Here is a 115,343-nt window from a genome sequence, read left to right as displayed (position 1 = left end):
CATGCAGACTCAAATTCATGGCCTGACTCTGCGGGACGAGCTGACAGGCCTCTACAACTTCCGCGGGTTCAATCTATTCGCCGAGCAGGCGTTTCGCCTGGCGCGCCGCGCCAAAATGCCTTTCGGTGTCCTGTTCATCGACATGGATAACCTTAAGATCATTAACGATGAATTGGGGCACAGCGCGGGTTCCATATCGCTGGTCGAAACCGCGAAGCTTCTGTTCGCCACATTCCGCGAAACCGATGTGATCGGCCGACTCGGCGGGGACGAATTCGTGGTAGCCGGACAATTCGACCCTGAAGAAATCTCGCTAGCCATCGAGCGCCTGCGTTCCGGCGCCGCAGCGAAGACTCAACTCGCCGGCAACCGGTTCTTCCTCAGCCTGAGCATGGGCTACGCGACCAGCGACCACAGCACCGAAGAGACTTTGAAAAGCATTGTCTCCCGCGCGGATAAAGCAATGTACAAAGAGAAACACGCCAAGAAGCGGATTGCATAGAGCGGCCTGAATCCCTGCCTGCTCTCGAACCTCTCGAGCCGAAGAACCCCACCGCTTGCTCCCCGGTTGCAGTCAGTGTCATCCTCAAATCATGGTTAGAAAAATACAGCTATGGTTATTCGCTACTCTGCTGGCGTGCGGCTCTCTTAAAAGTGCAGCGCAGGACAAGGGTTACTGGCGCGCCGCCAGTTCCAACGCCAATGACATCACCGGCGACCTGGCGATCACGAACGACAAGCTCACGATCAACTTCAGCGCCTTCACCATCGCGCAGATTCGCCCTCTCAAGCCGGCAGAATCCAGCGCCGTCTTTGACGCGGACCCCGGCGCGGGCGGCAGCGGCAATCTCTACCGGCTCAATGTGCCGGCGCAGAAACGATTCCTTCACCACAACACTCTCTGTGGGTCGGATGACACGCAATGGATCGCAACCTACGTTCAAGGTCGCGCCCTGCATGTCGCCTTCTTCTCCGGATCGGAAATGCCGGTCTTCACGCCCGAGGCCCTCGCCAACTCGACCGACGTCTGCGGCACGTTTTCTTACTCGCGCTAGGCCGTAATTGCCGCCGCGAGTCTTTTCGAGCCACCTGCCCTGCAGGCTTCCCGCAACGTTTATCCTTGAACCTGAAGATCATTTCTACCTCAAAGGAACATCATGGCGGAAATAGCCGTTGAGTCCACCGCAGTACCCGCGCAACTGCCCGATCTGCACGTCGCTGTTCTTGGTGCGGGCAAAATGGGCGGTATTCTGCTCCAGGCCTTTCTCAAGCAGAATCTCTTTGCCGCGGACCAGATCCACGCTACTGTCGCCCACGCCGAGAAGGCCGTCGCGCGCGCCGCGCAGTGGGGTGTCGATGTCGCAACGGACAACCTCGCAGCCGCGCAACAGGCTGACCTGATCCTGATCGGCGTCAAGCCCTTCCAGGTTCCTGACCTGATTGCCGAAATCAAGCCCGCGCTCACAACTGCCAAGACGATCGTCTCCTTCGCTGCTTCAGTGAAGACGCGCGCCATTGAGGATGCCGCCGGCATCGAAATCCCCGTCATCCGCGCCATGCCCAATACGCCTTCCGCCCTCGGCGCCGGCATTGCCGGCCTCTGCCGCGGCCGTTTCGTCAAGGCTGAGCAGATGAACCTGGCGCAGCGCATCTTCGAAACCGTAGGCCGCTCCGTCATCGTCGACGAGAAACATATGGACGCCGTCACCGGCCTCTCCGCCTCCGGCCCTGCCTACATCTACATCGTCATTGAGGCCCTCGCCGAAGCCGGCGTAAAGGTCGGCCTGCCCCGAGACACGGCAACGCAACTCGCTGCGCAGACCGTCTACGGCGCGGGAAAAATGGTGCTCGAAACCGGCTATCACCCGGCATTGCTCAAAGACGAAGTGACCACCCCCGCTGGCTGTACCGTCGACGGCATCCTGGAATTGGAAGAAGGCGGTCTCCGGGTCACGTTGATCAAAGCCGTGATGCGCGCGACGGAAAGAGCTAAGCAGTTGGCTGCGGGATAACAATTACTGCGGGAGCATTAAGAATGAGCATGAAGATTGATTCGCCTCTGATTATTGTTTTCGAGAATGACGGCGAGATTCAGACGCACCTTTATCCGAGCGAATTGACCTACAAGGAATACGCGGTGCACATTGCAGCTCTCGTGCGCCATGTAGCGAAAGCGTTCAAGGTTCTGGAAAATGACGTTTGGGAAGCAGTAGATGAAGAGCGTGATCACCCGACAACACCCGTTTCAGAGGTGAAACTCAACTAACGACATAGAGGCGGCGATCTAAGTCCTGACTCTGCGAATTGGAGTTCCTCTATCGACTGAACTTTTAACCTTCAACCTTGCCCACCCAACGCCCATCCTGGCTGCCGTCCTACATCCCCGAACTTCAGGGACTGCGCGGCATCGCCGTCCTCGCCGTCCTTCTCTACCACTGCCACCCGCGCTTCGCCGGCACATGGTTCTATCCCGCATCGCTTTGGGGCTGGACAGGCGTCAACCTCTTCTTCGTGCTCTCCGGCTTCCTCATCACCTCCATCCTGCTTGAATCCCGCCTCAAGCCGCACTACTTCCGCAACTTCTACGGACGGCGCGCCCTCCGCATCTGGCCTGTATACGTGCTGGTCCTGCTTGTCTGCTATCTGAATGCCCCGTGGTTCATCGGCCCTACTGTCTGGGTCGCGATCCGGACAGCACCCTGGTGGGCGTACCTGTTGTTCCTGCAGAATCTTTTTCATCTCGCGTTGCCACCGGCCATCGGCCCCACCTGGTCGCTGGCGATCGAGGAGCAGTACTACTTTCTCTGGGCGCCAGTCGTGCGCCTGCTGCGAGCACCGTGGCTGCTTGCCGGCGTCCTCTCGAGTTTTCTGATCGGCGCGCCGCTCTTCAGGATGAGTCACTTCTCCTGGATCACACCGACGCACACGCTTACGCACATCGACGGCATCGCGATGGGCAGCCTGCTTTCGCTGGGCCTCTACACGCTGCCGATCGGTCGCCGCGTCTGGCTCGCCATCGGCCTCATCGCCATGCCCGTCGGCTTCATTGCTGCCGCCACCATCGCCGGCGGCACCGCGTTTCTCGATACCGCGCTCACCACGCTTTTCGGCGGCGCCGTGCTGTCGTCGATCGCCTCCACAGGTGCCCGGAATCCCTTGAATGCAATCCTGCGCCGCGGCCCGCTCGCCTACTACGGACGCATCAGCTATGGCCTCTACATGACCCACATCATGGTCTTTGTCTACTTCGGCTGGTTCGACGCCCGCATGGATCATCTCGGTCTGCTGGGCAGCATGGCCGTCGTCGCTTTTCGCCTCGTCGCTACAACCCTGGTCGCGACGGCGCTTTGGTACGGCTTTGAATCCAGAATCCTGCGCCTCAAGCGATTTTTTGAGAACAAATCCCGCCAAAACCCGTCAGGATAGATAAGCAGCTTCCCCGCTGAGGTCCTCCGATGCACGTTGCCCAATTGGCAGGCGCTTTGTTTGTCAGCGGTTTGGCAATGGCAGTCCACGCACAATCAGCCGCTCCGACGGCAAGCTCCAGGCCGAAGTCGTCCGACAAGTTCCAGCAGGAGACCATATTCAGGACCACCAGTTTCTCGGTGCTGGTCGATGTGGTTGTCACCAACGAGGGCGTTGCGGTCCATGGGATCGATCCCAGGCAATTCCACATCTACGAGAACGGCCGCGAACAACAGATCAGCTTCTTCGACGAGCATCAGCCGCATTCGGGCGTCGAGCCAGCTGCTCCGAAACACACGCTGCCGCCGCATTACTACAACAACGTGCCGAACCATGCCCCAGGCAGCGCGATCAATGTGCTCCTGCTTGACGGCCTCAATACTCCGGTGATGGATCAGGCGTATGTACGCAAGCAGATGATTGCCTACGTCAAAATCATCGCACCGGGAACAACTCTCGCGATCTTCACGATGGCATCGCGGTTGCGCATGGTGCAGGGATTCACATCCAGCATCGACGACCTGACCAAGGCGCTTGAAAGTACCAGTACTCTTCCGAACAAATCCGTGGGAATCGACACAAGCGCCGGCAATGCCTTCGATTCCGCGATTGGAAACCTGGGTATCATGCATGCGCCGGCGGATGACGTCGCGCTCATTCAGCAATTTGAATCCGAAGTCAGTCCTGCGCAGACCGACCGGCGCATCCAGCTCACGCTCCAAGCGATGCAACTGCTTGCGCGCTATCTCAGCGCGGTTCCGGGTCGCAAGAACCTGATCTGGTTCTCCGGCTCGTTCCCCATTGCACTCGGCCCGGATCCGGGAAATCAATCCTTGCAGAACGTGCGGAGCTATGCGGAGCAAGTCAGCGCAACCAGCGATCTTCTCTCCGCAGCACGCATTGCCGTCTACCCGGTAGATGCTCGAGGCATCATGTCTCTTCCCGGCTTCGACGCCGCAAACAACGGCCTTAGTACTTCTAACGGAGGACCAGGATTCGCCAGGATGAACGCTACAGCCATGAGCGGCGACGCAAATTCGCATTTCTCCATGGAACAAATCGCACACGACACGGGCGGAAGGGCGTTCTTCAACACAAACGGCTTTCGAGCTGCGATTGCCAGTGCGATTCAAAACGGCGAGAGCTACTACACGATCGGTTATGTTCCCCGGTCGAAGAAGTTCAATGGAGACTTCCGCAAAATCAAGGTGAAGCTCGACAACAGCAAGTACGACCTTGAATACCGCACCGGGTACTATGCCGATCCTCCCGACAAGCCGGGCTCGCTTTTGTTCAACCAGGCAAGCTTGATGACCGAGGCAACCCTGAACGGTGCGCCGCTTTCGACACAGGTTCTCTTTCAGACACGCATACTGCCGGCGACAGATCCCGAATTCAAGGAAGCCCATTTCCCCGCAGGTCCAGCTGGCGATTTGTCCGCCGCGCTGAAGGGTTCCCCACACCGCTACATCGTGGATCTGGCCGTCGATCCGCACACGGTGATCTTCGATTCATCCGCGGACGCAACGCGAACGGGTTCCATCGAATTTACGCTGGTCGCATACGACTCCGACGGCAAGCGCTTGAACTTTATCGACCGCGCCATAAAACTTGCGCTCAATCCAAATCAGTATGCGCAAATTCTCAAGACCGGAATTCCCGTGAGGATGGCGCTCGACCTTCCCAACGGGGAGCAGTCGCTCCGGATCGCCGTGCACGACATGATTGGCGTCCGCGTAGGCTCCCTGGAAATTCCGCTGACGGTCGGCAGCAAGTAAGTATCCCCCGGCAAAGCCCACTGGGACCTCAAGAAGGATCAAGCCGAATCAGAGAAGCCCCCATCCGCGCACATGCTTCAGCAGGATCGCCCAAATCACAAAGCGAATGAGGGCAAATATCCCCGCTGTCGTCCAGGAGAAAGAGGAAAAAAGAACGCTGACTGTGATAAGGGCAACAATCGTGCAGTTGGGGGAGTATCGTGGACGACTCGGCACCTACCCGAATCTCGTCAAGTCTCTTTTTCTTGGATCGCCCGCAGGAGCTTGATTTCAAAGGCAAAACTCTTTGGCTGGATTTGCAGGTAATTTCCGCTGAATGTTGCACAATGAGATTGTCTGACTTCGATGCGCGGAGCCGGAAGGATGAGTCCAAACTTCATCAGCAACCCAGTTGTTTTCCAACTCGCCCAGTCGAGCAGACAAGCGTCGCTATAAGTCTTTTCACAAGAAATATTTGCGGCTAAACCTTTTGAAAAGAAATATATCGTGCAATGTTCCGGCCGTAACCCTCTGAAAACATCGAACTTCTTCCCAGAGATGGGGTGGGGGAGGGGGTACCTGCACACACAACGATGGGTGCGGAACCCCAGGTCTCGACGAGGAGACCTGGGAAAGCCGTCCCGATTGCCCAACCGAAAGCCGCTTCGTGAGAGTAGCTCTAGAAACGCATCGACGGAATGCCCTTCAGCAGGAACAGATATCGGTCGCGCGTCGTGTCGGGTCCGGACGTAATCGGACTGTTCAGATGGATGAGCGAATTGTCCGTCGTATCGTACTTCGGCCAAACCGGCACGCCTGTTCCATTGGGATCGCCCGTTTTGGCAAAGTTCGTCCAGTAGGTCATCATCGCCTCGCTCAGTTGCCGATCCTCCGGCCGCACCGTCTCGCCCGGACGCGTATCCAGCGTCCCGAACACATACTCGATATCGTCGGAGTGGAAAGCGAACGTTCCCGGATGATACTTGCTCGGCAACGCAGCCAGTTCGAAGTGATACCGGTACACCGGCGCGTCGCCTGTCTTGCGCTGCGCCTCCACCCACTTCCAGGTCCCGAATGCGATGAACTGATCGCTGCCGAAATCGACCGCCGACCGCAGCGCCTGCGCATCCGTGTCACCGGGATACAGTTTCAAAAACTCCTCTGCCCGATCGCCGAACTGCTTGGTCGCCAACTCCTTCCACTGCGCCGTCGTCATGCCCCGCATGGCCATGAAGCTGCCCTCATCCGCATTCCAGCCCGCGAGCAGAGGAACATGCGCCTGCTTGCCCGCAGCATAAGTGTCGGGAACAGGCTCGGTCAGGAACTTTCCATCCACCACCGGAGCAAAGCCCGTCGCGCCCTTTGTCTTCGCGGCATCGAGTATCTTGTCCGTCGGCATCGCGCGCAGTTCGGCAAGATTCGTTACACCCAGTGTCGCCACCCATTTGCCGTCAATCGCAGCCCGCTCCGTAACGCTCTGTCCGCCAAGATTCAATGCACTCGGAAACGCCGCGCCGCTTTCGCCGATCGCCTTGGCGAACAGTCCCTGCGCCATCGGCGAAGCCATCAGCGTGCTCACCGCAAACGATCCCGCGCTCTCGCCGAAGATCGTCACATTACTCGGGTCGCCGCCAAATGCGCCGATGTTACTCTTCACCCACTGCAACGCGGCCACCATGTCCAACAGCCCGTAGTTGCCCGCGACGCCGTTATTCTCCTTCGCCAGTTCATCTGTGACGAGGAACCCGAAAACGCCAAGCCGATAGTTGATTGTGACCAGCACCACGCCCTTCAACGGCAGAAAGTTGCCGTTGTGCCGGGGCTCCGAACTTGCGCCGCCCGAGTAGCCGCCGCCATGAATCCAGAACATCACCGGCAGCTTCGCGCCCTTCTTCGCATCGGCAGACGTATAGACATTCAGGAAAAGGCAGTCTTCACTCTGCCCCGCGTCCTGAAACACCATGTCCTCAAATACGCGACCCTGCGCGCAGTGCGCACCGAATTTGGTCGCATCCCGCTCGCCCTTCCATTTCGCGGGCGGCTCCGGAGCCTTCCAGCGCAGATCACCCACCGGCGGCGCAGCATACGGCAGCCCCAGAAACGCGCGCACCTTGCCGTCGTTGACCGTCTTCCCGGCAACCTTGCCCAGCTCCGTCTTCACCTTCAACGGATCAGCATTCCCATTCGCTGCCAGTCCCATCAACAGCCCCGTCACCGCCAAGGCACACAACGCCTGCGTACGAAAAAACATAGCAAATTCCTCCGCGAGATACCTTATCAGGACGGGCTAAACCTTGCAGTAGTTTCAGCGCGTGCTCGGCATCACATGTTGCATCGCATGAACGAACCTTGCTTACGAAAGCACTTCCGTCGCCAGCAGATCTCTCATCTCCTCGCGCCTGCGAATGAGCCGATGCTTCTTCCCTTCTACCAGCACTTCCGCTGGCCGAAAGCGCGAATTGTAATTCGAACTCTGCGCCATGCCGTAAGCTCCCGCATCGAGCAGCGCCAACAGATCGCCCGCTTCGACAGGCTTCAACATCCGGTCGCGCGCAAAAAAATCTCCCGTCTCGCAAACAGGCCCGACAACATCCACACCCCGCGCCTTGCCGGCACGTGGCTTGACGGGAACGATCTCGTGATACGCCAGGTACAGCGCCGGCCGAATCAGATCGTTCATCGCCGCATCGGTAATCACAAACGTCTTCTTCCCATTCTTCTTCACGTTCAGCACGCGCGTCACCAGCGCCCCAGCCTGCGCCACGATAAAACGTCCCGGCTCAATCAGCAGCCTGCAGTCAAAGCCTGCCAACGCCTTCTCGATCACCGACCCGTACTCCTGCACCTTCGCCGCCGGATCGGCTCCATCCGTTCCACCGTGATACCGGGGTCCCCGGCGACGGGCGGGTGCCCCCTGGGCGGTCGCTGGGGTGGAGTGATAATCGATGCCCAATCCACCGCCCGCATCCAAAACCTTCAGCACAATTCCCTCACGTCTCAGTTGTTGCGCAAGCTTGCTCACGCGCTCGACAGCCGCGCCAAACGGCTCTGCCGACCGAATCTGCGACCCAATATGCACGCTGATCCCATGCGGCTCCAGCCACTTGTTGCGCGCCGCCGCACGATAGATTTCCGCCGCCTTGCGAATGTCGATCCCGAACTTGTGCTCCCGCAAGCCCGTCGAAATGTACGGATGCGTCTCCGCAAATACATCGGGATTCACCCGCAACGCGAATCGCGCTCTGTTCTTCAACTTCCGCGCGCGCATCGCCAGCAACTCCAGCTCTGCCTCGCTCTCCACATTGAACTCAAGAATGTCCACTTCCAGCGCGCGGTCGATTTCCGGCGCCGTCTTTCCAACCCCGGAAAACACAACGCGCCCAACCGCCTCAGGCGCTGCCACGATCACCCGTTCCAGCTCCCCGCCCGAAACAATGTCGAATCCGGCCCCGCGATCCGCCAAGAGTTTCAAGATCGCCAGCGACGAATTCGCCTTCACCGCATAGCACACAAGGTGCTCGCGTCCCACAAACGCCCGCTGAAACATCTCCAGCCGCTCCAGAATCTGCCTCGCCGAATACACGTACAGCGGAGTTCCATATTTCCTCGCAAGCGTCTTCAGCGAAACCCCGTCGCAATGCAATGCGGTGCCCGCGTCGTTACGCTGAAAAGGACGAAGAAGATTTGGCAAATTAGGATTCAAGATAGGCTTCCATGGTCCGAACGAGATGCTTTGAGCCTATCGCATCTGCATTGGCACACTCTCGCAATTCCAATCCGGCAATTGCGTCGCTTCTCTTTCGGGGCAACACCGCTAGAACTCAAACTGCTGAAGCCACGGCGCAAGCAATGCTGCCACTTTATCCGGCTGCTCGTAGGCCGCAAAATGCCCAGCGTCTGCCAGCAGGTGAAATTCGCATCCACCTTCAGCCACCTCAAACACTCGCATCTCCGCATCGGTGATTCCCGGATCTTCCCCACCGCAGATCGCCAGAATAGGCGCGTCGATTTCACGGACATCCGGCACAGAATCCGGTCGTGTCGCCAGACCGGCCTGTGTCGCGATCAGCGCCTCCGGAGTCAGTGTCATCCGCGCTCTCAGCTCCGGCACAATCTCTGGCCGCCGCTTTCGCGCACTCGCACCGATCAGCGTCTGCGGGTTCCCGTCGAATACGCCAGCAGTCCCCTCGCGCCGCACCTTCGCAATCGTCTCCACCCGCTTTGCCAGGTTCGCCTCCGCATCCGCCTGCGGCTTCGAGCAGACCATCGCCAATCCTCGCATCCGCAACGGAGCCCTGCGCCAAAGTTCCAGCATCACGTATCCGCCGATCGAGCAGCCCACAAACACCGCCTCAGACAGGGCAAGATGATCCATCAGCGCCAGCACATCCGTCGCCAGCTGTCCCATGCTCAGCACGGGAGCATCCGGCACGCGTGCGAATCCCCCAACCGGCAAATCCGCTCCCAGTTCCGAGGCGCCATGGCCTCGGAAATCCGGCACAATCGCGCGCACCTCACCCAGTTCCGCAATCATCGGGCGCCAGTAAACATGGTCCAGAGGTGTGGGATGGAGAAAGATGACCGGCAGACCGGCACCCGTTTCCCAATAGTTCAGTCTTGCCCCGTGCGAATCGTACGTCTTGCTCATACGCTGGGAGGATAACCGCCCGGCGTACTCGGCGGATAGCTTCCCGGTGGATAAGCTCCCGGCGGATAGGTCCCCGGCATCGCAATTGGCTCCTCGGGAATCCCGATCCAGCCCGCAAGGTACGCAACTCCCACCAGCCCGCTGGTAAACAGGAAGCCGACTACCGTCAGAATGCGGACCAGCATCACATCCCATCCATTAGCCTGTGCCACGCCGATGCATACTCCGGCAATCTGGCGCCCCACGATCGGCCGCACCAGCGACCTGCCTGACAGCGGAGGAGCAGCCGTCACCACATTCCCGCAATTCGAGCAGAATCTTGCACTCGGCGGTAACGAGGTTCCACAACGTTGACAGTAGAAGGGCATGACCAACCTCCGGGGAATCGCACTTCGATTCCACAATAACATTACGCAAACTTACCTTGGTCGGTTCCAAACTGGCCCTGTCAACCCTCTGACCCAGCCCGGTTAAGCCCCACCTAATTGCCATGATATGGCGACTTAAGACGCTTGCGCGCAGTATCGGCCCTCGACGTATTCGGCCCCGCCGCAATGGCTGCCTGGTAATCCTTTACTGCTGCCGCCCTGTCGCCGAGCACATCATTGCATTCCCCCGCCCCGAGCAGGGTCCGCACCTTCAGCTCCGGACCCACTCCGTTTGAGGATGCCGCCAGCTCGTAAGCATGCGACGCCTCAGCATAATGCCGCTGGCCGCGCAGAGCATCGCCCAGTCCGAAGTAAGTTAGCTCCAGCTTCGCATCGGCAAAGTAACCGGGCTTTTCGCTGTCCGCCACGATCTCCTCGTAAGCATGCACTGCCGCCATCCCTTCGCCGGCATCCTTACGCAGATTCGCTTCTTCCAGGCAGAAGAGATAGTCCCGCGGATACTGCTGCTTCAGGCTGCGCACCACTTCAATGGCTTCTTTGTATTTCCCCTCACGACGGAGAAACAGAGCGATCACCGTTCGCGCTTCGACATTATTGGTCAGACCGCGATGTGCGTCATCCCGCAACATCTCCATACCCTTCGACTTCGATCCGGTAATTCCAATGAAGCCGATCAAGAACTTGAAAGGCAGCGGCAAAGCGCCCACAACGTATTGGTACACGCCCACCACGAGTTCGGCATCCAGGTAGTCCGGATCGAGTTCGAGAACACGCGCACAGTCGTCCTTAGCCTTTGAAGCCAGCCGAAACGCGGCGCCAAAACCACGCTCCACCATCGCGACATACGTGCATCGCAAACTCCGCGCCCATCCCCGCGCGTACAACGCATCCACATCGTTGGGATTCTTGCGTACACGCAAGTCCGCTTCGCGAATGGCTTCATCGGCGAGCGCAAAAATGCGGTCCCGTGTCTTCGGATCCTCATCGGTGGCATGTTTACCAGTCAGGAATCCATCGTTGGCATAGAACGTTGTATCCAGCAGATCTTCGCGATAAAGCTCCTGAAACACCACGGCATTCAGCAAGAGAGCCGCCGCCTGAGGATCGCCGGGGTGCGCCTCGTGAAAGCGCTCAAACCGCTCAACCGCGGCCGGATAATCCAGCAAATAGAAGTAGTGGTATGCCTCTCGCACCTGCGGGTCGAGGTTCTCAGGATTGGTATGGACATTGGCATCCGCCCGGCTCGTAGCCGCCACGCTCAGGAGCACAGCAACTGCCACTAGCCTCTCCAGCCATTTCCCTGTCCTCAACCTGGCCTCTTTCAATGCATCCCCGCATATTCACGCTGGAGGCAGAACAGATCAAGTTTATCGGACGGGACTCGCCATGGATTACTCCTCGCGCAACAGCACCAGGGGATTCACGGATAATGCGCGTTGCGCCGGAATCCACGTCGCCACCAGGCCGAGGAACGCCATTGCAAGCACTACCCCCGCCAACACGACCGGATCGCGCGGGGTAGCTTGGTACACGATGAACGACAACACCTTTGTAGCGAGCAATCCAAACACCAGCCCTATCGCGGAACCTATCGTCAGTAGTCTCACTGCCCGACCGAGCGCCGCCGAAAGCAGCTCTTTGCGCTGCGCCCCCAGCGCCACACGAATTCCCAACTCCTTGAGCCGCTTGCTCACCGAATACGCGGCCATCCCGAAGATCCCGGTGATGGAAAGCATCGCGCCCATCATACCCAGAACCCCAAGCGCCATCGTCGCCACCCGAGAAGGAAATAGAACGGTCTCCAACAATCTTTGCCACGTCTGGATGTCGGCGGGCAGCCCTGCATCCAATTCACGGATCTTATTCCTCATGGCCGTTGCCAGTTGCTGCGGATCGCGGGCCGAGCGAACGACAAGATAGGCTGAACTGATTGGCGCTTTCAGAAACGGAAGAAACATCGCCGGCTGCTGATCTTCCGTGAGAACCTGGTACTTACCATCCTCGACAACCCCAACCACCTGCACCCGGGTCCCATCTTGCAACTTGTAATTTCTGCCGATTCCATTGTTGACCGATCCAAATATCCTTTCGGCAAAATTGCGATTGATGACGGCGATCGTCGGGGCGTCCTTGTCGTCAGCCCACGAGAGACTCCTCCCCGCCAGCAAACTTGTGCCGGCCGCTTCGAAGTATCCGGGCGATACATCATAGCGGTAAGGCATACATGCTGCATTCGACGGCTTCAGATCGCTGGTCTCCTGCTTGAACGCACTCACCCTGGTACCGGCGGTATATACCAGCGGAGGGTAGCCGTTTACCAGTCCCACCGCTTGCACACCGGGAATGGTCCGCATCGCATCGATCATGCGTCTTTGCATCTGGGGAACCATGTCGCCGCTGTAGCCGGCCGTCGCCAGGTTCACGCCCGCCAGCATCGTATTGCGCGGCTCAAAACCCAGATTGCTGTGCAACGAGCGCACCAGGCCACGCACCGCAACCAGTGAGGATGTGACGAGAACCGCACAAATTGCAATCTGGACCGACAGCAACACGTCCCGCACCGTGACGCGCCGCCCCATCTTCGCGCTCGATCCGGCCTTCACGATTTCATAGGGATTGGCTTGCATTACCTGGCGTACGGGAACAATGCCGAAGAGGAGTCCGCTCGCCACGGCCACAACGAGGGCGAACCAGTAGAGCTTTGCGTCTGGAGAAACGGGCAGATGAATCGGAGCCCCGGTAATCGGTTCCCACACGCTCAGCCAGCGTAACAACACCTGGGCGCCCAGCAGCCCTGCGCTGCCGCCTGCGAGTGAAATCAATATCGCTTCGGTCAAAAGCTGCCGAAGGATCCGATTCCGGCTCGAACCTAGCGCCAGGCGCAACGCCACTTCCCGGGAGCGGTCGGCAGCGCGCGCGGCAAACAGACTGCCCAGGTTCGCGCATGCAGCCAGCAGAATCAAGGCGGCCAACAGCGTCAAACCAGCCACGAATGCGTGCACTCCAGAGCTGAATGATGTCAGGCCAACCTTGGAGATTACCGTGCTTTTGTGGGCAATCTGTTTGGGATAGGTTTTCTCCAGGTACGCGCTCACAGCATCCACATCGGCCATAGCTTGCGCCGGAGTCACTCCCGGCTTCAGGTGTCCAAATGTCTCAAAAAGCCCGCCTGTATTGCTGCGCTCGTTTGGATCTCCTCCTCCTCCCAACTGCTCCTGATTGACGATCGGTATAAAGAAATCGGGAGAGATAAACATCAGAGATCCCCGGAACCCAGGCTCTGCGACACCAATGACGGTGTATGGATGCTTGTTCAGCAGCACTGCACGGCCAGCCACGTCTCGATCGTCGTGAAAACGGCTGTGCCAATACGCCCATGTGAGCACCACATACGGAGCGCTGTTCGTACCGTGCAGATCGGAGGCGTGGAAGAATCGGCCAATATACGGACGAACGCGCAGCACGTCGAAGTAATTGCCCGTCGTCGCAAAGCCGTTTGATACTGTTGCATCCTTGCCCGTGTCGAGAGCTACGCCCAGCGCAAAGTTAAATGCTGCCAGTTCCTCGAAGCTGCGGTTACGATCCCGTAGATCGAGATAGTTTGGATATGACTGCCACGTCGGATTATTTCCGTATTGGGTTCCGTACAGACTTTCCGACTGAGGCACATTCAGTGGTCGCAGAATCAATCCATCCATAACCCCAAAAACAACTGCGTTCGCGCCAATTGCGAGCGCAAGCGTCACGACGGCGGCAAACGTAAATCCTGGGGATTTGCGCAAGATGCGCAAAGCAAATCGCACGTCCGCCAGAAAGGCGCCAACAAAGTTCCCTCCCAGCGCGTGGTGAATCTCCTCCTTGTATTTCTCACGCCCGCCAAGCTCGATGCGTGCGCACCGCTCTGCCTCCGGACGATTCATGCCGGTCCGCTCCAGATCATCGGCGCGATGTGCCACGTGCGACCGGAGTTCTTCTTCGACCTCTGCATTCATTTCAGAACGCTGAAACAGATTCGCAATTTGAAAACGAAACCACTGGAGAAACCTCATACTTCCTCCGGACGTGCTCCCAACGCTGATGCCATCGCCACGGCGAGCCGATTCCAACCGTCCTGCTCCTCGCGCAGCCGTTTGCGCCCCGTCGCGGTGATCTCGTAAAACTTCGCGCGACGATTGTTTTCCGACGTTCCCCAGTTCGCCTTCAGCAATCCCTGACGCAGTAATCGGAACAGCGCAGGATACAGCGCTCCCTGCTCTACCAGCAGCGCCTGACCCGTGATCTGTCCGATCCGCAATAAAACTCCATACCCGTGCAGCGGCCCCAGCGAGACAGCCTTCAAGATGAGCAGATCCAGTGTGCCGGGTAATAGCTGTGCCTGATCGTTCACTGTCCCTCCTAATATGGTTAGGAGAGTAGCTTCGCTTCTCCTAAGCTGTCAAGGAGAAAGAAAAGCGCGGTCGATACTTCCCGGTCCGACTCTGTGCGTTATCTTTAGAGTGCAACCGCGATCTGAGCGAAATCACAACGATGGAAGTTCTTAAACAACTCTACGAACAGCATTTCCGGTCACCCGCCGACCGCATTGTGCCGCTGCAGGGACAACTCGGCGGTTCGGGCCGGACCATTGTCCGTCTCGTCGGAACGGCCGGGAGCGCCATCGGCATTGTTTATCCGGTTCGCGAAGAGAATGTAGCCTTCCTTGAGTTTTCCCGCCACTTCCACGAACATGGGCTGCCGGTGCCGGAAATCTATGCTGAGGATCTGCCTCGCAACGCCTACATCGAGGAAGATCTTGGGGACATCACGTTGTTTGATTTCCTCAGCACACATCGCACCGGCGAGGTCATTGCGACTGCCGCGTTCGACGCCTACCGAAAAGTCGTTGCTACCTTGCCGCGCTTTCAAGTGGAGGCTGGACGCGATCTGAACTACAGGGTCTGCTACCCGCGTTCCAGCTTCGATCGCCAGTCGATTGCCTGGGACCTGAACTACTTCAAGTACTACTTTCTCCGTCTAGCCGGAATCCCTTTCAACGAGCAAGCCCTCGAGAACGACTTCAACCGGCTCACCAAGCTTCTGCTCGCTGCTCCGCACGACTACTTCCTCTATCGCGATTTCCAATCGCGCAATGTAATGCTCCGCGATCAACAGCCGTACTTCCTCGACTTCCAGGGAGGCCGCAAAGGCGCACTCCAATATGACATCGCTTCTCTTCTCTACGATGGAAAGGCAGACCTGCCTCCCGCATTGCGACAGGAACTCCTTGATCATTACCTCGACAGCTTGTCGGGATTCATTCCGGTCGATCGCGGCGCGTTCATGGAGCACTACTATGCTTACGTTTACGTCCGTATCATGCAGGCCCTGGGAGCTTACGGCTTTCGTGGCTTCTACGAGCGTAAACCCCACTTCCTGCAAAGCGTTCCCTATGCCCTCAAGAACCTCCGCTGGCTCGCTCACAATGTGAAGTTGCCAATAGCGCTGCCTGCGCTTATGGACGCGTTTCAGGGCATGCTCTCGTCTGAGAAGCTTCAACAACTCGCGCCCAGCGCAACCAGCCTTACAGTCAGGATCTTCAGTTTTTCGTTCCATCACCGGATGCCGACCGATGATTCAGGAAACGGCGGTGGATTCGTTTTTGATGCGCGCAGCCTCCCGAATCCAGGGCGGGAAGAACGCTTCAAGCAACTTACCGGCAGGGATTCTGCTGTCATCGACTACCTCAACCAGCAGGAAAGCGTGCAGCAATACTTCACGCACGCGCAGACGCTCGTCGATGCGAGCGTATCCGCATATCAACACCGTGGTTTTGCAAACCTGATGGTCTCCTTCGGCTGCACGGGAGGACAGCACCGGTCGGTGTTTCTTGCGGAACAGCTCGCACGACACCTTCGTTCAACCAGCGGGGTCGAGGTGGTGGTACGCCACATCGAACTTGAGAAGAACTTCCCGGATAAGGTAACGCCGTGAAGGCAATGGTGCTCGCTGCGGGCCTTGGCACACGTCTGCGCCCGTTGACCAATGACCGTCCCAAGGCCCTCGTTGAAGTTGCCGGACGCACGCTTCTTGAACTTACACTGGCGAGACTTCGCGCCTTCGGCATTCGCGACGTCATCGTCAATGCGCATCACTTCGCGGACATGATCGCCGCTTACCTCCGAAGCCACGAAGACTTCGGCATGCATATCGAGATATCCCGCGAGGACGCGCTTCTCGATACTGGCGGCGGAATCAAAAGGGCTGCGTCCTTCTTTCGCGATTCCGACGAGCCATTTCTCGTACACAACGTCGACGTTCTCAGCACCATCGACTTCAATCAGATGCTCCAGTTCCACCAGGAGCGCAATGCCCTTGCAACTCTTGCGGTTCAGAACCGCTCGACGTCGCGTTATCTCCTTTTCGACGAGAACGACCAGCTTTGTGGCCGTCGCGCAGGCTTGTCTGGCGAACCCGAAATGGCCCGCCCAGCGAGGGCGACGCAGGCGCTTGCCTTCTGCGGGATTCACATCCTTTCTCCGCGCATTTTCTCGGTCATGCACGAAGATGGCGCCTTCTCCGTAATCCCTCTTTATCTGCGACTCGCTGAACAAAATGAAGCTGTGCTGGCCTACCGAGCAGACCAGTACTATTGGCGCGATTTGGGCCGCCTCGAGCATATCGAGAGAGCAGCGCTTGAGATTCAAGAAGGCGACTATCGTGTGAAATAACGTTGCGAATCGATAGATCGTCTCGCCGGAATCACTGCGTGCCCCGTGCAGGTTTGCGTTCATCGAGCGCTGGTTTTGCTGTGTTAGCGTAGGAAACGGGAGAAACAAAAAGCAAAATGTCAGCAATTTCGACGTTCATCAAGCATCACTATCGTCATTTCAATTCCGCGGCATTGGTTGATGCTGCGGAGGCTTACAAGGCACACCTGGCGTCGGCTGGAAAGATGTTTATGACCATCGCCGGAGCCATGAGCACCGCGGAACTGGGGTTGTCATTGGCGGAGATGATCCGGCAGGACAAGGTGCATGGCATCTGCTGCACGGGAGCGAATCTCGAAGAGGATGTGTTCAACCTGGTGGCGCATGACTTCTACGAGCGCGTTCCTCACTATCGCGATCTGACCCCCGCAGATGAAGCTGCGCTGCTGAGCCGGCACATGAACCGCGTGACCGATACCTGCATTCCAGAGATGGAGGCGATGCGGCGGATCGAGAACGAGGTGCTGAAGGAGTGGGTGCGCGCGGACAAGGCGGGCGAGCGCTACTTTCCCCACCAGTTCATGTACAAGATTCTGCTCTCCGGCGATCTGAAGGTTTCGTACCAGATTGACCCGAAGAACAGCTGGCTGCTGGCGGCCGCAGAAAAAAATCTACCCATGTTTGTGCCGGGGTGGGAGGACGCGACGCTGGGGAATATGTATGCCGGCCATTGCATCACAGGGGATGTGAAGAAGGTGCACACGGTGCGGACGGGCATCGAATACATGATGGAACTGGCGGAGTGGTACACGGAAACGACGAAGACGGCGCCGCTGGGATTCTTCCAGATTGGCGGCGGCATCGCCGGCGATTTCCCGATCTGCGTGGTGCCGATGCTGCACCAGGATCTGCAGCGCGAGCATGTGCCGCTGTGGGCGTACTTCTGCCAGATTTCGGACTCGACGACGAGCTACGGGTCATATTCAGGAGCCGTGCCGAACGAGAAGATCACCTGGGGCAAGCTGGGCGAGAAGACGCCGAAGTTCATCGTCGAAAGCGATGCTTCGATCGTGGCGCCCTTGATGTTCGCGTACGTACTGGGGTGGTAGAAAAGCAGTTTTCGGTTATCGGTTATCAGCGAGCCGCCCGAGAGGGCGGCTTTTCTGGTTTTGCATCGAGGAGAAACTGCTCCTTGCGACCGAAGACAAGGGTGATTCTGGGTGGTACCCCTCCCCCATCTCAGTTAAGAAAGTCTCTACTTCCAATGGCTAACGGAAGACCGAGTTTTGCAAAGTCCTGCAAACAAAGTGATTTAGACACAGAGTCTCCTGAGCATTGGACTTAGGGCGCCTTTTTGAACCGATGCACCGTTTCACATGCCGATTGTTGAGTGAGAAGGACGAACTGAAAGCCAAGTGCAGGAGCTTAACAGCCTGTGAAACTGTGGTGAGCACGGCGACAAGAAAAAGAGTCGAGGTCGCCTGAATAGTTTCATCGTAGGCTTACCGGCGAAATAACCTGCAAAAATGGGCAAACTTTTTGGCGATTGTTTTGAGGAATTTGGACGGCAGCGATGTAAAGCGAGACTTGACATCGATTTGCTCAAGCGCAGCGGCGCCTCAGTTGGACCTGGATGGTTCCCGAAGAGCCAGTTCCTGCTCCGCGAGTCCGGCGAGGTCTTTGAGCAACTGCCGGTCTTCGGCAGTGAATGCCCTGGGCTTTTTATCGAAGACGCAGAATGTGCCCATTTTGAAGCCGTTCACGTTCAAGGAGCAGCCGGCATAAAAGCGGATCTTCGGATCGCCGACGACTACGGGATTGTCGTGAAATCGCTCGTCCTTGAGCGCATTGTCGACATACAGAATCTCGTCGAAGAGGATGGCGTGGGCGCAAAACGAGATGTCCCGCGAGGTCTGACAAAGGCTGAGGCCCTGGATCGATTTGAACCACTGCCGCTGGTCGTCGATCATGCTGATGGTGGAATACGGGACGTTGAACACCCGCTTGGCGAGTCGCGTGAGACGGTCGTAGCGCTCTTCAGGCGCGGTATCGAGGATGTCGAGGGCGTGGAGGGCTGCGATTCTGCTGGACTCGTTGGCTGGGATGGCCGGTGTCTGCATGTCGGGGCTCCGGGGAGATGTGTTGAACCAGACTCAATGGAGCATAGCGCAGGCGGGGACGAAGTTCTACGGTAAAACCAGAGTTGGTTTGTTCTGTCGAATGTTCATTTTCGATCGCGGTTTTCGAAAGCGGACGTGTCGAACGGAACCGGACATATCTCCTCCGCGTACCATCAGTGGTTTAGCCGCTGATTTTCTGGCTGGAGAATTGCCTTCCCTTTTGTTGGATCCGCCAGATTCAGGTGCAACCGGTCATCGATTCAACTAGCAGTTCCCCATACCCCAAGTTTCCCGGAGGCAAAGGCAATGGGCATTCTCTTGCAGGACCTGCGATTCGCGGTTCGACAGATGGCAAAGAAGCCGGGCTTCGCGGCGGTGGTCGTTTTAACCATGGCGCTGGGCATCGGTGCCAACGCCGCGATCTTCAGCGTGCTTGATGCGGTGCTGCTGAGGCCGCTGCCGTACAGCAATCCAGATCGCCTCATCAAGGTCTGGACACGGTTTACCGGGATTGGCGCGCCCAATGATCAGAACTGGGTCTCGGCTCCGGAGTTTCGGGACTTTCAGCAGTTGAATAACAGTTTCAGCGATCTTGCGGCCATTGGATCCGGCTCGATCAATCTCGGGGTCAAGGGAAGTCCGCGGCGGGTGGTGGGCGCCTCGGTTACGCCCAGCCTCTTCCCCATGCTGGGTGTGCAGACGCTGCTGGGGCGCACGTTTCTGCCTGAAGAGGCGCAACCGGGACGCGATCACGAAGTGGTGCTCAGTTACGGGCTGTGGCGGCGCGTCTTTGGCGGGAATCGAAACGTGATTGGAAGCACGATCGACATCGACGGGGTTCCCATGTCGGTGGTGGGTGTGATGCCAGAGGGATTCGCCTATCCGGACGAGACTGAGATATGGGGACCGCTCGCCTTCTCGCCCGACGATTTGAGCGAGAAAAGCCGCGGGAACCACGGCTTTGAAGTGCTGGGCCGCATGAAGCCGGGACTTTCGCTGGCGCAGGTGCAATCGGATATGGACCGCGTGGGCAAGACAATCATCGAACAGCACGGTTCTTATCCCTACCAGAAATTCAATTTTGGGATCATCCTGCATCCGCTGCTGGAGGAAACGGTGGGCGATGTGAAGCCTTCGCTGATTGTGCTGATGGCGGCCGTGGGGCTGGTGCTGTTGATCGCATGCGCGAATATCGCCAATCTTCTGCTGGTGCGGTCGACGGAGCGGCAGCAGGAGATGGAGACCCGCATGGCATTGGGCGCGAGTGGCTCGCGCTTAATGAGGCAACTGCTGACGGAAAGTGTTGTGCTAGCGTTTGCCGGAGGTGTTGTGGGAGTGGCTATCACCCCATGGATATTGCATGAGCTGGTTCGAATTGCGGCGAAGTCGTTGCCGCGCGCGGTGCACACATCGATTGACGGCAGGGCGCTGCTTTTGACTGCGGCGATTTCGCTGGCGACCGGAATTCTGTTTGGACTGGCGCCCGCATTGCAGGCGGGCCGCAAGCGCGGATTCGAAGGACTGAAAGGCGGGAGAAGCACGGAAGGCAAACGGCCGAAGCGACTGCGGAGCGTGCTGGTGATTTGTGAAACAGCACTATCGCTGCTGCTGATTGCTGCGGCGGGTCTGCTGATTCGAAGCTTTGCCGAGATTCTGAAGGTGGATCCAGGCTTCCGCCCGGATGGAGTGCTGACGATGCGGGTGGCGCTGCCGGATGCCGTCTACAGCAAACCGGAACAGGTGCGCGGATTCTATGCGGATCTGCTAGGACGGGTGCAGGGACTGCCGGGCGTGCAGGCAGCGGGTGCGGTTTCCGCGCTGCCATTGAGCGGCCAGGGCGGGTCGGGCACCACAACGATTGACACGCAATCGGTTCCTCTGGAGAAAACGACTCCGGAAGCCGATCAGCGCGTGGTGACGCCCGACTATTTCAAGGCAATGGGCATTTCGGTGGTTCGAGGCCGTGCATTCGAGGCTCGCGATTCTGATACGGCGGCTCCCGTTGCCATCGTGGACGAGAGCTTGGCGCAGGAATTTTGGCCGAATCAGGATCCAGTGGGAAAGCACCTGCATCCCGGAGGTCAGCGGTCAACAGTTCCGTGGGCGACAGTGGTTGGGGTGGTAAGGCACGTGCACAACAGGACGCTTGAAGCGCGTTCGCGCGTGGAGGTTTATTGGCCGGAGAACCAGCGACCATCCGGTGCGATGACGCTGGCGGTGCTGGCGTCAGGGAATCCGATGAACCTGGTGCCGACGATCCAGAGAGAAGTCTCGGCGATCGACCCGGATCTGCCCGTTTACAAGGTGAGTTCCATGACGGAGGTGATGGGCGAGTCGCTTGAGCGGCGGCGCCTGGCGCTGATCCTGCTGGCGGGATTTGCAGGGCTGGCGCTGGTGCTTGCTGCGGTAGGAATTTATGGCGTGACTTCGTACGGAGTTGCGCAGAGGCATAAGGAAATTGGCTTGCGCATGGCCCTTGGCGCTGACCGCGGCGACGTGCTGGGCATGCTCATCCGAAGCGGCATGGCGACCATCGCCATCGGATTGGGTCTCGGCCTGGGCCTGGCGCTCTTTCTGACACGATTGATGAGCGAATTGCTGTTTTCCGTTCGGCCGTGGGATCCGGTGGCGCTCAGCGGCGCTGCGGCTCTGCTGATGATGGCGGCGCTGCTCGCGATTTTTATTCCGGCGCGGCGGGCGACGAAGGTGAATCCGATGGTGGCGCTGCGGTACGAGTGAGGAAGGCCGCGCACAAGGCTGCAGATTTGGCTGAGGGAAAGGGATCAGTTGCCGATATCGCCAATCCAAAGGCGCGGGCCTAAAGCCAGCTGAATGAGATAACTCTCTTCAGAGGCCTGAAGGCCGCTGCTCCTTCCGCGCGAGAGCTTCACCGCTCAACGCGGGTGCAGTCTTCGACGGGAATGGGGACCTGTTCGACGATTTCCAGGCCGAAGCCTTCTAACGCGGGAATGTGCATGGGGGTGTTGGAGAGCAGGCGGATGCGCTGGATGCCGAGGTCGGAGAGGATCTGGCCGCCGAGGCCGATGGCGCGGAGGATGCGGCCGCTGCGGGCCTGCGAGCCCTCGCGGGTGCGAAGCTGCTGATGAAGGACGAGATGGTTGGCGGTTGCGGCGGAACCGTCAGAAACAGCGGTGGCGGTTTGATCGAAGGGCGGTGCAGTGGCAGGGATCTTGTCGATCTCGAATCCGCGGGAGGTGTTGTGGAGGTAGAGGATTGCGCCGCAGCCTTCTTCGGCGATCATCCGCATGGAGTTGTCGAGGACTTCGCGACAGTGGCAGTCGGCGGCGAAGACGTCGCCGGCGGTGCAGCGCGTGTGTACGCGGACGAGAACGGCGTGGGAGCACGGAGGGCGGCTGGTGCGCGGATCGCCGGGGATGTTGGCCGGTCCGTCATGGCAAGCGGGACAACTGGGGCACAGATCGCCGCGCACGAGGGCGATGTGGCTTTCGCCGCCGTTGACCTCGCTCTCGTAGGCGATCATGCGGAATTCGCCGTATTTGGTCTGGATGCGAGTCTCGCCGGCGCGGACAATGTAGCGCTCGTGGCGCAGGCGGTAGCGGATGAGTTCGGCGACGGTGAGGATGCGGAGATTGTGCTCGCCGCAGAACGGGATGAGGTCTGGGATGCGAGCCATCTCGCCGTCGTCGCGCATGATTTCGCAGATGACCCCGGCAGGCTTGAGGCCGGCGAGGCGGGCGAGGTCGACGGAAGCTTCGGTCTGGCCGGCGCGAACGAGGACTCCGCCCTGGCGGGCGCGGAGAGGAAAGATGTGGCCGGGGCGGACCAGGTCGCTCGAGGTGGATCGGGGATCGATGGCGGTGCGGATGGTATGCGCGCGGTCAGCCGCGGAGATGCCGGTGGTGACACCCTCGCGGGCTTCGATGGTCTCCGTGAAGGCTGTGCCAAAGCGCGAAGAGTTCTGCTGCGTCATGGGAAAGAGGCGCAGGTGGTCGGCGCGCTCTTCAGTGAGGGTGAGGCAGACAAGGCCGCGGCCGTAGCGGGCCATGAAATTGATGGCCTCGGGCGTGACGTGTTCCGCAGCGAGGGTCAGGTCGCCTTCGTTTTCGCGGTCCTCGTCATCGACGACGACCACCATGCGACCGGCGCGAATGTCGGCAATGGCACCCGGGACATCGGTGAATGGAGCTTCGAAGGTGCGCGCGCTTTCAGGCATCGGAAACAGCTTTCATTCTCGCCGATTGGGAGGCTATAGGCAAAGAACGTTACTTAAGGGCAACAAAAACGCCACCCGAAGGCGGCGTTCTTGTTGACAGCCAGAGATGCGGAATTCTACAAAGTAGACTCAATCTCAAAGCCCCAGGCTTCAAGGAGCGCCTCAGGAATGTACTTCGAATTTTTGTTCCGACGGGCCCACTCACGAAGGCGGGTGGAACGGATGTACTGATCCGGGGTGAGCTTGAACTCCTTGACGATCTGTTCAAAGGAGGTCACGGTGGGGACAACTGGGCCGATGGGCTCAGGCTTGCCCCAATTCGGATTTCCTCTACGTTTTGCCATTTGGTTTTGTTTTCCTTAGAAAGGAGTGGAGTTCTTGGTCCCAACTTGCCTCGGGCGACGGGCTGGGGATCCTTACGGCCCTAAGGCGACTCGATGGTTCTATTTTAGGGATTTTTTCTTCAAAAATCAATAGCAAAGCTGGTCATTTTAAGCGTTTTCTTGTCGCAAAGTATTCAGAAGTTAATCACTACACCTATCTCATTCCTAAAGGCTTACAGACTGTTTTTTGGGTGCCGGCGCGGGTTTGATCTCGATTTGATATGCCAAAATGACCGCCGGACCCGTTTTGATGGCACCATAACGTTATGAACAAATGTCAGTGGGTGCTGGCCGGGGCGCTTCTGCTTCTGGTGGCCGGAGCAATGCGCTGTGGCGCCGTGGAGTTGCGGGTAAGCCGGGAAGCCCTGGAAAGAACGTTGAAACAGCAGCTATTTAGCGGGCCGGGCGGTCGGTTCTACTTGAAGGGATCGGAACGGACGGGGTGCTGGGTGTATGCAGACGATGCGAAGGTCAGCTTTGTCCAGGACCGGATCCTGGTGAAGGTAAAGACGCGGGCGCGCATGGGTAAATCGATGGGCGGCGCCTGTATCGGGATCTCGCTTGCGCCGACGGCCGAGGTCTCCGTAGCGCCATACGGGGAGGGCGAATCCATCGGGTTCCGCGACGCGCAACTGATCAAAGTGAGCGACCAGCGGGAGCTGAATTTTCTGCTCGCGCCCTTCCTGAGCCGGCAGGTGCCATCGAGCATGAAGGTAGATGCCGCAGATTTACTGCGCAAGGCGCTGGAGGGTTCAACGGCGTCGTCGGGGTACAAGGTGACGCTGGAGAAGCTGAAGGTGCACTCAATGCAGATTGTGGCCGACACGCTGGTGGTGGATGTGGATGGAGATATCAGCGTCAAGTGAAGGTGCTGCGGAGTCTCACAAAGTAGTGGCTCCGCGATTCAATTCGAGTTTTCATCGCCGGATGTTAACGTAATTTTCTATGAGCTCCCCTACAGCGGCGGTACTGGGCGAGATCGGACTGCCGGCACCGATTCGCGAACTGGCGGCGAAGACCTGGGATGTGATTGTGGTCGGTGCCGGCCATAACGGCCTGGCATGCGCTGCGTATCTGGCGAAGGCGGGTAAACGCGTTCTGGTGATTGAGAGCCGCGTGCGTGTGGGCGGGGCTTGCACGATTGAGGAGCCATTTCCCGGAGTACAGATGTCGCCGTGCGCGTACCTGGCGGGACTGCTGCATCCGCTGGTGGTGGAGGAGTTGGAGCTGCCGCGACGGGGGTTTGAGTGGACTCCGGCGGTGAATGGACTGTTTGTTCCCTTTCTCGATGGGTCGAGCATTCAGCTCTGGGACGACGATGCGCGCTGCGAAGCGGAGGTGCGGAGGCTCGCTCCGGATGATGTGAACGGTTTCAACGCGATGAGCGACGTGATCCGGCGGCTGCGTGATGCGCTGAGGCCAGCCGGCGAAGACGATTTGTGGATTGACGAGGCACCGACGCGCGAACAGATTGAATTGCTGCTGGGCGATGACGTTGAGGCGCGGGCGGTGCTGTTCGAGTGGTCGATGGCAGAGTATGTGGAGCACTATCTTCGCGACGAGCGGCTGCAGGTGGCCTATCTCGGCCAGGGCGTGATTGGGACGAATGCGAGCCCGTTCGACCCGGGGACAGCGTCGATCCGCTTTCACCACTCTTCGGGGCGCCTGGGCGGCATGCCGGGGATGTGGGGCTATGTGAAGGGCGGCATGGGAATGGTGTCGTTCTACTTTTGCGATGCGGCGCGCGAGGCTGGGGCAACGGTGGTGTCGGGTGCGCCGGTGGCAGAGATTCTGCCCGGCGAAGGCGTAATTCTTGAGGGTGGCGAACGAATTCAGGCACGCGTGGTGGTCTCGAATGCGGACCCGCGGCGGACGCTTGGGCTGCTGGGTGGGGCGGCGGATGCGGGCTGGAGAAAGCGCGTGGAGGACGTGCCGATCGAGGGCTGCACGGTGAAGTTGAATGTGCACTTGAATGAGCTGCCGAACTTCAAGGCGCGGCCAGGAACAAACGAAGCGCACCATTACGGACAGATCAACGCCCCGCTGACGAAGGAAGAGTGGAAAGCGGGATTCTCGGCGGCGAGGCGCGGGGAGTTGCCGGAGCATTTGTGGTGCGAACTGTATTTTCAGAGCGTGCACGATTCGTCGGTGGTTCCTCATGGCACACACACGATGAGCGTGTTTGCGCAGTATGTGCCGTATACCTTTGCGCAGGGAATCTGGGACGAGCGGCGCGACGAAGTGCGACGGCTCGCGATGAAGTCGCTGGCAAGATTCTGCAGCAATATCGGCGATGGCGGGATAGATTCAGCGGTGATCGATGCGCAGGTGCTGGGTCCGCCGGATATTGAGAAGAAGGTGGGACTGACGGGCGGACATATCTTCCAGGGGGAGTGCCTGCCGCAATACATGTGGGCGAACCGGCTGAGCGCGCGAACGCCGATGAAGGGGATTTATTTGTGCGGGGCGTGCACGCATCCGGGGGGCAGCGTGATCGGGATCAACGGGCGGAATGCGGCGATGGCAGTGCTGAAGGATCTGGGTGGGAAGTAGGTTCTGGGTCTCTGCCGAAGGTCGTTGCGCGTGACGAAGAAAGATAACCGCGGATCCTCCGACTTTGCTGCGCTTCGCTCAAAATGCCAGGGGTCCGGTAAGGATCGGCAGCAGCTGAAATTGGAGTGATTGAAGACTGTGGATGACCTACGCGCTGACGCACCGTTCAACGCGGTAGCGGATTTAGATTTCTTGACGCGCGCGGCTCTGCTATGCTGCGACGCACATGGCTTCGGCTACAGCACTGAAACGCGGCATCCGGTTTCGCGACCTGGCGCTGTTCTACGTCGTGGTGGCGCTGAATGTGCGCTGGACTTCGACAGCTGCGGCTGCAGGGCCCAGCATTCTCCTCATCTGGGTGGCGGCACTGACGTGCTTTTTTATTCCGCTGGCGGCGAGCGTGATGGAGCTTTCGTCGCGGCATCCTGAAGAAGGCGGCATCTACGTTTGGACGCGCACAGCGTTCGGTGACTTCACTGGGTTCGTGGCGGCGTGGATGTACTGGATGAGCAACCTGCCGTTCTTCGCGGGGGTGCTCTACTTTGGCGCTGCGTCGGTGCTGATCGCGTTCGGGCCGCGCGCCGCACACTTGAACAGCAGCCCGCTGTATTTCATGGGATTCGCGACATTCTGGCTGACGATCATCATCGTGCTGAATATTCGCGGCGTGGATGCAGGCAAGTGGCTGAATAATGTTTGCTCGATCGGAAGCCTGGTGCCGCTCGCCCTGCTGATGATGATGGCGGCGGTGTCGTGGATGCGGTTTGGGCCGGCGACGCAATTCACAGTGGCGAGCATGACGCCGCACTGGTCGCTGGATAATGCGGTGTTCTGGTCGGGAGTATTTTTCGCGTTTGGCGGCGTGGAGGCGGCGAGCGCGATGGGGGACGAGATTCAGAATCCGCGGAAGACGATGCCGTGGGCGATCCTGGTGGGTGGCACGATTGTGACGCTGGGGTATATCGGCGGAACGATGGCGCTGCTGGTGGCGCTGCCGAGCGATGCGGTGAGCGGTCTGCAGGGATTTGTGAGCGGCGTGCAGATGCTGAGCGCAAAGCTGGGACTGGGATGGATGCTGGTGCCTATTGCGCTGCTGGTGGGCGTGAACAGCGTAGGCTCGACAGCGGCGAATTTGTCGTCTACTTCGAGGCTGCCGTTTGTGGCAGGGATCGATCATTATCTGCCGCCGGTGTTCGGATCGATCCATCGCCGCTATCGAACGCCGTGGGTGGCGATCGGCGTGTATGGGCTCGCGAGTGTACTGGTGGCGATCCTGGGGCAGACGGGAACGACCGTACGCGGGGCTTACGACGTGCTGGTGAGCATGGCGGTGATCTCGTATTTCATTCCGTACCTGCTGCTGTTTGCGACGATGATCCGGCTGCAATGGGAGCCGGCGGGACCGAATGTTCGGCGGGTGCCGGGGGGAAAGCCGGTGGCGATTGCGCTTGGAGTGGTGGGGTTTGTCGCGACGGGAACGACGATCGTGCTGTCACTGTTTCCGGGGGCGGATCAACCGGACAAGGTGATGGCGGTGGTGAAGGTGGTGGGAGCTACGCTGGTGCAGCTGGGGTTGGGTGTGGGGATTTTTGTGGCGGAGAGGAAAAGGGCGCGGGAGCACCTGGTTGTGTGAGGGGTGCTGGGCAGCGCGCCGTCGCGGCGCATTTACCCGAAGAACAAATGCAAGTTCCCTGCGGTCGGTCGGAATGACACGGCTGTATTAAACGGCTACTTCGCGGCCAGCGATGAAAACTCTTGGGCGAAGAGGGGCGGCGATGAAGTAGGCGAGTTCGCGGTAGTCGGCAAATTCGTGGATGACGAAGTCGGCTTGCTTGCCTGTTTCGAGTGAGCCGATTTCCGCGCCGAGGCCGAGCGAGTGGGCGGCGTTGATGGTGGCGGCCGTAAGGGCTTCGGCGGGTGACAAGCCCATCTGCAGGCAGGCCAGCGAGAGCATGAAGGGCATGGAGGGGACTGGCGAGGAGCCTGGATTGAAGTCCGTGGCGAGGACGATGGCGAGGCCAGCTTCGATCATCTTGCGCGCGGGCGGATATTGCGTGCGGCTGAGGGCGAAGACCGAGCCGGGCAGAAGGACGGGCTGGGTGCCTGCCGCCCACAAATGGAAGAGGTCTTCATCCTCGATGGCTTCGAGGTGGTCGGCAGTAGCGGCGCCGAGGATCGATGCCATTACGGCGCTCGTGCCTGATCTGAATTGTTCCGCGTGAACACGAAGTCCAAGGCCATTTCGTGCTGCGGCAGTCAGTACGACATGTGCCTCTTCTGCGGAGAAGGCATGGTCATCGCAGAACACGTCGCAATATTTCGCGAGTCCGAGTTTGGCGACTTCGGGGATGAGTTCTTCCGAGACGAAACGGACGTAGTCGGCGCGGTGGTCTTTGCATTCGGGCGGGACGGTGTGAGCGGCTAGCAGCGTAGGGACGATTCGCACCGGGCCTTCTTCGTTGAGGCGGCGAATCACGCGGAGCATTTTGAGTTCGGTGTCGCGATCGAGGCCGTAACCGGACTTCGCTTCTAACGTCGTGGTGCCGGAGCGGAGCATCCAGTCGCGGTGGCGGCGGGCGGCGGCGAGTAACTCATCTTCAGTAGCGGCGCGGGTGAGGGCTACGGTGCGCAGGATGCCTCCGCCGGCGGCGGCGATCTGCTGGTAGGTGGCGCCGGCGATGCGCTGTTCGAATTCGGCGGCGCGGTTTCCGGCGAAGACGAGGTGGGTGTGGGCATCGACGAAGCCGGGGGTGACGCAGCCGTGATTGCCGTCGATGATGGTTGCGTTGGACGGAATTTGGGATTTGAGGGCTGAGTATGGGCCGGTTGCAATGATGCGGTCGTCTTCGATGAGGAGAGCCGCATCGTTGATGATGGCGAGGTCGCCGAGTTCCCTGCCGGTGCGTGGGCGTTGGGAGCCGGAGAGGGTGATGAGTTGGCCGATGTTGACGATGGCGATCATGGTGAGCTTGCCGGTGTTTGTGAATTAGCGAGTCAGCGGCGCTTCGCGCCTGTTAGCGGAGTTAACTAGTTAAGCGATTTGTGCCTGACTGAGTATTGAGGTTTCCCACCCATCCCGCAAACGGCGCAGAATGGTTGTGGCATGTGGCGGAGAAGCTAATAGTAAGTATCAACTCGATCAACTTTCCATGCTCCTCCCTGACGCTGCATCCGCACCCAGAGAGGGTCGCCGAGGCGGGTTTTGGGGCGAAGCACCCAGAACCTCACTAGAGCAGTATTGCCCGTCACACTTCTGCCTGTAAGCTTCCATGAAGTGACCGTCGCTTCCGATACCTCGGGGCAGTATTCCGCACCGGTTGAGAGAACTATGCACTTCCCCGATTGCTCTGCGCCGACTACCTCGATGGCGATTTTTTCTGAAGACCTATCGCGGAAGGGATTCCAGAGAGCAACACGTTCCGCGTCGACCGGATCTTCGCAATCGCACGCCACTGAATGCGATTCAATGTAGCGCAGTCCTATCCAGCCACTGCAAATCAAGACAACAAGCGTCAAGCCTATGAATCCTGATGCTGCTTTGTGCCTTGCGATCCAACTCACGCCTGGATTATAGGACCAGACGCCACCCGGTCCTCTTGTCAGCACCTATTCTGCCATGGGGATGTGAATTCCCTTTTCTCTGGCGGTTTGCTGGGCTGACTCGTAGCCGGCGTCGGTGTGGCGGGCAACGCCTATGCCGGGGTCGTTGTTGAGCACGCGGGCAATTTTGCGGGAGGCCATATCAGTCCCGTCGGCTACGGTGACCTGGCCGGCGTGGAGGGAGTAGCCCATGCCTACGCCGCCGCCGTGATGGAAGCTGACCCATGTTGCGCCGGAGGCGGTGTTGAGAGCGAAGTTCAGCAGAGGCCAGTCTGCTACGGCGTCGCTGCCGTCGAGCATCTTTTCAGTTTCGCGATAAGGGCTGGCGACGGAACCGGTGTCGAGATGATCGCGACCGATGGCGATGGGCGCGGAGATCTTTCCCTTCTTGACCAGGTCGTTCATGGCTTCGCCCATCTTGGCGCGATCGCCATAGCCGAGCCAGCAGATGCGCGCTGGCAGTCCCTGGAAAGCGAAGCGGCCGCGGGCCAGGCGCATCCAGCGGGTGAGGATTTCGTTGTCTGGGAAAAGTTCGAGAGCGAGATCGTCGGTGACGTCGATATCTTTGGGATCGCCGGAGAGCGCGACCCATCGGAATGGGCCCTGCCCGGTGCAGAAGAGCGGACGGATGTATTCAGGGACGAAGCCTGGGATGAGGAAGGCGTCGGCGCAGCCGGCGTCGAAGGCGAAGCGGCGGATGTTGTTGCCGTAGTCGAAGGTGACGGCGCCGGCGCGCTGGAGGGCGAGCATGGCGTTGACGTGGACAACCATGCTGGCGGTGGAGCGGCGGACGTATTCCTCGGGATCGCGATGGCGCAAGTCCGCGGCTGCGGCGACATAAAGTCCTTGCGGCACGTAGCCGTTGAGCGGGTCGTGGGCGCTGGTCTGGTCGGTTACGACGTCGACCTGGACGCCGCGGCGCACGATTTCGGGAAGGATGTCGGCACAGTTACCGACGAGGCCGACGGATAGCGCGCGGCCTTCGCGGCGCGCCAACTCGCAAAGCCTGAGCGCCTCATCGAGATTTTCTGTGAGAGTGTCGCAATAGCGTGTTTCCACGCGCCGTAGAATGCGGCTGCGATCGACATCGATGGCCAGGACGACGCCGTCGTTCATGGTGACGGAGAGCGGCTGCGCGCCACCCATGCCGCCCATGCCGCCGGTGACGACGAGCTTGTGTTTCAGGGTTCCGCCGAAGTGGCGCTCGGCGAGGGCGGCGAAGGTCTGGAATGTGCCCTGCAATATCCCTTGCGTCCCGATGTAGATCCACGAGCCGGCGGTCATCTGTCCGTACATCATGAGGCCTTTGCGATCGAGTTCGTTGAAGTGATCCCAGGTCGCCCACTTCCCTACCAGGTTGGAGTTGGCGATGATGACGCGCGGCGCCATTTCGTGGGTGGGAAAGACGGCGACGGGCTTGCCGGATTGGACGAGGAGCGTGTCTTCAGGACCGAGGCGCTCGAGTTCGCGAACGATAGCGTGAAAGCACTCCCAGTTGCGCGCGGCTCGACCAATGCCGCCGTAGACGACGAGGTCCTGGGGACGCTCGGCGACTTCGGGGTCGAGATTGTTCATGAGGCAGCGGAGTGCGGCTTCCTGCTGCCAGCCTTTGCAGCGGAGAGTATTGCCGCGAGGGGCGCGAATGATGGGGGACGCGGTGCTGGTGGTCATGAAGGACTCCTGCGAGCTTGCCAGATTGAGAATATACCGGCGCCGAGGGAGTTGCAGCGTCCGACTATGATGGTGTGGCCGTAAGCTGGCGACGATAATCGGCCGCATCAAAGTGGCCTTCGGATTCGCGGATGAGCCCGTCCGGATCAAATAGCCAAGATTCAAAGCCGCTGATGCGAACAGGATTTCCGGTGCCACCGGGGCCGGTATTGGTGCCGGTCAAAGTCCAGTGATATTCGGTGCGATCGACGCGCTCTGTGATGCGGTCCATGAGGATCCGGAGATCGGGAAAGGCGCTCATAAAGGATTGCGCAGCCGCGGTAATAGCAGCCTGGCCAATGGAGGGAGTGCCCTTGTTGATGGTGAGGGAGCCGTCGGGTGAAAAGAATGACGCAACACTGGCGGCGTTCTGACTGCACCATGCGGCGGTGTATTCGAGCGCAAATTGTTGTTTAGATGTTGATATCTCGGGCATGGATGAACATCGTTTCACGGATGGGTATGAAAAGGAAATGCTTTTCAGGTGCAAATGAGATATGTATTCTGGCGAGGCCTGTAATCAAAACGAATGGGACGATTTGATTTGGGGCGAACCAGGATGCTCGACCGCATTCGTCTTTTCCAACACAGCCGAGGGTCAGAAACGCTAGAGGAGCTTTAGGAATGGAACGCGCATACCGCAATCTCGCATACGTTTTGCTTGCGCTTCTCCCTATCTTCGTCGCGGGCTTCTGGATCCCATATTTATCTGAATTCCCCCACTTCGAAGCATCGATCACCTGGGCAGTTCATGTGCATGCGCTGCTGCTCTTCTGTTTTCTCGCGTTGTTGATCATTCAGCCATTTGCGATCCGGTACAAGGCGTTTTCGCTCCATAGAAAGTTAGGAAACCTCTCGAATATCCTGATGCCGTTCATTCTGATCTTTTCCGTTGCGATGGTCTGGAAGGAATATCACGAACATCTGGCGGATGGAGTTTCAACCGCAGCGGCTCGCAACGATGAATTTCTGTCGACCATCCAACTCTTGCTGCAGGCCGTCTTGTACGGTCTTGCGATCGCGACTATTCGAAAACGAGATGTGGCGGCACACATGCGGTACATGATTTGCATCGTGTTGGTGGTGATGCCCGCCGGGCTTGCGAGGACGCTGGGATATTGGTTTGACTTTCGACAGTCCTCGTCACAGACCGTGTGCCTCGCGCTTACCGACATTATTCTCGCGGCATTGATCGTGTACGACAACCGCGGTCATCGGAAAGTGCGACCTTACGTAGAGACACTCTGTGCTTTCGTTTTCATCGAAGCCGTCTGGATCGCCCTTGGGCGACCAATCTAGCAACCACGCGGTTCGAGCGAAAGATAGGGTGCTGAAGCCCTGCTGATTTATCCTTTCCCTCGTGCCAAACACATTAGTGGAGTGCGTACCGAATTTCTCTGAGGGGCGCGACAAGGCGAAGGTAGATGCCATTGTCGAGGCCATGAAGGTGCCTGGAGTTTACCTGCTCGATCGCGAGATGGATGCGGATCACAACCGGTGCGTGATCACGCTGGTGGGCGAGCGGGAGGCTATCCAGGAAGCTGCGATTCGCGGAGTGGGCAGAGCTGCGGAGCTGATCGATCTGACGCAGCATCAGGGCGCGCATCCGCGTATGGGCGCGGCGGACGTGGTGCCGTTTATTCCCATCGACGGCGTGACACTGGAAGACTGCGTGGCGATGGCGAAGCATGTGGGCGCGGAGATCGCGAAGCGGTTCGCGATTCCGGTGTATCTGTACGAGGCCGCCGCGGCGACTCCGGTGCGGCAGAATCTCGAAAATATACGGCGCGGGCAGTTCGAAGGCATACGCGCGGAGATTGAGACGAATCCGGCACGCAAGCCGGATTTTGGCGAGGCGAAGGTGCATCCCACCGCGGGTGCGACCGTAGTGGGAGCGCGGAAGTTTCTGATCGCCTACAACGTGTTTTTGAATACCGCGGATGTCGATGTCGCGAAGAAGATTGCGAAGGCGGTGCGCGCATCTTCTGGGGGATTTCGGTTCGTGAAGGGTGCGGGGTTCCTGGTGCGCGGGATGGCGCAGGTTTCGATGAACCTGACGGACTTTGAACAGACGCCGATTGCGCGCGTGTTCGAGACGGTGAAGCGCGAGGCGGCCCGATATGGCGTGATGCCGGTATCGAGCGAGATTGTGGGACTGATACCAAAATCGGCAATCGAGCAGGCGGCGGAGTGGTTCTTGCAGGTGGAGAACTTTGATTCCTCGCTGATTCTGGAGAACCGGCTGGCGGCGGTGATGGGCGGCAAGACCGCAGTGGGAGGATTGCGCGCAGGTGTTGAGCCGTTTATCGAGCAGTTGGCTGCGCCGACCGCGACTCCGGGGGGCGGCAGCGCGGCAGCAGCGAGCGGCGCGATGGCTGCGGGGCTGGCGCACATGGTGGCGGCGATGTCTCGGGGAAAGAAAGCCTACCTGCAATATGAGGCGCAATTGAGCGAGGCGATCGGACGGCTGGCGACGCTGCGGGAGGAGTTGAAGGCGGCGATCGATGCGGATGCCGAGTCGTACAACGTGGTGATGAAGGCGTATCGCGCTGCGCGAGAGACTGATGACGGCGGCGTCGGTGTGAACGCGGCGCTCAAGCAGGCAACGAGTGTGCCGCTGGGAGTGGCCGAGCGTGCGGCAGAGGTTGCGCGGATTGCGGAAACGCTGAAGCCGATCACGAATCCGAATATGGCTTCGGATCTGACGACGGGGATTGCGCTGGCACAGGCCGCGCTGACGGGTGCGCTGTCGAACGTGGAAATCAACGTGGGATCGATGAAGGCGGGGTTTGCTGAGGATGATGCGTTTGCGAGTCAGGCGCGAGCGCGGGCAGCAAGGCTCAAGGCGTAGGTTGGTTGCAGTTTTAGCGAGTTGGCTGCGCTTCGCGCCATAGCAGGTCAGCAGTTTAGCTAACTTGGGTTTGTCGAGTTTCGTGGTTTCCCACCCTTGCGACAAAGACAAAGGCGTCGCAAGGATGGGGCACCCGGCCTGGCTGAAAGCTTTTGAAGCGCAGGGTAGCAGGGGCTAAAGACCGTCTCAATTCTCGCGAATTATGGCACGACTGAAGTCATGCCCTGCTACAAGTGATTGAGGCAGCAGTTTGTTCTTCGTTCTGCAGAGGTGAAGAGTGCATCGAGCAGGAGGTTTCTATTTTGGTGTTTTTGTTGTTCTGTTCTTAGCCGCAATGTCACAACTGAGTATGGTCGCCGGGGCGCAGCAGAAGACTGCGTTTGTGCGGTTGGAACGTATGACGGGCTCGCGGGCGCTGGCGAACGGGATCGAGATTCGCTCCGGTGTGGCGGTCATGCAGATTACAGCACTGCGCGATGACGTGATTCGGGTGCGCGTAGGTCCGGCGGGACAACTTCCGGAGGACGCTTCGTGGGCGGTACTTCCCTCTTCGCGTACGGCGAGCGCGAATGTGTCGCCGGAGTCGAATGGATCGGCGGTCGGGTTCAAGACGGCGAAGCTGCATGTGGCTGTGCACAGAGATCCGTTTGGCCTTTCGGTCACTGACAATGCGGGCCACGTGATTGCACAGGATCTCCCCGGAAGGCCGATTGAGTATCACGGCGCTTCGTTCCGCGTGTACATGAAGTCACCGGCGGAGGAGCACTACTTCGGCCTGGGCGACAAGCCGGGACCGCTGGATCGACGCAACGAGGCTTTCACTGACTGGAACACGGATGCGTTCGGCTGGCAGCAGTCGACCGATCCGATTTACAAGTCGATTCCGTGGTTCATCACCTTCAACAAGGGCGTGTGCGCGGGAATTTATCTCGATAACACCTGGCGAGCGAGCTTCGACTTCAACAAGGAATATCGCGACGCGTACTCATTCGGATCAGAGGGCGGGCCACTGGATTTTTATATTCTCTACGGGCCTGACCCGAAGGACGTGGTGGAGCGGTGGGCATGGCTTGTGGGGACGACGCCGATGCCGCCCATGTGGGCGCTGGGCTATCAGCAGTCGCGTTATAGCTACTATCCCGAGAGCGAAGTGAAGCGAATTGCGGAGCGGCTGAGGAGCGAGCGCATTCCCGCCGATGTGATCTGGCTGGACATTGATTACCAGTACAAGAACTGGCCGTTCACTGTGGACCCGGTTCGCTTCCCCACATTCAAGCAGATGATCAAGGATCTGCGCGCGGAACATCTGCGGACGGTGGTGATTACGGATCTGCATATCGCCGATCAGCCGCTGGCGAAGTACAAGCCGTTTGAAGAAGGGATCGCCGGCGATCATTTTGTCAAGAATCCGGACGGGACGATTTATGAGGGCGTTGTGTGGCCGGGCAAGGCCGTGTTTCCTGATTTTACGCGGAAGGTTTCTCGCGACTGGTGGGGGACGCTGTACGCGGATTTTGTGAAGCAGGGAGTCGCGGGCTTTTGGAACGACATGAATGAGCCGGCGATTTTTCTGGTGCCATCGAAGACGATGCCGGACGATGTGCAGCACCGGATCGAAGAGCCGGGATTTGCAAAGCGCGTAACCAATCACCTTGAAGTGCACAACATTTACGGGATGCAGAACTCGCGCGGGACTTTTGAAGGGCTGCTGAAGCTGGAGCCTAATCTGCGGCCATTTGTGATGACGCGGGCGAGCTTTGCGGGCGGGAACCGGTATGCGGCGACATGGACCGGAGACAATTCAGCGACGTGGGACCATCTGCGGCAGACGACGCCGCAACTGCTGAACCTGGGGCTGAGCGGTTTTGCGATGGCGGGCGCGGATGTGGGTGGTTTTGCGGGTTCTCCGCAGCCGGAGTTGCTGACACGTTGGCTGGAGGTGGCGGCGTTCCATCCCATCGATCGCGACCACACGGCGATGGGCGCACTTCCGCAGGAGCCGTGGGAGAACGGCACGGCAGAGGACGTGAGCCTGCGACGGCGCTACATCGAGGAGCGCTATCGGCTGATGCCGTATCTCTACACCACGGCCGAGGAGATGAGCCGGACGGGGCTGCCGATCATGCGACCGCTGTTTCTGGAGTTTCCGCATGGCGAGGCCGACGGTGGGCCCCTGGACCTGAGCACAGGCAATGCCTTCATGGTGGGGCCGGATCTGCTGGTAGCGCAGAGTCCGTATCCGGATGAGCAGGACGACTTCCAGGTGGCGTTGCCGCCTTCGAGTTGGTACGACTACTGGACGGGTTCAAGAATCGATCCAACTTCGGGGCGTAAAGGTATTGATAATGCGGCAATTGCACAACCGGAAGTTCACATCCATCGAACCCTGGAGACGCTGCCGGTATTTGTGCGGGCGGGATCGATTCTACCGGAACAGCCGCTCGTGCAAAGTACGGATGAGAAGCCGGAGGGACCTTTGACGCTGCGGGTATATCCGCCGACGACGCTGGGGGCCGACTGTGAAGGATCGCTGTATCTGGATGATGGAGTGAGCTACGACTTCAAGCAGGGCGACTACTTGCGGGAGCAGTTTGCGTGCCGGCTGAGCGCGCAGGGATTGATTGTGACGGTGGCTCCGCGCACGGGCAATTTCCAACCCTGGTGGAAGCTGCTGTCAATTGAGGTGTATGGCGTGACGAAGCCGTACTCGGGAGCGTCGGTGACGGCGCTGGACCGTCCGGGAGCGGCGCCGATCTCGACCAGCTTTGATGCGGAGCATCACCGGGTAACTGCGCTGGCGCCGGATAATCCGAACGGACTGCAACTGCAACTGACATACTGAATGCGTGTTCAGGTTGACGAAGCCGACGACCGAGGAGATGGGGCGTCTGGTTGAAACGGCGTCTCGCGTCCTGTTGAAGCCTGACTATCTGAACGTTGAGGGTCGATTGCTGACGGGGCAGGCGCTTTCCGGGTTTGAGATCGACCAGATGCGAACACAGATCGGCACGGGCAAGCAGGCGTTTGAGAATGCGATTCGCGGCTTTGAGAGCTGGATGCAGTTTGACCTGGGCTGGGTGCGGATTGCGAATCCTACAACGCGCATTGAAGTTGGAGCAATCGCGGCAGTGGGGGTTCGCAGCCTGGGGCTCTGGTCGTTGAACCTCAGCCAGCTTGTCGAAACGGTTCGGACGGGCACTCATTTCGGATTCGTGTACAAAACGACCCCGAATCACGTTGAAGACGGCGAAGAACGGTTTGTACTCACCTATGAATCATCTACAGGCGGGGTCTGGTATGAGACAGAAGCAGTGTCGCGGCCGCGGGACGTGCTTGCACTCTTCGGATACCCGGTGACACGAGCATTTCAACACCGGTTTGCACGAGATTCGCACCGACGGATGCGGGAAGTCTCCTCAATGAGTTCTTGACTCCTATTAAGACGCGTATCCGAGGATCTGGCATGTTGCACCGCTGAAACTGGTACCCTAGAGGCATGAAATTCGGCGTTCTGGTCTTTCCCGGCTCCAATTGCGATCACGACACTTACAACGTGATTGCGGAGATTGCGCACCAACCCGTAACGATGCTCTGGCATGATTCGGAGGATCTGAAGGGCGTGGATGCGGTGCTGGTTCCGGGCGGGTTTGCGTATGGGGACTATCTGCGCACTGGGGCGATTGCGCGCTTCTCGCCGGTGATGCAGTCGGTGCAGAAGTTTGCGGCCGGCGGCGGGCTGGTTCTGGGCATCTGCAATGGATTTCAGATCCTGACTGAATCGGGGCTGCTGCCTGGGGCGCTGATGCGCAATGCAGGGCTGAAATACATCTGCAAACAGGTACATCTTCGCGTGGAGACAGCAAACAGCCCATTTACAAATCAGCTCACCAAGGGCGAGGTGCTCGAGATTCCCATCGGCCATATGGAGGGCAATTACTTTTGCACTCCGGAAGAACTGAACCGTCTGGAAGGAGAGGACCGAATTGCGTTTCGGTATGCGACACCGCAAGGCGAGATCACCGCGGAAGCGAACCCAAATGGATCGTTGAGCAATATTGCGGGAATCCTGAATGAGGGCCGGAACGTGCTGGGAATGATGCCGCATCCGGACCGTTCGAGCGACAAACTGCTAGGCTCTGCAGACGGCTGGAAGATCTTCGCATCCATGGTGGAAGCACTGGCAACCCGCTGAGCGGTGCGAAGGACGTAGAAAGCCGGGACCCATGATCGACATTCACACCCATTTGATTTACGGCGTCGACGACGGTTCACCTGATCTGGAGACTTCGGTCGAGTTGATCGGCACGGCGATCAGCGAAGGTGTGACGCATCTGGTATGCACTCCGCATGCAAGCGAGCGCTATCCCTACCAGCCGGAGGTGAACCAGCAGCGACTCGCGGAGCTCAGAGCACGGGTTGGCAACACCGTCAAACTCAGCCTTGGCTGCGACTTTCATATGAACGCGCAGAACATTGCCGATGCCCTCGAGAATCCCTTCCGGTACTCCATCGACGGGAAAGGTTATCTGCTGGTTGAATTCCCAGATATGCTGATTCCGCATCAGCTGACCACCGCGTTGAACCGGCTGCGGAACGCGGGGTACACGCTCATCATTACGCACCCTGAGCGGAACCCGGTATTGCAGCATGACCCGGAGGTGCTGGCAGAGTGGATGCGGGACGGGTGCCTCGTACAGGTAACATCGGCGTCGCTGTACGGCCGATTTGGCCGCAATGCGAAGGCGTTTGCGGATGCACTGCTGGAGCGCAACTGGATTCATTTCCTGGCCAGCGATGCGCATCATCCGAAGTGGCGGCCGACGCACCTGAAGAAGGGCTACGACTACGTGGCAGCGAGGGCGGGAGAGGATACAGCGCACCGGCTGTACGTCGCGAATCCGCGCGCGGCGGTTGAGGGTGGGAAGTGGCCGGTGCAGCCGGAACCCATTGGGCTATGGGAGGGTAAGCCGCTGAATTTTGAGCTGCAGTCGGAACCGAGAGGCCGGCAGCGAGACGGGGATGGGTCTCAACCAGCAAAGAACAGTGGCAAAGGATTCTGGAAGCGATTGTTTTCGCGGTGAGAATCTCTCTTCTCTAGCGCAGGTTAGAGGCCGAGGCCGCCGTCGACGGTGAGTACCTGCCCGGTGATGAAGTTGCTGGTGGCCGCGAAGAAGGCCACGGCTTCAGCTACATCCTTCGCGGCGCCGTTACGCTGCATGGGTGTTTTGGCGGCGAATCTTTCGGTGACCGGCTGCCCCTTGTCTTCGTCGAATTCGATCCACCCCGGAGCGACACAATTGACAGCAACTTCAGGCGCGAAGGATTTAGCCATGGCCTCGGTGAGCATGTGCAGCGCAGCCTTCGAGGCGCAGTAATGCGCGTGGCCGGGCCAAGCGCGCAGGCCGCCCAGTGAGCCGATGTTGATGATGCGGCCATGAGAGGCGCGCAGATATGGCAGGGCCTCGCGGGCGACGAGAAACGGGCCTCGCGCGTTTGTTTCAAATACGGCGTCCCATTGATCGAGGCTCATCGTGTCGAGGGGGACAGATTCGTAGATGGCCGCGTTGTTCACCAGAATATTGAGATGCCCCTGGAAGTTGATGCAGTTGGCGACAGCATAGCGCACCGACGATTCAGAACGCACGTCGCATTCAAGAGCGATGGCTTGCCTGCCTAGCTGGTGAATGAGTTGGAGAGTGTCTTCGGCTTCTGTTTTGGAATTGCGGTAGGTAATGGTCATGTCGGCGCCCGCGGATGCCAGCTCAAGCGCGATGGCGCGACCGATGCGCCGTGCGCCACCGGTGACCAGCGCCGCTTTTCCGAGGAGGGGTTGGCTGATCATGGCGGCGCTCGCACTGGTTTGGTTGCGGTTCAGGGTTGGTGGATTACTGCGGTTTCGATGGCGGATTGCTCGACGGGCTACCAGAATCTTCGGGCTTGTCCTTCGACGCGTCCTTCGGGGAATCCGAATTATCTTTCTTGTCGTTCTTCTCGGCGTCCTGTTCGTGGTTCTTGTAGATGGAGTACTGCTCTCCGGGGCGCTTGAGGCGAATGCCGAACGTGAGGTCCGCCTTGTCAATCATGTAGTCCTGGCCGTAGGTCTTGTAGCCCTTGGCGATGATCTGGAGACGCATTTTTGAGCCTGTTGGAAGGACGTCAATGACCGATTTTCCATCCTCATTGGTCTTGAGTTCCATGTTACCTTTTTCGCCAAGGAGCTGAAAGATGACCGCGGCGTTCTCGATTGGCTTGGAGTCGGTATCGCGAACGACGGTGACCTCGATGTGGGAGGTTGGCGGCGGGGGTTTGTACTTGCGGCCGCGGTGGGCTGAATCCTGCGCGGAGAGGCTGATACCGGAGACTGCCACGAGGGCGACGGCGAGGGTGAGAGAGCGAAAGGAAGAACAAGACAACATGCGAGTATTGTATCCGCTGGCGTGCGTTCAGAGCGAGAGATGAGCCGGGCCCGGGAATTGGGGATTTGAGCGAGCTTGGCGGGAAGATTCTGATTTGAAGTTGTTTGCGGGCGTGCCGAGAGTGAAGGGATCTCTGGGTTGGTCCCACCAGGGATTGAACGAGTTTAGGAGAGTCCGCGAGCAGGTAAACTGGAAAGGAAGAGGTCGCTATGCCAGAGATTCAGCGCAGGAAGACACCCACGGTCAAGATCGGCAACGTTCGCGTTGGCTGGGAGGTGCCGGTGGTGGTGCAGTCGATGACCAATACCGACACCGCCGACGCTGCCGGAACCATCGAGCAGGTAGCTGCGCTGGCGATGGCCGGATCAGAGATCGTGCGCGTTACGGTGAACAATGAAGAGGCCGCAGCTGCGGTTCCGGCGATCATGGAGGGACTGGACAAGCGCGGGATTCGGGTGCCGATCGTGGGCGACTTCCACTACAACGGTCATCTGCTGCTGAAGAAGTTTCCGGAGACGGCAAGGGCGCTGGCAAAGTATAGGATCAATCCGGGCAACGCTTCGATCGGAAAGAAGGACAACGACAATTTTCAGGTGATGGTGGAGTGCGCAGTTGAGAACCAGAAGCCGGTGCGTATCGGCGTGAACTGGGGGTCACTGGACCAGGCGCTGCTGACGCGCATGATGGACGAGAACAGCAAGAAAACCGATCCCCTTCCCGCGCGCGACGTGATGATGGAAGCGATGGTGGTGAGCGCGCTGGAGTCGGCCAAGGCCGCCGAGCGCTTCGGACTGCGGCCGGATCAGATCATTTTGTCGGCGAAGGTGAGCGGGGTTCGCGATCTGATCGATGTGTATACGAATCTGGCGTCGCGCTGCAATTATGCGCTGCACCTTGGGCTGACCGAGGCCGGCATGGGAGCGAAGGGGTTGATCGCGTCGACAGCCGGGCTGGCTCCGCTGCTGCTGGCTGGAATTGGCGATACGATTCGCGTGAGCCTGACGCCGAAGCCGGGAGGAGATCGCACCGAAGAGGTGCAGGCGGCGCAGCAGATTCTGCAGTCGCTCTCGATTCGCAGCTTTATGCCGCAGGTGACCAGTTGCCCAGGATGCGGGCGCACCACGAGCACATACTTCCAGGAACTGGCCGAGCAGATCCAGAGCTACTTGCGCACGTCGATGCCGGAGTGGCGGAAGAAGTATCCGGGCGTGGAAGAGCTGAAGCTGGCGGTGATGGGATGCGTGGTGAACGGGCCGGGCGAATCGAAGCATGCCAATCTTGGCATCAGCCTGCCGGGCACGTTTGAAGAGCCGAAAGCGCCGGTGTACGTGGATGGGAAGCTCTACACGACGCTGCGCGGCGACACGATTGTAGCGGAATTCAAGACCATTCTCGATACCTACGTGCAGAGCCACTATGGGCAGAAGCGCGAGGACCTGGTGGGGACGCGGTAAAGACAGAGAATAGGATTCGGCGCCCGCAACTCTTAGGATGCCGAAGGCGCGCGGAAGGGATTCTCGATTCGCAAGCCTTCAACAACCTGTCCGTGCTGCAAGTCTTCAGTCAAGAGCTTCGAGCACCGCGCCTCAACTGCGGCGGCTACGATCAGGCCATCCCAAATGGAAAACCCGTATCTATTGCACAAAGCCAGAGCATGCAGGTGCGTTTCGATGCTTTGAGGTCTGGGGTTCCCACAGAGAATCACGATGTTCTCGATCACTCGTTGAACTTCCACCCAGTTCATTGCAAGCTTGACCCGTGCCACCGACGCGAACTCATTTAAAACCTGAACACCTACCACTCCGCCGTCAAGCAGCAACTGCCTCGCGGTTGCGGTTCGATGGTCCCCTTCGCTGCTGGCATAGACAAGAACATTTGTGTCCAGGAATACGTCTCCGCTCATCGCGCCCTCTGGCCCTTGCCTTGGCTCTTGTTCTGGTTCTCGCGTCGCATCATGCCACGATCATGGATCTCGTCGCGATTGAACTTATAGTCAGGTGGAAGCGGCCGGGCCAGTTTCCGGATCGCTTCAATCGCATCCTGGCGCCGAAGGTCCCGGGTGACTTCGAAAGAGTGGTCCCCGGTCACTCTGATTTGCGCATCCTCGTCAGGAGAGATCCCCAGCTTTGCGACCACCTCGGCAGGAATTCGTACGGCTATGCTATTGCCCCATTTTGCGAATTTCAGAGCGCACCTCCGGATATACATTTAAATTGTATATCATTAATATGTCATTTGTATATCCGGCAGGTAACGCTAATATTTATCTGAGATCGATGCGATTTCCATTACAAACTCCGCCCGTTGTGCGCTAGGATTCTCGCATTCCCCGGAATGTGAGTTGCAATGGGGCGCCTGGCGCTGATTCTCTTGTTGTGTCCGCTGGCGGTCTCCGCCGCGCATCCGAAACCTTGCATAAATCAGGATGACGCCGCAAAGCTGGTCAACAAGGATGTGTGCATTAATGCGCATGTCTACGACGTGGTGGAGTTGGCGGATGGGACGCGTTTTCTGGATGTGTGCCCGCCAGATACTCCGGATGAGAAGTGCCGGTTCACGATTGAGAGCCTGCGGGAGGATCGCTATGAGGTAGGCGAGCTGCGCAAATTCCGCAATAGCGATGTACATATTCGCGGCATGGTGCAGCCAATGCATGGGCGCAACGGGATGCTGCTGAGCCATGCGCGGCAATTCTATGGAGGGCCTCCGAAGTTCAAGCCGAATCCGAAGCTGCTGCGCGGATTCTCGGGCGATCAAGCGAAGCCGCCGGTTGGCGATCCGAATCTGCGGCCGCATGGCGGGCATCGGGCGTTCATGAATTCGCGGGATCAGGAAACTCTACCCGGCAAGTAGCCCTGCGGGCGCTATCGAATGCGCCACGGGATCATGGCCCGCTTGAGTTCAGCCAGCGGATAGAGGGTGCCGCGCCATGCCACGCCTCCGCGTTTGATGGTGAGAAACATCGAGCGCATGAAGGACCACGCCAGGATCAATACCGTTGGCGCGTAGAGAATCGCGAGCCTCGGAGAAATGCCATTCAGTTTCCGGTTTGCATAGAAACTCATTGCGACGCTGCCATAGAGCGTGAGGCACGCGCCCACGCCCCACGGTCCTGCTGTGAGCGCCAAAAGCGGCACCACGGCCTGCAACACAAGCATGACGGAAGATGCGACTGTTATCCCAATACTGTAGCGATTTCCGGCGAACGCGTTCTTCTCAAGCAAACGGACGATTCCCAGCGGGCCTTGAATCCACGCAATCTTTACGAGCCCGGGCCCCAGCACCATCATCGATTTCCGATGCAATTCGTTTTTCACAAGCCAGCCTAGCGATATGTCTTCCACAATCTCCATGCGCAAGCGCTTCATGCCGCTGAAAGCTTCGACAGCATCAGCGCGCAGCAGGTTGAAACCGCCGACGCCGAAGAAGTCTTTTGCGTTAGGGTCCTGAACTTTCCACATGCGTGCAGCCCATTGACCAAGAGCCTGGATCGACCCTTGCACGCCTGCCGCCAGCACGCCTTCATGCGTCAAGGTGGGAACGAGGACGAAATGATCCGCACCTGTTTTCGTGGCCGCGCGCAGCGCCAGTTCCAGCGCATCCGGCGCGAAGTTGACGTCTCCATCGGTGAAAAGGAGCCATGGGGCCTGAGCGCGCGCGACGCCGAGGGCCAGAGCGTGTGGTTTTCCAAGCCAGCCCTGAGGCAGTTCTCGATTGTGGATGACCTCGAGGGTGTTCTGGCTATTGTGCGAACTCGATGCCACCTCATCCATAAGCCGGCCGGTGCGATCTTCCGAACGGTCGTCGATGGCGACGATCTGCGCACGAACCCCGTTGGAGTGAAGGAGCGATTTGAGAGTCGTCTGAATTGAATCCTGCTCGTCGCGTGCAGGAACGATAACGGTGACATCGGGGCCAGGGCTTGCGGGCAATGCCGGGAATTGATCTTTGTCAATTTCGGTCAGATCCAGGACCGACGCCATTCCGCGCAGGGCCGTCACGGAGCGATACAGCCAGCTCATTGCCATCAGCCACGCCAGAACGATCAGCGTGAACCGAAGCACCTCAATGGAAGCCATGCTGCAAGTATTACGCACGGCGGGAGGCAAGCTAGAGAGGGATATCTTCCAGTTGCGGCGCAAAGCGCGAGCCGACGAGCAGGATTGCGCAAGAGAGGACGAGGGAGACGAGCGTGGCTCCGAGGCCGATGCGCAGGGTTGAGTGGTCGGCAATCTTGCCGATGATCTGGGGCGAGAAGGTATCGCCGAAGAAGTGGATGCAGAAGAGGTTTAGCGAAACCGCCGTGGCGCGGACGGGTGCGGAAACGGAGTTGACGATAGCGGTGTTGAGCGGGCCGGTGTTGAGGAAAAGGAAAAACTCCGCCGCGAAGAGCGCGGGGATGGCCCAGCGGCTGGGGCCGAAGAAGAGCAAGATGCCGCAGGGGAGCGTGAGGGCAACGCTCCAAAAGCTAAGCAGGTAGAGGGCGCGGTGGTTGGTCCGGAGCCAGCGCTGGGCGATCCAACCGCCGATGGCTGTGCCGAGGATGCCGTCGATGACGGTGCTGGCGCCGGCGACCTGGCTGGCTTTGGCAACAGAGAGGCCGATGGGATTGTGAAGAAATTCGGGGACCCAGTTTGAGATGCCGCCCATGGCAAAGGTCAGCATGGCGAGGCCGAAGGTTGCAGTGAGGAAGGCGAGATTGCCGAAGAGACCGGCGAATGTCGCGCGATCGGTTGTCGGCTTGATATGGTCCTGCGCGCCGCGTGCGGGCTCCCGGCCAAGGAACCCGTAGAGGGCCGCAACGATTAATCCGGGAATGGCGCAGATGAAGAAAGGCTGTCGCCAGCCCCACATCGATCCCATCTGACCGCCCGCCATGTAGCCAAGAGCTGCGCCTACAGGAATCGCAGTGTAAAAAACGGAGAGGATGCGATTGCGATCGCGCTCGGGATAGAAGTCGGCGATGACAGCGGGCGCAAAGATGCCGAAGGACGCTTCGCCTATGCCGACGATGGCATGGCGGAAATAGAGAGTCCAGTAGCTGTGAACCCAAGCGGTGCTGAGCGTGGCGAGGCTCCAGAGCACGGCCCCGGCAATGATGAGTGGCTTGCGGCGATAGCGGTCGCCCAGCCAGCCCGTGAGAGGCGCGGCCAGCATGTAGACGATAAACATGGCCGTGGTGAGCGCACCCATCTGCTCGCGGGTGGCGTGAAATTCACTTTGAACGAGGGAGAGTTCGCCGGGGAGGATGTAGCGGTCGATGTAGTTGAGGAGGTTGAGGGCGATGAGCAGGATGAGCGTGGGGAGGGCGGGACTGATGCGCGCGGGTGCGGATGAAGTCGCTGTCGCCAAGCTGGATGGTCCTCGGTTTTGAGTATCCCATGGCGGATTGCGAGGGGATACTTCCCTAAGAACCAACTCCAACTTGACATCCAAGGATTCATGGAAGACTGGCGGGTGACAATGATCTGCTCTATTGCCGGAATAGTAATTACTGGCACGGTCCGTACTGGCATGGTCCGCCGCCGAAGCCCAACGAGGTTGTTGAGGAGTACAGAGGAAACGTTCCAGGAAAATTCGCACAACCGGTATCGATTTAGGGAAGACGATACCGGTGAGATGGTTATTCGCCCGCAACGCCGAATGGCGGCGCAAAGGGCGTTTCCATTACTAATTCAGGCAAGAACTTCACCGGACAACTCTGACAGTGCGCAATTTTCGATGAAAGCACAAACTCAATTCGCGCGACGCAAAGTGCTCTGCAGGTTGCCCTTTTCTGTCCGATCCGTTCTACGGGTTGCGTTTGCTCTGGAGCAGTCCGCTGTCAATTGCTCTTCGCGGTGATCACGGGTTGCACATGTAGGCTGCTGGAAGCGCGCGTGACTCGAATACACCGTCGCCCGCAAAGGGAATACCCAATGCGAGGAGAGCGGAGTGAGGTAAGCTTACTTGCGCTCCAATTATCTTGCGAGCCTTCCCCATCTCTTTCCAGACCTGAATCGCCGCATCATTCATATAGAGGAGCCGCATCTGCACGTGACTCTCTCCGCGGAGACTATAGATGCTGATTATCCTCAAGAGATTTGTCTGCCCTGACTGGAGCAAGTGTGTCCCATGGTGACCGCCGACGCATTCTCGAGGTTCTGCACGTCTTCGCCGCTTTGCGAAATGATTTGAAAGTTCGGAGCTACCGCGGCGTGCTTTTCCATAAGACATCGCAGAAGATCGTTCGATGTGTGAATCCAGTCCGATATCGGAACGCTCATACGGCACCTCGCAGCGAAAGCCAGTAGAAGCGCCGCCAGCAGAACATGCAGCGTACCGGCCGAAGGGCAAACATGGCCCAAAGCCCGTCAAGCGAACGTAACTCACCGGGTTTGAATTGCACCGAGTTGCAGCATGGGCAAACTCGTCGGGGCCACAGAACCCGCGGCAGCCAATTTGGCCAAGTCGTGGTTGCAGCAGTCATCCGGAACTTCCTTTCAATGAAATGACGGCATGTATCATCGCGCAATTCCGTCTCCCGAACTGGGATTTGCTTCCAACCAGGAGAGGAGCGCGTGGATGCTGCCAGTGGCCAGTGCGACGCACGAATCGGCTGCACCGTAGTAGAGATTGATGGTGTCCCCGTCATCTCCAATCGTCTGTCCACACGGAAACACGACATCGTTCACGTCTCCGCTACGTTCATAGGGAGCTTCCGGGCCGAACATCCAGGATTCTCCCCGCTGGAGGCAAACGTCCGGCCTTTCCAGATCGAAGAGTGCGAGGCCGAGTCGATAGATACTTCCAGACGCAGTTTGGCGCACCCCGTGATAAATCATCAGCCATCCCTTTGGAGTTTCGATCGGCGGGGAACATAACCCGATCTTGTTCGCGTCCCACCACCCGCCGCGTCGCGCTTCCAGGATGACTTTATGACTGCCCCAGTGCCTCAAATCCGGCGAATATGAAATCCACATGTGGGCTCCCAATGTGGTTACCGGACGATGGATCATGGCCCAGTAGCCGTTGATCCTCCGCGGGAGCAATGCGGCATCTTTGTCTTCGGGCGGCATGATTACGCCGTATCGATCATAGGTTCGGAAGTCTTTCGTGAGGGCCAGTGAAACTCCGGGACCGCCGCGAGCAAACGAGGTGTACGCCACCGCGTATTGCTCGAGTTCCGGGACGTAGGTGATGCGGGGATCTTCGATGCCCCAGATTTCTTCAGGGTATTGATGCGGGCTTGCAACGAACGTGGGTTCCTGGTCGATGCGCCATCCATCGATACCATTGGCAGAACGTGCGGCACACAGATGTGAAATGCCACGCCTGTCCTCCACGCGGCACAACAGCAATGTGTCTCCATCGTCGAGACGCACAGCCCCGGCATTGAACACGCTATTGATCGCATAGGGCCAATTGTCCCTGCTTAGAATCGGATTGTGACTGTAGCGTGTGAGAAGAGGGATTTCGCTGGATTCGAGAGCCAGTGAATTGTGAAACGGAACTGTTGCGGTATTCGGATTCAACAAGGAACGCTCATTTCCGGGCATGTTTTTTCTGCGCTTGTTTCAGGTGATGCCTGCATGTCAAGCTGGGCCATCAGGAAGGAGAGCGTAGATTCAGCTCCCTGATTCTCATTCACACGATCTGGGTGGAGTCCGTCTTTGCATCCGCCGGTTGTGGCATCGTACAGCGCCACGCGGAGGTCGTTCTTGCCGAGGAACCAATCGAATACGCGATGAGCTTCAGCGCACCAATGCTCTTCCCCCGTCAGCCTGTATGCCTCAAGACAGGCAGAGATTGTGGCGCAAGCTTCGACCGGTTGCTGATCAAAACGAGGCCTCTCGTTGCCCTCACTGAAGGATCCGTTGGCACCAATTGGCACAAAGATTCCATCGTCGGCGCGGTGCTGTGCCGCGACGAGCCATTCCAGCGACTCGACTCCCGCAGCAAACATTTTCTTGTTTTGACTGTGCCACCCAGCCAGAATAAGCGCTTGCGGCAACCTTGCATTTGAGTAGGAGAGGCTCTTCTCAAACCAGCGCCATGTGTCATTGGAGCTTCGTTCGTAAACATCCAGCAGACAATCAGCCAGCGTGTTGCGATGGCTCTGAATCTCTCTGTCGCCTGGGAAGCGTCCAAGATATGTTTGCATTCCGAGCACACTGAATGCCCATGCGCGCGGACTCGTAAACTTCATCGCTGAAGGAACCGCAGCTTCGAAGAGTCTTCCTGCCGCACCACGCAATCCGGCATCCTGAGATTGCTCCAGGACAGTTCCCAAAGCCCAAAGAGCACGGCCATGGCTGTCTTCTGAACCAATCTGCTCTAGCCAATTACGGTCGTAGCTCAGGAAGTTTCTGAAACGCCCCGCATCGGAGTTGAACGCGAGCCACAGAAAAGCGAGGTACCGCCGAGAGAGATGCCTGGATTCGTTCACATTCTCCAGCCGAGTGGAAACAATGAGCGCGCGAGCGTTGTCGTCTGTTGTATAGCCCTCGCGTGAATTGGGCACAGAGAAGATCGCATGCTGCAACATGCCAGTGTCGTCTGTCATGGTCAAAAGATGGCTGGTGTTGAGTTCGGGTAGACGATCTCCTGACTCTGCCGGTATCACAACCAAATCGTCTGGGTGAGTGGCCTTCGGGTGTAGAGAGCGCTCGAACCGTGCACGCTGAAAACTCGCCATGTAGGCCTTCGCCGTTTTCGGCCAGGTTGTTCCGCGGGAGTGGAGATAAGCCCTCTTGCGCATCGCATGGCGCTCTGCGTCGTTCTCCAGGAGAGCGAGAACTGCCTCGGAGATGGCGTCTGGTTTATCAAAGGGAACCATGACGCCTCTCTTCTCCGCAAGCAACTCCTTGGCATGCCAATAGGGCGTAGAGATGATCGCTTTGCCTGCTCCCAGTGCAATGGCGAGCGTGCCGGAGACGACCTGAGCTTCCTGCCTATAAGGAGTGATGTAGATGTCCGCCGCTCCCACGTGCTCCACAAGCTCTTCCGCGCTCACAAAACGATTGTTGAGGATCAGGTGATCGCTGACGCCGAGCTGTTCTGCCAGCGCCTGCAGGCTTTCGCGATAGCGCTCGCCTTCGCGCCGCCGGATGTGCGGATGCGTCACGCCAGAAACGATATAGACCACGTTTGGATGGCGTTCCAGAATCGCGGGCAATGCTTGAATCACGTTCTCAATCCCCTTGTTCGGGGATAAGAGTCCAAAAGTGAGCAAGACGGATTTGCCTTCGGTGCCGAACTTGTCCTTGAAATAGTTTGGATCCATGAACGGGAGATCCGGTACGCCATGCGGGATAACGTCTATCTTCCCGCCCGGAACCGCATACACATCGCGAAGAAGCTGGGCGGCGAGTTCGCTCATTACAACCAGACGGTCAGAGAGTTGGGCGATTTCTTCGAGGACAATGCGCTGATTTGGGTCGGGCTCGCGTAGAACTGTGTGTAATGTCGTCACCAGCGGCATTTTCAATTTGCGAAGCAACGCCAGAATGTAGCGGCCGGCGACACCTCCAAAAATGCCATACTCATGTTGCAGGCAAACAAGATCGTTGCCATTGAAGTTGAGGAACTCTGCAGCTCGCTCGTATGACGCTAGATCTTCTTGCGCCAGCTCAAGACGAACCTGCTCCGGGTATTCGTAACTTGAATCGGGATCGTTGACCGGAATCGCAAAGAGGCGTCCTTGTCCATATTCGTCCGTAAGAGCATTGCATAGGTCGGTCGTGAATGTTGCGATGCCGCACTCGCGCGGCAAATAGTTTCCCACAAACGCAATGCGCGTCGGCAGAGGCAGGGAGCCCGCTTCAAATGGGACAGAGAAGGATGCCGCCGGAAGTGCTCCTTCAACAGGCTTTATAGAATTCTTCGTATCTGGAAATGGCATTCTTCCTGCTTTCAGTGTTGATCCGCGTCGTGCATGGTGCACTGCACCCACTACTCGCAGATCGGTAAATCAGCATTTGGCTCTCGTATCTCCGGCAGCTTATCGTGCAGGAATTGCCAACGTGTGTCTCTCGACAACAACGTCCAGCGATGTGTTTTGCTGAATCTGCCGGGCTTCCATTGTGACGTTCGCGATGTAGAAGCCTGGGAACCGCGAGATCCGAAGAGAATCAAACTCCGCGGCATTGAATCGCTTGTTGATGCCGCTCAGCGCACGAGCTAAGGCTCGATGAATCGCAAGTTCTTCTGTTAGCCCGTATCCTTGGCGCGAACAGGATACCTGCACCCACATGAAGTGCCAGCCAGCTCTACGGATCATCACATCGAAATTCGACGCTTCAATCTTTTCAACATGAGTCCAATTGTCACAAAAGGGTTCTCGAAGCGGGTCAACACGATCCGGTAAAGTGCACCGGCCGCGCAAAAAAATGGAATGCAACATCACGCTTTTACGCTTTTTGAAATGACAATTGGAGTGGTATCCGGCTTATTGGGAGTGGAAATATTCAGTGGGTTCTCGACCGACTCGTTTCCTTTGGGATCTTCGCTTGCCGGGTCCTCATGTGCGAAATCTGTTGCATCTGACTGGCCCACCGGTCGAGCCAGATGTATCTCGCTGCGGTGGCGGGCAGAGAGGTGATTCTTTACGTCTGCTTTCTTGATAAGGCTCATGGCAACTCCAGTCTCTCGGTTGCTTGCTTGGAAGATGCTCGTCTGAAGCGAAACCTGGAGTGCCGAAGGCGAGAAGGGGAAACGGACTCACTTCTAAGCATACTCTGACCACAGCTCGCGTGCCGGAATGCCCCAAGGGGATTCTGCTTAGGTTGTTTTGATATCGCTACGCACTCCGAAACCGTCGAATCGGTTTACGCCTGAATGTTCTGACCGTCTTACTCGAGGACTCAGGAATGACTCCTGGAAATGGGATTGGTGGTTTTTTAGCATTGTGCTCTGGCAGCTGGTCGAGCAGGACAACATTGAGCAGCGACTTATGCACCTGGATCCGGCCACTATAGCTAATAAAACCAAGCTTGCGAAAGCGATTCATAAAGAAGCTCACGCGGGATCGCGTGGTGCCGATCATATCCGCCAATGTCTGCTGCGTAATCGATGGGATAAAAGTTGCCGGTTCACCCGGCTTACCAAACTCCGCCATCAACAGGAGAATCCGCGCCAGGCGTTTTTCGCTGGAGTTGAAAAGCTGATCGACAAGATCAGCCTGTACTCGCATACTGCGGACCAGAAGAAACCTGAGGAATACGTCGGCAAAAGTCGGCTCATCATGCATTACGCGAATCATCTCTTCTCTGCCGATTCTTAGCGCTGTGCAAGAATTGACGGCAGTCGCAGTGGCCAGGTGCAAGCCCACGATCGCTGCCAGTGATTCCTCTCCAACAAAATCGGTAGCAGATAGAAGGGTAATCGTAGCCTCTTTACCGTTCTCGGATACAACGGTGAGTCGTGCTCGGCCTTTCTGCAGATAGAACACCGAGTCTGCTGCGTCTCCCTGGCAAAAGAATGTCTCCTTCGGGTTCAACTCGATAATTCGTCGGCCAAGCCCGGCACTTGCCAGAAAGGCGGCGGGGTCGAATGTTTTGTGGTTAGGGCTCGTCAAGGCATTCCCTCGTTGTAGACCATTGCTTGTGTGGACTAATGGCCGTGCCATGCTTTGCCGGCGGCAAGCCGCAATTGCCTCTTTGGGCATAGTCGCAGTATGTGGATAGACGCTCACAAATCGTCCGTACCTACCCTCTGTCCATCATCCCTCGCATCGAACGCTCGCGTCTGATCAATATTGCTCACCTCGTTATGAAGCCAACGAAAGCCTGTAATCTGGAGTGCCGAATTCAACTCATTAGCATCAACTCGATCCTGTGCAGACTTCACGACTTGGGCGCAAAATGTAGCGACCAGGCAGATTTATATCGAGCTGCGAGGAATAAAAGGCGACGTGTTGTACATCATCTTGAAAGCTCCCACCTACTGAGGACCAAATCTGTGTACTAATGCTCATCTTCCGCAGATATCGCGATCGATCAAGCGTGCGGCGTATTGTAAATGGGTGCTTTTCTGAAAGGACGTCGAAGCCCTGGAGAGGTGGCAAGGCTGTCTATCATATGCCAGGCGGCGGAGCAGGTTTGCTCCACCGCCTGATGTTGCAGTCTGAAAATTACTTGTGGTCGCCGCCGGCATGTTTGCCTTCGCCTTTGTCGTGTGGTCTGCCGTGAGCTTGGCCGCCGCCACCGTGTGATGGGCCGCCACGCGGCGCTGCGTTGTGCGAATTGCCGTGAGATGGACTAGGACGCCCTCCACCAGCATGGGAAGCGCCGCCATTCATGCGCGCTCCGTCTCCGCGCGGCGACTCCCGGTGGCCGTCTTGACGGCCACCATAGGCGGCACGCCCAACTCCCCCATGGTATCTTCCGCCGCCATCGCCGTTGAAGCGATGGCCTCCCCAGCCGTGGCTATAACCCCAGCCGGACCATGGACCCATTCCCACGAATATTCCATTGTAGAAATAGCCCGATCCGTAATACCCCATCGGCGCGCAAGAGTAGGGCGCATATCCGTAATAACCGTATGAGCAAACGGGTTGAACACCGATGTTGATGGAAATCTGCCCTTGAGCTATTGGCATCAAAGCCAGGCCCGCAAGCAACGCTGTTGTTGAAACAAGAATCTTGATTCCGCGCATATGTACCCCTCAGGGTGTCCACGGTTCCTTTTGTTGTGTGGAATGCCCTGTTGCCGTTGAGAACTATCCGGCAACATCAGCCACCATAAGGAAGTTGAAACCGTTGATGGTGCGTCCCGATAAACATCGGAGCTTTTTGTGTAATCCTTACGTTTTTTACTCTAGGTGTCTATGTCGAAAGAGTCTGAGCAAAAGAGACCTTTATGCTGCACTTAACGATGGCATCGGAGAAAGCGATCGTTCAATTTCGCTCACTTTAGCTGTGATCAATAATTCGTAATAATTCGTAATTCCCAAGTAGAGCGCTATTGCTCAGACAGATGCACACAATCTCCCTATTGTGAGAAGTACCTCGTGCGCCTTAGTGCGCGGAAAACAAACGCCGATGCGCACAGGTAGAAAATGGTGTTTCGAATGAAGAAAGCTATCACCTTAGTTGCATTACTCAGCCTGACCAGCATCGGCTGGGCGGGAACCAATCGCGAAGCGACCAACGACCGGTTGGACCATGCGGGCAGCGTTTTGCACGAGATCATGGCCGCGCCGGATAAAGGCATCCCGGAAGAAGTTCTGGAACATGCAAAATGTATTGCCGTCGTTCCCCATCTCCTCAAGGGCGGCTTTGTGTTCGGTGCAGAAAATGGCCGCGGTGTCGCCACCTGCAGGACCGGTGACGGCTGGAGCGCGCCAATGTTCTTTGCCATTACGGGCGGCAGCTGGGGCTTACAGATCGGTGTCGAAGGTGTGGACCTCGTCATGATTATCCAGAATGAGCGGGGAATGAAACAGCTGCTCTCGAACAAGTTTGAATTGGGTGCTGACGCCTCCGTGGCAGCCGGCCCGGTAGGCCGCCATGCTTCGGCCGACACCGATTGGAAAATGAATGCTGAGATCCTCACCTATTCCCGTGCGAAGGGTGCTTTTGCCGGACTCACACTGAACGGTGCGTCCATTCGCCATGATGAGGATTCCACCAGAGCCGTTTACGGCCATGACATCTCCAATGCCCGAATTTTGAAGGGCGAAGTTGCCATGCCGGGCGAGGCTCATTTGTTCCTCGATGCGGTCAGGGGCGCAAAAGCGCAGGCAGTTGCCTCGAACTAACAGCGGTTGCTTGTAGGTCTATTGCGGACGCTCCGGGCGGATTCCAAGCCGGGGTGTCCGCACTTTTTGAACGAAAGGGGAATATATGCTCTGGACAGTATTTGTAGTCATTCTGATTCTGTGGCTCCTCGGCTTTAGCTTCCATCTGGGCGGCGGGCTGATTCATTTATTGTTGGTGATTGCCTTGATTGTTCTCGTCTTCAAGCTGATTAGCGGGCGACGGTCCGTTATTTGAGGCGAAGCGGAATGAACATGGTGCTCGAATGGACCGGGAGGGCACAAAACTGAGAGGGTTACAATCCAGATATGCCAAAGATGCCGGCACTACAAACGAGATATGACGAAAACGGTATTCCTGTCTCAGCGAAGTGTTCTCTGTGTGGCGAACAGATGCCTCAAGGCAAACCGCGCATCATGACCCCGATCGACAATGTTGCGTGGTTTGCTGCCCAATTCAATCTTCATGTAGCGCAAAGTCACCCGCCCGCTGCACCGCGTAAATCCGCCGCGTGAGGGCGCCTCGAGCATCCTGGATACTCCGTAGGTTGACTCTCCTCAAGGAACCAGGTACTACCTCTCTCGGCTAGGACTCCCCTCGATTTCTACAGCTCGCCGAGGCACTCATCGAAGATCGATAGGTAATGAAAGTGGCGAGTGACCGCCGATTTGCCGGCGCCTGAGGATTCTGGGATTACACCACAGACCGGATTCACACCACGACAGGTTCGACCCTAGATCGAGGCTCCAGTCGGGCAGTGGGCAATCCGGATTTGTGATCTGCCGCCGTTTTGCAAGCGAAGAATGAGGAAGACAGAATTGGTCTGCGCGAGTGTATTCGACCTCTGAAGGCCGCCCCGTTACCGATCGCAGCGATCATGGCAGTAGCAGTGATCGGTCTGATTCCGGGGATCGCGACCAGGCGCCTGCACGGTTCAAGTTCGCCGGCGATGCACAGGATCCGCTTGTCGTGTTCCTCGATCTGTCTGTGCAGGCACTGCATCTCCAGCCGCAACTCGGTTAGCAGTACCCGCAATGCGCCTGACAGCTTGTTATCGAGATCTTCCAGGATCCCGGGCAGCGACTCTTCGATGTGGCGGCGTCCCTTCGGGAACAGCAACGCCTCTCCTGTGTTTGCCTCTCCACCCTCAGGGAGCTTAGGCGGCAGACCATGCCGGTAGTTACACTTTCTGCAAGCTCCGTTCGTGTTTCGTTAGTTCACTTTCACTCTTTGGGGCGGGGCCAGCGGGCTTCTACTGCAGTGGCGATTCCGCCGCGTGGGCGGAATTCGCCGCGCACAATTGCCCAGACCGGATCGCAGGCTTTCACAACATCTTCGAGGACCTGGTTGACGATGTTTTCCTGGAATATGCCGAGGTTGCGGTAGCTGAAAAGGTATTCCTTAAGCGATTTGAGTTCGAGGCAGCGTCCGCGGGGCATGTAGCGGATGGAGAGCGAGCCGAAGTCAGGCAGGCCGGTCTTGGGGCAGACGGATGTCAGCTCGGGGTCGTCAATGAGGATTTCGTAGCCGGGAAACTGGTTCTGCCAAGTCTCGATTTCCGGGAACTTGAAATCGAGCCCGGCCTTGGCGTGATCGTCGGTGTAACGTGGCGGCTGAGACATATTTCCATTGTACGAGGGATCAATATGAACACCTCGTCATGCAAGTTTCTACATCGTATTCATGCAAATTTCTGCTTCTTAAAGGCTTGCGATGAGTCTTATATACTGGCCTAGGTCGCCTGCATGGTAACGGAAAGAAAGCAATTGGACCGCAAATGGCTTTGGTTGGGTGCGGTCGTCGTCCTGATCCTGGTGTATTTTGGCGTGCGGTCTCTTACGCGGGACCGGCTGCCCGTGCGCGCCGCCGAGGTTTCGCAGGAGCCGCTGGCGAGCACCATCAGCACCAATGGACTGGTGGAACCGATTCACAATATTGGAATTCACGCTGCAATCGGGGCGATTGTGAAGGCGGTTTACGTCCAGCCGGGAGATACGGTTCCGGCGGGCAAACTGCTGATGCAGCTGGATGATATCGACGCCCGGGCAAAGGTGGCGAGCGCCGACAGCGCGGTGAAGGCCGCCCAGGCAACCCTCGAAGCCACAGCGCAAAGCGGCACACTGGAACAGCGGCATGCGTCGGCAGCAGAAATAACGCGCGACAAACTCGAGTTGACCCAGGCGCAACACGATGTCGACGCACTGGTGAAGCTGAGCGTAACCGGCGCGGCGGCGCCGAGCGAGGTAGCTGCTGCACGCGAGAGGCTGGCCACGGCGGAGGCCACTCTGCATGCGGCAGAACAAAGCGCGCAGAGCCGCTACTCCCCTGCCGAGATTGCGCGCGCACAGGCATCCTTGAACGATGCGGAGGCCAACCGGGCTGTGGCGCAGCAGGTGCTGGCGCAGGCTTCAGTGCATGCACCTTCCGCAGGCACAATCTACAGTGTCGACGTGAATGCGACTGAGTTTGCGGAGCAAGGCAAACTGCTGCTGCAGATGGCGGACCTCCACGAGGAACGCGTACGGGCTTACTTCGACGAGCCGGAGATTGGAAGGCTCGCTGTGGGCCAGCCGATCCTGATCAAGTGGGATGCGAAGCCGGGAATGGTGTGGCACGGCCATATCGAACGGACTCCGATCACGGTGATCACCTACGGAACGCGCAATGTGGGGGAGGTTCTGATCCACATCGACAACGCCGACGGCCAACTGCTGCCCGATACCCACGTGACGGTGACGGTGACGACTTCGAGCGATCCCCATGCGCTGAGCATTCCCAGAGAGGCGCTACGATCGGAAAATGGCAAGACGTTTGTCTACAAGGTCGATGGCGAAGAGTTGAAGAAGACATTTGTTATAACCGGCGCGATTAACCTTACGCAGGTTGCCATTCTTTCAGGATTGAAGGACGGTGACCTGGTGGCAACGGGAACCACGACAGGACAGCCACTGCAAGAGGGCGTTCCGATCAAGAGAGTCCGGTGAAGAGGGTATTTCAGATCGCCTTGCTGGCGGCTCTTGTCGCGGGCGCATCGGCTGAGGTTCCGAGGGACGGCTTGGGACAGGCCGATGCTGCACTGCAGGCAGGCGAGGCGGACCGGGCGCTTGCAGTTTTGAAGGCCCTGCCTTCTTCGGCCGAGGCACATAATCTGCGCTGCCGTGTCTACTTCACGCTGGAGCGCTGGGATGATGCGGCCAGCGAATGCGACCAGGCGGTGAGGCTGGATGGCCAGAGTGCAAAGGATCATTTGTGGCTGGGCAGGGCGCTTGGGGAGAAGGCGGACAATGCATCTTTTTTCTCGGCATACAACCTGGCGAAGCGCGCGCGGTCGGAGTTTGAGCAGGCGGTGAATCTTGATCCGCATGATGGTGAAGCGCTGACGGATCTTGGGGAGTTCTACTCCTCTGCCCCTGGAGTGGTGGGCGGCGGCAATGATAAAGCTCAAGCACTACTGCCCGCGCTGGAAAGAGTGGACAAGGCTCGTGCGCACATTCTGCTGGGGCGCATTGCCGAGAGCCACAAAGACTACGGCACGGCAGAGCGCGAGTTTAAGCAGGCCGCTGCGACTAGCGACCATCCGGCGTTTGCGTGGATGACACTGGCAAGCTTTTATCGCAAACACGAACACTGGGACGAGATGGAACAGACAGTCGAAATGGGATACCGGGCAGCGCAGCACGATCGGCGCGCAGGGGTGGCGCTGTATAACGGTGCTTCAGTTCTGTCGCGCGGTAAGCGGAACCTGGCGCTCGCGGCAAAGATGCTTGAAGAATATCTCGCCACTTATCCGAGAACAGAGGAAGCGCCGGCGTTTGTTGCGTACACTCGGCTTGCAAAGCTGAAAGCACAGTTGGGCGACAAAAACGGCGCATGGCAGGCGCGAACGGACGCACTGAATCTCGCACATGATTACAAGCCGGCACTAGGACTGACTTTTTGATGGATGCGCGACAAAGAACGAGGGACGGGAAACCGTGGGTGGGAACGGTCATTGCCGGGCTGACGGCCGGACTTGTCGCCGGGCTGGTTGGACTTCCCGCCGCGGCACATGCCCAGGTGTCGCTTGCGACAGTGGTGGACCTGGCGCAGCGCAACAGTACCGGTGTGCGCGCGGCGCAGGCCGACGTGAACAAGGCGAATGCGGTGCTTTCAGAGACAAAGGACGCTCTTATTCCGTCGATCAACGTGGGGACAGGACTGCCGGTTTTTCCTGAAATCGGCTTCACGGGCTCGCCTCCGTCAATCTGGAGCGCAACCGTGCAGGCGCTGGTTTACAGCATTCCGCAGAAGCGTTATATCGATGCAGCAGGACTCGGAGTGCGTGCAGCGAATGCCCGGCTGAAGGATGCCCGCGAGCAGGTAGCTCTGGACGCATCAACTGCCTATATCGAACTCGACGCGCTGAACCAGGAGCTCGGAGATGCGCACCAGCAGGAACAATTTGCCGGGCGATTGGAGGACATTGAGCAGCAGCGGACCGAGGCCGGCGTGGATCCACTGAGCGAATCGCTGCAAGCGCGACTTACGGCTGCTGAGATCAAGTTGAGACGGCTGCACCTTGAGGCGCGCGCCGCAGTACTAAATAAACAGCTCACGATTTTGACCGGGCTCCCGGAGGGATCCATCCGGATCGACCACGCAAGCATTCCGGAGATTCCGCAGGTGCGGGGCGTGGAGGCCTCTCATTTTACCGAGGGGATTCATGCGTCGCAGTTGATTGCACAATCGAAGATCGCTCAATCGAAGGGCGACGAAGAGAGCAGCTATTTCCCTGAGCTGCGCTTCTTCATGCAGTACAACCGCAACACCAACCTGCTGAATGACGTGAGCAGCTTCTTTGCCAAGCCGCTGCCGCCAAACAACCTGGCTTCTGGAGTTTCAGTTCAAATCCCGATATTCGATCTGGGCCACCGCGCGCGAGCAAAGGAGTCTTCCGCAGATGCGCTGCGAGCTAAGGTGGAGGCGGAACAGGCCGAGAAACAGAATGACCTGGCGATTGAGGACCTTAGCGGAAGCATCCGGGAACTCGATACCCAGGCGGAGATCGCGAGTCTAAAACAGCAGATCGCGGATGAGCAGCTAAAGACCGTAATGGCGCAGTTGCAATTGGGCAACGGAACTGGCAGTGGACCGGGTTCTCAACCGCAAACCAGCCCCAAGGCGGAGCAATTAGCGCTGATCGATGCGCGGCAAAAGACTGAAGACGCACTGGATGCGGGTTTTGAGCTGGCGAAGGCCCGCCTGAGCCTGCTGCGCGCTTTGGGTCACATGGACGACTGGCTGCACGAACTGAAGGGCAAGTAACCATCGGAATAACACCCTAAAACCGCGTAAAAACACGCTAAATGTTAGAATTGAAGGGATGCCTATGCCTCTAAAAACGCTCTTCCTGAACCCGCCTTCGTTTGAGAATTTCGACGGTGGAGCAAGCTCGCGCTGGCCGGCTACGCGCGAAATCGAGTCGTACTGGTACCCCGTGTGGCTCACCTACCCCGCAGGTCTGCTGGAAGGGTCGCGCCTCTTGGATGCGCCGCCGCACCACGTGTCGGCCGATGAGACGATCAAGATTTGCAAGGACTATGAATTCCTCGTCCTGTTCACTTCAACCGTGGGCTGGGAAGGCGACCAGCGTTTGGCCGAAGCCATCAAGGCGGCGAATCCGTCGATTCGGATTGCATTCGTCGGACCACCTGTAACCACTGACCCGGATCGTGCGTTGAACGAGTGCGCGGTGCTGGACTTTATCTGCCGGCGCGAATTCGACTACTCCGTTGTGGAGTTCGCCCAGGGGAAGCCGCTGAACGAGATTCTCGGGATCAGCTACAAGAAGGATGGCAAGATCATCCACAACCCGGACCGTCCGCAGGTGGAAGATCTGGATGCGATGCCGTGGGCAACGAAGATCTACAAGCGCGACATGGACGTGACGAAGTACAACGTACCGTTCCTGCTGCACCCGTACATTGCGCTTTATTCAACGCGTGGGTGCCCGGCGCAGTGCACGTTCTGCCTGTGGCCGCAGACACTGAGCGGACACGCGTGGCGCAAGCGATCGACCGATGATGTGGCCGCGGAGCTGAAGTGGGCGAAGGAGAACTTTCCGCATGTGAAGGAGTTCTTCTTCGACGACGACACGTTCAACATTCAGAAGGGCCGCACGATTGAACTCTGCGAAAAGCTGAAGCCGCTGAATCTGACGTGGAGCTGCACCTCGCGTGTGACCACGGATCGCGAAACACTGAAGGCGATGAAAGATTCCGGATGCCGCCTGCTGATCGTGGGATTCGAGTCGGGCGATCCGCAGATCCTGAAGAACATCAAGAAGGGCGCCACGGTAGAACGTGCGCGTACCTTTGCGAAGGACTGCAACGATCTGGGCCTCGTGATTCACGGCGACTTCATTCTCGGCCTGCCGGGCGAGACGAAGGAATCGATCCGCAACACCATCAACTTCGCCAAGACGCTGGACTGCGAAACGATCCAGGTGTCGATTGCGCACGCGTATCCGGGCACGGAATTTTACGACTATGCCAAGGCCAACGGCTTCATCACCAACGAGAAGATGGAAGACGGCGGCGGCCACCAGATGGCGCACATCGAGTATCCGGGGCTGCCGGTCGATTACGTGATGGAGATGGTGCACCGCTTCTACGACGAATACTACTTCCGTCCGAAAGCGGCGTTCCGCGTGGTGTGGAAGGCAATTGTGAATCGCGACGTGCCGCGACTTTATGTTGAGGCAAAGGCGTTCATGAAGCTCCGCGCAGAGCGCAACAAGGCGGTCAAGCAGAAACGCAGTCAGCCTGCCAAACCGACTGCGCCTGTGAACGCTGGCGCGTAACCGGCGCTTAGCGTTCAGGGCACGAAACATCGGAGGGCGGCGCGCTGCGTCTGCCCTCCATTTCTTTTGCGGGAAAGGATGCCGCAGCAGAACGCATGGCTCATCATCGGCTTTCCTTTAATCAGTACCTGATTCTTGCGTTTGTATCGGTGAGCGTGCCGCTGGGCGACGCTTCCCTTTCGCGCGGCATGACGAGCCTTCCGCCGATATCGATGGCGCATCCTCTGACGCTGATCGGTGCGGTATTTACGCCGTGGATCGCGTTGGGGATCGCGCTGCTGATCGGATATTTCGCCAGCTACCTTACGGCTCTTTCGTGGGCGGATCTTACCTTCGTGATGCCGGCGACGGCGCTGGGCAACGTGTTTGTAGCGCTGCTGGCGCACTACTGGCTACATGAGCAGATTTCATGGATGCGCTGGATGGGGATCGTGATGATCACTGTCGGCGTGGCGTTTGTGGCGCACGGACCGGTGAATACGACCCCACCGGTAAATGCTGCGACGGCGCTGGCACCCGAGGAACTGGACGCGGAAGAGGCCGGACGATGACGATGGCGAGCGTGTTGGCCCAAGCTTCGTTCTGGAAAGCCGCGGGGATGATCGCGACGATCGTGATTACGTCGTCGACGGGTGAGGTGCTGACAGCGGCGGCCATGAAGTCGATGGGCGACCTGGATGATATTCGCGCCAAGAGCGGGCTGGGCGGCGCGATCAAAGCGGTAATGACATCGCCGCTGTTTATGGGCGGGATCTTCTTCATGGCGGTAGCGTTCTTCTCGCTGCTGTTCGCGCTGAACCACATGAACCTTAGCCTGGTGGGACCGGCCGCAGCTTCACTCACGCTGGTGTTGAACACCGTGGCGGCACAACTGTTCTTGCATGAGAAGGTGGACCGGCGGCGGTGGACGGCGGCGGTACTGGTTTGCGTCGGAGTTTATTTTTTGGCGCACTGAGACGCATTACGACAGTTTTCAGTTTTCAGTCTTCCTTAACAGTCGCAATTTGAAGCCGGATGGGTCAACCTTTCAGTGCGAATAGGCGCATGAGGCCTTTTGGTTTGAGATCGGGTTCGAGGAAACGGCAGTCTACGATTGTGGTGGCGCAAAGAGCGTCGGCGGCCAAGTGGCCGGAGCGGGTGGCGCTCTCCATGGTGGAAGGCCAGCCGGTGGCGATCCAGTCGCCGGCGAGGAAACAGTTGGGCCATGGAGATGCCGAAGGTGGTCTGATGCTATCTATCCCCGGTGGCACGCCAAAGGTCGCGCGGACTTCCTTGATGAGCGCGGCTTTTTCGAGCTTCGCTTCTTTGATCGCCGGAAAGAATTCAGCGAGCTCGCTCTGTGCCTGGTCGATTGCCTGCTGACGTTCGAGGGCGGCGAATTTCCGTGAGGCAGACTGGACGAGTTCGAGATAGCTGCCTTTGGTCTCGCGCCATGGTTGCAGGACGCTCTTGTTGTACATCCAGTGGATTTCACGATCGAGCAGGACGGCGTGGGGGAGATCGGTGATCGTGCGATCGAACCACATGTGCACACTGCAGATGGGCCAGTGCTCGAATCGGTCGACCTTACGTGCCAGTTCTTCTCCGTGCGGTGCAGGAGGGAGATGCGGCAACAGTTTTTGCATCGCTTCAAATGGAAGCGCGATGACGAGAAATTCCGAAGCGAGGGTGCCGGTGCGCGTTTTGATGGTCCATTCAGAAACTTCTTCGTCCCATTCGGCGGACTCCACATTGCTGTTGAGGTGAACTGTCGAGCCGTGCTCTTCGAGGAATGTTTTCGCCGATGCGTAAAGTTCGCTCAGGGGGACGGAACTCATGCCCATGGCGCCGGCTTCGGCGGAATTCATGAAAAGTTCGCGAATGACCTTGGCGGCGTAAGGGACGGAGATGGCATCGAGGTCCGCATTGAGGGCGCTGGCAATGACGAGACGCCAGAAGCGTTCGATGGCGCCGGGGGTCTGCCTTTGGCGGCGGAGCCAGTCAGCTAGGGATTCGTTGTTGTTGACGGGAATGGAGCGAATCATGGCTCGAAAGCCGCGGGCCAAGGCGATTTTGTCGGCGCGAGTGAAAGCGTGGGCGCCGAGCAATTTTGGCAGGCCGTGCAGCGGAGCCGGCAGCGGTGATGGGCCGAGTATCGAGCGCCGACCGCCGGGCTCGATCATGGTCATCTCGCTGGTCCAGTGAATCTTCTTCTCGACGCCGATTCGCTTGTAGAAGCCGATGAGGTTGGTGCAGCAGCCAAAGAGAACGTGCTGGCAGTTGTCGATGACTTCGTTGACGCCGGGATACAGGTAGGAGGAAGCGCGGCCGCCGAGGTAGCCGCGGCGCTCGACGAGTTGTACGCGATAGCCGGCCTCGGCGAGGGCGCAGGCAGCACTCATGCCGGCGACGCCGCCGCCGATGACTGTGACGGTGCGCGCTTCGAGTTGTTCAGGTGTCGCGTGCAAGGAGTCCTCAGGGGTTCATTTCAATCGGAGAGAATCAAAAATCAGGTCCTTCGTCCGCTCAGGATGACACGCTTAGCAAGATTTTTTGAATTTCATGGAGAAAAGCGTGCGATGGCAAGCCGGGCCATGCCGACTGCGAGAATTTCAAGTTTCTGGAAGGACGGGACACTGATGCGACGCGAAAAAACGTCGTAGTCTGCGCGACGAATTCGCCTAAGCAAGCCGCGGTAAATCCTCACCAGCACCCAGAGCGCGGGACGGCTTTCGCGGTCGATAAGCGGCAACAGCTTGGCGGTGGAGGCGTAGTAGCCTTCTGCGCGTGTTCCGATTTCAGCCAGGAGGGCGCGCTCGTTCGCGGAGGGGGGTGCACCTATCTTGCGATGCAGGATCGCATCAAGCGTGACGTCGTGAGCGGCGAGATCTTCGAGCGGTAGATAGACGCGGCCGCGCTCAGCGTCTTCGGCTACGTCGCGAAGGATGTTCGTGAGCTGGAAGGCTACTCCCGTTTCCTCGGCCAGCTTTTCAGCAGCGGGGTCGGAGTAGCCAAAGATGCGAATGCAGACCAAGCCAACGACTGATGCCACGAGATAGCAGTATTGGTAAAGATCGGCGAAGGTAGCATACGTGTCGGGAGCGTCGTCGGGATTTGCTTTGAGATCGGAGGTCGTGCCCGCGATGAGTTCATCGAGAAGGCTGAGCGGAATGTTGAAGCGCTCGGTCGCATCGCGGACCGCGATGAATACTGGGTTTTGCGTAGCTCCGGCTTGCGAGGCGCTGCGCCAAGCGGCCTGCCACTGCTCAAGATTCAGGCGGCGCTGTTCACGGGGAATGCTTTCGTCATCGGACAAATCATCAGCCTTGCGCATGAAGGCGTAGATGGCGCAGATGGCATTACGGCGTGGCTCGGGGAGCGCGACGAAGGCGTAGTAGAAATTTTTGGCTTCCCGTTTAGCGATCGCCCTGCATGTAGCGTACGCCGAATCCAGTGTGATGGCTTGCGTCAAGCGGCCTTTCCCCTTGATACCCCAAGGCGCAAGAACGGCAGAAACTTGCCGCTCACCGCGCGCAGTGCAAGCTGCAGTTTAGTACGTTTGGAGATGGATGGCCGTGAGCTGAGTACGTCATAGTCTCGATGCTCGATGGCATTGAGAATTTCGAGGCCGCCGCGGCTAAAGAGATCGAGATCGACGGCGAGATCGCGGTCGACCATGTTGATGAGGGGCAGGCCCTGGAGGAAGAGATTGCGTGCAAATTCCACTTCGTACTTCAGTAGCGCGTGGAATTCCGGAGTGGCAATTCCCTTCTCAATGGTTGCGTCAGTCACACCGAAGCGCCGCATGTCATGTTGCGGGAGGTAGACGCGGTCTTTGGCGAAGTCGACTTTGACGTCCTGCCAGAAGTTGGCGAGTTGCAGCGCCGAGCAGGTTGCATCGGACAGGCGGAAGCGCCCTTCGTCGGAGTATCCGCACGTATAGAGGACGAGGCGGCCGACGGGATTTGCGGAGTAGCGGCAGTAGCCGAGTACGTCTTGCATGGTGGCGTAACGCGTGACGACCTGGTCCTGGCGGAAGGCGGTGAGCAGGTCGGCGAATGGTTCTTTCGGAATATTGCAGGCGCGGATGGTCTCAGCGAGAGCGACGAAAACGGGATGACGCGCGCTGCCTTCGTAGCAGGCGTCGAGTTCGCGCCCCCAAAGATCGAGGAGGGCTAACGACTGCTGGGTATTGCCGACTTCGTCGCCGAGATCGTCGGAGACCCGGCAGTAGGCATAGATGGCGTGGAAGTGCGGACGCAGGCGCTCTGGCAGGAACCAGGTGGCTACGTGGAAATTTTCGTAGTGAGTTTCGGCGAGATGTTTGCACCAGGCGCGGGCTTCTTCCAGCGTCGGAGCCTTGTCAGGCAAGCGATAGGAAGACGGAAGCGCAGCCCAGCCCTGGGCGATGAGCCGTTCGGTATCCGAATCTGGTGCTGTGGCTGCCGTCATCACTTTGTTCATTGTGGACTTGCGGTTTCATTTCCTCAGGGGCTAATGCCCTTCTAATTTTATTGCGCTTTGGCGGCACGCGACCAACTAGGTGGGTTCCCCGAGTCGTGCCCTTTCAAAACATCGACTGAGCGCCACGTTCATCAGCATCGGCTTGTTGCGACGTTATTCACGGGACAATCGCGGTTTTGATTTCGCTGCTGCGGTTCATCAGCTTTTCAAAAACGCGATTGAGTTCGTAGAGGTGGGCGTGGCCGGTAATGAATGCGCCAGCCTGGAAACGGCCGCTGGCAATCAGGTCAAGAGCTTTGCGGCAGATGGCCGGCGTGTGATGAAACGTTGCGCGCAGGGTGATGTCGCTATAGTGAATGCGATTGGTATCGAGCGTGACGCGGGTGCCGACCGCGCATCCGCCGAAGAAGTTGACGGTGCCGCCTTTGCGCACCATCTCGACGGCTTCTTCCCAGGCCTCGGGAACGCCGACGGCCTCGATGGCGATATCGACACCGCGATTTTTGGGCGTGAGGGCGCGGGTTTCGCGGATGGCTTTCTGAATCGACGATGACTTGATGATGTGGGCTGCGCCCAATTGTCTTGCTGCTTCCACCTGCCCGTCATGTTTGACGATGGCAATGACGTTGCAACCGGAGAGAGCGGCGACATGGACCATCATCAGGCCCAACGGGCCGCCGCCTATTACTGCGACCGTGTCTTCAGGACGCGGGTTGGAATCGAGAAAGCCGTGGACGGCGCAGGCGAGCGGTTCAGTCAGTGCGGCGTGCTCCAGCGGAACGTGATCTGGAACGATGAGCGTGTTCTTGGAGACGATGCGGGCCGGGATGCGAATGAACTCGGCATAGGCACCGTTGTTGAAGAGCAGGTCGTCGCAGAGATTTTCTTGCCCGCGTTTGCAGAAATAACACTGGCCGCAAGGAGCGGAATTCAGAGCCACCACCCGACTGCCGTTGGAAAAGCCTTCGACTCCCTCGCCTGCCTCAACCACGGTTCCGGCTAGTTCGTGGCCGAAGAGGGCGGGAGGGACGATCATGCGAGCATGGTAGCCACGACGAAACACTTTTAAATCTGTGCCGCATGTGAGCGCGGCGCCGACTCGGACGATCAGCTCGCCAGCGGCTGCGCGAGGGACCGGCACATCTTCAATGCGAATGTCCTGGCGTCCGTGAAGGACCGCGGCCTGCATCGTTCCCTGGCGAAGCTGGCGCGCGGACTCCACGGTATTGCGGCCAACCTGAATGACCTCTTCAACGGTGCTTCTGCCGACGTGGAGGACTTCTTCGACGGTGTTGCGGCCGATCTGGAGCACATCGCCGACGGTGCTTCGGCCGACCTGAAGGACATCCTCTACCGTCGGGCGACCGCGCTTTACCGGGTTTGGCATTACTTTGCTCCTGTACCGGCGACGGGCTCTATCATAATCTTCATTGAGTCGGCTTTAGGGTGTGATGCGACATCGATTGCCGCGACGGCCTGGTCGAGCGGAAAACGATGCGAGATGAGTTGAGTAAGGTCAAATCCGTTCCGGTAGTCGTTGAAGACCAGGTCGATGACTTCGTCGAGGATCGCGAACGAGGACGAGTACGAGCCCATGAGTGTCTTCTCGTCCATACAAACCACGCCCGGATCGAAAGTTGCGTCGCCGCGCTGGGTCTGGGCAAACAGCATCACTTTTCCGCCGCAACGGGCCGCATCGATCGCGGTCCGGATGAGGGCGTTGCCGCCGACGGCGAGGATGACGGCATCGGCGCCGCGGCCTTCGGTCTCGGCGAGGACGCGTTCCACGACGTTTTCGCTGCCTGCATGGATGGGATCTTTGAGGCCATATTTGGCGGCGATGGCGTGACGCTCTGGATAAAGGTCCGAAGTGAGAACGCGTGCGCCGGTCCGGCTAGCCAGAACAGCATGCATGAGCCCGATGGGTCCCTGGCCGATGGCCAGCACGGTATCGTCCGGGGCCAGGTTGAGCATCTTGACGCCTTTGAGTACGGTGTTAACGGGCTCAACAAAGGCGGCCTGTTCAAAAGGGATGCCGTCAGGAATCGGGACCACTCCGCAGCTCGAGGCTACCCAATCCATCACGCGAATATACTCCGCGAACCCGCCGCCTGACGGTTCGAAGCCAGCCGTAACGCCGACCTTTTTGTAGAGCGGGCATTGCGCCGGGGTGCCCTTGCGGCAGTAGTAGCACTCACCGCAGGGAACATGATGGTGGACGACGACGCGCTCCCCACCCTGAAAGCGAGATACGCCCTTGCCGACAGAGACTATGGTGCCCGACATTTCGTGGCCAAAGATGCGGGGAGCAGAGTGGGAGCCGGTGTGAATTTTCTTGAGATCGGTTCCGCAGATGCCGCAGGTGGCAACTTTCACCAGCAACTCGCCTGGGCCGATCAAGGGCACTGGCACTGTCTCGACACGCATGTCGTTGATACCGCGGTACACTACAGCGCGCATGGTCGTGGGGATCCGGTTGGCGACGGGGTTTGAAGCGTTAGTGGTTTGGGTAGCCATCCGTGTTGGTGTGACCTCACTCATCCAGAAGTTCGTGGAGCCGCTCCGCAATGCTTTGGGAAGCCTTTCTACTATTTTCGCCCATTTGGATGAGTGCGGGCCATATCCAAGGCCGAAGGAGAGCAAAAAGTACCAACTTCCGGGTCAGAAACTGGCCTTTTTGATCGATGAAGCGGTTGAAATCAGGCAACTTCGCGTTGAGTGAGTCGCTTATACCCTTGATCGCGTAGAAGGGAATGCCGCGCATGGCGGCGAGGCGGGCGATTGCGGCGGCTTCCATGTCGACTAAGGCGGCGTTATAGGTTGTGGCGAGGCGGCGCTTTTCGGTCTCGTCGGCGACACGGGGGCTGGTGGCGAGCCAGAGCGGGCCGGCTCCGGCATCGCAGGGGAAGCGCTCACCCGTGCGGGCATCAATCACGCCGGCACAGTTGTGCGCCCTGCCGGCGGCGATGTCGGATGTAAGGGCTCCGGCCCAGCCGATGGAGAGGACGAGATCGATGGGGCCGCCGTCTTCGATGCCGGCAAAGGCACGAGTGGCAGCGTCGAGCCCGGCTCCGGCGCAGGCGGCGATCCACTCCTCTTCTTCGGTGCGCTGGGCCCAGAAGTGGGTGGTGCCGCGGGTGGAGTGGGGCCAGTTGCGGACCAGGGGTTTAAGCTCGCCGGGCATGGCGGCGATGATGGCTACGCGGGTCATGCGCCCGCCGCGACGAGCAGGCCCTGGTCCGGGGTGAAGGGCACACCGACCTGGAAAGAGATGAGGTGGAGTTTCTTACTCATTGGCGTCCCCCGCGATACGCACATCAGCGCTCATGCCACACAAGCACACCTGGACCGTACTTGCTTTCTGCCTGCTCCTGCCAGACAATGTACGCCTTGTCGTTGGGAGCCTCGATGACGTGGAGAGTGGCAGGTTGTGGGCTGAAGTCTGCCCCCGCTGCCTTGCCCAGACCGCACGAGGTCCAGATGGCGCCATCTGCCGAGCGAGAGACGGAAGGAGCATTACAGCTGGCAGGCCCCGAGCCGCTATTGGCGCCGAACGTAGCAGTTATCGCCCCCTTTGAACTGATTGCAATACCCAGCGGCGGATTTGTAGAGCGAGGCCCGTCAATCGGAAGCTTGACCGGCTTTGACCAGGAATTTCCATCCACGGACTGGCTGTACCAGACAGTGTGGTCCGTGTCGTTGCTGTCGAGTAGTGCTGCGAATATCGTGGCAAACTTGTTGGCTCCGTGAGTCAGGGCGATGTCTGGCGAATCCGCAGTGGCCTTATCGGCGATTGACGTCGGGGCAGAAGCATCAGGCCGCCAGAAGACGTAGCGATGGCCATCGCCTTCCAGCTGATCCTCATTGTATGCAAGGCCAACTTTGCCCGCAGAATCCGCAGCAATTCCGATATTGGTTTTGTTCTGCAACTTCCACCCGCTACCGGCGGCGATCGGCTGCGACTTCCACGAGCCGCTATTGGAGATCGCCCCGTTCACGTAGGTTGCTCCCGACTCGGCATTGATCGCCGCGTAAACCTGCCCCGATTCAATCAGGATGGCGACGCTGTGCGGTGTCTCGTTGGCGCTGGGCATGGACGATGTTTTCCAGGTGGCGCCGTGATCGGTTGAGGTTGCATAAAGCAGGTTCTCGCCAACCGCGGCCAGCATTGCAAGCGTACCCGTCGCGCGATCGCATCCCAGGGCGATAGGGTTCACATTCTGGTCTTCGAGCGGGCCGGTCGTCGCAACGCGCACAGGAGCTTCCCATTTGTACGTCGAGCGATCCCATCGCGCAAAAAGAATTTCCGTGTCCGACTTTTCGCCGTCTCCGTTGGGATCGATCCACTCGAATGCGACCGCCGGATCTCCGTTTTCATCCAGCGCGACCGCCGTTGCCGGTCCATAGTTCGGTGGATCGCTTCCCTTTGGAACAGCGGCTGCATTCGAAACGCCCGTGGGCGGCGGGCCGACCTTTACGACGTTCGAGAACTTTCCGTTCGTATTGATGCGGTATTGATAGGTGCCGAAGGCATCGATGCTTGTGTCCTGATATCCTGCTGAATTTGCAGGAACGAGCTTCTGAAAGGTCTGGCCCGACGATCGCTCCAGCACCGCCGGACTGGCCGCCCCGGTCCATCCGAGGTCGACCACCTTGGCAGTTGCGGACTTGACTTTCAATTCCTGCGCATGCAGCATCACCACGTTCAAGACAGTGCAAACAATTGCCACGACCAAAAACTTGCGCACTCGACCTCCTTAGCTCCTGCTGAACCATCCCCGATTCTGCCATAACCCCGAAGGGCCGTACCAGAGTGAAGGAGACCGCGCATCGCTTTATGTGTTGCCTTCGATGGAACGGAATCTGAAAAATGTAAACGCCGTCTGCGATTCCGTGATTCTCTACGGCGCGTATCCGTTGGCGCGAAACCATTCTACGGCGGTGCGCATGGCGGGGTAGACGGGGACGATGCGGAAGCCTAGCTCCTGCTGGGCGCGGGCCGAGGAGGCGAACATCTTTTTGCGGCCCATGCGGACTTCTTCGAGCGTGGCACGGGGTTCCTTGCCGCGGATGCGGCCGGTAATCCACTCCTCGAAGAAGGCGTAGGTCGCGGCGATGGCGAATGGAATCTTTGTAGTTGGCGAAGGAATGCCGGTGATCGCCGACATCTTGTCGAGGATCTGCTTCAGCGTCAGGTTTTCCCCGCCGAGAATGTAGCGGCGGCCCGGCTTGCCGACCTTGAGCGCGGCAACGTGGGTGCGCGCGACTTCAGCGACATCGACGAGGTTGAGACCGGTATCAACGTAAGCCGGAAATTTGCGATTGAGAAAGTCGACGAAGATGCGGCCCGTGGGTGTGGGCTTGAAGTCGTTGGAGCCGATGGGCGTGGTGGGGTTGAGGATGATGACCTGCTGGCCATCCTGGGCGGCGGCAAAGGCCTGCTGCTCGGCGAGAAACTTGGAGCGTTTGTAGTGGCCGACCATGTCGCTGATGGTGACGGGTGTGTCTTCGTTGACGACGATGCCATCTGTCCGGAAGGCCATGGTGGCAACGCTTGATGTGTAGACAACGCGGCGGACGCAGGCCTCGCGGGCGAGCTTCAACAAATCTCGTGTTCCATCGACGTTGGCGCGGAACATTGTGTCGGGATCGCGGATCCAGAGGCGGTAATCGGCGGCCACATGCATGACGGCGTCGCAACCCCGCAGCGCGGGCGCATACGAGTCAGGCTTCGAGAGATCGCCGACGACGGTATCGGCGGCGATGCCTTCGATATTCGAGAGGTTGCTGGATTTGCGGATGAGGAGGCGGAGTTCTGCACCCTGCTCGGCCAACGCCTTTGCCACGTGATGGCCGACGAAACCGGTGGCGCCTGTGAGAAAGATCTTCATGGCAAGGTGCGCGAAGAATCATTCTAATGCGTGAGGCACGTGGCTCGTAGATATGCGGCTGGTAGCTTGTGGCTTGAAGTCGGTCGGTGTAGGAGTGCTCCTCATCCGGCAGGTGAGCATCGCTGACCATCAGATGACCGCTCGCCGGATCGGAGTAGCAGAACGGAACTTCCGTCGGGCTTAGTGGTCTGAGGCGATGATTTCAGTCTGGCCGAGGGCGCTCAGGTGTTTCCGAGCGGACGCTTCCCCCTGGGAGTTGCCCGTCCGGCTGAACAGGATGAGCGCGTGCTGAAAGCTGATTTCAGCCATCTCCGGCTTCGCCAGTTTCAGCCAAAGTTCGCCCATGATGTCGAGGGCGTTTGCTTCCGACTCGCGGTCGTTCAGCAACTCAAGTCTTGTGACCGCCTCCTGAAAGTAATCGAGCGATTTGTAGGGGTTGTTGAGGAGGAAACCGTAGGCAGAGCCGAGGTTGGTGAGAGTGAACGCCTCTCCCTGGCGGTCCTGTGTCGCATGGTAGGCAGCAAGTGCCTGGTCGAGATATGAAACGCATTTCTTTTTGTCGCCCGTCAGGAAAAAGCTGAGTCCGAGATTATTCAGAACGGCGGCCTCTTCAGCTTTTTTGTGGGTGGCGGGATAGACTTTGAGCGCATCGTGATAGAAGCGAATCGCTTGTGGTGCGAAGCCCCATGCACGATAGACATCACCAATGTGCGCCAGCGTGGCTGCTTCGCCATCCTTGTTGCCAAGTTCGCGCCAGATCGCGAGCGCCAATTGATAGTCCTCGACAGCCTTTTGCTGCTGGTGCAGTGCGTCGTAGGAGTTTGCGAGCGCGCAGAGCGTCTCCGCTTCGGCCTCGCGATTGCCCATCCTCCGATACTGGTCAAGGATTCCAGTGAAGGCTTCCACCGCAAATTCATTTTGGGCGGTGAGGGACACCGATTTAGCGCCAACAGCGGCAAGAGTCGCTGCATCGTCCTTCACCTTTGGCGAGGACAAGATGGGCGCGGTCCCGGTTTCGCCGGAAGACGAAGCTAGAGAGTGGTCTGAGGTTCGACTGGAAAGCGCGCCCATTTCCTGCGCGGAGAGCAGCGCGGGTGTGACAGGAAGCGACACAATGGCTAGGAACATAGCCAGAGAGGGGAGACTCTGCGTGCGCATAAGGTGACCTCCGAAGGTGGGGGCCCAAGGTTTTCGATGCAGGAAATGGGGTCTGCGTGCCAGGCGGTTGAGGGGGGTGAGAGTGAGAGGGGAAGCGAGGAACTCTCGGAGCGGTCCGCTAGTTGTTTATTCTTAAACAGGAGCGCATTAAGATCAATGAAAATTTTGACTTCTGAACCGGAAAAGCCGGCGGTTGTGTTGCTGAGCGGCGGGCTTGACTCTGCGACAGTGGCAGCGATCGCGCAGAGCGAGGGGTTCCTGGTGCATGCACTTTCATTCGCCTACGGTCAGCGGCACAGCTTTGAACTCGAGGCGGCGCGGCGCGTGGCGGCGGCGCTGGGGGTGGCGCAGCATCGGGTGGCGACCATCGATCTGCGCGTTTTCGGCGGGTCGGCTCTGACGGATGATATCGACGTGCCGAAGGGACGGGACAGCGCGGAGATGGAGCGTGGAATTCCCGTGACATATGTGCCGGCGCGGAACACGATCTTCCTTTCATTTGCGCTGGCGTGGGCCGAGGTGCTGGGAGCAAGCGATGTGTTTATCGGGGTGAATGCGCTGGATTACAGCGGCTATCCCGACTGCCGGCCGGAGTTCATCCGTGCGTTTGAGTCGATGGCGAACCTGGCGACGAAGGCGGGCGTGGAGGGGAGGCAGAAACTCGTGATCCATGCTCCGCTGATGCAGATGACGAAGGCGCAGATCATCAAGAAAGGTCTGGAACTGGGCGTGGATTACAGCCTGACCAGCAGTTGCTATGATCCCGCGCTAGACGGGAAACCGTGCGGGCAATGCGACTCGTGTTTCCTGCGAAGAAAAGGATTCAGCGAAAACGGGATTGACGATCCCCTGTTCTATCGGGATTTGAAGGCGACACGATGAGCTACGCGGTCAAAGAGATTTTTTATACGCTGCAAGGCGAGGGTGCGCAGGCGGGGCGCGCGGCAGTGTTCTGCCGGTTTGCGGGATGCAATCTGTGGTCGGGGCGCGAGAGCGATCGCGCGTCGGCGATCTGCCGATTTTGCGATACGCAGTTTGTGGGCGTGGATGGAGAGGGTGGAGGCCGGTTTGAGACCGCCGGCGATCTGGCAGAGGCGATTGATGCGACGTGGCCGGTGCGTGGAGCTGAGAGAACGCGATTCGTAGTATGTACGGGAGGCGAGCCGCTGCTGCAATTGGATCGCGTGCTGATCGATACGCTGCACGAGCGCGATTTTGAAATTGCGGTCGAAACAAATGGAACGGTAGCGGTGCCGGCCGGGATTGACTGGGTATGCGTGAGTCCCAAGGCCGGCGCCCCGCTGGTGCAGACGACCGGCGATGAATTGAAGCTGGTGTTTCCTCAGGCGGACGCGATACCCCCGGCGTTCGAGGGGCTCGGATTCAAGCATTTCTTCTTGCAGCCAATGGACGGACCCGACCGAGTCGCGAATACCGATCTGGCAGTGCGGTATTGCATGGCGCATCCACAGTGGCGGCTGAGTTTGCAAACGCATAAGATTGTTGGAATTCCGTGAGGCGCGCTTAAGCGTAAGTCGATGTTTTATTTCAAGATTGCCCTGCTCGGCGAACGCAGCGCTGAGCGTCGAGTTATGAGAAACTGGAAGTGCGGCAGTTCTTACGGGATTCATCTTTGTAGTCGCGAGTCCCGAAACTCTGAGCCAATTTGAATATGCATCGGCCCCCCGTGGCCGATACTGCGCAGCGGCTCGCGCACAGGAAAACGAAACGAATGCTGAGTGTAAGTAATGTGTCGATGCGCTACGGCGCGAAAGTGCTGTTTGAAGAAGTGTCAGTGACCTTTACGCCGGGGCGGCGCTATGGACTTACGGGACCAAACGGGTCAGGCAAAACCACCTTTATGAAGGTGCTGACCGGTGAACTGGAAGCGCAGAAAGGCACGGTGGTGCGTCCGCGAAAATTCGGCGTGTTACGCCAGGACCAGTTCGCCTTTGACGCCTACCGCGTGATCGATACCGTGATCATGGGCAATAAACCACTGTGGGCGGCACTTGAAGAGCGCGATCGCATCTACGAGAAGGCCGAACTGAGCGATGCCGACGGCATGCGACTCGGCGAACTGGAAGGCGTGATCGGCGACGAAGACGGCTACACGGCGGAGGCCGATGCGGCTGTGCTGCTGGATGGCCTGGACATCACCGAAGAACTCCACGAGCGCAAAATGGGCGAACTGCAGGGCGGGCAGAAAGTGCGTGTACTGCTGGCGCAGGCGCTCTTCGGCAAGCCGGAGGCGCTGCTGCTGGACGAGCCAACGAACTATCTCGATCTGGATTCGGTGCACTGGCTGCAGGATTTTCTGAATTCCTACGACGGAACGCTGATTGCGATTTCGCACGACCGCCATTTTCTGAACAGCGTAACAACGCACACGGCCGATATCGATTACCAGACCATCATCATCTACAGCGGCGGCTACGACGACATGGTGATGGCGAAGACCCAGATTCGTTCCACGCTGGAGTCGCAAAACGCGCAAAGGGAAAAGAAGATTGCGCAGTTGAACGAATTTATCGCGCGGTTCGCGGCGGGCACGCGGTCGTCGCAGGTAACCAGCCGGCGCAAGGAAGTGGAGCGGCTGCAAACCAACGAACTGGCGCGCTCGAATATTCAACGGCCATATATTCGCTTCGACCAAGTGCGACCCAGCGGCAAGCACGTGTTGGAGTTCAAGCACCTGACGAAACTCTACGATGACCTTAGGGTGATCGACGGATTTACTGCGAATGTGCTGCGCGGAGAAAAAATCTGCCTGATGGGACGAAACGGCGCGGGCAAAACGACGCTGCTAAAAAGCCTGCTGGCAAATTATCCGGGGCTCGCGGAGAAGGAATTCACGCTCGATTCAGGGAGCGTCTTCTGGGGGCACGAGGCACAGATTGGATACTTTCCCCAGGACGTGGGTGCGACGATTGAACATGGGCTGACGGTGGCTGAATGGCTTCACCGCTGGAATCCGGCAGCGCATGTGGAGGAGATTCGCGGCATCCTGGGGCAGATGCTGTTCAGCGGCGAAGAGGGCGAAAAGCCTACCAAGGCGCTCTCTGGCGGCGAACAGGCACGGCTGGCGTTTTGCAAGTTGATTCTGACCAAGCCGAACATCCTTATCTTTGACGAGCCTACGAATCACCTCGATCTCGAATCGATCAACGCATTGAATATCGCACTGCAGCGCTATGAAGGCACTGTGCTGCTGGTGACGCACGATCACGATCTGATCGATGAGGTGGCAACGCGGCTGTGGAACTTCAAGCCGGAAGGCATAGAGGACTTCCAGGGGCCATACTCGGAGTGGAAAGGCAAGCACAACTAGCGGTTTGCACAAGCAATGTTGCGCACTACGATGTGCTTCCGTCCCCAGGCGCAGATGTGTTCGAGCACCGGGAGCATCGTCATTCCATAGTCGGAGATGGTGTAGATAACGCGGGGGTGAGTTCCCTTCTCACGCTGGCGAATGAGAATGCCGTCGCTGACCAGGTCTTTAAGGTGGCGGATCAACATGCGCTCGGTGATACCGGGGATGCTGCGCAGCAATTCGCTCGTGCGCATGGGTTTCTCAGAGAGTCGCCAGAGGATGGTTCCCTTCCATCTGCCGTCGATGACGGACAGCATGGCGTCGATGGGGCACTCGGAAATCTCCTTTTTTGAAACCGGCATGTTGTGACCTGAACGGGGAATGCGTTACTGACATATTTGTCAGCACCGCTTACTGAATCATTCTATCGCCGTGCGGAGTCTGAGGCTCAGGAGTTGAATATGAGACCTCTATTGGATATCGTCACAACCGTTTGTATCGGCCTGCTGATCGGCACCGAGTTTGCCGTTGCAGTCTTCATCAATCCAATTTTGCGCAAGTTGGGCGCGCGCGAAGAGCTGCGGGCTATTCGGCTGTTTGGCGCAAAGCTGGGCGCGGCGATGCCGTTCTGGTATGGCGCAAGCCTTCTGCTGCTGATTGCCGAGGCGGTCTTGAGGCATGGCGAGAATGGCTGCCTGCTGCTGATTGCTGCGAGCGCGCTGTGGGCCTCGATGATTGTTCTGTCCATCTTCTTTCTGGTTCCGATCAACAATCGGCTGGTGCGCACGGATCCGGAGGCAGCGCCGGAGCCAGCGCTGAAGGAGGCAGGACAGTGGGACGCGATGCATCGCTGGCGCGTTGTATCCCTCACTACGGCCATGGTTTGCTTTCTTCTGGGTGTGATGCGGGCTGGCTGACTGTGGTGCTGGCTGCCACGATTGTCCTCACCTGCCTCGGCCATTCGATATTTTCTTGTCGACCACGACGGACAGGCAGTACGGGAATAACCAGCCGATTCATTACGCAATTCTGTCTGGGACCGGTTTGAGCGGATTCACTGAGGGGCCGCAGCAGTGGTCAATTCATTGATCTCGACGCGGTAGCAAGCGCCACGAGCTCGATTTTCTTTGGATAATTCAATGTGATCTACATCACCTGCGTACCGTTCACTGCATCCAAGCAGGTGAGGATATTGCAGGTGATGGCATCGGATCGCATGCTCGCTTACGGGGCAGGAGTTGAGGATCTCACCGTGATCCGTAACCTTGAAACCGCATTCGAGGAAGAGACCAAGACGAGCACAGCCTACAAGGCCTATGCAACCCGCGCGGACGAAGAAGGCTATCCGGGGCTCGCAAGCCTGTTTCGCGCCACCGCGCTGGCTGAACAAATCCATGCGGGCAACCACGCGCGGGTGCTGCGGCACATGGGCGGGTCACCAGGGATCGACGCGCCCAAGATGCACGTCGAAGGAACCTTCGAGAATCTGAAAGCGACCCTGGTCGACCAGAGGTTTGAAGTGGACTATCTCTACCCCGCTTTTCTCACCACGGCGGTTCCGCTGTTTGACACAACGGCCATCCGCAGCTTTCACTGGGCATTCGAGGCGGATAAGTCGCATGTGCAGCTATATGGCGACGTTATGGCTCGTGTGCACGGCGGTGGCAGGCGCGGTTGGGAGTATGAGAAACATCCGTTCTTTGTTTGCGGACTATGCGGATACGCAGCCGAGCATCCGGTTGGCAAAAACTGCCCTGGATGCAATTATTTATGGGAAAAATTTGAAGCGATAATGTAACTGCCGCACTGCGCGCTATAGCTCTCTCTTCTGCCCTGATTCAATCCATGTCATGATTCGCGGCGCTCAGGCTTCCATTGGTCATGGAGATAGGCATCGATGCGATCTTCGCGATCTTCCTGCTCTTCCTGTTTGCGTCGCTTTTCGCGTTCTTCGCGCTCTTCGCGGCCGTCGCTCATGATGCACTCCCCAAGGTCAGTTTAACGAATTGGCGGCCGAACGGTGCAGGAGTTCAGCTTGCGAGAACGGCGTGGGATTCGTAGATTTCCCTGGCGCGGTCGAGGGCGGCCTGGATGTTGGGCATGATGTTTTCGCGGCCAACGTGATCGAGGAAGCGCGGCTTTTGGAGTAGGTTCGAGGGTTGCTGCATGGCTCCACAGAGCAGCAGAGTGCGACCAGATTCGGTGAGTCGCTTGGCGAAGGTCTCGATTGCATGAATGCCTGTGGAGTCGATGGCTGTCATGTTGCGCAGCCGAAGGATGACCACCGGTTCAAAGGCTTCGATATTGGCGGTGGACTCGACCAGTTTCTCAGTAGTGCCGAACAGGAACGGGCCGTGGATGCGCAGGAGTGTGACGTAGGGCGGAATGATGCGCCCCTGCAGCGTGTGCGGTAGACCATCGCGGATGTAGTCGTCGGTGACAGCGCTGACGGTGGTGGTATCAGCGATGCGGTAGATGTAGACCAGCGCGGCCAATGCCATACCCACGCTGACGGCGACGGTGAGATCGGCAAAGACCGTGAGGGCGAAAGTGACGATCCAGACGGCGATGGCCGTGAAGCCGAGCTGGAGAATGCCGCCGATCTCGCGCCACTCGCCCATGTTCCAGGCCACTACGAACAACACCGCGGCTAAAGTTGTGAGCGGGATGTAGCTGGCAAGCGGAGCAGCAACGAGGAGAATGCCGAGCAAGGTCAACGCATGCACTATGCCGGAGACCGGGGAGCGCGCGCCGGAGCGGATGTTGGTGGCGGTGCGGGCGATCGCTCCAGTGGCGGGAATGCCGCCGAAGAGCGGCGAAGTAATGTTGGCGATTCCCTGCGCCACAAGTTCGACATTGGGATTGTGACGGTCGCCGGTCATGCCATCGGCGACAACCGCGGAGAGCATGCTCTCAAGCGCGGCGAGCAGCGCTACCGTAAACGCCGATGGAATCAGCGGCAGAATGTTCTCGGCGTGGAAGCTGGGAATGGCGAAGGGCGGAAATCCGCGTGGGATTCCGCCAAAGCGTGTGCCGATGGTTTCGACCGGAAGATGCAAAGCTACGGAAGCGATGGTGCAGGCCAGAAGTGCAACGATCGACGCAGGAATGCGCTTGGTGAAGCGGGGCAGGATCAGCATGATGGCCAGCGTGGCCGCGCCGATGGCCAGGGTAGACCAATTCAGGCTCGGCATATGCCCGATCAGAAGCTTCATGCGGGGCAGGAATTCGCTGGGAACGGCTCCGACGCGGAGGCCGAAAAAGTCCTTGATCTGCGTCGAGGCAATAAGAACGGCGATGCCGTTCGTGAATCCGATAACGACGGGACGAGGGATAAAGCGTACCGCCGAGCCAAGGCCGGTGAGTCCCATGACGAGCAGGATGACACCTGCCATCAAGGTGACCATGGCGAGGCCGCTCATGCCAAAACGGACGACGATGCCGGCAACGATCACAACAAAGGCGCCGGTGGGTCCGCCGATCTGGGTGCGCGAACCGCCGAGGGCGGAGATGAGAAAACCGGCGACGACGGCAGTGTAGAGGCCAGCCTGCGGGGTGACTCCGGAGGCGATGCCAAAAGCCATCGCAAGCGGCAACGCGACCAGGCCCACGGTGATACCGGCGAGGAGATCGTGCAGAAACATCTGTGCGCAGTATTGGCGCAGAGACACGACCAGCTTAGGCAGATTGGGATTGCTGATGGACATGAGTACTGCTTCTATTCTAATGGGATTCCAGTGCGCGGGCGGCGAATTGCGGGACGGCGGAGCCCGCGAGTAACTATCCAATCGCGCTCAAACCAATTGCTTCACGTAGATAGCGGCGGGGCGGTTGCGCGCGTAGTAGTGGTTGGCACGACTGTTTTTGCGATAGCCCATCCGCTCGTAGAGGCGGATGGCGGAGGCATTTTCCACATCGACGTGGAGCCAGATTCCGGTAGCACTTTCGGCGTTAGCCGAGCCTTCCAGACGACGGAGGAGTTCGGCGCCGACGCCATGGCCGCGCTGAATGGGCAACACTTCAATGGTGGAAATGTACGCAACAGTAGGGGCAACCTGCCGGATGAATTCGAGGATTGCAAAGCCGGCCATGCGACCGTTCTCTTCGGCGATCCAGGTCGCGGTTTCCTGTGACGCAATAAGCTGGCGCATGTAGCGGCGCGTAAATCGCTCAGGGGACTGGAAGCAGACTTCCTCAATGGCATAGAGGTCGTCGAAGTCGTCGTATTCGTAAAGGCGGTAATTCATGGGGAAACGAGAGCGGGGTTCGAGGAGCTAGCGGGTTAGTGGAGTTAGCCGCATTCTTGCTGATAGGGAGACGCGGTCTCACATCCTTGAGGCAAAGCTTCAGAATGGAAGACCAAAAACTATGCAATAACAATTGCTAAATCAGATATTTGAGGGAATTACCTAGACTTTTGCTTCAAGGTCGCGAATGACATCGAAGAAGCGCTGGTCGAGGCGGCGGTTGGTGGCGATGGCTTCCCTGATGGTGATATCCGTGACGTCGAGACCGTGTAAAACGGCAATGCGGCCCCACTTCTTTTCGTGCACCATGTCGATGGCGTGAAGGCCGTAGCGCTGGCCGAGAACGCGGTCGAAAGCTGTAGGCACTCCACCGCGCTGGGTGTGGCCGAGGTTGACGGAGCGCGTTTCAAAACCGGTCTTCTTCTCAATGAGGCTGGCAAGGGCTTCGCCGATGCCGGAGAGACGCGCGTGGCCGAAGGAATCGATTTCCTTGGAGCCGGTGACCTGGCCGACTTCCGGCAGATGGCAGCCTTCCGCGACGACGACAACGCCGTAGTGCTTGCCGTGATCGTAGTTGTACTTGAGCAGGGCGCAAACGTGGTCGATGTCGATTTCTTTTTCCGGAACGAGCACGACGTGAGCGCCGGCAGCAACACCGGAAGCGTATGCGATCCAGCCGGCGTCGCGTCCCATCACTTCGACGACGATGACGCGATTATGCGAATCAGCGGTGGTGTGAATGCGATCGATGGCCTCGGTGGCGATCATGACCGCCGTATCAAAGCCGAATGTCTGGTCGGTGCCGCTGATATCGTTGTCGATGGTTTTAGGGACGCCGACGGCATTGACGCCGTTTTCAGCGAGGAAGAGAGTGACAGACTGCGTGTCATCACCGCCGAGGGCGATGAGGGCGTCGATCTTGTTGATCTTTAGGACTTCCTGCACCTTCTCGATGCCGCCAGGGATTTTCTTCACGTTGGTGCGCGACGAATGCAGGATGGTGCCGCCCCTGAGCTGAATGCCGTCGGTGCTCTCGAGGGTAAGCGGGATGAAGTTGTTATCGAGCACGCCGCGCCAGCCGTTGAGGAAGCCGATGAACTCGTCGCCGTAGGTCTGGATTCCTTTGCGCACCGCCGCATAGATGACTGCATTCAAGCCGGGGCAGTCGCCGCCGCCGGTCAATAGTGCAACTCGCATCGTGAATTTCTCCTGATCGAATTTCGGCTAGCCGCGTGTCCCGCAGGCCGCGCCGGGAATAGCCTGAATTGCTGGTCGGGCGTGAAATGGAATCGACGCTCTCGACGCCTTACACAGTATAAGCCGCAGTTGTAAAGCAAGATCGTGACACCGCTCACGCGGCTGATAAATCGAGCCATTTCTCAGCTCACGTTGGATTCCCTGAGAAAAAGGGCGCCCGGGAATGGTTGAATAGGAGAGTATGCAAATCCCAGGAACAGGAGCCTTGGTCCTGCTTGCGTTTGCGAGCCTGGTCGTCGTCGTGCTGCTGGTGCTGCTGCAACTCACACGGCTTGGCTTCCTGGTGCGGTCGACGATTCCGGATCGACCCCGCCGCCGCATGTTCATTGCTTCGACATCGTTCCTGATCACCTTCGCGGGCGTGCGAGTTCTGGTCGGACTGATCATTCACAATCACGGGCCATTCAACTGGGTGGTGGTGCGCGGCCATCACATCCATCACCTGGTGTGGGGCATCATGATCCTGCTGCTGGTGGGCTACGGGTGGCTGCTCGACCTGGGACGGAGCCACTCGCCGCTGTCGATCTTCTTCAGCAGGCTCATGAGCGTGGGCTATGGAGTTGGCGCGGCGCTGACGTTGGACGAGTTCTCGCTTTGGCTGAACCTCGATCCCAACGACTACTGGTCGCGGGAGGGGCGTGTCAGCATCGATGCGGTGATCCTGTTTGGCGGGATTCTAGCGGTAGGAGCCTGGGGCGCACCATTCTTTCGCGGCCTGCAGTCGATGTGGACCAAGGGGAAGACTTTCCGCAAGGAGTTCGGACGGATCGAGTCCCCTATTCGGCGCGTGCGGTTGCTTCGTCCGCGTAAAGTTCGTCGATTACCGACTCATATTTTGCCGAAATGACGCGGCGTTTGAGCTTCATGGACGGAGTCAACTCGCCGGAGTTTTGCGACCACTCATCTGAAACGAGGCGGAATCGCTTGATGGTTTCGAAGTTGGCGAGGCCGGCGTTGGCTTCGCGGACGACTTCACCATAAAGCGCGACTACGCGGTGGTCGGCGACGAGTGCCGGGCGATCGAGACTTCCGAGACCGGCATGTTTGGCCCACGGTTCGAGCGCGGCAAAGTTGGGCGAGATCAGCGCGGCGATGAATTTGTGCTTGTCGCCGACCAGTGCGCACTGCGCGACCATGACGGAGTTCTTGAGCTTGTTTTCGATGGGCTGCGGGGCGACGAGTTTACCGCCCGAGGTCTTGAGCAGTTCCTTCTTGCGATCTGTGATGTAGAGGAATCCCTCGTCGTCGAGGCGGCCGATGTCGCCGGTGCGGAAAAAGCCTTCGGCATCGAAACACTCCTTGTTGGCCTCGGGCTTTTGCCAGTAACCGACGAAGATGGAAGGACCGCGAACGAGGAGTTCGCCGTCTTCCGCAAATCTGACCTCGATATTCGCGAGCGGCTTGCCAACAGCACCCATACGCTGAACCGCCGGACTGTTGAGGGCGATGACGGGCGACGTTTCCGTGAGCCCATATCCCTCCCACGCAGCGATGCCGACCGAGGCGAACCACTTTGCCGTGTCGATACCGAGTGGTGCGCCGCCGGAGACCCAGATGCGCACGCGGCCACCGAATGCTTCGCGCACCTTGCTGTAGGCGAGCTTATTGGCAATTTTCCAAAAAAACGAAGAGGGCTGAGCGCCGGCGTAGACCGTGTCGCGGTGGTGCGCACCCACGTTCAGCGCCCAGGCAAGAACCCGTTTTTTGATGGGCGAGGCATTGGACTTTTGTTCAACCGCCTGGCGGATTTTCTCGTAAACGCGCGGGACACCTACAAACACGGTGGGGCGAACTTCCTTCATCGATTGCGGGAGCTTGTCGAATTGGGAACAGTAGGCGACCTGCGCATTGTGGTTGTACATCACGTAGTCGAGCGCGCGGGCGGTGATGTGCGACAGGGGAAGAAATGAGATGCAAGCATCGGTTTCGTCAAAGCTGAATTCGCGCGCCGCGAGATTCTGGTTGGTCGCGATGTTGGCGTGCGTGAGCATGACGCCCTTGGGTTCACCCGTTGTACCCGAGGTGTAGATGAGGGTGGCTAAATCGTCGGGCTCGACAGAGCGGACGAGCGCATCGAAGACCGGGTCGCGATAGGACCCCGCGTCGTCGGCTCCGGCAAGAATCTTGGAGAAGCCGATGGCGCCATCCGGAGCATTGCCGTCCATCATGAGGATTCGGTCGAGGGATGTCCGGGAGCGGACGGCGTTGAGTTTGTCGTATTGCTGGCGGGTGGAGACGATAGCGATACGGCAACCGGCGTCGGCGAGAAGAACGGCGATCTGGTCACCGGTGAGCGTCGAGTAGATGGGAACGTTGACGGCATTGATGGCGAGGATTGCGAAGTCGGAGACAGCCCACTCCCAGCGGTTTTCGGCGATCAGGGCGATGCGATCGCCCTTTTTTGCTCCCCAGGAAAGAAAGGCCTCAGAGAGGGTGTGGACACGCTGGTAGATCTGGTCGGAGGAAATCGGTTGCCAGTTGCCGAACTCGTCCTGCCAGAGGATAGCGCGGGGACTTGCGGCTGCGGCCATGCGGCAAAACAGGTCGTTGATGGTCGAGAGAGGCGGAGGGATCATCGGGCGTTTCGTTTAACCGATCGGTTTGAATTGTGACCAAGGGAGAGTGTAACAGCGGCGGGATTGGGCGGGTGAAGCGTCCTGGAGGATGGCCTCAAGGCGAACAAATCATAAGTCCCTGTGTCCTGCAAGGTTTCGGGTCAAACTTCCGTTTCAAAGGTATGCGGTTCGTCACCCAGGAACGGCCTATTTGTGCGGTAAGATCACCCCAGCCAAACGTACCAGCCGCCGTCTAACGACATGCCAAAGCGCATTGCATCTCTGCCGCCCGGAGAGCCCGATCCAGCTCTTCTTGAGAAGCTTGCCGTCTTGCAACAGGCCTGTCTTCTGGTGGTGGCGCTGATGGCGCTCACGGTATTCGCCAACTGGCTTTTCCCCCCCATTGCAACTTACCTGCCCGCCGCGTTGACGCGCATGAGCGTCCCCATGTCGCTGATGGTGCTGTTGTGTGCGCTGAGCCTCGCCCTCTCTGAACCGGGAAACCACCTGTCATTGCCGCGCGCGAGCCGATACATCGCAGCGCAGGCGGGCCTGCTGGCGATTCTCATCCTGCTGGAGTCTGTGTTTCGACTTTTTCCGGCAGTGGACCTCCTGCTCGAAGCAGATCGGGCTCCGGGAAACACGGGAGCGCTACCAGTTCATTCTCCGGCGGCATTCGCCTTGCTGAGCCTGGCCATGATCCTGGTGAGCAGCACCGGGTCGTACTTGAAACGAGTGGCCGATGGGCTTGTGCCCTTGATCTGCCTGGTGACGCTCGTTCTGCTGAGCGAGAACCTCTTTGGGTCGATTGGGCTCCTGCGGCTTTCGGCGAACAACATGATTTCGCCGCTGCTGCTGATGTGCCTTGTGTTGCTGACGTGGGTTGTGGCGATGAGGCAGGCGGAACAGGGCGTGTGGTCGATCTTTGTGGGCGCAGGAATTGGAAGCCGCATCGCGCGCGGCTTTGCCCCGGTGCTGCTGGTGCTTCCCTTCCTGATCGAGGTGGCAAGAACCCGCGTCATCCTGAAGGATATCGTCCCGGAACAATATGGGGCAGCGATCCTGACTTCGCTGGCGGCAGGGCTCTCTATGGTGCTGCTGCTCGTGCTGGTGTGGCGCATCAACACGATGGAGAAGGAGATTCACGACCTGACGCTGCGCGACGAGCTTACAGGCCTGTACAACATGCGCGGCTTCTATCTGCTGGGCGAGCAGACACTGCGACTGGCGCAGCGCGCGGAGTTGCCCTTCTCCGTCTTGTTCATCGACCTCGACGGCTTGAAGAAGATCAACGACGACCAGGGCCACAGCGTGGGTTCCATGTACCTGGCCGAGACAGGCGAATTGGTGTTGGCGTGCTTCCGCGAAACGGATGTGAAAGGCAGATTTGGCGGAGACGAGTTTGTGGTGGCCGGTCAATTCAGCATGGTGGGGATTGAACTAGCCGCTACGCGGCTGAAGGCAGCCGCTGCGGAGCGCACCGCTGCGACCGGCAGGAAATACCCGCTGAGCCTGAGCATTGGCTGCGTGACGCTCGATCATCCTTCGAACGAGAGCCTGAAGGAACTGGTGCGGCGGGCGGATGAAGCGATGTACAGGGACAAGCGAAGCAAGAGAGTGGCGCGGGCGTAAACGGACACGCACATGAATTGGAAATAGCACCTTGATTGGATCGCGAAGAGTATTGGTACTGAACGCATGAATGAGATGGTTCCAGATTCGTTGACGGTATTGCCCGATCCGAAGCTTTTTCGTGCGGCACGATTTGCGCAGCGAGTTTGCCTGGGCGTGGCTGCCATCGGAGTCCTCTTCGGGTTGCTGCCGCTGCTTGGAATCCACTTGGGAGGCTCAACGGCGACCGCGGCGCGCGCCAGCATGCCATATCTGGTTACCGCGCTGCTGTGCGGCATAAGCCTGTTCCTATCGGAACCCCAAAGGATGGGAGTCGCAGTCAGCTACGTGGCGCACGCTGTCGATTTGCTTGTCATCTGCGGAGCTGCGGCAATCCTTTTCTCTTCGCGCTTCGGACTCGGAACGTCCCCACCCCGCGACGGCGCACTTTTGGCGGTGAGGTTTTCTCTCGGGTTTGTCGCACTGGCGCTGGTTGTATTCATGGTGGACAAGAAGAACTGGCTGATCAATCACGTCGTGGATTTCCTGCTGTGCGGACTTTGCCTCCTGAGCCTGCTGCTCATTTCAGACGCGGCGTTTAGCCGCTTCGCCCTGTTCGGAAGATCGACGGGAAGCCCCGGGGAGGCCGCTCTACTCATCTGCCTGGTCGCGCTAACAATCGCAGTCGCACTGCGACAGGCGGAACACGGTGTCTTCTCCATCTTTCTGGGAGTGGGCGTGGGAAGCAGGCTGGCCCGAATCTTTGCGCCAATTCTGGTCGTGCTGCCGTTTATTTGGGAGGCGGCGCATGAATGGATGAGTCGCGTTGGCCCCGCACGGCATCTGAACGCGGCGTTAGCCGCTTCAGCCGGAGTAGCGGTGGCAGGCGGCATCCTGTTGTTCTTTACGTGGCGGATCAGCAGAATGGAAAACCAGATTCATGACCTGGTTCTGCGGGACGAGGCGACGAGGCTCTATAACTTCAGGGGATTCCAGATGCTGGCCGAGCATGCATTGCGACTGGCACAGCGCGCGAGTGTTCCCTTCAGCGTGCTCTATGTCGATATTGAGAATCTGGCTGAGATTCACACGGAGTTGGGACCGAATGTTGCGGCGGCAACCCTGAAAGAGGCCGGAGAGTTATTGCGCGCGACCTTCCGCGAGTCGGACATCAAGGGCCGCATTGGTGCGGATGCGTTTGCCGTCGCTGGGCAGTTCGACCGCACAGGCATCTCGGTGGCAGCGCTGCGTCTTGAAGCCGCAACGGCGGCGCGCGGCGCCCGGAACGGCAGGCCAATTCCGATCAAGTTCAGCATGGGACACGTGACGACTTCCGACCTGAACGCGCCGGAGAATCTGCGAGAGCTCCTGGAGCGCGCGGGGCAGGTTCGAAACCGGCAGGAAAGCTTGCTGAAAGAGATGCTCGTCAACTGAGGCTCGGCGCATTTCCGCGGAACCATCCATTCAACTTGGACCAGGCCTGCTTCGGGGTGAGGCGGACGAATTTCCGCGCCTCCCGGTTTTCACTTTGCGGGCAGCGATTGCGCGGGACAAACGAACAAGCCGGACAACAGGCGATATGCGCTGGGCGTCGACAACTTGGCTTCGGAGTTCGCAACTTGAGTTTAGGGAAGTAACTTCGGTGATTCTGCCGGCTGACGTGGAAAATGAACTTGCATACTTATACACTTTTTCTGTATATTTATTCAAGCGCGGCCGCCACTGCGAGCCGCGTTTTTGCTTTGCTCGGAAACACGAGATATGAAGTTTCAAAGGCACAATGCGATTCGGGAACTTGTGGCGCACGCACTGGTGGCCAACCAGGACGAGCTGCGGCGCAAGCTGCGCCGCCGTGGATTTGAAGTGACGCAGGCGACGCTGTCGCGCGACATCCACGAGTTGCGCTTGACCAAAGGGCCGGGCGGCTATTCCCTTCCCAATGGAAACGGAAATGGCGCCGGAACACATGCGGCCGATGATGGGCCGCCTACTGCCGCCGAAATGATGGAGAGCTTCGGTCTGACTGTGACCCGCGCGATGAACCAGGTCGTGCTGCGGACGAGCATGGGCGGGGCGCAGCCGATGGCTGCTGCACTCGACCGCGAAGGGTGGACCGATGTGGTGGGGACCATTGCCGGCGACGATACGGTTCTGGTGATTTGCCCGGATTTGAAACGCGCGCACGAGGTGGAGACGCGGCTAAGAAAGATGCTGGAGTCATGACAAGGGCCGTACAAACCGCGGTTGTGGGCGTAACGGGTTATGCAGGTGCGGAGCTTGCCCGCTTGCTGCTGCATCATCCGCGACTGAAGGACAAACCGCCTGTCTTTGCCGGCCGCGTGGATGAGAAGGATGCGGCGCGCGGTGGGGTCCCGCTTGAAGAGATTCATCCGCAGCTCGCGGATAATAACGGCAGCGGCTCTCTGAAAGTTGAGCCATTTTCCTGGGAGCGGCTCAAGGATCGCGGAGTGGAAGTGCTGTTTTTGGCGACTCCGCACGAGCAGTCGCGCGAATGGGTGCCCGAGGCACTGAAGCATGGATTGCGCGTGGTCGACCTGAGCGGTGCGTGGCGGCTGTCGGACGCGAAGAATCGCGCAGTGTACGCGTTTGAAGATGAAGGCTCGGAGGTCGCTGCGGCGACGCAAGCGAAGGCCGCTTACGGAATGCCGGAGTTGCATCGCAAAGAGATCGCCGGCGCGAAATTGGTGGCGAATCCTGGATGCTATGCGACGTCGGTGATTCTGGCGGTGCGGCCGCTGGTGGCTGCGGGGATTGTCGACCTGTCGCACGGCATAGTCGCTGATGCGAAAAGCGGCGTCAGCGGAGCCGGCAAAGCGCCGACATCGAAGACGCATTTCATGCACGCGGCGGATAATCTGTCAGCCTATGGCGTATTCAGCCATCGCCACACCGGGGAATTGCTCGAGCAGATCGGGATTTGCGCAAGCGACATTGTCTTCACGCCGCATCTGCTGCCCATTCCACGCGGGATGATGTCGACGATTTACGTGCGATTCAATGAGGCGCAGACGCACGAAAGCGTGGCGCGAATTTATCGCGAATTTTTTGCATCCAGCTCCATGGTGCGCATCTATGAGAAAGCGCTGCCGCAGATTCGATATTCGGTGCGGACGAATTTTGCGGACATCGGATTTCAGATTTCGAGCGATGGGCGACGGGCGGTGATTGTGAGCTGCCTCGACAATCTGCTGAAAGGCGCATCTGGGCAGGCGGTGCAGAACATGAACGTGATGCTTGGCTGGGACGAAGCGGAGGGGTTGGCATGAAGTATGTGGTCAAACTGGGCGGTGCCGGCCTTGAGACTCCGGAGCTGATGCAGGGTTGCGTTCACGCCATTACCGACCTGGTTCGCGATGGCCACCAGGTGGCTGTGGTGCATGGCGGCGGAGTTCAACTGACGCGCATGATGGAACGGCTGGGCGTGAAGAGCGAGTTTGTGAACGGGCTGCGGGTGACGGACGCCGAGACGCGCAACATCGCTGTGATGGTTTTCGCAGGCAAGGTGAACAAGGGGCTCGTCGCCGCTTTGGGTGCGCTCGGACAGCCTGCCGTGGGCATGACCGGCGGCGATGGATTGCTGTTTCGCGCGCGCAAGAAGCGGACCGCACCGGACCTCGGCTTTGTAGGCGAAATTGTGGCGAGCGATCCGCGGTGGATTGAGGCGATCTGGAAGTTGGACGGCGTGCCGGTGATCGCGCCCATTGCCCTGGGTTTTGACGGCGAATACTACAACATTAACGGTGACGAGATGGCTGCAGCGTGTGCAGTTGCGTGTCACGCGGATGCGCTCGTGTTTTTGACGGATGTTCCAGGCGTAAAGGGCGCAGACGGAAATGTGCTGCGCTGGCTCAGCATCGATCAGATTGCGGAGATGGCGAAGAGCGCGATTATCTCCGGCGGCATGTTGCCCAAACTGGGCGCCTGCCGCGAAGCGCTCTTGAACGGTGTGAAACGTGTACGGATCTTACCCGCGGAGGCGGCCGGTTTCCTTCCCGACCTGTGCAGCAGCCGCGTAGCCCACGGTACCGAAGTGATGGTCGCCTGAGGAGAGAGTGAATTGACGAAGCTTGAACAAATTCGTGCAGCAGAGTCAAAGTTGCTGCTGCAAACTTACGAGCGGAACCCGATCTTGTTTGTGGGTGGAGAGGGCGTGTACCTGATTGATGAAGGCGGTGCGAAGTATCTCGACCTGCTGAGCGGCATCGGCGTGAACGCGCTGGGATATGCTCACCCGGCGATTGAGCGAGCCATTGTGAACCAGAGCCGTGCACTGATCCATACATCGAATCTCTTCTATCACGAGGGGCAGGCGGAACTGGCACTGCGGCTGACCGAGCGCACAGGCATGGATCGCGTGTTTTTTTCGAACACCGGCACTGAGGCGTGGGAAGGTGCGCTCAAACTGGCGCGCGCACATGCAGGGCTGCTGCGCAGCGAAGGCAAGCAGATCGGAACGAAGTTTCTCGCGCTGGAGCAGAGCTTCCATGGACGCACCTACGGGTCGATGTCGACGACCTACAAGGCAAAGTATCGCGAGCCCTTTGCGCCGGGAGTTCCCGGCGTCGAGTTTGTGAGATTCAACGACGTAACCGACCTGCGCGCGAAGTTCTCCAATGATGTTTGCGCCATTCTGGTTGAATCGATCCAGGGCGAGGGCGGCATCCGTCCGCTGTCGCAGGAGTTCTTCGCCGAGGCGCGGAAGCTGGCCGACTCGACGGGCGCACTGCTGATCGTAGATGAGATCCAGGCAGGCATGGGACGGACGGGAAAGTGGTGCGGGTACCAGCATTACGGTATCCAGCCGGACGTAACCACGCTGGCCAAGCCGATTGCGGGCGGCATTCCGCTAGGCGCGATTCTGTGCACGGAAGAGGCCGCACGGGCGATTCATGCGGGCATGCACGGGACGACGTTTGGCGGTGGCCCGCTGGCATGCGCAGTGGCGATTGCCGTCATCGACGCCATCGAAAGCGAAGACCTGCTCAAGCATGCGACCGAAGTAGGCGACTACTTTCAGGCGCAGTTGCGCGGTCTGGCAAAGAAGCACGATTGCATCAAGGATGTCCGCGGCAAGGGATTGATGCTGGCTGCTGAGCTCGACTCCGCGGACCTGGCGAAGCTGACCGTCGCCGATATGCTCAAGCGGCACATCCTGATCAACTGCACCAGCGACACGGTGCTGCGCTTCTTGCCGCCGTACATCATCGAGCGCAAGCATGTGGACGAAACCATCAAGGCCTTGGACGAAATCTTTACCGAGAAAGCCGCGCCTGTGAGCGCCGCACATCAGAACACAGGAGGAAACAGCCTTGGCTAGCAGAGCAACCATGGAGCGCCGCGTGCCGGCGGTTCCCGTGCAAAAAGACGAAGACATTCTTGCTGCGGCAGCGCGGCTGGCAGGCGAAGATCTGTGTTCGATTGCAGATCTCTCAAGCAGCGAAGTGCGGGCGATGGTAAAGCTGGGGCACGACGTGAAGCTGAATCCGCGCGAGTATCGGCACGCGCTCGACGCGAAGCAGATGGTGCTGATGTTTGAGAAGGCGAGCCTGCGCACGCGGCTGGCGTTTGAGACGGGCATTAACACAATGGGCGGCAATGCGATTTTTGTCGATCAAACCAGTTCGCCGCTGGGCGAGCGCGAGGCGATTGCGGATGTTGCGCGCAACGTGGAGCGCTGGGTCGACGTGATTGTGCTGCGCACCTATGCGCACGACACCATCACCGAGATGGCGGTGAATTCAAGGGTGCCGGTGATCAATGCGTTGTCGGACTTCGAGCATCCGTGCCAGGCGCTAGCGGACTTTATGACGCTGGAAGAACACTTTGACACCTCGGCCGGTTTGAACTTTACGTACGTGGGCGACGGCAACAATGTATGCCACTCGCTGATGCTTACGGGTGCGCAACTGGGCGCGAATGTAACCGTGGCAACGCCACGCGGCTACTCGCCGGATATCGAGATCGTGACCAAGGCTCGCGAGATTGCAGAGCAGAATGGCTGCGAAGTGAAGCTGACGCAGGATCCCCAGGCCGCAGCCGAAAACGCAGACGCAGTCTACACCGATGTGTGCGTGAGCATGGGCATGGAGCACGAGTCGACCAAGCGCGCGCCGATCTTCAGGCCCTTCCAGGTGAATGAGGCGCTGATGGCAAAGGCCGCGTCGAATGCCGTATTCATGCATTGCCTTCCGGCGCGCCGCAATGCCGAGGTTACCGATGTGGTTTTGGATGGGCCGCAGTCCATCGTGTTTGACCAGGCCGAGAATCGCATGCACGCGCAGAAAGCGCTCCTGCTGCTGTTGCTTGGCGGACTGCCAAACGTGGCCAAGTTTTCAGTCCTCAGTTCATAACTTTTAATCGCAAAGAGATGACTGACCACTGATCACTGACAACTGAAAACTGTTTCTGAGGTTCCGCAGGCATGTCTGTAATTCTCGAATCTTTGCCCATCGGCCAGAAGGTAGGGATCGCCTTCTCCGGCGGGCTCGACACCTCCGCTGCTCTGCACTGGATGAAGCAGAAGGGGGCGCTCCCCTATGCCTACACGGCCAACCTTGGCCAGCCTGACGAAACCGACTACGATGCCATTCCGCGCGCGGCTCTCGAATACGGCGCCGAAAAAGCTCGCCTGATCGACTGCCGAGGCCCGCTTGTCCGCGAGGGCATCGCCGCATTGCAGGCCGGCGCCTTCCACATCAGCACCGCCGGCGTCACCTACTTCAACACGACGCCCATCGGCCGCGCCGTTACTGGAACTATGCTCGTCACGGCTATGAAGGAGGACGACGTTCACATCTGGGGCGACGGGTCCACCTTCAAAGGCAACGATATCGAGCGCTTCTATCGGTACGGCCTGCTGGTCAATCCCGATCTCAAGGTCTACAAGCCCTGGCTCGACGCCGCATTCATCGACGAACTGGGCGGCCGCGCCGAAATGTCCGAGTTCATGCAACGCTCGGGCTTCGCCTACAAGATGTCTGCCGAGAAGGCCTACTCCACCGACTCCAACATCCTGGGTGCAACCCACGAAGCCAAGGACCTGGAACATCTTTCTTCGTCCATCAGGATCGTCGCTCCCATCATGGGAGTGGCCTCGTGGCGCGACGACGTCGCGGTCCCGCGCGAAGAGGTGACAGTACGCTTTGAAGAGGGCTTCCCGGTAGCTCTCAACGGCAAGCAATTCGATGATCCCGTCGCTCTCCTGCTTGAGGCCAATCAAATAGGCGGTCGCCACGGCCTCGGCATGTCCGACCAGATCGAGAACCGCATCATCGAGGCCAAGAGCCGCGGCATCTACGAGGCTCCAGGCCTCGCCCTGCTGTACATCGCCTACGAGCGCCTCATTACCGGCATCCACAACGAGGACACCATCGAGCAGTACCGCGAAAATGGCCGCAAACTCGGTCGCCTGCTCTACCAGGGCCGCTGGTTCGACCCCCAGGCCATCATGCTCCGCGAATCCGCGCAGCGTTGGGTCGCTAGACCCGTCACCGGCGAGGTTACCTTTGAACTGCGCCGCGGCAATGACTACTCGATCCTTAACACTGAGTCGCCCAACCTCACCTTCCACCCCGAACGCCTCAGCATGGAGAAGACGGATTCCGCCTTCTCTCCGCGCGACCGCATCGGCCAGCTCACCATGCGCAATCTGGACATTACCGACACCCGGGCAAAGCTCCTCACCTATGCCGAAACCGGCCTCCTCACCCTGAACAAAGGCATGGAAATGCCGCAGTTAAACAGCGGTAAGGGAAAAGACACCGTGAGGGACGCTTAACGCAATGTCGAACGAACAACAATCCGGGAAGATGTGGTCCGGCCGTTTTCGCGAGCCGCTCGACGCAGAGTTCGAGCAGTGGCAGCGCTCCATTGTGTTTGACTGGCGGCTTCTCGCGCAAGAGATAGCCGGGAGCAAGGCGCATGCGTCTGCTCTCTGCGCGGCTGGAGTTCTGTCGGAGCCAGAAACAGTGGAACTGCGTACGGCGCTCGATTCGATCGCATCCGAATTCGGCACTGTCAAAGGCGCAGAGCGCGTGCGCAACCATCCGGTTGCGGAAGACATACATCATTTTGTCGAGTTGTCTCTCGTTGAGCGGATCGGCGATCTAGGTCGGAAGCTGCACACAGGACGCTCGCGCAACGAGCAGATTGCGACAGATCTGCGCCTGTATGTGCGCGGGCAGATCGAGCTAGTGATCGAGGCGTTGGCCAAGTGGGCCGGGGCGTTACTGGAGAAAGCCCACATGGCTCACGATGCCGTGATGCCGAGCTACACCCATCTTCAGCGTGCCGAGCCGGTGCTGGTGGCGCACTGGATGCTGGCCTACGTCGAGATGATTCTGCGCGACGCGGGGCGCTTAAAGGACTGCTCGGCACGGCTGAATTACTGCCCTCTAGGATCGGGAGCAGTTGCGGGAGCGACCCTCAAGCTGGACCGGAAGATTGCGGCACGTGAACTCGGATTCACGGCGCCTACAAACAATTCGATAGACGCAACCAGCGATCGCGATTTCATTCTCGACTACTTGCAGGCGCTCACGTTCGTCGGTCTACACCTGAGCCGGTTTGCGGAGGAGATCACGCTATTTGCGACGGCTGAGTTCGGGCTTGTACAACTGCCGGAGGCCTTCTCAACCGGGTCGAGCGCGATGCCGCAGAAGAAGAATCCCGACTTGACCGAGTTGATTCGCGCGAAATTCGGGCGCATCCATGGCGCGGCAGAAGCAGTTACCCTGCAATTGAAGGGATTGCCGCTGGCCTACAACAAGGATATGCAGGAGACACAGGAGCCCGCGTTTCAAGTTGAGTTTGTCGCGCCCATGCTCGCGCTGGTGGCACGCTTCACGGCTGCGCTCGGGTTCAATTTCAAACGCATGCGCGAGGCGGCGCAGACGGGCTATCTGAATGCGATGGCCGGAGCGACCTATCTTGTACACAAGGGCGTTCCTTTCCGCACGGCGCATGAAAAGATCGGCAACGCGGTTCGTTTTGCGCTGGAGAAGGGTGTGGAGCTGGGCGAACTGAGCATGGATGAACTGCGTCAATTCGGCAGCGAGTTTGGCGAGGACTTCTATGCGGCCGTTACTCTTCAGGCTACCCTCGACTGCCATGACGTGGCGGGCGGGACGGCAACCGACCGCGTGAAAGCAGCATTATGCGAGGCCGCTCAGCGTGTGGCCTTCCTTAAGAAAGCAGATGCACCGGAGGTGATTCATGCTGGTGCGTAAGGCGCTCCTAAAGGATGCGACGAATATTTACGACCTGGTTAATTCTCTTTCCGGCGACGGCACGCTGCTGAAACGCTCGTTTGCGGAGATCTGCGAAAACGTGCGCGACTTTACCGTGGCGGATTCGGACGGCGGTGTTTTTCAGGGCTGCGGCGCATTGCATTTTTACGGGCCGCATCTGTGCGAGGTGCGCTCGATCGTGGTGAAGCCTGAGGCTAAGGGTCAGGGCGCAGGCGGACGCATTCTGGGCGCTTTGATTGAAGAGGCAGAGGAGCACGGCATCCAATCCGTTTGCCTTTTCACGCGGATTCCCGACTTCTTTTTCAAGTACGGGTTTCGCACCGTCGAAGACAAGACGGAACTCCCCGACAAGATTTTCAAGGACTGCCAGAACTGCCCGCGCCTGCATCGCTGCGACGAAGTGGCGATGGTACGGGGACGCATTCCGCGCATCTCCATCCTCGGCCCGAAGATTGAGGCGGAACAACTGGTAAAGCTTTCGGGATAGTTGTTTGCCCTACCAAAGCGACGATTGGTCGTCGGCCAGCTGGGCGAGAAGACTCAAGATCACAACGCAGAAAAACGCCAGAACCCTGTCGGTGCTCAGCGTCTGCATTACCGTTGCCACAAGGCTCTGGCAATAGCCAAGTTCGGAACAAGTGCGCCAGCTGAGCGTGGAGAAGGCCCCCAGATAGGTAAGCGCCATCAGAGAAAGCAAAACCGCGGCGCGGCGCGGCGGTCGCACGAACAGGAAAACCGGTAAACAGAGTGCCGGCAGGCCGCAATAGAGAAGGCAGAGCAGGGTATCCTGGCGCAGATCGATGCGGATGGCGGCAATGATGCCAAAAAGGCTGACCCAGGCGCTGAGGATTCCGGCAAGGGCTAACAATACTACCCAGATAATTCCACGAATCGTCATGGGTTCAATCCTCGTACCTGATCAAGGGGTACCTTCACTGTACAAGACGGACGCGGCGATGGCAGCCTGACCGTAGCTGAGACCGCCATCGCCGGGGCTGACGCGGGACTGCAGGAACACCTTGAAGCCCTCTTCTTCAAGTCCAGCGCGAAGGAGCCTTGTGAGCCGGCGATTGTGCATGCACCCGCCGCTCATCACAACTTGAGATAGGCCGGTTTTCTCGCGAGCATTCGCTGCCGCCCCGATGAAGCCTTCGGCAACGCCTGCGTGAAACTGCGCCGCAATTCTCGCCTTCGGCACGCCGCGGTGAAGATCATCCCCAATTGTTCGCCACAGGTAGCCGAGTTTGAGAGACAGCGATCCATTGCTTTCGGTGTCCGGGGCAAACAACTCCGGTACGTAGTCCATGCGGCGCAACCGATCCGGTTCATCGAATGCGATTCCCTCCAGTTCTATCGCTGCCTGCGCTTCATAATCCACCTTTCGCCTGTGAAGGATGACAGCAGCAGCAGCGTCGAAGAGGCGGCCCAGGCTGGATGTGAGAGGCGCATTGATTTGGCGCTCCATCATGCGGCGCATCACGCGGGCCTCCAGTTCCGTCGCTCCCACCAGTTCCCGCGCTTCGTCCTCTGAGAACCCAGCCGCGACAAGATGGCCAAACGCCATGCGCCACGGTTCACGAACAGCAGCATCTCCTCCGGGCATCGGAACATAATCCAGATGCGCAAAGCGTTCGAATTTGTCGAGGCTGCAGACCAGCACTTCCCCGCCCCAGATGCGGCCATCGGTCCCATAACCGGTGCCGTCGAGCGCGAGACCGATGACTGGGCCGGCGAGAGAATGCTCGGCCATGCAGGCTGCGATGTGCGCATGATGATGCTGAACGCCGATCAGGCGAAGGCCGCGGTCGTCGGCCCACTGTTTCGCCCAGCTTGTGGAGAGATAGCCGGGGTGTAGATCGTGCACAACGGTGTGCGGCTCGATTTCAAAGGTATGCATCAGGTGCCGCAGCGACTCTTCGAAGAATTCCAGACTCGTCGCGTTTTCGAGATCGCCGATGTGCTGGCTCTGGTAAGCAAATTTGCCGCGAGCCAACGCGAAGACGTTCTTCAGATGACCTCCGACGGCGAGAAGCGGCGGCGCTTCGACCGGCAATGACACTGCGAGCGGGACAAAACCTCGAGCGCGGCGAAGAATCTGGGGCAACCCATCGACGAATGCGGTGACGGAGTCGTCGCAACGCTGCAGGATCTCACGGTCGTGCATGAGAAACGCGTCGGCGATACCAGCGAGGCGAGTGCGGGCTTCGTCGTTGTCAATGGCGATCGGTTCTTCGCTGAGATTCGCCGAGGTCATTATCAGCGCCTTCACACGCGAGTCGGCGAAGAGCAGGTGCTGCAACGGCGCGTAGGGCAGGAAAATACCAAGCCAAGGAATCCCCGGCGCAACCGCAGGAGCAATTCCATTGTGGCTGCGCGCGTGCGCGAGCACGATGGGGTGCGCAGGCGTCTGCAGCAGGGCTTCTTCTGCGGAAGACAGGTCGCAGAGGGAGCGTGCGGCGGAGAGATCGCGGACCATGATGGCGAGCGGCTTGCCGTAGCGGTGTTTGCGCTGGCGAAGGCGCGTGACGGCATCCTCGCTGGTCGCGTCCACGCTCAGGTGAAATCCCCCGATGCCTTTGATGGCCATGATTTCACCGCGGAGAAGGCGTTCAATGGTATCTGCAACCGGATCGGCGGAATCGATCGGTGAGCCATCTGGCGATTCAAGCCAGACGTGCGGGCCACAGCGCCAGCAGGCGTTCGGTTGCGCGTGAAAGCGGCGGTTGAGCGGATCGTCATACTCGGCCTGGCACTCCGGGCACATCGGAAATTTGGCCATCGAGGTCTGCGGGCGGTCGTAGGGGATGCGGCGGGTAATGGTGAAGCGCGGCCCGCAGTTGGTGCAGTTCAGAAACGGATAGCGATAGCGGCGATCGGCGGGATCGAGCAGTTCGCGCAGGCAATCGGCGCAAGTGGCTGCGTCTGCAGGGATGCCAGTGCTGACTCGGCCGAGGACCTCGCTGGCCACGATGCGAAAGCCGGTTTCGCCGGTCGGCGCAAGATCGCCGATGGTGACGGAGTCAATGCGCGCCAGCGGCGGCCTCTCCGCCGTAAGCCGCGCTAGAAATGCCTGAATCCGCGCTGCAGGTCCTTCGAGCTCGATGATCACGCCATCGGTGTCATTTCCGATCAGGCCCGCAAGGCTCTCCTCGGTTGCAAGACGATAAACAAAGGGGCGAAAGCCGACGCCCTGTACCACTCCACAGACGCGAATGCTCTTCCGCGCAAAATCGGGAGATGACGGCGAAGTTGAAGATGGGGAGAATGTCAAAAAAGACTGCGCCTCAAATTCAAGCATAGCCCATGCGCAAATCGAGCCCTTACAGAAACTTCGGGCGCAGTCGGGTTGCAGAGTAGCCGTCCGGGGGCAACCAAAACCTCCCTCGTTTGCTCAAACTGGTGAGCGGCATTCGAGGGGAACGCCGATCAGTAACTCGTTCGACGTGCGCAGCAAGAAACATTCGAGAAATCGGTTCCCTCCCCCAAAACTCCCCGAGGGCCATTCAAGGGGTCCCGGCAGGTAAATGCGAAAGGGTGAATGATATGAAGAAGATGATGATGACGCTCGCGGTATTCGGGCTCGCAGCCATGACGTGCGCGGCGGATCAGGACAAACAAGACACCACTGATCGGCTCGACAAGGCCGCGGCAGTGCTGCACGATGTGATGGCGGCTCCCGACAAGGGGATCCCCGAAGAAGTGATGGAGCATGCAAAGTGCGTAGCCGTTGTACCCCACATGGTGAAAGGCGGATTCGTGTTCGGCGCAGAAGGCGGCCGGGGCGTTGCCACTTGCCGCACCGAACATGGATGGAGCGCGCCTGCATTCTTCGCGATTACCGGCGGAAGCTGGGGCCTTCAGATTGGCGTTGAGGGTGTGGACCTGGTCATGATTTTCCAGACCGACGAAGGCATGAAGCACATGCTCGAGAGCAAGTTCAAGGTGGGCGCGGATGCCTCCGCGGCAGCGGGACCGGTAGGTCGTCACGCGTCGGCAAACACCGACTGGAAGATGAATGCCGAGATTCTGACCTATTCGCGCGCAAAAGGCGCTTTTGCCGGGATCGCCCTTTCGGGCGCTTCGGTGCGGCCGGATGATGACTCGATGAAAGCAGTTTACGGTTCAGACGTCACCTTCCGCTCTGTGCTTACCGGATCGGTTCCACCACCTGCTCAGGCCCACGCGTTCCTCGCGGCTGTGCGCGGTGCGCGGTCTGAGGCGGCGGCCTCGCACTAAGTCCAGGTGTGTTGCGAAAGGCAGCGAGCATCCGGAAGCAATTCCGGATGCTCGTTCTGTTTGAGAGCGCTTTGTGTCCAATACTGTGCGGCCTTCGATGCCCGACGTGAATTAAGCGGATGGATCCATAGAGTCCATTCCGCATGAAAGAATCGAATCATGATGGAACGGCGGCGACTCTTATTCGCCAAATTCGGTCTTATCGTTCTGGCTCCTTACACCTTCGCTTCAGGTCGAACTGTCGCCCAGCAGGCGCCGGACATTGGCAGCGTGGTTCGCGGTGTCGATGCATCGGTGAAAAGCCGGATCGATCGGCTCGCCGGATATACCGTCACCGAACATTACGCCGTGTTTCGCGGGAAGGATGAAGCGCATCTCGCAGCAGAGATGCTGGTGAAAACCACCTACAACAAACAGACCGGCAAGAGCTACGAAATCGTGTCGCAGAGCGGCTCGTCCCTGTGGCGCAACGAAGTTCTCCGCACCCTGCTGGATAACGAAAAGCGCATGAGCCAGCCCGGCAACGTTGAAACGGCTCTCATCGACAGTGCAAATTACGAGATGAGACTGGACGCGAACCCGCGGGATAGCCTGAATGGCCGAGACTGCCTGGTGCTGGATATCACGCCGCGACGCACCAGCGAGTATCTCTTCAAAGGACGACTGTGGGTGGATGCCCAGGACTTCGCCATCGTGCAATTAATAGGAACGGCTTCGAAAAGCGCCTTCTTTCTGGCCAGTGCCGCCGAGGTTTCGCGTCAATACGAAGAGATGGATGCATTGCCGATGGCCACCCATGCCCAAGCCATCTCAGGTAGTGCGCTGCTGGGCCAGACGGTGGTCAAGATCGACTACTCGAATTATCAGCTTCAGCTGATCCCCGGAAATCAAGCGCAGGCCAAATAGGGCTCCCTTGGGGGAAGGCCGGCAAGGCTGAAGCCGGGTGACGAATGAACGCGCCAGCATATCGAACCTGCACTATACTGGGCTCCTGTGACCCCGATCTGGAGCGACTGGAGACTGATGGCCGCCCTCGGCTCCTGCCTTGTGCTGGGGCTCAAGCACGGGTTTGACTACGACCATTTGGCCGCCATCTCAGATATCACGGCCGTTCAGAAAAGCTGGCGCAGCGGGCTGCGGCTGGGAATGACCTATGCCCTTGGCCATGCCTTTACCGTGGTGGCGCTCGGCGTCGCAGTCCTGCAACTGCACCTTGGACTTCCCGAAAACCTGGATCACTGGACGGAGCGGCTGATCGGCCTGACGCTGATTGTCCTGGGAATTGGGGTGGTGGCCGGTATCCTGCGCAAGGATGTGCACGGGCACCGGCACGGACGTATCGAGAGCCGCCTGGCCATCGCCATCAATGGCGTGCTGTGGATAGCCTGGCGCGTGCGCCGCTTCTGGAACCCGTCGGCTCCGAAGCCGGAGCGGTTTCAGTGGATGTACAACGGCAAATCGGTCTTCGTGATCGGGATCCTGCATGGAGTGGGCGCGGAGACGCCCAGCCAGCTCGCGTTGTTCTTCCTGACGGCCAATCTTGGCGGAACCTCAAGGGGCATGCTCGGTCTCGCTGCATTTGCCCTTGGCCTTGTCGCCATGAATGCGCTCATGACCGCTTCGCTGGGCGGCGCCTTTAACACTGGCGGACATCATCCGCGCTTCTACTCCGTGATTGCGTGGACCGGTGCGGTGTATAGCTGCGCCATTGGATTGATCTTCCTTTTGGGCATCTCCGACCGACTTCCGGCCCTCGGCTAAGCGGAAGACTCTCCGCCCCGAAACCCGTCACAACTCATCCCTTTTCAGGTGGTGTCCTGAAAGGCCTTGAAATTCAAGGATGGCGCGGATTCCACAAGTACTCACTGCGTAGCCTGATCTGGCCGCCAGACTATAGCGCCTCTCTAGATGGTATGCGCCGGGCGTTCCATCACTCGCCGAACGCGACCTCGATTCCGGCGTTGCAGCATGATGGGGAATAGGTCGAAGGGGATTCTGACGAGCAGCATGACGTCGCCGTATACGGCGTGATCATGGAGAAAACACCAGATCGCCAGCATGACCGAAACGAGACAGGTCAACCAGTGCACAGCTTCTGAGGAATTCATTTCTCTTAGCAGTCGATCACAATCGGCGCGGCTGGCTCTCAAATGGAAATTCGCGTTAATCCAGCCTAGCGGCGAATGAAACAGCATCCATCGGAAGGCTCGGAGGCCTGCGCGGTCATAGATCTCGCCTTGTTTTTCCCAGTCTGCCAGGGAGAACAGCTTCGGGTTCACCCTGAAGAAGATGGCGCTGCTCACAACCGCGATGGTCATGGAAATAAGCCATGACATGGCGAGACTGTAGACGAGCGGATTGCCGTGAGGCGGAAAGGCACGGCCACCTATTAAATAGACCGACCCGGAAGTGAGAATCACAATCATCAACACACTTCTGACCGTGCGAATCACCTGCTCGTCTTGCGGCGTTCTGCTCATATCTTCTATTTCTTCACTCTAAGACAGCCGTGCTATCCCCGAAGTCTATACGGTTTTCTCAACAACGCAGTGCTAGGACACTACCCCCTTTTCAGGAACATGTTCCGCCTTGTGAAATTGCCACCGAACCGCGTGATCACGGTCACCGTCAATCGTATGCTCTTGGGGGTAAAACAAGGCCAGACAAAGAGCGGAGCGTAGAAGGGTAAGTGCTTCGCCATCAATGTCTGGAGGGATTGTGCCCGCATTCACACCACCACCGCTGCCAAGCGACGACAAACGCTGGAAGATCGTGAACGGCACCATGCGCAAGAATGGGTTTGCCCGCCACGCGCTGATCGAAACACTCCACACCGTGCAATCTGCGTTCGGCTATCTTGACGACGATGCGATCCGCTTTGTCGCGAAGTCGCTGCGCGTGCCCCTGAGCCAGGCCTACGGAGTTGTGACTTTCTATCACTACTTCAGCCTGAAGCCGCCCGGCAAGCACACCATGACCTTGTGCGCCGGAACAGCCTGCTACATCAAGGGGACAGACAAGCTGATCGCGTCGGCAGAGAAGCGCCTGGGCATAAAGACCGGACAGACGAGCAAAGACGGCGAGATCAGCCTGATGACAGCTCGCTGTGTGGGCGCCTGCAGCCGCGCACCCGTGATGATTTGCGACGGCCAGGTGGCCGGCGAGGTAACGGATGACCAGGTTTTTGCTCAGTTGGAAAGGTGGGCGGTCGAATGACAATCGAAGAACTGGAACACATTGCCAGCAGCGTCCACCAGGCGAACGAGAAGTTCGATTGGGAAGTAAACGTGTGTATGGACCTTGCGTGTGCCAGCCAGGGTGCCGGCCAGTTGCGTGAGGCGTTGGTGAAAGCCGCCGAGGCATCCGGCAAGAATATCCTGATTCGCAAAACCGGGTGCATGGGGCCATGCTCATCCGGCCCGCTGGTGCGCGTGGATCCTGACGAGATTTTGTATCACCGTGTGAAGGACGCAAACGCCGACGCAATCGTAGCCAGCTTGGGCGACAAGCCGGCTTCCGCGCTGCAGTGCGACCTGAACGAACACTTCGACAAACAAGTACGCGTGGTGCTGGAGAACGCCGGCCACATCGACCCTGAGAAGATTGACGACTACATCTCGCGAGATGGCTACAAAGCACTGCTGACGGCGCTGACCGAAATGACTCCGAACGGCGTGATTCACCGCATCACCGAGAGCGGACTGCGTGGACGGGGCGGCGGCGGCTATCCAACGGGCCTGAAATGGGGCACGGTTGCGAAGGCCAGCGGCGATTTGAAGTACGTTGTCTGCAACGGCGACGAAGGCGATCCCGGCGCCTTTATGGATCGCAGCGTGATGGAAGGCGACCCGCATCGCGTGATCGAAGGTATGGCGATTGCCGGGTATGCCGTAGGAGCGAGCAAGGGATTCATCTACGTGCGCGCCGAGTATCCCGTTGCAGTCGCGCGGCTGACCACTGCTCTGCGCGAAGCGCGGCGGAGGGGCTTGCTGGGCAGCGGCATCTGCGACACAACCTTCAGCTTCGATATCGAGATTCGCCTCGGTGCGGGAGCGTTCGTATGCGGTGAAGAGACGGCTCTGCTTTCGTCGATCGAAGGCCGGCGAGGCACGCCCAGGCCAAGACCGCCTTATCCGGCAGTCAGCGGACTGTGGAGCAAGCCGACACTCATCAACAACGTTGAAACCTACGCCAACATCGCACCCATCGTGCGCAACGGCGGCAAATGGTTTTTCAACATGGGCTCGGATCGCAGCAAAGGCACCAAGGTATTCGCGCTGACCGGCAGAATTACGCACACGGGTCTGATCGAAGTCCCCCTGGGCATCAAGTTGTGGGAGATTATCGATGTGATCGGCGGCGGAGTACCGGGCGGTCACAAACTCAAGGCCATCCAGACCGGCGGGCCTTCGGGTGGATGTATTCCGGCCGACATGCTCGGCCTCGGCGTCAGCTACGACGCGCTGATGGCGGCGGGATCCATCATGGGCTCCGGCGGAATGATCGTGATGGACGATACGTCGTGCATGGTGAATGTAGCGCGCTTCTTCGTTGAGTTCTGCATGACGGAGTCCTGCGGCAAATGCATTCCCTGCCGCGCCGGCACCGCACAAATGTACACCCTGCTTACCCGCATCTGCGAAGGTGCCGGAACCATAGCCGATCTCGACCTGCTGGTTGACCTCTGTGCCACGGTCAAGGAAACCAGTCTCTGCGGACTTGGACAGACAGCACCGAATCCCGTGTTGAGCACACTGCGCTACTTCAAGAACGAGTACCTCGAGCACATCGAGCACAAACGTTGCCCGGCAGGCGTATGCAACATGGCTGCGGCAACTGCATTGAAAGAAGCTCCCGTGGAGGTGCTGGCATGAGCGAAAATCCTGGCGTAAAAACACTGCTGATCGACGGACATGAAATCAGCGCACGCTCCGGGCAGACCATCCTGGAAGTGGCGAGGGAGAACGACATCGACATCCCCACGCTCTGCCAACTCGACGGCCTCAGTGACGTGGGCGCCTGCCGCTTGTGCGTGGTTGAGATCAAGGGCAACAACAAGCTGTTTCCGGCCTGCGTCACCAACATCTTTGAAGGCATGGAAGTGAGCACGGATACCGAGCGGCTGCGGAAGCACCGTCGCACCATCCTGGAGTTGCTCTTCGCCGAGCGGAACCATGTCTGCTCAGTTTGCGTGTCAAACAACCACTGCGAGTTGCAGGCGATGGCGCAGAAGCAAGGCCTGACGCACGTGCGCCTGCCCTATCGCAATCCCGAGCTTACGGTCGACGCATCGCACGAGCGCTTCACGGTCGACCACAATCGCTGCATCCTGTGCACACGCTGCGTGCGGGTCTGCGCCGAAATTGAAGGCGCACACGTGTGGGATGTGATGGGCCGCGGTATCAACTCCATCGTCATCACCGACCTGAACGACCCCTGGGGCAGTTCCAGTTGCACACGCTGCGGCAAGTGCGTACAGGTCTGTCCAACAGGAGCGCTCTTCGACAAGAGCAAGATCGGCTCCGATCACCCGAAGTATCCGGATTTTCTGCCTTACCTGAACCAGATGAGGGAAGCGCAATGAGCAAACTGAAATTGGCAACGGTATGGCTGGACGGATGCTCCGGCTGCCACATGTCGTTCCTCGACATGGATGAAAGACTTCTGGAACTGGCTGCGCTCGTCGACGTGGTCTACAGTCCCATCGTGGACACAAAGGAGTTCCCCGATAGCGTGGATATCGCGCTGGTGGAGGGAGCGGTCGCTTCCGTCGACGACGAGATAAAGATCAGGAAGATTCGCGCCCACTCGAAGATGCTGATCGCGATGGGCGACTGCGCCATCACGGGCAACGTTCCTTCGATGCGCAACCCGATCGGCCCCGATGCGATCCTCGATCGGGCCTACATCGAAAACGCGACCCTGCAGCAGCAGATTCCCTGCGTTGTTGTGCCGAAGCTTTTGAAGGTCGTGCGGCCCATTCACGAATTTGTGAAGGTGGACGTCTTCCTGCCCGGCTGCCCGCCTTCTGCCGACACCTTTCACACGGCGCTGACGGCGCTGATTACCGGTGAGCCGCTGGACATTCCAGCCCTCACCCGCTTTGGAGCCTGATCCCCGAAGGAGTTCGAGTTATGACGCAGACCATCACGATTGACCCGGTAACCCGCCTCGAAGGGCATGGCAAGATCACCATCCAGCTGAACGCGCAGGGCGAAGTGGAAGACGCGCACTTTCATGTAACCCAGGTACGCGGATTCGAAAGGTTCTCGCAAGGACGGCCTTTCTACGAGATGCCGGCACTCACTGCGCGCATCTGCGGCATCTGCCCGGTCTCGCACCTGCTGGCCTCCGCCAAGGCGTGCGAGGCCATCATGTCGGTGCGCATTCCTCATACCGCCGCGCAGTTGCGCCGCATTCTCAATCTCGCCCAGATGGTGCAGTCGCACGCGCTGAGCTTTTTCCATCTTTCCTCTCCGGATCTGCTGCTTGGCATGGAGTCCGATCCTGCCCGGCGGCACATTTTCGGCGTCGCGGCAGCACGGCCTGAACTTGGCCGCGCCGGCATCGGGCTGCGCCGTTTTGGCCAGCACATCATTGAACTGCTGGGCACCAAGCGCATCCACACGGGATGGGTGATCCCAGGCGGCGTCACTGAACCCCTGAGCGCCGCACATCGCGATGAAATCCTCGCCATGCTGCCGGAGGCTTATGCGAATGTGAGTCTTGCTCTGGCTGCCTACAAGCAGATCGCCGACCGCTTTCAGCAGGAGATCTCCGTCTTCGCCAACTTCCCATCAAATTATCTCGGACTCATCAACGAAGACGAGAGCATTGAATTCTCCGACGGTGCGCTGAGGTTGATCGGGCCGAAGGGTGACACCATCGAAGACGGCATCACGGCGCAGCGCTTCACCGAGGTCATCGGCGAAGCGGTAGAAGACTACAGTTACACCAAGTTCGTCTACTACAAGCCGCTCGGCTATCCCGAAGGCAGCTACCGCGTGGGCCCGCTGGCGCGGCTCAACATCGTCAAGAGCATGGGCACGGCAAAGGCCGACCAGGAACTCGCCGAACTCAAGCAGCTCGCTTCCGGTCCCATAGAGAGCTCATTCTTCTACCACCATGCGCGGCTTGTAGAAGCGCTTTACGGCATCGAGAAGATCGAGCACATCCTTGCCGATCCACAGATCCTCGACACCCATGTACGCGCGACAGCCGGCGTCAATCGTCTCGAAGGTGCGGGACAGATCGAAGCGCCGCGCGGCACCCTCAACCATCATTACAAGGTGGACGAGAACGGCCTGATCACCTGGGCCAACCTGGTAGTCGCCACAGGCCACAACAACAATGCGATGAACAAAGGCGTTCTGCAGGCAGCCAGGGCTTATGTGAAGGACGGCAAGTTTAGCGCCGGTGCCCTGAATCGCGTTGAGGCTGTGATTCGTACATTTGATCCGTGCCTGAGTTGCTCAACGCATGCTTTTGGACAGATGCCCCTGGCGATGACTCTCCTCTCAGCCGACGGCGAAGTTGTCGATCGCGTCATCCGCTGAGTACGATGACCGTATGACTTTAACGGCCCGATGTCTCATCCTCGCTTGTGGGAATACGCTGCGCGAGGATGATGGCGTCGGGCCGTTTCTTGCCCAGTGGGCGGAAGAGCGCTGGCGCGATGATGCGCGCGTCCGTGTGCTCTGCGATCACCAGTGGACTCCGGAGATGGTGGAAGAAGTCGCCCATGCGGAGTCGGTAATCTTTATCGATTGCGCTACCGACTGCGCGCCGGGCGAAGTGCGCGCGATGCCGGTTGAACCTGCGGCCGAAAACTCAAAGATTGGAACGCATCATCTAGAAGCCGGGCAGTTGCTCGCGCTGAGCAAGCAGCTCTTCGGCACGATGCCGCGCAGTTCCCTGCTCCTGACCGTCGGCGCAGCCTCACTTGAGTTACGCGAAGGATTTAGCGCCGCCGTAGAAGCGGCGCTGCCTGATGCTCGGAGGATGCTCAAGGAATCCGTGCAACGCGTCCTTGATATGCCCTTAACTTCCTTAACCGATCAGCGCGCATAACCTGCGAGCTTGATGACGTAGGCGTAGTCACCCGGTAAACGGTCCGGCAGCGTGATCCCTAAGTTTCTGCTCATCTGCTCGTATCCAAGTAACTTCGAATCACCGAGCATGGTGATCGACGTAAATGAGTGCGTGCCCATCTCAAAGCTCAACAATTTCGCCTTCGGCTTCCCGAGAATTATTAAATACACATCATCGCCCTTGCGAGTAAAACGAAGATCGTCTCCTTGAACGCTCTTCCCGACGGCTTCTGTCCACGGCACGGTGTCGTAAATCGCTTCGCCGTTCTGCTTCAGCCACGCGCCCAGCGCCTCCAGCCGCTCCATCTGCACCGGCGGAATTGTCCCGTCAGCCTCCGGCCCCACGTCGAGCAGCAGGTTGCCGTTTTTGCTGACGATGTCGACGAGGAGGGCGATGAGTTCGCCTGGCGCAATGGTTTCCTTCTCGCCCTCAGCGCGGTTGTATCCAAACGACCGCCCCAGCCCGCGGCACTCTTCCCACTTCTTCACGCTGATTTGATCCTTCTTTTCGTACTCCGGCGAAGTAAAGTCGGAGTGTTTGATGCCAAAGCGATCGTCGATCACGCCGTCGGGCGTGGCGTTGTAATAGTCGGCCTCCACCTGGAGAGCGTTACCGGTCTTCGGCCAGTCGATATCGTTCCAGAGAATCGCGGGATGGTAGCGATCGATCAGCTCGTGAATCTGCGCGAAGGCATACTTGCCGAAGGCGTCGCTCTGCGGCTTCACGGCGTCGTAGTCGGAGTTGACCTCGATCGGCCCCGTGTTGAAGGTCCAGTCGTAGCCGCCCGAGTAGTAGAGGCCCATCTTCATGCCCTGTTTCTGAACTGCGTTCGTCAACTCGCCGACAATGTCTCGCTCGGCGTGCAGCTGATTTGGCTTCAAAGTAGGGCTTGGATTCGGCGTAGTGCTCGGCCACAGCGTGAATCCCTCATGGTGTTTGCTCGTCAGCACCACGTAGCGAGCGCCGGCCATTTTGAAGATCGCCGCCATCTTGTCGGGATCCCACCTCTTCGATTCGCGGTTAAAGACGGGCGCGAAGTCGTAATAGCCCTGATCGCCGTAATGCTCCTTCTGATATGCCTGCGTTGGCGAACCGGGAATGCGCATCGTATTCAGGTACCACTCCGCGTAGGGGTCGTACTTGATGTAGTCGTTCGACGAAAAGTCGTGGTCGGGATGCGTGAGCGGCGCCCAGCCAGGCACCGAATACAAGCCCCAGTGAATGAAGATACCGAGCTTAGCGCCCGCGTACCACTGCGGCAGCGGATGCTGATCCAGCGATTCGAGCGTAGGCTCGTATTTCGTAGGGGCCTGCGCGAAAGAGAATGTGCAACATGCGATGACTGTGGCAGAAAAAGCGGCGGCAATACGGTTCAGCGTCATTCGTGACCTCGCGTGACTTTCACACGAATGATAAGTGCCTGGGGCGGTGTGAGACATTGATATCTGTGAATTCCCGCAACCGCAGCCCCTGGAGTCTCATCCAATCGAACGGCCCTTTATGAAGCTGATTTCAGTCAATTGCGGATTGCCCCGCGAAGTTATCTGGCACGGACAGAAAGTGACGACTTCGATTTACAAGGAGCCGGTGAGCAGCCGCGTAGCCCTGCGCAAGCTGAATCTGGACGGGGACCGACAATCGGACCTAACGGTGCATGGCGGCGAATACAAGGCAGTCTATTGCTACCCCGTAGAGCACTACGAGTATTGGAAAGCCGAACTGCCGGGACGCTCATTGCCGATCGGAGTCTTTGGCGAGAATTTCACCGTCGAGGGCATAAATGAAGACTCAGTTTATATCGGAGACCGATTCTCCATTGGTTCGACAGAAGTCCTTGTCACCCAGCCAAGGCTTCCCTGCTACAAACTCGGCATCCGATTCGAATCGGACGAAATGGTGAAGAGGTTTCTCGCGAGCCGGCGAACCGGTTTCTACCTTGCCGTCACGCGCGAGGGAGACGTTGGCGCCGGGGACGAGATCACCCGGCTCAGCCACGATCCGGATTCCGTTCCAGTGTCGGCGATCACCCGCTTGTACGTCGCGCGGGAGTATGACAGCGAGGATCTTCACCAGGTGGAACGGGCAATGGAGCAAACTGCTTTCCCTGACAGTTGGAAGCAGTATCTTTACGAGAGAGTGAATCGGCGCAAGGCATGATCGAGTTGCCGCGTATATCTCAAGTGCGCGGCAAAACCAACGGCGGCTGCACGAGAATTGTGCGGCCGCCGTCAGCCCCAGGAAGAACTTCGATATTTAGAACGCTGCCACCGTTTGGCGCAGGCTGTACGAGCTCAGCGTCTTGATGTAGTTCCCGCGGTCGAAGGGCGAGACATCGGGCACTGAGCGGCGGCTGAGGCAGCCGCGCGTTTCAGAGAGCGATGAGAATTCACGCTTCTCCAGCCAATACTGCAGGTCAGAGAGGACGCGGCCGATGTGATCGATGCCGTGTATGTGGAGCGCCGAGCACATCATGGCAACGTTGCCGCCGGCCATGACGGTCTTGATCACGTCTTCGGCTGAGTGCACGCCGCCGGTGATGGCGATGTCGATGTTGAGGTGGCCATAGAGAATCGCCGCCCAGTGCAGACGCGGCAATAGCTCAGACGGCGTGGAGAAATGCAGTGTGGGCCGCACTTCGAGAGCCTCGATATCGAAGTCAGGCTGATAGAAGCGGTTGAAGAGAACCACGCCGGCCGCGCCCACGTCTTCAAGCTTGGCCGCCATGTGGGGCAGGCTGGTGAACGACTGCGAGAGCTTCACCGCTACGGGAACCTTGACGGCATTGCAGACGCTCTCGACGAGCTCAAGCAGCTGCGCTTCGAGCTCGTATGAGGTCTGGCTGCGATCGGTGGCGAGGGCATAGGTGTTGAGTTCGATCGCGTCGGCGCCCGCCTCTTCAGACTCCTGCGCAAATCGAACCCAGCCGCCGGTGGTTGCGCCATTGAGGCTGGCGAGAATGGGAATCTTCACCGCCTCTTTGCATCGCCGGATGTGCTCGAGATAGACCTCGTGGGTCATGCGATAGTCGTTGAGATCGGGCAGAAAGCCGAGCGACTCGGCAAACGACTCGGTGCCCCGCGACAGGTCCTCATCGAGTGTGCGCGATTCGAGCGAGAGCTGCTCCTCGAACAAGGAGGTGAGCACGATGGCCGACGCGCCTGCGTCTTCCATGCGGCGCACGTTCTCGATCGACTCCGACATCGGAGTAGAGGAAACTACGATGGGCCCATTGAGCTTGAGGCCCAGGTATTTCGTAGAGACGTCAATCATTTGGATCCTCCGGCAGGCGGGGCTGCCAGTGTTTCTTGAGGCTTCTCTTGAGGCGCAACGTTGGGCGTCTCGCCGCGGCCGGGCATGGATGCGCGAGCGGAGTAGACGCGCCACTGGCGCTCGACGTCGTCCTGTGCTTCCTTGAGCAGCGACGCAGCCAGCTCGGGGTTGCTGCGCGCGAGCATGGTGTAGCGGGCTTCGCGGTAGGCGTAATCCTTGAGCCGGATGGAAGGCGCTTTAGAGTCGAGTTGGAACGGGTTCTTTCCGGTTTCGCGCAATGCCGGGTTATAGCGCATCAGCGGCCAGTAGCCGGATTGCACAGCGAGCTTCTGCTGCTCGAGTCCGTGCACCAGGTCGTAGCCGTGCGCGATGCAGCTTGCGTAGGCGATGATAATCGACGGCCCGTTGTGCGCTTCGGCCTCCTGGAAGGCTTTTACGACGTGGCTGTCGTTGCCGCCGAGGGCAACCTGAGCAACATAGACTGAGCCGTAGCTGACAGCTTCCATCGCCAGGTCTTTTCTGCTGTTGGGCTTTCCAGCCGCCGCGAACTTGGCGACAGCGCCGCGCGGCGTGGCCTTGGACGACTGGCCACCAGTGTTGGAGTAGACCTCGGTATCGAGAACGAGCAGGTTGACGTTCTTGCCGGAGCCGAGCACATGGTCGAGTCCGCCGAAGCCGATGTCGAATGCCCATCCGTCGCCGCCCAGAATCCACACGCTTTTGCGAACCAGGGTGTCGGCAATGGCCAGCAGGTTGCGCGCGTCAGACGAGTCGATACCGGCGAGCTTCGCTTTGAGAACATTGATCCGTTCGCGCTGCGCGTCGATTTCGGTTTCACTCTTTTGCGTAGCGTTCACGAGGTCGGCCGCAAGCTCCGGCCCGATCACGGATGCGAGCCGCGTAACCAGCAACTCGGCGAAGGTCTTCTGCTGATCGAGCGCGGTGCGCATGCCGAAGCCGAATTCCGCGTTGTCTTCGAAGAGCGAGTTTGCCCAGGTTGGTCCGCGACCCGAGGCGTTCTTGCTGTAGGGCGTAGTCGGCAGGTTGCCGCCGTAGATCGACGAGCAGCCGGTGGCGTTGGCGATGTAGAGGCGATCGCCAAAGAGCTGGGTGAGCAGCTTGATGTAGGCGGTTTCGCCGCATCCCGCGCAGGCGCCGGAGAACTCAAACATCGGCTGCAGCAGTTGCAGATCCTTCACCTGCGAGTGCGAGAGCTTTGCACGGTCCACCTCGGGCAGGCTGAGGAAATACTCCCAGTTTTCGCGCTCGGCCTCGCGCAGCGGAGCCTGCGGCGCCATGTTGATGGCTTTCTTGCTGGCGTCGCTCTTGCTTTTTACCGGGCACGCTTCCACGCAGACTGCGCAACCGGTGCAGTCTTCCGGCGCAACCTGCAGCGTGTAATGATCGGTTTCCATGCCCTTCCACTTCGGCTTGGCCCACTTGAATGTTGCAGGGGCCTTGTCGCCGAGTTCGGGGCTGTAGACCTTGGCGCGGATCACGGCGTGCGGACAGACCATGACGCATTTGCCGCACTGGATGCAGAGATCCTTGTCCCATACGGGAACGAACTGAGCGATGTTGCGCTTCTCCCACTGCGCTGTCGCCGTGGGGAATGCGCCACCGGCGGGAATGGCGCTGACCGGAAGCAGATCGCCGCGGCCGGCAGCAATTTCGCCGAGCACATTGCGAACGAATTCCGGAGCGTTGCTGGAAATCGATGGGATGAGATCGAAGTTCGACGTTGCCGCTGTGGGCAACTCAACCTTGTGCAGGTGTGCCAGCGCCGCGTCAACCGCTTCGAAGTTCTTCTGCACTACCGCTTCACCGCGTTTGCCGTAGGTCTTCTTGATGGCCTTCTTGATCTGCGCGATGGCCTCTTCGCGCGGCAGCACGCCGCTGATGGCGAAGAAGCAGGTCTGCATGATGGTGTTGATGCGCGTGCCCATTCCGGCATTGCGCGCCACTGTGTAGCCGTCGATCACGTAAAACTCGATCTTTTTGCGCAGCATCTCCTGCTGCGTCGACTTGGGCAGCTTGTCCCAGACTTCTTCGGCGGGGTAAGGCGAGTTGAGCAGGAAGACCGCGCCGGGCATAGCAGCTTCCAGCACATTCATCTTCTCGAGGAAGCTGAAGTTGTGGCATGCCACGAAGCTGGCGCGGGTGATGAGATAGGTTGAGCGAATCGGATTAGGGCCGAAGCGCAGGTGCGACGTCGTCATCGAGCCGGACTTCTTCGAATCGTAGACGAAGTAGCCTTGCGCGTAGTTGTCGGTCTCGCTGCCGATGATCTTGATGGAGTTCTTGTTGGCGCCAACCGTGCCGTCGGAGCCGAGCCCGTAGAAGAGCGCACGAACGGTTCTGGGGTCTTCGGTGGAGAACGCGGGATCGTAGGCGAGGCTGGTGTGCGAAACGTCGTCGTCGATGCCGATGGTGAAGTGCTTCTTCGGCACTGTCTTGTTCAGTTCGTCGAAGATGCCCTTGACCATCGCAGGAGTGAATTCCTTCGAGGAAAGGCCATAGCGGCCGCCGATAATGGACGGCATCGCGGCGAAGGGCAGCGTCTCAGTGTGCTCGGCGAGAACCGTGACGACATCCTGATAGAGCGGCTCGCCCGCTGCACCGGGTTCCTTGCAGCGATCGAGAACGGCGATGGACTTGACAGTGGCGGGTAGCGCGTTGATGAAGGCGGCTGCGTCGAAGGGCCGATAAAGGCGAACCTTGAGCAGGCCGATTTTCTCGCCCTGTTTCACCAGCAGGTCCACGGCTTCTTCAACTGCTTCGGCGCCGGAACCCATGAGGATGATGACGCGCTCGGCATCGGCGGCGCCGTAATAGTCAAAGAGGTGATAAGCGCGGCCGGTCTGCGCGGCAACGCGGTTCATCACATCTTGCACGATGCCTGGGACCGCCGCGTGATAGGGACTGCAGGCTTCGCGCGCCTGGAAGAAGACGTCGGGATTCTGCGCGGAGCCGCGCAGCAGGGGGCGATCGGGGCTGAGCGCGTTCTGGCGGAACTGGATAATGTATTTGTCGTCGAGCACGGCGCGGATGGTCTCGTCGCTGATGGGGAAGATCTTGCCCACTTCGTGCGAAGTGCGGAATCCGTCGAAGAAATGAATGAACGGGATGCGCGACTCGAGGGTGGCGATCTGCGCAACGAGGGCCATGTCGGCCACTTCCTGCACGGAGTTCGATGCCAGCATCGCCCAGCCGGTCGAGCGGCAGGCCATCACGTCGGAGTGGTCGCCAAAAATCGATAGTGCATGCGTGGCCAGGGTGCGGGCCGTCACGTGCATGGTGGCCGGTGTCAACTCACCGGCAATCTTGTACATGTTGGGGATCATGAGCAGCAGGCCTTGCGAGGCCGTAAACGTGGTGGCGAATGCACCGGCCTGCAATGCGCCGTGGAGGGCGCCGGCCGCGCCGCCTTCGCTCTGCAGTTCTTCCACCACAGGCAATGCGCCCCAGATATTCCTCTTGTCCTCCGAGCGCCACTGATCGGCCCACTCGGCCATCGGCGACGAGGGGGTAATCGGGTAAATTGCGACCACTTCGGAGAGTCGATAGGCAACCGAAGCCGCAGCCTCGTTGCCGTCTAAAATCACCATTTTCTGTTCACTCATTCGCTTCGCCTCACAACGCGGCCTGCGGAGAAAAACCGCTACGAGGAGTCTCTGCTTTGAGGGGCATAGCGGCTGTGATGAGAGACACAGGGTGACCCCGGTTTACCGCATTGTGAAATGCAATTCACATAGCACGAGGCAATTTTTGATGGCGACTTGAATCTGCATGTGCTGGCATTCATTCAAGCAAGGCCCGCGGGCTATCTGCGATGGTGCCTGGGCGAAAACCTATCCCGAGATGCGTTCATCCAAATTGTTGTTGTTTACGCGGCAGGGCTTTGTGCGCCGGTTCGCGCACGTTGCCGGTTTCGGATGGACTCTTCGTTATCGTCGATGCCGCGATTCCCACCGGAATGTGAGGAGGAGTTGTGGGTAAATCCAAATATCTATTGTTGGTTGCATTCGCTGCTCTCTGCTTTGCCGCTTCACCCCAAAAGGCGCCTGCGCAAATCGCGGTGCAGATCGGACCGCCGCCTGAGTGTCCTTATGGCTACTTTGACTATCCACCGTATGATTGCGCGCCCTATGGATATTACGGGCCCGAGTGGTTTCCCGGCGGCATCTTTATTGGTGCGGGACCGTGGTATCGCGGTCGCGAGCGCTTCTGGGGATATGTAGATAACCACTATGACCGTCACGATGGGTGGCACGGCGAGTATCCGCATCGCGGCGAACATTGGGATGAACATCATCGCCCCGGTCGCGTTGAGCACTTCAGAGGCAACGAGAGGCGCGATGGCCACGGCCACTCAAATCTGGGCGAGCGGCACGAGCACGGCGAGCATGGCGGACACCCCCACTAGAGCGCAATCAGCTTCATCGTGATCCCTAGAAAAGCCCAGGCAACCCTTAACGATCTAGAGCATTTTCATAATTACTGTACTCCGTAACCGCAGTGTCGGAAGAAAGCCTGCGCGTTTTGGGGAGTGATGGCGTCGATGGCCCGCGCGATGGCTGGTTCCAGCTGATCGAGCGCGCGGGCCTTCACAGCTCGCAGGAGTTGTTTCAGCTTGGACCAGGCTTGCT

105 protein-coding genes (1 of these 105 running past the window's edge) are annotated in these 115,343 nt (G+C 58.8%); 57 read left to right on the top strand and 48 right to left on the bottom strand.

What is annotated here, in order from left to right; translation table 11 throughout:
• The 6 genes from WCA10_RS21435 to WCA10_RS21410 all read left to right on the top strand — a co-directional run.
• Nucleotides 1–502, top strand: partial view of a GGDEF domain-containing protein gene (locus WCA10_RS21435; protein ID WP_472824570.1) — the 3' portion only. Its footprint begins 878 nt before the window's first position; the window shows 502 of its 1,380 coding nt (coding positions 879–1,380); its start codon lies off the left edge, out of view; the stop codon is at nt 500–502.
• Nucleotides 503–593: 91 nt separating this feature from the next.
• Nucleotides 594–1,055, top strand: coding sequence for a hypothetical protein (locus WCA10_RS21430; RefSeq protein ID WP_472824569.1), 462 nt, complete (start codon nt 594–596; stop codon nt 1,053–1,055).
• Between the two features lie 102 nt (nt 1,056–1,157).
• Nucleotides 1,158–2,012: a pyrroline-5-carboxylate reductase gene (gene proC, locus WCA10_RS21425; protein WP_472824568.1), complete on the top strand. Its 855-nt coding sequence runs from the start codon at nt 1,158–1,160 to the stop codon at nt 2,010–2,012.
• Between the two features lie 23 nt (nt 2,013–2,035).
• Nucleotides 2,036–2,266 (top strand): hypothetical protein, encoded by a 231-nt coding sequence (locus WCA10_RS21420; protein ID WP_472824567.1) that lies wholly within the window; start codon nt 2,036–2,038, stop codon nt 2,264–2,266.
• A 77-nt stretch (nt 2,267–2,343) separates the two neighbouring features.
• Entirely contained in the window at nt 2,344–3,426 is a 1,083-nt protein-coding gene (locus WCA10_RS21415; protein ID WP_472824566.1) for an acyltransferase family protein, read from the top strand.
• Between the two features lie 29 nt (nt 3,427–3,455).
• On the top strand, nt 3,456–5,243 hold the full coding sequence (locus WCA10_RS21410; RefSeq protein ID WP_472824565.1) for a VWA domain-containing protein: 1,788 nt from the start codon (nt 3,456–3,458) through the stop codon (nt 5,241–5,243).
• A gap of 658 nt (nt 5,244–5,901) precedes the next feature.
• Here WCA10_RS21410 and WCA10_RS21405 read toward each other — a convergent pair.
• The 7 genes from WCA10_RS21405 to WCA10_RS21375 form a co-directional block, all read right to left on the bottom strand.
• Nucleotides 5,902–7,473: a carboxylesterase/lipase family protein gene (locus WCA10_RS21405; protein ID WP_472824564.1), complete on the bottom strand. Its 1,572-nt coding sequence runs from the start codon at nt 7,471–7,473 to the stop codon at nt 5,902–5,904.
• 102 nt (nt 7,474–7,575) lie between these two features.
• Nucleotides 7,576–8,925, bottom strand: coding sequence for a diaminopimelate decarboxylase family protein (locus WCA10_RS21400; RefSeq protein WP_472824563.1), 1,350 nt, complete (start codon nt 8,923–8,925; stop codon nt 7,576–7,578).
• A 111-nt stretch (nt 8,926–9,036) separates the two neighbouring features.
• Complete coding sequence (locus tag WCA10_RS21395; protein WP_472824562.1) at nt 9,037–9,870, bottom strand: alpha/beta fold hydrolase; 834 nt, start codon at nt 9,868–9,870, stop codon at nt 9,037–9,039.
• Complete coding sequence (locus WCA10_RS21390) at nt 9,867–10,238, bottom strand: PspC domain-containing protein (RefSeq protein WP_472824561.1); 372 nt, start codon at nt 10,236–10,238, stop codon at nt 9,867–9,869. Before WCA10_RS21390 ends, WCA10_RS21395 begins: the two co-directional genes overlap by 4 nt.
• A gap of 113 nt (nt 10,239–10,351) precedes the next feature.
• Complete coding sequence (locus WCA10_RS21385; protein ID WP_472824560.1) at nt 10,352–11,539, bottom strand: tetratricopeptide repeat protein; 1,188 nt, start codon at nt 11,537–11,539, stop codon at nt 10,352–10,354.
• A gap of 111 nt (nt 11,540–11,650) precedes the next feature.
• Nucleotides 11,651–14,308, bottom strand: coding sequence for an ADOP family duplicated permease (locus WCA10_RS21380; protein ID WP_472824559.1), 2,658 nt, complete (start codon nt 14,306–14,308; stop codon nt 11,651–11,653).
• Nucleotides 14,305–14,646 (bottom strand): PadR family transcriptional regulator, encoded by a 342-nt coding sequence (locus tag WCA10_RS21375; protein WP_472824558.1) that lies wholly within the window; start codon nt 14,644–14,646, stop codon nt 14,305–14,307. Before WCA10_RS21375 ends, WCA10_RS21380 begins: the two co-directional genes overlap by 4 nt.
• Before the next feature lie 140 nt (nt 14,647–14,786).
• Between WCA10_RS21375 and WCA10_RS21370 the strand changes: the two genes are divergently transcribed.
• The 3 genes from WCA10_RS21370 (at nt 14,787) to WCA10_RS21360 (ending at nt 18,054) form a co-directional block, all read left to right on the top strand.
• Entirely contained in the window at nt 14,787–16,229 is a 1,443-nt protein-coding gene (locus tag WCA10_RS21370) for a RapZ C-terminal domain-containing protein (protein WP_472824557.1), read from the top strand.
• 5 nt (nt 16,230–16,234) lie between these two features.
• Nucleotides 16,235–16,966, top strand: coding sequence for a nucleotidyltransferase family protein (locus WCA10_RS21365; RefSeq protein WP_472824587.1), 732 nt, complete (start codon nt 16,235–16,237; stop codon nt 16,964–16,966).
• A 116-nt stretch (nt 16,967–17,082) separates the two neighbouring features.
• Nucleotides 17,083–18,054 (top strand): deoxyhypusine synthase family protein, encoded by a 972-nt coding sequence (locus WCA10_RS21360; RefSeq protein ID WP_472824556.1) that lies wholly within the window; start codon nt 17,083–17,085, stop codon nt 18,052–18,054.
• A gap of 510 nt (nt 18,055–18,564) precedes the next feature.
• Here WCA10_RS21360 and WCA10_RS21355 read toward each other — a convergent pair.
• Nucleotides 18,565–19,065: a GAF domain-containing protein gene (locus WCA10_RS21355; protein ID WP_472824555.1), complete on the bottom strand. Its 501-nt coding sequence runs from the start codon at nt 19,063–19,065 to the stop codon at nt 18,565–18,567.
• A gap of 306 nt (nt 19,066–19,371) precedes the next feature.
• Here WCA10_RS21355 and WCA10_RS21350 point away from each other — a divergent pair, with 306 nt between their 5' ends.
• Nucleotides 19,372–21,804 (top strand): ABC transporter permease, encoded by a 2,433-nt coding sequence (locus WCA10_RS21350; RefSeq protein ID WP_472824554.1) that lies wholly within the window; start codon nt 19,372–19,374, stop codon nt 21,802–21,804.
• A 148-nt stretch (nt 21,805–21,952) separates the two neighbouring features.
• On the opposite strand, the gene ribB is transcribed toward WCA10_RS21350, so the two are convergent.
• Together ribB and WCA10_RS21340 are read right to left on the bottom strand one after the other, a co-directional pair.
• Nucleotides 21,953–23,260: a 3,4-dihydroxy-2-butanone-4-phosphate synthase gene (gene ribB / locus WCA10_RS21345; RefSeq protein ID WP_472824553.1), complete on the bottom strand. Its 1,308-nt coding sequence runs from the start codon at nt 23,258–23,260 to the stop codon at nt 21,953–21,955.
• Between the two features lie 116 nt (nt 23,261–23,376).
• On the bottom strand, nt 23,377–23,604 hold the full coding sequence (locus WCA10_RS21340; protein ID WP_026447189.1) for a hypothetical protein: 228 nt from the start codon (nt 23,602–23,604) through the stop codon (nt 23,377–23,379).
• Nucleotides 23,605–23,909: 305 nt separating this feature from the next.
• Between WCA10_RS21340 and WCA10_RS21335 the strand changes: the two genes are divergently transcribed.
• The 3 genes from WCA10_RS21335 (at nt 23,910) to WCA10_RS21325 (ending at nt 27,829) form a co-directional block, all read left to right on the top strand.
• Complete coding sequence (locus WCA10_RS21335; RefSeq protein WP_472824552.1) at nt 23,910–24,509, top strand: hypothetical protein; 600 nt, start codon at nt 23,910–23,912, stop codon at nt 24,507–24,509.
• A 79-nt stretch (nt 24,510–24,588) separates the two neighbouring features.
• Nucleotides 24,589–26,196: a phytoene desaturase family protein gene (locus WCA10_RS21330; protein ID WP_472824551.1), complete on the top strand. Its 1,608-nt coding sequence runs from the start codon at nt 24,589–24,591 to the stop codon at nt 26,194–26,196.
• 226 nt (nt 26,197–26,422) lie between these two features.
• Nucleotides 26,423–27,829 carry an APC family permease gene (locus WCA10_RS21325; RefSeq protein WP_472824550.1) on the top strand — a complete coding sequence of 469 codons (1,407 nt, stop codon included), beginning with the start codon at nt 26,423–26,425 and terminating at the stop codon, nt 27,827–27,829.
• An 87-nt stretch (nt 27,830–27,916) separates the two neighbouring features.
• Here WCA10_RS21325 and hutI read toward each other — a convergent pair whose 3' ends face one another.
• The 3 genes from hutI to WCA10_RS21310 all read right to left on the bottom strand — a co-directional run bounded on the left by hutI (nt 27,917) and on the right by WCA10_RS21310 (nt 31,942).
• Complete coding sequence (hutI, locus tag WCA10_RS21320; RefSeq protein ID WP_472824549.1) at nt 27,917–29,158, bottom strand: imidazolonepropionase; 1,242 nt, start codon at nt 29,156–29,158, stop codon at nt 27,917–27,919.
• A 644-nt stretch (nt 29,159–29,802) separates the two neighbouring features.
• Nucleotides 29,803–31,467, bottom strand: a complete 1,665-nt coding sequence (gene hutU, locus WCA10_RS21315; protein ID WP_472824548.1) for a urocanate hydratase — start codon at nt 31,465–31,467, stop codon at nt 29,803–29,805.
• 64 nt (nt 31,468–31,531) lie between these two features.
• Nucleotides 31,532–31,942, bottom strand: a complete 411-nt coding sequence (locus WCA10_RS21310) for an ester cyclase (RefSeq protein ID WP_472824547.1) — start codon at nt 31,940–31,942, stop codon at nt 31,532–31,534.
• Between the two features lie 188 nt (nt 31,943–32,130).
• Here WCA10_RS21310 and WCA10_RS21305 point away from each other — a divergent pair, with 188 nt between their 5' ends.
• From WCA10_RS21305 to WCA10_RS21280, 6 genes are all read left to right on the top strand, one after another.
• Nucleotides 32,131–32,805, top strand: coding sequence for a hypothetical protein (locus tag WCA10_RS21305; RefSeq protein ID WP_472824546.1), 675 nt, complete (start codon nt 32,131–32,133; stop codon nt 32,803–32,805).
• Between the two features lie 61 nt (nt 32,806–32,866).
• Entirely contained in the window at nt 32,867–34,357 is a 1,491-nt protein-coding gene (gene ftcD, locus WCA10_RS21300) for a glutamate formimidoyltransferase (protein ID WP_472824545.1), read from the top strand.
• A 277-nt stretch (nt 34,358–34,634) separates the two neighbouring features.
• Nucleotides 34,635–37,199 carry a glycoside hydrolase family 31 protein gene (locus tag WCA10_RS21295; RefSeq protein ID WP_472824544.1) on the top strand — a complete coding sequence of 855 codons (2,565 nt, stop codon included), beginning with the start codon at nt 34,635–34,637 and terminating at the stop codon, nt 37,197–37,199.
• Nucleotides 37,200–37,212: 13 nt separating this feature from the next.
• The gene (locus tag WCA10_RS21290; protein WP_472824543.1) at nt 37,213–37,788 is read left to right on the top strand and encodes a DUF1990 domain-containing protein; all 576 of its coding nucleotides are present in this window, start codon (nt 37,213–37,215) and stop codon (nt 37,786–37,788) included.
• A 65-nt stretch (nt 37,789–37,853) separates the two neighbouring features.
• Nucleotides 37,854–38,549: a phosphoribosylformylglycinamidine synthase subunit PurQ gene (purQ, locus tag WCA10_RS21285; protein WP_472824542.1), complete on the top strand. Its 696-nt coding sequence runs from the start codon at nt 37,854–37,856 to the stop codon at nt 38,547–38,549.
• Between the two features lie 31 nt (nt 38,550–38,580).
• Nucleotides 38,581–39,438 (top strand): tyrosine-protein phosphatase, encoded by an 858-nt coding sequence (locus WCA10_RS21280; protein WP_472824541.1) that lies wholly within the window; start codon nt 38,581–38,583, stop codon nt 39,436–39,438.
• 23 nt (nt 39,439–39,461) lie between these two features.
• Here the strand turns inward: WCA10_RS21280 and WCA10_RS21275 are convergent, their stop codons facing one another.
• Both WCA10_RS21275 and WCA10_RS21270 read right to left on the bottom strand, forming a co-directional pair.
• On the bottom strand, nt 39,462–40,199 hold the full coding sequence (locus WCA10_RS21275; protein WP_472824540.1) for an SDR family NAD(P)-dependent oxidoreductase: 738 nt from the start codon (nt 40,197–40,199) through the stop codon (nt 39,462–39,464).
• A 43-nt stretch (nt 40,200–40,242) separates the two neighbouring features.
• The gene (locus WCA10_RS21270; protein WP_472824539.1) at nt 40,243–40,773 is read right to left on the bottom strand and encodes a carboxypeptidase-like regulatory domain-containing protein; all 531 of its coding nucleotides are present in this window, start codon (nt 40,771–40,773) and stop codon (nt 40,243–40,245) included.
• A 209-nt stretch (nt 40,774–40,982) separates the two neighbouring features.
• Here WCA10_RS21270 and ispG point away from each other — a divergent pair, with 209 nt between their 5' ends.
• Complete coding sequence (gene ispG, locus WCA10_RS21265) at nt 40,983–42,227, top strand: flavodoxin-dependent (E)-4-hydroxy-3-methylbut-2-enyl-diphosphate synthase (RefSeq protein WP_472824538.1); 1,245 nt, start codon at nt 40,983–40,985, stop codon at nt 42,225–42,227.
• Between the two features lie 32 nt (nt 42,228–42,259).
• Here the strand turns inward: ispG and WCA10_RS21260 are convergent, their stop codons facing one another.
• Entirely contained in the window at nt 42,260–42,676 is a 417-nt protein-coding gene (locus tag WCA10_RS21260; RefSeq protein ID WP_472824537.1) for a PIN domain-containing protein, read from the bottom strand.
• Complete coding sequence (locus tag WCA10_RS21255) at nt 42,673–42,981, bottom strand: AbrB/MazE/SpoVT family DNA-binding domain-containing protein (protein WP_472824536.1); 309 nt, start codon at nt 42,979–42,981, stop codon at nt 42,673–42,675. Before WCA10_RS21255 ends, WCA10_RS21260 begins: the two co-directional genes overlap by 4 nt.
• Nucleotides 42,982–43,119: 138 nt before the next feature.
• On the opposite strand from WCA10_RS21255, the gene WCA10_RS21250 reads away from it, so the two are divergent.
• The gene (locus WCA10_RS21250; protein WP_472824535.1) at nt 43,120–43,626 is read left to right on the top strand and encodes a hypothetical protein; all 507 of its coding nucleotides are present in this window, start codon (nt 43,120–43,122) and stop codon (nt 43,624–43,626) included.
• Between the two features lie 11 nt (nt 43,627–43,637).
• Here the strand turns inward: WCA10_RS21250 and WCA10_RS21245 are convergent, their stop codons facing one another.
• The 9 genes from WCA10_RS21245 to WCA10_RS21205 form a co-directional block, all read right to left on the bottom strand.
• On the bottom strand, nt 43,638–44,852 hold the full coding sequence (locus WCA10_RS21245) for a glycosyltransferase family 2 protein (protein WP_472824534.1): 1,215 nt from the start codon (nt 44,850–44,852) through the stop codon (nt 43,638–43,640).
• A 31-nt stretch (nt 44,853–44,883) separates the two neighbouring features.
• Entirely contained in the window at nt 44,884–46,125 is a 1,242-nt protein-coding gene (locus WCA10_RS21240) for a spinster family MFS transporter (protein ID WP_472824533.1), read from the bottom strand.
• A 722-nt stretch (nt 46,126–46,847) separates the two neighbouring features.
• The gene (locus WCA10_RS21235) at nt 46,848–47,039 is read right to left on the bottom strand and encodes a hypothetical protein (RefSeq protein WP_472824532.1); all 192 of its coding nucleotides are present in this window, start codon (nt 47,037–47,039) and stop codon (nt 46,848–46,850) included.
• A 237-nt stretch (nt 47,040–47,276) separates the two neighbouring features.
• Nucleotides 47,277–48,311: a glycoside hydrolase family 130 protein gene (locus WCA10_RS21230; RefSeq protein ID WP_472824531.1), complete on the bottom strand. Its 1,035-nt coding sequence runs from the start codon at nt 48,309–48,311 to the stop codon at nt 47,277–47,279.
• The gene (locus tag WCA10_RS21225) at nt 48,284–50,656 is read right to left on the bottom strand and encodes a glycosyltransferase family 4 protein (protein ID WP_472824530.1); all 2,373 of its coding nucleotides are present in this window, start codon (nt 50,654–50,656) and stop codon (nt 48,284–48,286) included. The genes WCA10_RS21230 and WCA10_RS21225 overlap by 28 nt, the downstream gene beginning before the upstream one ends.
• A gap of 99 nt (nt 50,657–50,755) precedes the next feature.
• Nucleotides 50,756–51,034 carry a hypothetical protein gene (locus tag WCA10_RS21220; RefSeq protein WP_472824529.1) on the bottom strand — a complete coding sequence of 93 codons (279 nt, stop codon included), beginning with the start codon at nt 51,032–51,034 and terminating at the stop codon, nt 50,756–50,758.
• A 122-nt stretch (nt 51,035–51,156) separates the two neighbouring features.
• Nucleotides 51,157–51,387 carry a hypothetical protein gene (locus tag WCA10_RS21215; RefSeq protein ID WP_472824528.1) on the bottom strand — a complete coding sequence of 77 codons (231 nt, stop codon included), beginning with the start codon at nt 51,385–51,387 and terminating at the stop codon, nt 51,157–51,159.
• Between the two features lie 166 nt (nt 51,388–51,553).
• Complete coding sequence (locus WCA10_RS21210; RefSeq protein ID WP_472824527.1) at nt 51,554–52,330, bottom strand: Crp/Fnr family transcriptional regulator; 777 nt, start codon at nt 52,328–52,330, stop codon at nt 51,554–51,556.
• Nucleotides 52,331–52,885: 555 nt separating this feature from the next.
• The gene (locus WCA10_RS21205) at nt 52,886–53,410 is read right to left on the bottom strand and encodes a hypothetical protein (protein ID WP_472824526.1); all 525 of its coding nucleotides are present in this window, start codon (nt 53,408–53,410) and stop codon (nt 52,886–52,888) included.
• Between the two features lie 414 nt (nt 53,411–53,824).
• Here WCA10_RS21205 and WCA10_RS21200 point away from each other — a divergent pair, with 414 nt between their 5' ends.
• The 3 genes from WCA10_RS21200 to WCA10_RS21190 all read left to right on the top strand — a co-directional run bounded on the left by WCA10_RS21200 (nt 53,825) and on the right by WCA10_RS21190 (nt 55,535).
• Nucleotides 53,825–54,514, top strand: a complete 690-nt coding sequence (locus WCA10_RS21200; protein WP_472824525.1) for a lipid-binding SYLF domain-containing protein — start codon at nt 53,825–53,827, stop codon at nt 54,512–54,514.
• Nucleotides 54,515–54,599: 85 nt separating this feature from the next.
• Nucleotides 54,600–54,749 carry a lmo0937 family membrane protein gene (locus WCA10_RS21195; protein WP_472824524.1) on the top strand — a complete coding sequence of 50 codons (150 nt, stop codon included), beginning with the start codon at nt 54,600–54,602 and terminating at the stop codon, nt 54,747–54,749.
• Nucleotides 54,750–55,343: 594 nt separating this feature from the next.
• Nucleotides 55,344–55,535 carry a hypothetical protein gene (locus tag WCA10_RS21190; RefSeq protein ID WP_472824523.1) on the top strand — a complete coding sequence of 64 codons (192 nt, stop codon included), beginning with the start codon at nt 55,344–55,346 and terminating at the stop codon, nt 55,533–55,535.
• 200 nt (nt 55,536–55,735) lie between these two features.
• Here WCA10_RS21190 and queF read toward each other — a convergent pair whose 3' ends face one another.
• Complete coding sequence (gene queF / locus WCA10_RS21185; protein WP_472824522.1) at nt 55,736–56,134, bottom strand: preQ(1) synthase; 399 nt, start codon at nt 56,132–56,134, stop codon at nt 55,736–55,738.
• A 144-nt stretch (nt 56,135–56,278) separates the two neighbouring features.
• On the opposite strand from queF, the gene WCA10_RS21180 reads away from it, so the two are divergent.
• The 6 genes from WCA10_RS21180 to WCA10_RS21155 all read left to right on the top strand — a co-directional run bounded on the left by WCA10_RS21180 (nt 56,279) and on the right by WCA10_RS21155 (nt 62,308).
• On the top strand, nt 56,279–57,496 hold the full coding sequence (locus WCA10_RS21180) for an efflux RND transporter periplasmic adaptor subunit (protein ID WP_472824521.1): 1,218 nt from the start codon (nt 56,279–56,281) through the stop codon (nt 57,494–57,496).
• On the top strand, nt 57,493–58,452 hold the full coding sequence (locus WCA10_RS21175; RefSeq protein WP_472824520.1) for a tetratricopeptide repeat protein: 960 nt from the start codon (nt 57,493–57,495) through the stop codon (nt 58,450–58,452). Before WCA10_RS21180 ends, WCA10_RS21175 begins: the two co-directional genes overlap by 4 nt.
• Nucleotides 58,453–58,490: 38 nt before the next feature.
• Entirely contained in the window at nt 58,491–59,816 is a 1,326-nt protein-coding gene (locus WCA10_RS21170; RefSeq protein WP_472824519.1) for a TolC family protein, read from the top strand.
• Nucleotides 59,817–59,880: 64 nt separating this feature from the next.
• The gene (gene hpnJ, locus WCA10_RS21165; RefSeq protein WP_472824518.1) at nt 59,881–61,353 is read left to right on the top strand and encodes a hopanoid biosynthesis associated radical SAM protein HpnJ; all 1,473 of its coding nucleotides are present in this window, start codon (nt 59,881–59,883) and stop codon (nt 61,351–61,353) included.
• A 95-nt stretch (nt 61,354–61,448) separates the two neighbouring features.
• A complete protein-coding gene (locus WCA10_RS21160; RefSeq protein WP_472824517.1) occupies nt 61,449–61,904 on the top strand; it encodes an EamA family transporter in 456 nt (151 codons plus the stop codon).
• Nucleotides 61,901–62,308, top strand: coding sequence for an EamA family transporter (locus tag WCA10_RS21155; RefSeq protein ID WP_472824516.1), 408 nt, complete (start codon nt 61,901–61,903; stop codon nt 62,306–62,308). Before WCA10_RS21160 ends, WCA10_RS21155 begins: the two co-directional genes overlap by 4 nt.
• Before the next feature lie 64 nt (nt 62,309–62,372).
• Here the strand turns inward: WCA10_RS21155 and hpnE are convergent, their stop codons facing one another.
• The 9 genes from hpnE to WCA10_RS21110 all read right to left on the bottom strand — a co-directional run bounded on the left by hpnE (nt 62,373) and on the right by WCA10_RS21110 (nt 72,845).
• Complete coding sequence (hpnE, locus tag WCA10_RS21150; RefSeq protein WP_472824515.1) at nt 62,373–63,800, bottom strand: hydroxysqualene dehydroxylase HpnE; 1,428 nt, start codon at nt 63,798–63,800, stop codon at nt 62,373–62,375.
• Between the two features lie 92 nt (nt 63,801–63,892).
• On the bottom strand, nt 63,893–64,804 hold the full coding sequence (locus WCA10_RS21145) for a phytoene/squalene synthase family protein (RefSeq protein WP_472824514.1): 912 nt from the start codon (nt 64,802–64,804) through the stop codon (nt 63,893–63,895).
• Nucleotides 64,801–65,784 (bottom strand): squalene synthase HpnC, encoded by a 984-nt coding sequence (gene hpnC / locus WCA10_RS21140; protein ID WP_472824513.1) that lies wholly within the window; start codon nt 65,782–65,784, stop codon nt 64,801–64,803. Before hpnC ends, WCA10_RS21145 begins: the two co-directional genes overlap by 4 nt.
• A 169-nt stretch (nt 65,785–65,953) precedes the next feature.
• Nucleotides 65,954–67,183: a zinc-dependent alcohol dehydrogenase gene (locus WCA10_RS21135; protein WP_472824512.1), complete on the bottom strand. Its 1,230-nt coding sequence runs from the start codon at nt 67,181–67,183 to the stop codon at nt 65,954–65,956.
• A complete protein-coding gene (locus WCA10_RS21130; protein ID WP_472824511.1) occupies nt 67,183–68,313 on the bottom strand; it encodes a zinc-dependent dehydrogenase in 1,131 nt (376 codons plus the stop codon). The genes WCA10_RS21135 and WCA10_RS21130 overlap by 1 nt, the downstream gene beginning before the upstream one ends.
• A gap of 16 nt (nt 68,314–68,329) precedes the next feature.
• The gene (locus tag WCA10_RS21125; RefSeq protein WP_472824510.1) at nt 68,330–69,007 is read right to left on the bottom strand and encodes a phosphorylase family protein; all 678 of its coding nucleotides are present in this window, start codon (nt 69,005–69,007) and stop codon (nt 68,330–68,332) included.
• A gap of 106 nt (nt 69,008–69,113) precedes the next feature.
• Complete coding sequence (locus WCA10_RS21120; RefSeq protein ID WP_472824509.1) at nt 69,114–70,544, bottom strand: hypothetical protein; 1,431 nt, start codon at nt 70,542–70,544, stop codon at nt 69,114–69,116.
• 153 nt (nt 70,545–70,697) lie between these two features.
• Complete coding sequence (gene hpnA, locus WCA10_RS21115) at nt 70,698–71,687, bottom strand: hopanoid-associated sugar epimerase (RefSeq protein ID WP_472824508.1); 990 nt, start codon at nt 71,685–71,687, stop codon at nt 70,698–70,700.
• A 180-nt stretch (nt 71,688–71,867) separates the two neighbouring features.
• The gene (locus tag WCA10_RS21110; RefSeq protein WP_472824507.1) at nt 71,868–72,845 is read right to left on the bottom strand and encodes a tetratricopeptide repeat protein; all 978 of its coding nucleotides are present in this window, start codon (nt 72,843–72,845) and stop codon (nt 71,868–71,870) included.
• Between the two features lie 156 nt (nt 72,846–73,001).
• Here WCA10_RS21110 and queC point away from each other — a divergent pair, with 156 nt between their 5' ends.
• The 3 genes from queC (at nt 73,002) to WCA10_RS21095 (ending at nt 76,176) form a co-directional block, all read left to right on the top strand.
• Nucleotides 73,002–73,727, top strand: a complete 726-nt coding sequence (gene queC, locus WCA10_RS21105) for a 7-cyano-7-deazaguanine synthase QueC (RefSeq protein ID WP_472824506.1) — start codon at nt 73,002–73,004, stop codon at nt 73,725–73,727.
• The gene (gene queE, locus WCA10_RS21100; protein WP_472824505.1) at nt 73,724–74,362 is read left to right on the top strand and encodes a 7-carboxy-7-deazaguanine synthase; all 639 of its coding nucleotides are present in this window, start codon (nt 73,724–73,726) and stop codon (nt 74,360–74,362) included. Before queC ends, queE begins: the two co-directional genes overlap by 4 nt.
• 215 nt (nt 74,363–74,577) lie before the next feature.
• Nucleotides 74,578–76,176 carry an ABC-F family ATP-binding cassette domain-containing protein gene (locus tag WCA10_RS21095; RefSeq protein ID WP_472824504.1) on the top strand — a complete coding sequence of 533 codons (1,599 nt, stop codon included), beginning with the start codon at nt 74,578–74,580 and terminating at the stop codon, nt 76,174–76,176.
• Here the strand turns inward: WCA10_RS21095 and WCA10_RS21090 are convergent.
• Nucleotides 76,173–76,520 carry a winged helix-turn-helix transcriptional regulator gene (locus tag WCA10_RS21090; RefSeq protein WP_472824503.1) on the bottom strand — a complete coding sequence of 116 codons (348 nt, stop codon included), beginning with the start codon at nt 76,518–76,520 and terminating at the stop codon, nt 76,173–76,175. The genes WCA10_RS21095 and WCA10_RS21090 overlap by 4 nt on opposite strands.
• Nucleotides 76,521–76,619: 99 nt before the next feature.
• Here WCA10_RS21090 and WCA10_RS21085 point away from each other — a divergent pair, with 99 nt between their 5' ends.
• The gene (locus WCA10_RS21085) at nt 76,620–77,075 is read left to right on the top strand and encodes an anthrone oxygenase family protein (RefSeq protein WP_472824502.1); all 456 of its coding nucleotides are present in this window, start codon (nt 76,620–76,622) and stop codon (nt 77,073–77,075) included.
• Nucleotides 77,076–77,359: 284 nt separating this feature from the next.
• The gene (locus WCA10_RS21080) at nt 77,360–77,956 is read left to right on the top strand and encodes a rubrerythrin family protein (protein ID WP_472824501.1); all 597 of its coding nucleotides are present in this window, start codon (nt 77,360–77,362) and stop codon (nt 77,954–77,956) included.
• 50 nt (nt 77,957–78,006) lie between these two features.
• Here WCA10_RS21080 and WCA10_RS21075 read toward each other — a convergent pair whose 3' ends face one another.
• The 4 genes from WCA10_RS21075 to WCA10_RS21060 form a co-directional block, all read right to left on the bottom strand.
• A complete protein-coding gene (locus WCA10_RS21075; RefSeq protein WP_472824500.1) occupies nt 78,007–78,135 on the bottom strand; it encodes a hypothetical protein in 129 nt (42 codons plus the stop codon).
• A gap of 53 nt (nt 78,136–78,188) precedes the next feature.
• On the bottom strand, nt 78,189–79,865 hold the full coding sequence (locus WCA10_RS21070; protein WP_472824499.1) for a SulP family inorganic anion transporter: 1,677 nt from the start codon (nt 79,863–79,865) through the stop codon (nt 78,189–78,191).
• An 87-nt stretch (nt 79,866–79,952) separates the two neighbouring features.
• Nucleotides 79,953–80,405: a GNAT family N-acetyltransferase gene (locus WCA10_RS21065; RefSeq protein ID WP_472824498.1), complete on the bottom strand. Its 453-nt coding sequence runs from the start codon at nt 80,403–80,405 to the stop codon at nt 79,953–79,955.
• A gap of 162 nt (nt 80,406–80,567) precedes the next feature.
• Nucleotides 80,568–81,602: a 6-phosphofructokinase gene (locus WCA10_RS21060; RefSeq protein ID WP_472824497.1), complete on the bottom strand. Its 1,035-nt coding sequence runs from the start codon at nt 81,600–81,602 to the stop codon at nt 80,568–80,570.
• A gap of 241 nt (nt 81,603–81,843) precedes the next feature.
• Between WCA10_RS21060 and WCA10_RS21055 the strand changes: the two genes are divergently transcribed.
• Nucleotides 81,844–82,509 carry a hypothetical protein gene (locus WCA10_RS21055; protein WP_472824496.1) on the top strand — a complete coding sequence of 222 codons (666 nt, stop codon included), beginning with the start codon at nt 81,844–81,846 and terminating at the stop codon, nt 82,507–82,509.
• Here WCA10_RS21055 and WCA10_RS21050 read toward each other — a convergent pair.
• On the bottom strand, nt 82,439–84,238 hold the full coding sequence (locus tag WCA10_RS21050; RefSeq protein ID WP_472824495.1) for an AMP-dependent synthetase/ligase: 1,800 nt from the start codon (nt 84,236–84,238) through the stop codon (nt 82,439–82,441). The genes WCA10_RS21055 and WCA10_RS21050 overlap by 71 nt on opposite strands.
• Nucleotides 84,239–84,478: 240 nt before the next feature.
• On the opposite strand from WCA10_RS21050, the gene WCA10_RS21045 reads away from it, so the two are divergent.
• The 10 genes from WCA10_RS21045 (at nt 84,479) to WCA10_RS21000 (ending at nt 95,584) form a co-directional block, all read left to right on the top strand.
• On the top strand, nt 84,479–85,849 hold the full coding sequence (locus tag WCA10_RS21045; RefSeq protein ID WP_472824494.1) for a GGDEF domain-containing protein: 1,371 nt from the start codon (nt 84,479–84,481) through the stop codon (nt 85,847–85,849).
• Between the two features lie 66 nt (nt 85,850–85,915).
• Nucleotides 85,916–87,262, top strand: coding sequence for a GGDEF domain-containing protein (locus WCA10_RS21040; RefSeq protein WP_472824493.1), 1,347 nt, complete (start codon nt 85,916–85,918; stop codon nt 87,260–87,262).
• Between the two features lie 327 nt (nt 87,263–87,589).
• Complete coding sequence (locus WCA10_RS21035) at nt 87,590–88,051, top strand: arginine repressor (RefSeq protein WP_472824492.1); 462 nt, start codon at nt 87,590–87,592, stop codon at nt 88,049–88,051.
• Entirely contained in the window at nt 88,048–89,115 is a 1,068-nt protein-coding gene (argC, locus tag WCA10_RS21030) for an N-acetyl-gamma-glutamyl-phosphate reductase (RefSeq protein ID WP_472824491.1), read from the top strand. Before WCA10_RS21035 ends, argC begins: the two co-directional genes overlap by 4 nt.
• On the top strand, nt 89,112–89,894 hold the full coding sequence (gene argB / locus WCA10_RS21025; RefSeq protein ID WP_472824490.1) for an acetylglutamate kinase: 783 nt from the start codon (nt 89,112–89,114) through the stop codon (nt 89,892–89,894). The genes argC and argB overlap by 4 nt, the downstream gene beginning before the upstream one ends.
• Nucleotides 89,895–89,906: 12 nt before the next feature.
• Nucleotides 89,907–91,166, top strand: a complete 1,260-nt coding sequence (locus WCA10_RS21020; RefSeq protein ID WP_472824489.1) for an aspartate aminotransferase family protein — start codon at nt 89,907–89,909, stop codon at nt 91,164–91,166.
• Entirely contained in the window at nt 91,159–92,199 is a 1,041-nt protein-coding gene (gene argF / locus WCA10_RS21015) for an ornithine carbamoyltransferase (protein WP_472824488.1), read from the top strand. The genes WCA10_RS21020 and argF overlap by 8 nt, the downstream gene beginning before the upstream one ends.
• A gap of 71 nt (nt 92,200–92,270) precedes the next feature.
• On the top strand, nt 92,271–93,626 hold the full coding sequence (argG, locus tag WCA10_RS21010) for an argininosuccinate synthase (RefSeq protein ID WP_472824487.1): 1,356 nt from the start codon (nt 92,271–92,273) through the stop codon (nt 93,624–93,626).
• Between the two features lie 4 nt (nt 93,627–93,630).
• On the top strand, nt 93,631–95,076 hold the full coding sequence (gene argH / locus WCA10_RS21005; RefSeq protein ID WP_472824486.1) for an argininosuccinate lyase: 1,446 nt from the start codon (nt 93,631–93,633) through the stop codon (nt 95,074–95,076).
• Nucleotides 95,063–95,584, top strand: coding sequence for a GNAT family N-acetyltransferase (locus tag WCA10_RS21000; protein WP_472824485.1), 522 nt, complete (start codon nt 95,063–95,065; stop codon nt 95,582–95,584). The genes argH and WCA10_RS21000 overlap by 14 nt, the downstream gene beginning before the upstream one ends.
• 9 nt (nt 95,585–95,593) lie before the next feature.
• Here the strand turns inward: WCA10_RS21000 and WCA10_RS20995 are convergent, their stop codons facing one another.
• Complete coding sequence (locus WCA10_RS20995) at nt 95,594–95,995, bottom strand: hypothetical protein (protein ID WP_472824484.1); 402 nt, start codon at nt 95,993–95,995, stop codon at nt 95,594–95,596.
• A gap of 21 nt (nt 95,996–96,016) precedes the next feature.
• Nucleotides 96,017–98,368 (bottom strand): carbamoyltransferase HypF, encoded by a 2,352-nt coding sequence (gene hypF / locus WCA10_RS20990; RefSeq protein ID WP_472824483.1) that lies wholly within the window; start codon nt 98,366–98,368, stop codon nt 96,017–96,019.
• Between the two features lie 272 nt (nt 98,369–98,640).
• On the opposite strand from hypF, the gene WCA10_RS20985 reads away from it, so the two are divergent.
• The 3 genes from WCA10_RS20985 (at nt 98,641) to WCA10_RS20975 (ending at nt 101,094) form a co-directional block, all read left to right on the top strand.
• The gene (locus WCA10_RS20985) at nt 98,641–99,333 is read left to right on the top strand and encodes a lipid-binding SYLF domain-containing protein (protein ID WP_472824482.1); all 693 of its coding nucleotides are present in this window, start codon (nt 98,641–98,643) and stop codon (nt 99,331–99,333) included.
• Nucleotides 99,334–99,492: 159 nt separating this feature from the next.
• Nucleotides 99,493–100,239: a hypothetical protein gene (locus WCA10_RS20980; protein WP_472824481.1), complete on the top strand. Its 747-nt coding sequence runs from the start codon at nt 99,493–99,495 to the stop codon at nt 100,237–100,239.
• 87 nt (nt 100,240–100,326) lie between these two features.
• Nucleotides 100,327–101,094, top strand: coding sequence for a hypothetical protein (locus WCA10_RS20975; protein ID WP_472824480.1), 768 nt, complete (start codon nt 100,327–100,329; stop codon nt 101,092–101,094).
• 143 nt (nt 101,095–101,237) lie between these two features.
• On the opposite strand, the gene WCA10_RS20970 is transcribed toward WCA10_RS20975, so the two are convergent.
• A complete protein-coding gene (locus tag WCA10_RS20970) occupies nt 101,238–101,813 on the bottom strand; it encodes a glycosyl-4,4'-diaponeurosporenoate acyltransferase CrtO family protein (protein ID WP_472824479.1) in 576 nt (191 codons plus the stop codon).
• A gap of 238 nt (nt 101,814–102,051) precedes the next feature.
• On the opposite strand from WCA10_RS20970, the gene WCA10_RS20965 reads away from it, so the two are divergent.
• The 6 genes from WCA10_RS20965 to WCA10_RS20940 are packed head-to-tail and all read left to right on the top strand — an operon-like array spanning nt 102,052 to nt 107,403.
• Nucleotides 102,052–102,549 (top strand): NAD(P)H-dependent oxidoreductase subunit E, encoded by a 498-nt coding sequence (locus tag WCA10_RS20965; RefSeq protein ID WP_472824478.1) that lies wholly within the window; start codon nt 102,052–102,054, stop codon nt 102,547–102,549.
• A complete protein-coding gene (locus WCA10_RS20960; RefSeq protein WP_472824477.1) occupies nt 102,546–104,207 on the top strand; it encodes an NADH-ubiquinone oxidoreductase-F iron-sulfur binding region domain-containing protein in 1,662 nt (553 codons plus the stop codon). Before WCA10_RS20965 ends, WCA10_RS20960 begins: the two co-directional genes overlap by 4 nt.
• Nucleotides 104,204–104,917 carry a bidirectional hydrogenase complex protein HoxU gene (hoxU, locus tag WCA10_RS20955; RefSeq protein WP_472824476.1) on the top strand — a complete coding sequence of 238 codons (714 nt, stop codon included), beginning with the start codon at nt 104,204–104,206 and terminating at the stop codon, nt 104,915–104,917. The genes WCA10_RS20960 and hoxU overlap by 4 nt, the downstream gene beginning before the upstream one ends.
• On the top strand, nt 104,914–105,447 hold the full coding sequence (locus WCA10_RS20950) for an NADH-quinone oxidoreductase subunit B family protein (protein ID WP_472824475.1): 534 nt from the start codon (nt 104,914–104,916) through the stop codon (nt 105,445–105,447). The genes hoxU and WCA10_RS20950 overlap by 4 nt, the downstream gene beginning before the upstream one ends.
• Nucleotides 105,448–105,467: 20 nt before the next feature.
• Complete coding sequence (locus WCA10_RS20945) at nt 105,468–106,889, top strand: Ni/Fe hydrogenase subunit alpha (protein ID WP_472824474.1); 1,422 nt, start codon at nt 105,468–105,470, stop codon at nt 106,887–106,889.
• Between the two features lie 13 nt (nt 106,890–106,902).
• A complete protein-coding gene (locus WCA10_RS20940) occupies nt 106,903–107,403 on the top strand; it encodes a hydrogenase maturation protease (RefSeq protein ID WP_472824473.1) in 501 nt (166 codons plus the stop codon).
• On the opposite strand, the gene WCA10_RS20935 is transcribed toward WCA10_RS20940, so the two are convergent.
• Nucleotides 107,391–108,806 carry an alpha-L-fucosidase gene (locus tag WCA10_RS20935; protein WP_472824472.1) on the bottom strand — a complete coding sequence of 472 codons (1,416 nt, stop codon included), beginning with the start codon at nt 108,804–108,806 and terminating at the stop codon, nt 107,391–107,393. The genes WCA10_RS20940 and WCA10_RS20935 overlap by 13 nt on opposite strands.
• Nucleotides 108,807–108,924: 118 nt before the next feature.
• Here WCA10_RS20935 and WCA10_RS20930 point away from each other — a divergent pair, with 118 nt between their 5' ends.
• On the top strand, nt 108,925–109,581 hold the full coding sequence (locus tag WCA10_RS20930) for an MOSC domain-containing protein (RefSeq protein WP_472824471.1): 657 nt from the start codon (nt 108,925–108,927) through the stop codon (nt 109,579–109,581).
• Between the two features lie 96 nt (nt 109,582–109,677).
• On the opposite strand, the gene WCA10_RS20925 is transcribed toward WCA10_RS20930, so the two are convergent.
• On the bottom strand, nt 109,678–110,694 hold the full coding sequence (locus tag WCA10_RS20925; RefSeq protein ID WP_472824470.1) for a dihydroorotate dehydrogenase-like protein: 1,017 nt from the start codon (nt 110,692–110,694) through the stop codon (nt 109,678–109,680).
• Complete coding sequence (gene nifJ, locus WCA10_RS20920) at nt 110,691–114,317, bottom strand: pyruvate:ferredoxin (flavodoxin) oxidoreductase (RefSeq protein WP_472824469.1); 3,627 nt, start codon at nt 114,315–114,317, stop codon at nt 110,691–110,693. Before nifJ ends, WCA10_RS20925 begins: the two co-directional genes overlap by 4 nt.
• 368 nt (nt 114,318–114,685) lie before the next feature.
• Between nifJ and WCA10_RS20915 the strand changes: the two genes are divergently transcribed.
• On the top strand, nt 114,686–115,120 hold the full coding sequence (locus WCA10_RS20915) for a hypothetical protein (RefSeq protein WP_472824468.1): 435 nt from the start codon (nt 114,686–114,688) through the stop codon (nt 115,118–115,120).
• Nucleotides 115,121–115,343: the final 223 nt, after the last annotated feature.

This window comes from Occallatibacter sp. (assembly GCF_049582745.1).
Lineage (GTDB): Bacteria > Acidobacteriota > Terriglobia > Terriglobales > Acidobacteriaceae > Telmatobacter.
This window is presented reverse-complemented; position numbering and strand designations above follow the sequence as displayed.

Coding starts and splice junctions, on each gene's coding strand:
- WCA10_RS21430 (WP_472824569.1), top strand. CDS start 594: ATGGTTAGAAAAATACAGCTATGGTTATTCGCTACTCTGCTGGCGTGC.
- proC (WP_472824568.1), top strand. CDS start 1,158: ATGGCGGAAATAGCCGTTGAGTCCACCGCAGTACCCGCGCAACTGCCC.
- WCA10_RS21420 (WP_472824567.1), top strand. CDS start 2,036: ATGAGCATGAAGATTGATTCGCCTCTGATTATTGTTTTCGAGAATGAC.
- WCA10_RS21410 (WP_472824565.1), top strand. CDS start 3,456: ATGCACGTTGCCCAATTGGCAGGCGCTTTGTTTGTCAGCGGTTTGGCA.
- WCA10_RS21405 (WP_472824564.1), bottom strand. CDS start 7,473: ATGTTTTTTCGTACGCAGGCGTTGTGTGCCTTGGCGGTGACGGGGCTG.
- WCA10_RS21395 (WP_472824562.1), bottom strand. CDS start 9,870: ATGAGCAAGACGTACGATTCGCACGGGGCAAGACTGAACTATTGGGAA.
- WCA10_RS21390 (WP_472824561.1), bottom strand. CDS start 10,238: ATGCCCTTCTACTGTCAACGTTGTGGAACCTCGTTACCGCCGAGTGCA.
- WCA10_RS21380 (WP_472824559.1), bottom strand. CDS start 14,308: ATGAGGTTTCTCCAGTGGTTTCGTTTTCAAATTGCGAATCTGTTTCAG.
- WCA10_RS21370 (WP_472824557.1), top strand. CDS start 14,787: ATGGAAGTTCTTAAACAACTCTACGAACAGCATTTCCGGTCACCCGCC.
- WCA10_RS21365 (WP_472824587.1), top strand. CDS start 16,235: ATGGTGCTCGCTGCGGGCCTTGGCACACGTCTGCGCCCGTTGACCAAT.
- WCA10_RS21360 (WP_472824556.1), top strand. CDS start 17,083: ATGTCAGCAATTTCGACGTTCATCAAGCATCACTATCGTCATTTCAAT.
- WCA10_RS21355 (WP_472824555.1), bottom strand. CDS start 19,065: ATGCAGACACCGGCCATCCCAGCCAACGAGTCCAGCAGAATCGCAGCC.
- WCA10_RS21350 (WP_472824554.1), top strand. CDS start 19,372: ATGGGCATTCTCTTGCAGGACCTGCGATTCGCGGTTCGACAGATGGCA.
- ribB (WP_472824553.1), bottom strand. CDS start 23,260: ATGCCTGAAAGCGCGCGCACCTTCGAAGCTCCATTCACCGATGTCCCG.
- WCA10_RS21340 (WP_026447189.1), bottom strand. CDS start 23,604: ATGGCAAAACGTAGAGGAAATCCGAATTGGGGCAAGCCTGAGCCCATC.
- WCA10_RS21335 (WP_472824552.1), top strand. CDS start 23,910: ATGAACAAATGTCAGTGGGTGCTGGCCGGGGCGCTTCTGCTTCTGGTG.
- WCA10_RS21330 (WP_472824551.1), top strand. CDS start 24,589: ATGAGCTCCCCTACAGCGGCGGTACTGGGCGAGATCGGACTGCCGGCA.
- WCA10_RS21325 (WP_472824550.1), top strand. CDS start 26,423: ATGGCTTCGGCTACAGCACTGAAACGCGGCATCCGGTTTCGCGACCTG.
- hutI (WP_472824549.1), bottom strand. CDS start 29,158: ATGATCGCCATCGTCAACATCGGCCAACTCATCACCCTCTCCGGCTCC.
- hutU (WP_472824548.1), bottom strand. CDS start 31,467: ATGACCACCAGCACCGCGTCCCCCATCATTCGCGCCCCTCGCGGCAAT.
- WCA10_RS21310 (WP_472824547.1), bottom strand. CDS start 31,942: ATGCCCGAGATATCAACATCTAAACAACAATTTGCGCTCGAATACACC.
- WCA10_RS21305 (WP_472824546.1), top strand. CDS start 32,131: ATGGAACGCGCATACCGCAATCTCGCATACGTTTTGCTTGCGCTTCTC.
- purQ (WP_472824542.1), top strand. CDS start 37,854: ATGAAATTCGGCGTTCTGGTCTTTCCCGGCTCCAATTGCGATCACGAC.
- WCA10_RS21280 (WP_472824541.1), top strand. CDS start 38,581: ATGATCGACATTCACACCCATTTGATTTACGGCGTCGACGACGGTTCA.
- WCA10_RS21275 (WP_472824540.1), bottom strand. CDS start 40,199: ATGATCAGCCAACCCCTCCTCGGAAAAGCGGCGCTGGTCACCGGTGGC.
- WCA10_RS21270 (WP_472824539.1), bottom strand. CDS start 40,773: ATGTTGTCTTGTTCTTCCTTTCGCTCTCTCACCCTCGCCGTCGCCCTC.
- ispG (WP_472824538.1), top strand. CDS start 40,983: ATGCCAGAGATTCAGCGCAGGAAGACACCCACGGTCAAGATCGGCAAC.
- WCA10_RS21260 (WP_472824537.1), bottom strand. CDS start 42,676: ATGAGCGGAGACGTATTCCTGGACACAAATGTTCTTGTCTATGCCAGC.
- WCA10_RS21255 (WP_472824536.1), bottom strand. CDS start 42,981: ATGTATATCCGGAGGTGCGCTCTGAAATTCGCAAAATGGGGCAATAGC.
- WCA10_RS21250 (WP_472824535.1), top strand. CDS start 43,120: ATGGGGCGCCTGGCGCTGATTCTCTTGTTGTGTCCGCTGGCGGTCTCC.
- WCA10_RS21245 (WP_472824534.1), bottom strand. CDS start 44,852: ATGGCTTCCATTGAGGTGCTTCGGTTCACGCTGATCGTTCTGGCGTGG.
- WCA10_RS21235 (WP_472824532.1), bottom strand. CDS start 47,039: ATGAGCGTTCCGATATCGGACTGGATTCACACATCGAACGATCTTCTG.
- WCA10_RS21230 (WP_472824531.1), bottom strand. CDS start 48,311: ATGCCCGGAAATGAGCGTTCCTTGTTGAATCCGAATACCGCAACAGTT.
- WCA10_RS21225 (WP_472824530.1), bottom strand. CDS start 50,656: ATGCCATTTCCAGATACGAAGAATTCTATAAAGCCTGTTGAAGGAGCA.
- WCA10_RS21220 (WP_472824529.1), bottom strand. CDS start 51,034: ATGATCCGTAGAGCTGGCTGGCACTTCATGTGGGTGCAGGTATCCTGT.
- WCA10_RS21215 (WP_472824528.1), bottom strand. CDS start 51,387: ATGAGCCTTATCAAGAAAGCAGACGTAAAGAATCACCTCTCTGCCCGC.
- WCA10_RS21205 (WP_472824526.1), bottom strand. CDS start 53,410: ATGCGCGGAATCAAGATTCTTGTTTCAACAACAGCGTTGCTTGCGGGC.
- WCA10_RS21200 (WP_472824525.1), top strand. CDS start 53,825: ATGAAGAAAGCTATCACCTTAGTTGCATTACTCAGCCTGACCAGCATC.
- WCA10_RS21195 (WP_472824524.1), top strand. CDS start 54,600: ATGCTCTGGACAGTATTTGTAGTCATTCTGATTCTGTGGCTCCTCGGC.
- queF (WP_472824522.1), bottom strand. CDS start 56,134: ATGTCTCAGCCGCCACGTTACACCGACGATCACGCCAAGGCCGGGCTC.
- hpnJ (WP_472824518.1), top strand. CDS start 59,881: ATGCCTCTAAAAACGCTCTTCCTGAACCCGCCTTCGTTTGAGAATTTC.
- WCA10_RS21160 (WP_472824517.1), top strand. CDS start 61,449: ATGGCTCATCATCGGCTTTCCTTTAATCAGTACCTGATTCTTGCGTTT.
- WCA10_RS21155 (WP_472824516.1), top strand. CDS start 61,901: ATGACGATGGCGAGCGTGTTGGCCCAAGCTTCGTTCTGGAAAGCCGCG.
- hpnC (WP_472824513.1), bottom strand. CDS start 65,784: ATGACGGCAGCCACAGCACCAGATTCGGATACCGAACGGCTCATCGCC.
- WCA10_RS21135 (WP_472824512.1), bottom strand. CDS start 67,183: ATGCCAAACCCGGTAAAGCGCGGTCGCCCGACGGTAGAGGATGTCCTT.
- WCA10_RS21130 (WP_472824511.1), bottom strand. CDS start 68,313: ATGGCTACCCAAACCACTAACGCTTCAAACCCCGTCGCCAACCGGATC.
- WCA10_RS21125 (WP_472824510.1), bottom strand. CDS start 69,007: ATGACCCGCGTAGCCATCATCGCCGCCATGCCCGGCGAGCTTAAACCC.
- hpnA (WP_472824508.1), bottom strand. CDS start 71,687: ATGAAGATCTTTCTCACAGGCGCCACCGGTTTCGTCGGCCATCACGTG.
- WCA10_RS21110 (WP_472824507.1), bottom strand. CDS start 72,845: ATGCGCACGCAGAGTCTCCCCTCTCTGGCTATGTTCCTAGCCATTGTG.
- queC (WP_472824506.1), top strand. CDS start 73,002: ATGAAAATTTTGACTTCTGAACCGGAAAAGCCGGCGGTTGTGTTGCTG.
- queE (WP_472824505.1), top strand. CDS start 73,724: ATGAGCTACGCGGTCAAAGAGATTTTTTATACGCTGCAAGGCGAGGGT.
- WCA10_RS21095 (WP_472824504.1), top strand. CDS start 74,578: ATGCTGAGTGTAAGTAATGTGTCGATGCGCTACGGCGCGAAAGTGCTG.
- WCA10_RS21090 (WP_472824503.1), bottom strand. CDS start 76,520: ATGCCGGTTTCAAAAAAGGAGATTTCCGAGTGCCCCATCGACGCCATG.
- WCA10_RS21085 (WP_472824502.1), top strand. CDS start 76,620: ATGAGACCTCTATTGGATATCGTCACAACCGTTTGTATCGGCCTGCTG.
- WCA10_RS21080 (WP_472824501.1), top strand. CDS start 77,360: ATGGCATCGGATCGCATGCTCGCTTACGGGGCAGGAGTTGAGGATCTC.
- WCA10_RS21075 (WP_472824500.1), bottom strand. CDS start 78,135: ATGAGCGACGGCCGCGAAGAGCGCGAAGAACGCGAAAAGCGACGCAAA.
- WCA10_RS21070 (WP_472824499.1), bottom strand. CDS start 79,865: ATGTCCATCAGCAATCCCAATCTGCCTAAGCTGGTCGTGTCTCTGCGC.
- WCA10_RS21065 (WP_472824498.1), bottom strand. CDS start 80,405: ATGAATTACCGCCTTTACGAATACGACGACTTCGACGACCTCTATGCC.
- WCA10_RS21060 (WP_472824497.1), bottom strand. CDS start 81,602: ATGCGAGTTGCACTATTGACCGGCGGCGGCGACTGCCCCGGCTTGAAT.
- WCA10_RS21055 (WP_472824496.1), top strand. CDS start 81,844: ATGCAAATCCCAGGAACAGGAGCCTTGGTCCTGCTTGCGTTTGCGAGC.
- WCA10_RS21050 (WP_472824495.1), bottom strand. CDS start 84,238: ATGATCCCTCCGCCTCTCTCGACCATCAACGACCTGTTTTGCCGCATG.
- WCA10_RS21045 (WP_472824494.1), top strand. CDS start 84,479: ATGCCAAAGCGCATTGCATCTCTGCCGCCCGGAGAGCCCGATCCAGCT.
- WCA10_RS21040 (WP_472824493.1), top strand. CDS start 85,916: ATGAATGAGATGGTTCCAGATTCGTTGACGGTATTGCCCGATCCGAAG.
- WCA10_RS21035 (WP_472824492.1), top strand. CDS start 87,590: ATGAAGTTTCAAAGGCACAATGCGATTCGGGAACTTGTGGCGCACGCA.
- argC (WP_472824491.1), top strand. CDS start 88,048: ATGACAAGGGCCGTACAAACCGCGGTTGTGGGCGTAACGGGTTATGCA.
- argB (WP_472824490.1), top strand. CDS start 89,112: ATGAAGTATGTGGTCAAACTGGGCGGTGCCGGCCTTGAGACTCCGGAG.
- argG (WP_472824487.1), top strand. CDS start 92,271: ATGTCTGTAATTCTCGAATCTTTGCCCATCGGCCAGAAGGTAGGGATC.
- argH (WP_472824486.1), top strand. CDS start 93,631: ATGTCGAACGAACAACAATCCGGGAAGATGTGGTCCGGCCGTTTTCGC.
- WCA10_RS21000 (WP_472824485.1), top strand. CDS start 95,063: ATGCTGGTGCGTAAGGCGCTCCTAAAGGATGCGACGAATATTTACGAC.
- WCA10_RS20995 (WP_472824484.1), bottom strand. CDS start 95,995: ATGACGATTCGTGGAATTATCTGGGTAGTATTGTTAGCCCTTGCCGGA.
- WCA10_RS20985 (WP_472824482.1), top strand. CDS start 98,641: ATGAAGAAGATGATGATGACGCTCGCGGTATTCGGGCTCGCAGCCATG.
- WCA10_RS20980 (WP_472824481.1), top strand. CDS start 99,493: ATGATGGAACGGCGGCGACTCTTATTCGCCAAATTCGGTCTTATCGTT.
- WCA10_RS20970 (WP_472824479.1), bottom strand. CDS start 101,813: ATGAGCAGAACGCCGCAAGACGAGCAGGTGATTCGCACGGTCAGAAGT.
- WCA10_RS20960 (WP_472824477.1), top strand. CDS start 102,546: ATGACAATCGAAGAACTGGAACACATTGCCAGCAGCGTCCACCAGGCG.
- hoxU (WP_472824476.1), top strand. CDS start 104,204: ATGAGCGAAAATCCTGGCGTAAAAACACTGCTGATCGACGGACATGAA.
- WCA10_RS20950 (WP_472824475.1), top strand. CDS start 104,914: ATGAGCAAACTGAAATTGGCAACGGTATGGCTGGACGGATGCTCCGGC.
- WCA10_RS20945 (WP_472824474.1), top strand. CDS start 105,468: ATGACGCAGACCATCACGATTGACCCGGTAACCCGCCTCGAAGGGCAT.
- WCA10_RS20940 (WP_472824473.1), top strand. CDS start 106,903: ATGACTTTAACGGCCCGATGTCTCATCCTCGCTTGTGGGAATACGCTG.
- WCA10_RS20935 (WP_472824472.1), bottom strand. CDS start 108,806: ATGACGCTGAACCGTATTGCCGCCGCTTTTTCTGCCACAGTCATCGCA.
- WCA10_RS20930 (WP_472824471.1), top strand. CDS start 108,925: ATGAAGCTGATTTCAGTCAATTGCGGATTGCCCCGCGAAGTTATCTGG.
- WCA10_RS20925 (WP_472824470.1), bottom strand. CDS start 110,694: ATGATTGACGTCTCTACGAAATACCTGGGCCTCAAGCTCAATGGGCCC.
- nifJ (WP_472824469.1), bottom strand. CDS start 114,317: ATGAGTGAACAGAAAATGGTGATTTTAGACGGCAACGAGGCTGCGGCT.